Origin of the sequence: Nonomuraea sp. NPDC049750 (assembly GCF_040659625.1) — a bacterium.
Classification (GTDB): Bacteria; Actinomycetota; Actinomycetes; order Streptosporangiales; family Streptosporangiaceae; genus Nonomuraea.
Map to the genome: position 1 here is coordinate 279,673 of NZ_JBFANB010000001.1, position 113,947 is coordinate 393,619.

Consider the following 113,947-nt stretch of genomic DNA (forward strand, 5'->3'; position numbering starts at 1 on the left):
GTCGAGCTCGGCCGGGTCGTCTTCGCCGCCGGCAAGGTACGTGTGGACAGCCTGGAGGCCGAGGCCGGCCAGCCCACCGCGCCGGGCCAGAAGGTGCTCTCCTACACCGGCACCGACAAGGTGATCACCGTCAAGCTGGAGACGAAGGACGGGCGGGTGGCGAAGAAGGGCGCCAAGGTGTCGGTCAAGCTGCCCGACGGCAAGACCGTGTCCGGCAAGGTCACCGAGGTCGCCACCATCATCGAACCGGGCGAGGGGCAGGGCGCGGAGCCCGAGACGCGGGTGGAGGCGCTCGTCTCCCTCGGTAAGCAGCGGGCCGCCAAGGGGCTCGACCAGGCCGCGGTGGACGTGACGTTCACGGCGTCGAAGCGCAAGAACGTGCTGACCGTGCCGATCGCCGCGCTCGTGGCGCTCCAGGAAGGCGGGTACGGCGTGGAGGTCGTCGAAGGCGGCAAGTCCCGATATGTCGGTGTGAAGACGGGTCTGTTCTCCGGCGGCCGGGTCGAGATCTCCGGCGATGGCCTCACCGAGGGCATGAGCGTCGGGATGCCCCGATGATCTCTCCTTCGCCGACCTCTTATTCGATGATCTCCCTAACTGATGTCACCCGCTCCTATCCCGGCGGGGTCACCGCGCTGGACAAGGTGTCTCTGGAGATCGAGCGCGGCGAGCTCGTCGCGATCGTCGGCCCGTCGGGCTCGGGCAAGTCGACGATGCTCAACGTCGTCGGCACGCTCGACCGCCCGTCCTCGGGAACCGTCCGCATCGACGGCTACGACGTGGCGAAACTGTCGGACGGCCGGCTCTCCGCGCTGCGGGCCACCCGCATCGGCTTCGTCTTCCAGCACTTCCACCTCGCCGCAAAGGTCCCGGCGATCGACAACGTGGCCGACGGCCTCGTCTACACCGGCATCGGGCGCGCCGAGCGGCGGCGGCGGGCCGCGACCGCGCTGGAGCGGGTCGGGCTCGGGCACCGCCTCGACCACGAGCCGCACGAGCTGTCCGGCGGTGAGCGGCAGCGCGTGGCCATCGCCAGGGCCGTGGCGGGTGATCCCCCGCTCCTCCTGGCCGACGAGCCGACCGGCGCCCTGGACTCCGTCTCGGGCACCGGGGTGATGGACCTGCTGCACGACCTGAACGCGGCCGGCACCACCATCGTGATCATCACGCACGACCGGGAGATCGCCGCGAGCCTGCCCCGGCAGGTACGGATGCGCGACGGCCAGATCGTCGCCGACTCCGCGGCCGAAGAGAGAGTGGCCTGATGGCGGCCGTCGTCGAGCACGCGGGACTGCCGAAGCTCACCCCGGCCAGGATGCGGGCGGGCGATGTGCTGCGGGTCGGCGCCGTCGGCCTGCGGACCCGCCCGCTGCGGGCCTTTCTGTCCGCGCTCGGCATCGCCATCGGCATCGCGGCCATGATCGGCGTGGTCGGCATCTCGTCCTCGTCGGGAGCCGAGCTGGACCGTACGCTCTCGGCTCTCGGCACCAACCTGCTCACCGTCTCCTCCGGGCAGACGCTGATGGGTGAGCCGGCCAAGATGCCGGTCGAGGCGGAGGCGATGATCGAGCGGATCGGGCCGGTCCAGGCCGTCTCGGCGGCCGGGAAGGTCAGCGCGGCCAAGGTCTACCGGTCGGAGGAGGTGCCCAAGGCGCAGACCAGCGGCATCAACACCTACGCCGCCCGGCTCGACCTGCCGGCCACGGTGGGCGCGACCCTGCGCAGCGGCACCTGGCTCAACGCGGCCACCCAGCGCTACCCGGCCGCGGTGCTCGGGGCGAGCGCGGCCCAGCGGCTCGGCGTGGGCGCGGCGGGGCCGGAAACCCAGGTGGTCGTGGGCGGCAAGCGGTTCACGGTCGTCGGCGTACTCGACCCGGTGCCGCTCGCCGACGAGCTGGACACCGCGGTGCTGGTCGGCTGGCCCGTCGCGGAGGCGGAGCTGGACTTCGACGGGTACCCGACGACCCTCTACACCCGCGCGGAGGAGTCGAAGCTGGAGAACGTACGCTCGGTGCTGGCGGGCACGGCCAATCCGGAGGCGCCCAACGAGGTCGACGTCTCGCGGCCGTCCGACGCGCTGGCCGCCAAGCAGGCGACCAGCCAGGCGTTCACCGGGCTGCTGCTGGGCGTCGGCGCGGTCGCGCTGCTGGTCGGCGGGGTCGGGGTGGCCAACACCATGGTCATCTCGGTGCTCGAACGACGCTCGGAGATCGGCCTGCGCCGCTCGCTCGGCGCGACGCGCGGGCAGATCCGTACGCAGTTCCTCGCCGAGTCGCTGCTGCTCTCGGCGCTCGGCGGTGCGGGCGGGGTGCTCCTCGGCACCGGCGTCACCATGGGGTACGCGCTGTACCAGGGATGGCCCGCGGTGATCCCCGCGTGGGCGACGGCCGGCGGGCTCGCGGCCACCCTGGCTATCGGCGCCGTCGCCGGACTGTACCCGGCGATCCGCGCCTCCCGCCTCTCCCCGACCGAGGCACTCGCCACACCCTGACCCGCCACACCCTGACCCGCCCGTGCGATCAGCACGGCGCGGGTCAGCGCTGTGTAGGCAGTCCGGCGGCGAGGGCGGCGAGCATGCGCCTCATCGTGGGCTGGAATGGCAGGCAGCGAGCCGCGATGTCGGGGTCCTGGGCGTAGAGCTCCCGCAGGGCGGGCGGCGGGTTCGACATCGGGAAGAGCGTGCCCGCCAGCGCTGCGGCCGCCCCTGCCAGCTCGACCCCCTCACCGGTGGTCAGGCCGGGGTAGGCCAGGGCGACGCGCGCTCCCAGGTCGTCGATCGCACTGTGCACGGCGCGCTTGAAGGCACGGGCCGCCGGGACCGAGATGTTGTGCTCCAGCGTGATCGACACGTGGCCCAGCAGGTCGCAGAAGAGCGTCCGCTCGGCCAGCGTGTCGATCAGCGCGGCGATCACGTCGTCCGGACCGGCGGCCGTGGCGAGCCGGGCGGCGACCTCGTCCGACCAGCCGATCCACTCCTCGACGGTGAGTTCGAGGTAGATCTCCTCCCGGGTCCCGAAATATCGCACCACGTTGGACTTCGCCAGTCCGACCGCCGCCGCGACCCCGCCCAAGCTGACGTTGCGAACCCCTGATTCGGTGGCAAGCCGACGAGCGGCGGCGAGGATCTCCTCGCGCCGCTGCTGCTTGTGCTCCGGGCGTCTGGCCCGGAGAAACGCCGACCTCGTCATGGTTGAGCCAAGCATACGAGCAAGATAAGGAAACATCGTCCTCTTGTTAAGATTACACCGTCCTGTTAACGTCGCCCTCAACTGACGCGCATCATTCGGAGGGCAATGTGGTCACGCTGCGTATGCGGGTGAACGGCGTAACCCGTTCGCTCGAACTCGAACCATGGGTCAGCCTGCTCGACGCGCTACGTGAGCGCCTCGACCTGACCGGCACGAAGAAGGGCTGCGACCAGGGCGCCTGCGGTGCCTGCACGGTGCTGGTCGACGGCGAGCGGATCAACTCCTGCCTGGCCCTCGCGGTGCAGTACGAGGACCGCGACATCACCACCATCGAGGGGATCACGCACCCGATCCAGCGGGCGTTCATCGAGCACGACGGCTTCCAGTGCGGTTACTGCACCTCCGGCCAGATCTGCTCGGCGATCGGCATGCTGGCCGAGCACGGGGCGGGGATGCCCAGCGCGGTCACCGAGCCCGGCGCCACCGGGCTGTCGGAGGCCGAGATCAGGGAGCGCATGAGCGGCAACCTGTGCCGCTGCGGCGCGTACAACGGGATCGTCGACGCCATCAAGGAGGTCGCGCGATGAAGCCGTTCGCGTACGTCAGCGCGCCCGACGTGGCCACGGCCGTCCGCGCGATCTCGACGGAGCCCAACGCGAAGTTCCTCGGCGGCGGGACGAACCTCGTCGACCTGATGCGCGAGGACATCGAGCGGCCCGACACGGTGGTCGACATCACCCGGCTGCCGCTGACCGAGATCGAGGAGCTGCCCGGCGGCGGCGTGCGCATCGGGGCGCTGGTGCGCAACAGCCACCTGGCCGCCCACCGGCTGATCAGGACCCGCTATCCGCTGCTGTCGCAGGCGCTGCTCGCGGGCGCGTCGGCGCAGCTGCGCAACATGGCCACGGTGGGCGGCAACCTGCTGCAGCGCACCCGGTGCCCCTACTTCTACGACGGAGCGTCGGCCTGCAACAAGCGCGTGCCCGGCAGCGGCTGCGACGCGATCGGCGGCTTCAACCGCAACCACGCGATCCTCGGCACGAGCGACGACTGCATCGCCACGCACCCCTCGGACATGTGCGTCGCGCTCGCCGCGCTCGACGCCACCGTGGAGGTGGAGAGCGTACGCGGCCTGCGTCGCGTGCCGCTGGCCGACTTCCACCGGCTGCCCGGCGGCACGCCGCACCTGGAGACGGCGCTGGAGCCCGACGAGCTGATCACCGCGGTCGAGGTGCCGGCGCTGACGGCGCCCTCCTGCTATCGCAAGGTGCGCGACCGGGCCTCGTACGCGTTCGCGCTGGTGTCGGTCGCCGCGGCGCTGGAGGTCACGGACGGGGTCGTGTCGGAGGTACGGCTGGCGCTCGGCGGCGTGGCGGCCAAGCCGTGGCGGGCCCACCAGGCCGAGGCGGCCCTGCTCGGCGCCCCGGCCACCGAGGAGTCGTTCCGCCGGTCGGCCGAGGCGGAGCTGGAGCCGGCGGTCGGCCGGCCGGACAACGCCTTCAAGATCGAACTAGCACAACGGACAATCGTGGCGACATTGCGGCAGCTCAGCGACAGGGGCCTGGCATGACCACCACCACTACCGAGACGCAGAGCCCGCCGCGCGAGAAGGCCGTGGGCCGGGGCATCGACCGGGTCGACGGCCCGGAGAAGACGACGGGCACGGCCCGGTTCGCGGCCGAGTTCCCGTACCCGGACCTCGCCTACGCCGCCCTGGTGCACGCGACGGTCGCCCGCGGCCGGATCACCGGCATCGACGTCAAGGCGGCCGAGGCGGTGACGGGCGTCCTGTCAGTGCTCACCCATCTGAACGCGCCCGTGCTGAAGCCGGCGCCCGCGCGGAGCATGCTCGACCTGAGCACGATGGTCTCCGCGACGTCGGTCAACTACCTCAACACCGACGAGGTGCACTGGGACGGACAGCCGGTGGCGGTCGTCGTCGCGGAGAGCCTGGAGGCGGCGCGGTACGGCGCGAGCCTGGTCGAGGTGACCTACCAGGAGTTCCCGGCCGTGCTGGACTTCGCCGCGGAGGAGGCGAACGCCAAGCCGCAGCCGAGCAGCATTCTGGGGCCGGGCAGCGCCAAGAAGGGTGACGCGGAGGCGGCTCTGGCGGTGGCGCCGGTCTCGGTGGACCTGCGCTTCACCACCCCGCCCCACAACCACAACGCGATCGAGCCGCACGCGACCACCGCCGTCTGGGACGGCGACCGGCTGACCGTGCACGAGGGCAGTCAGGCCATCTCCTGGATGCGCAAACACCTCGCGGTCAGATTCGGCATCCCCGAGCGGAACGTACGCATGACCTCCCCGTACGTCGGCGGCGGCTTCGGCGGCAAGGGCTCGATCTGGCCGGGCACGATCCTGACCGCGCTGGCCGCCCGGGCGACCGGCAGAGCGGTGCGGATGATGCTGACCAGGGAGGGCGTCTACCGTACGGTCGGCGGGCGCACGCCCTCGACCCAGCGCGTCGCGCTCGGCGCCGGCCAGGACGGCAGACTGACCGCGCTGATCCACACCAGCGTCACCAGGACCGGGAAGGTGGGCGGCAACTCCGAGTCGGTGACCGAGGCGGCCCGGCACCTCTACGACGCCGAGAACATCCTCGTCCAGCAGAAGCTCGTCGAGATGGACCTGCTCCCCAACACGTTCATGCGCGCGCCCGGCGTGTCCATCGGCACGTTCGCGCTGGAGGCGGCGATCGACGAGCTGGCCGGCGAGCTCGGCGTCGACCCGATCGAGCTGCGGATGCGCAACGAGCCGGAGCGCAACCCGCTCGACGGCAAGCGCTTCGCGCACCGGAAGCTGCGCGAGGCGTACGCGCTGGGCGCCGAGCGGTTCGGCTGGGCCGAGCGCACGCCGGAGCCCGGCTCGATGCGCGACGGCAGGTGGCTCGTCGGTATGGGGGTGGCCACGGCCTACCACTCGTCGGTGCAGTTCACGGCCAACGTCACCGTGCGGCTCTCGGCCGACGGCACGGTCGTGGTGCGCTGCGGCTTCCAGGAGATGGGCATGGGCGGCGCGACCGCGCAGGCGCAGATCGCCGCCGACGAGCTGGGCGTGCCGTTCGAGGCGGTCCGGGTGGAGTACGGCGACTCCGACCTGCCGACCGGACCCATGGCGGGCGGCTCCGCGCAGACCGCGAGCATCGCGGCCAGCCTGCTGTCGGCCTGCGAGAAGCTGAGGGGGTCGGTGCTGGCGCTGGCCCGGCGCTCCGGCGACTCGCCGTTGCGCGGGCAGCGGCTCGCCGCGGTCGAGGCCAGGGACGGCGGGCTCTACCGGCGCGACCGGCCGGACGCCGGCGAGAGCTACGAGGCCATCCTGTACAGGGCGGGCCGGCCGTCCGTCGAGGCGGCGATCGGCTCCGAATCGGGCCTCGGCGCTCTGGCCGGGCAGATCAGGTTCATGGCCAAGTTCGTCAACGACCAGCGGCGCTGGGTCAAGGCCGCGTCCGGCGCCCAGTTCTGCGAGGTACGCGTCGATCCGGACACCGGCGAGGTACGGCTGTCACGCTGGCTCGGCGTGTTCGACGTGGGCCGGGTGATCAACGCGAAGACGGCGGCCAGCCAGCTCCGGGGCGGCATCGTGATGGGGATCGGCATGGCGCTGTCGGAGGAGACGCTCGTCGACCCGCGCAACGGGCGCGTCATGAACCCGGGGCTGGGCGACTACCACATCCCGGTGCACGCCGACATCCCGCCGATCGACATCCACTACCTGGACGAGCCGGACCCGACCATGCCCCTGGGCCTGATCGGGATCGGCGAGGTGAGCATCACGGGCGTCGCCGGGGCCATCGCCAGCGCCGTGCATCACGCCACCGGCAAGCGCGTCCGCGACCTGCCCATCACGCTCGACAAGCTGCTCTGACCGCTGAGGTCCCTCCGGGGAGCGGAAGAAGCTGCCCCGGAGGGAAGGTCGGTCACTGACCGGCCAGGCCGGTGTGGGCGACTCCTCTGATGATCTGGCGCTGGAAGAGGACGAAGACCACCAGCAGCGGCAGCCCGGCGAGCACCACACTGGCCATGATCTGCGCGTACCGAAGCCCGAACGTACCCTGCACCACGTTGGCCAGCCCGACCGGGAGGGTCATTGTGTTGGGGTCCGTCGAGACCAGGAACGGCCAGAGGAAGTTGTTCCACGTCGTGATGAACGTGAAGATCGACACGGCCGCGAGCACCGGCCGCGACAGCGGCAGGACGATGGTGAAGAACACCCGCCAGCGCCCGGCCCCGTCCACGAAGGCCGCCTGCTCCAGCTCAAGCGGCACATCCTGGAAGAACTTGTAGAGGATGTACACGATCAGCGGCGCCGCCACCTGCGGCAGGATGATCGACCACCAGGTGTCGACCAGCCCGAGCGAGACCATCTCGGCGAACAGCGGCGCCATGAGCACCTGCGGCGGCACCATGATCCCGGCCAGGATGACCGCCAGGAGCGCCCGCTGGCCGCGGAACTGCGTACGCGCGAACCCGTACGCGGCCATCGCCGAGAACAGCACGGTCATGAAGGTGACGACGACCGCGGTGACCGTCGAGTTGATCGCCCACTTGACGATGCCGCCGGTCGCCAGCACCAGCCGGTAGGCGTCCAGGGTGAGCTCGCTGCCGAACCACTGGAGCGGCAGCTTGGTGGTCTCGCTCTCGGGCTTCAGCGAGGTGGCGACGGCCCAGGCGAGGGGCGCGAGCCAGACGATGGCGAGCGCCGCCGCGATCACCAGCAGGATGATCTGGGAGGGGCTGAACCGCTTGGTCATGACAGGGCCTCCTCGCGCTTGCGGAGCAGCCGGAGCTGGCCCAGCGACACGATGACGATCAGGACGAAGAGGATGTAGGTGATGGCCGACGCGTAGCCGATGCGGTAGCCGGAGAAGCCGACCTCGTAGGCGTACTCGATGATCGGCCGGGTGGCCTCCTCGGGGCCGCCGTTCGTCATCAGGTAGATCTGGTCGAAGACCTTCAGCGACGCGAGGAGCTGCAGGATCACGATGAGCCCGGTCGTCCGGCCGAGCAGGGGCAGCGTGATCGAGCGCAGCTTGGTCCAGGCCGTCGCGCCGTCGATCGCGGCGGCGTCGTACAGGTGCTGGGGGATCGACTGCAGGGCGGCGAGGTAGAGCAGGAAGTTGAAGCCGACCGTCCACCAGACGGTGGTCAGCACCATCGACCACATCGCCACGCTCGGGTCGCCCAGCCAGAGGACGTCAGTGCCCAGGGTGCCGTTGAGCAGGCCGTACTCGGGCGGGTAGATCATCTGCAGCCAGAGCACCGCGACCACGGCCGACGGCAGCAGGAACGGCCCGAAGAACGACAGCCGCCACAGCCACTGCAGGAAGCGCAGGTTGTGCACCAGCAGGGCGAATCCCAGGCCGAGCAGCACCAGCGGGATCGTGCTCAGCACGGTGAACACCACGGTGTTCCACAGCGAGTGCCACATTCTGGGGTCGGTGAACGCCTCGGCGTAGTTGGCGAACCCGACGAATTCGTTGTTGCCGCCCGCGATGTTGACACTCGACAGGCTCATCCGGAGGCCGAGCACGGTCGGCCACACCAGGAAGGCGGCATAGATCACCAGGAAGGGCGCGACGAACAGCAGTCCGTGCTGGGTCCAGCGGCGCCGTACTTGAACGTGGGCGACGGGAGCGGTCGTGGCGGGGGCGGCGACGGTGGACGTCATCATCCCTCCTTGGCGGGGAAGGGGTTCGGGGCTGACATGAGCCGGCGCAGCGCCTGCTTGGCCGTCTCCAGGCCCTGCTCGGGTGTTCGCGCCCCGCTGATGACCGGCGAGAACGCGCCGCCGAACTCGATCCACAACCGCGACGCGGACCCGGCGAACCACACCTTCGGGTCCAGGGCGACCTCGGTGATCACTGAGCGGTACTCCGACTGCGGCTGCAGCGCCAGGTAGGCGGGCTCCTCAAGCGCGGGCAGGTAGGCGGGCACGTGCCCGGCCACCGCCCAGTCGGCACTGTGCTTGACCAGGTAGGCGATGAACCGGTAGGTCGCCGCCTCGGTCTCCGGGTCCCGGTTGCGCTGGTGCGGCAGCACGAACGAGTGGCAGTCGGCCTGGGCCGCGCCGCTGCCGAAGACACTGGGGAAGCGGGCCATGCTGAACGGCGTCTTGCGTTCCTTGAGCCCGGTGGTCTCCCAGTCGCCGTTCCACAGGAAGGCCGCCAGGCCGTTGGTGAAGGCGGCCACGGACGCGCCGTAGTCGGTCTTGGGGTTGCAGAGCCCCTCCTGGCCGAGCTGGCGCATGAACCGCAGCGCGGTCAGCGCCTTGGCGTCGTCGAGGGTGATCCGGGTGCCGTCGTCCGACACCAGCGTGCCGCCGCTCTGCGCGTACAGGGTCTCCCACACCCGCCACGGGCCCACCGTGCCGAGGCCGAGCGCGTCGAAGACCAGCGGCGGCTTGCCGCCGAGCGCGTCCTTGGCCTTGCGCAGCATGGCCAGCAGCTCATCGGTACCGGTGGTCGGCTTCAGCTTGCCGTCGTCCCCGAGCAGGCCGGCGCGGCGGGAGAGGTCGGTGTTGTAGTACTGGACCATGGGGTGGGCGTCGAACGGCACGGCGTACAGCTCGCCGTTGACGTGGGCGCGTTCCCAGATGGGCGGGCTGAAGTCGGCGGCCCGCAGGCCGTTCTTGGCGAGCAGGTCGACGTTGATCGGGTCGAGTATCCGGCCGGCGCCGATCCCGGACAGGCGGGCCAGGTGGAACGTGGCCAGGTCGGGCGAGCGCCCGCCCGCTCCGGCCATCGCGACCTTCGTGTAGTACGGCTCGCCCCAGGCGAGCACGTTCTCCTCGACGAAGACGTCGGGATTGGCCTTGGCGAACGCGCCGACCATCCGGTTCATGATGATGCCGTCGCTCGCGCCGAGGAAGTGCCAGTAGCGGACCCGCCGCTGGGCCGAGCCCAGGCCGACGGGGATCGCACAGCCGGCCGCGCCGGCACCGAGAAGAGCGAGGCCGCCACCGAGGAGGTGGCGGCGGGAGACGGACGAGGGACCTTCCATGAGCGGCCTCTTTTCGGGTTACCCGAGTGTTTGCGGTAACACGTGAGCTGTCAAGAGCCTTGACCGGACCTATGAGAGCGCTAACAATCTAGGCATCACTTTCGAGGAGTCCGCACAGTGCACGAAGCACATCTCACGATCGACCCCGCCTTCCGCGTGGCCCCCGTACGCCGCCGCACCTTCGGCACGTTCGTCGAGCACCTGGGCCGGTGCGTCTACACCGGCATCTACGAGCCGGGCCACCCGACGGCCGACGAGGACGGCTTCCGCCGGGACGTGCTCGACCTGACCCGCGAGCTGGGCGTGTCCACGGTCCGCTATCCGGGCGGCAACTTCGTCTCCGGCTACCGCTGGGAGGACGGCATCGGGCCGGTCGCCGAGCGGCCCCGGCGGCTGGACCTGGCCTGGCACAGCACCGAGACCAACGAGGTCGGGGTGGATGAGTTCGTCCGCTGGTGCCGCAAGGCCGGGGTGGAGCCGATGATGGCGCTCAACCTCGGCACGCGCGGCATCGCCGAGGCCCTTGACCTGCTCGAATACTGCAACCACCCGTCCGGCACCACACTGTCGGACCTGCGGATCGCCAACGGCGCCAAGGAGCCGCACGGCATCCGGATGTGGTGCCTGGGCAACGAGATGGACGGCACGTGGCAGACCGGCCACAAGACCGCCCGCGAGTACGGCCGGCTGGCCGCCGAGACCGCCCGCGCCATGCGCACGATGAACGGCGACCTGGAGCTGGTCGCCTGCGGCAGCTCGTCCTCGTCGATGCCGACCTTCGGCGCGTGGGAGGCCACGGTGCTGGAGGAGACCTATGACGTGGTCGACTACGTCTCCTGCCACGCCTACTACGAGGAGAAGGACGGCGATCTGGCGAGCTTCCTGGCCTGCTCGACCGACATGGAGTACTTCATCCAGTCGGTCGTGTCCACCGCCGACCACGTCGGCGCCCGGCTGAAGTCACGCAAGAAGATCAACCTGTCGTTCGACGAGTGGAACGTCTGGTACCTGTCCCGCTTCCAGGCCGCCGAGCCGCCGCGTGACTGGCCGGTCGCGCCGCCGCTGCTGGAGGACCACTACCACCTGGCGGACGCGGTGGCCTTCGGTGGCCTGCTGATCACCCTGCTGCGCAACAGCGACCGGGTGACCTCCGCCTCGCTGGCCCAGCTGGTCAACGTGATCGCGCCGATCATGACCTCGCCCGGCGGTTCGGCGTGGAAACAGACCACCTTCCACCCCTTCGCGCAGGCCTCCCGCCTGGCCGCCGGCGACGTGCTCCGCGTCGAGGCGACCTCCCCGAGCCACGACACCAAGGAGTACGGGGAGGTGCCGCTGCTGCACTCCGTCGCCACGCACTCCGCCGACGGGACCGTGATCTTCGCCGTCAACCGCTCGACCGACGAGCCGCTCTCCCTGGAGATCGACGCGCGGTCACTGGGCGACGTCCGCGTCGTCGAGGCCACCACGCTGTCGGGCCCCGACGTCTACGCGCGCAACACGGCCGAGGCGCCGGACACGGTCGCCCCTCGGACGAACCCGGACGTCCAGCACGATCCCCTGCGCGTGCTGCTGCCTCCTGTCTCCTGGAATGTGATCCGCCTCGGCTGATCACTATCACCTGGTACGGCTGGCGCCCGTGCTCTCCCTGACCACGAGCTCGGGCTCCACCAGCCGCTGAGTCTCCCGCTTCGTGCCGGCCATCTGGTCGAGCAGCAGGTGGAAGGCGTTGCGACCGACCTCACCGAAGTCCTGCCGGACTGTGGTCAGCGGGGGCCAGAAGTAGGCCGCTTCGGGGATGTCGTCGAAGCCGACCACGCTCACCTCCTCCGGCACCCGGCGCCCGGCCTCGCGCATCGCCCGCAGGACGCCCAGCGCCATCTGGTCGTTGCCCGCGAAGACGGCCGTGACCGACGAGTCGGCGGCCAGTCGTCTACCGTGCTGGTAGCCCGAGCGGGAGCTCCAGTCGCCGCGTAACAGCTCGGGCACCGGCCGGCCCTCGGCTTCCAGCGCTCCTCGCCAGCCCTCGATCCGGCCGCTGGCGTCGATCCAGTCGACCGGCCCGCTCAGGTGCCAGACCGTCTCGTGTCCGAGGCTCAGCAGGTGGCGCGTCGCCCGCGCGGCGCCCGCCCGCTGGTCGACCATGACCACCGGCACCGGGACCTCCTTGCCCGCGTCGACGGCGACCACCGGCAGATCGGGCGGCAGGTAGCGCAGGCCGTCGACCGCCGACTCGTGGGGCGCGACGATGACCACGCCGTCGACGGACTGGGACCGGAGGCGGTGCACGCCCTCCTCGATCGACTTGCGGTTGAGCAGGCTCAGGCTGGCGATGCTCACGGTGTAGCCGCTCAGCCGGGCCGCCTGCTCGATGCAGTAGAGAGTGGAGGCCGGGCCGTACAGGGTGGTGTCGATGCTGACCACGCCGAGCACGCCCGAGCGGCCCGTGACCAGCTGGCGAGCAGCCGAGTTGGGCCAGTAGTCCAGCTCGCGCACGGCGGCCAGCACGCGCTCCCTGGTCTCGGCGCGGACCCGGTCGGGCGCGTTGAGCACCCGCGAGACCGTCATCGCCGAGACGCCGGCCAGCGCGGCCACATCGCCGAGCACGGCGGGCCTGGTGCGCGGTTTGCCGTCCGATCCCCCAGCCATGCGGATCACCACCTCCGCGATAACGCTAACAGGCAGGTCGCACAGGTGTGGATCGCTGACCGCAGTGTGGACACGCGGACGGGCACTTGACACCTCCTTCCCGGCAATGGTCTGCTAGCGCTGATTCGGAATGGCATTCCGTAGTACGGAATAGACGAAATACGGAAAAGAGAGGGGTGCACGTGAAGGCCCTGGTGTTCACCGGTCCGAGCGTCGTGGAGCTGCGCGAGGTGCCCGAGCCCGTGGTCGGCGCCGGCGAGGTGCTCGTCCACGTGGCCGCGTCCGGCATCTGCGGCAGCGAGTTGCACGGCGTCAGGACACCAGGCTTCCGGGTGCCGCCCCTGATCATGGGACACGAGTTCACCGGCCACACCGACGACGGACAGGCCGTCATCGTCAACCCCATCCTGGCCTGCGGCACATGCGACCTGTGCGCCCAGGGGCAGCCCAACATCTGCCGGAACCGGCAGATCCTCGGCATCCACCGGCCCGGCGGCTTCGCCGAACGCGTCGCCGTCCCCGCCACCGCCGTCATCCCCCTGCCCGACGGCGTCGGCCGCACCGCCGCCGCGCTGATCGAGCCCGCCGCCAACGCGGTGCACGCCTGGCGCCTGGCCGGCCACCCCGCCGGAGCGCGCGTCGGCGTCATCGGTGCCGGCGCCATCGGGCTCACCTGCCTGCACACCGCCCTCGCCGGCAAGGCCGCGTCCGTCCATGTCGCCGACCGCTCGCCCGAACGCCTGGCCATCGCCGCCCGGCTCGGCGCCACCACCGGCCCCGAGCTGACCGGCGAGTACGACGTCGTCTTCGACGCCGTCGGCGCCGCCGCCACGCATGAGCAGTCCCTCACCCACCTGCGCCCCGGCGGCGTGACGGTATGGCTCGGCCTGGCCGCCGCCGACCCCGGCTTCGACGCCACCGACCTCGTACGCACCGAGAAACGCGTCCTCGGCTCCTTCGCCTACGGCGACGCCGACTTCAGCGCCGCCATCGACCTGGTCGGCGGATGGGACCTCAGCTGGACCGACACCTACTCCCTCGACCAGGGCGCCGACATCTTCACCACGCTGATGAACGGCCACACCACCCCGGTCAAGGCCCTCCTGATCCCCTGAGAGGTGGTAATCATGTGCCCAGCCGACCCGCCGTTGTCCCGCTACCGGCCGGTCTCCCAGCTCCGGGTCGCGGTCCACGAGGTCGACCGGGCCGGTGTGCCCGCCGTGGACGCCCACGTCCACCTGGGCCGGTGGCTGAGCGAGGACAGGGACTGGACGGTCAAGGACGTACCGGCCCTGATCGGCCTGATGGACGAGGTCAACCTGCGCGGCATGGTCAACCTCGACGGCCGCTGGGGCACCGAGCTGGCCGCGAACATCGAGCGCTACGACGCGGCCCACCCCGGCAGGTTCGCCACCTTCTGTCACGTCGACTGGGCGCAGACGGCCGAGCCGGGGTTCGGCGAGCGGCTGGCCGCGCAGTTACGCCGCTCGGCGGCCGAGGGCGCGGCGGGGCTGAAGGTCTGGAAGGACGTCGGCCTTCGGGTCCGCGATCACCGCGGCGAGCTGGTGATGCTCGACGACCCGCCGCTGATGGGCCGCTGGACCATCTCCGGCCTCGATCTCCCACCGGACGTACTCGAACAGGTCTACTCGGCGAACGCGCGCCGGCTCGTGCCAAGGCTGGCATGAGCGGCCAACGTGCCAGACGGGTACTTTCCTCGTAAAAACCTGCCTTTTACCTGCGCGTTCGCGGAATGGTCGGCGCGGTGGCGGACACCATCGTGGAGTGGAGCTTCTCAGGGCCGAGGGCCTGCGTAAACGCTTCCCGGGCGTGCTGGCGCTCGACGGCGTCGACCTGACCGTACGCGCCGGTGAAGTGCACGTCCTGCTGGGCGAGAACGGCGCGGGCAAGAGCACGCTCATCAAGATGCTCTCCGGCGCCTACCACCCGGACGAGGGCCGCGTGCTGCTCGACGGGCGAGTCGTGCACATCCGTACGGCCGGCGACGCGCAACGGCTCGGCATCGCCACCATCTACCAGGAGTTCAACCTGGTCCCTGAGCTCAGCGTGGCCGAGAACCTGTCGCTGGGCCGGCCGCCGCGCAGGTTCGGCTTCGTCGACACCAAGAAGATGCACGAGCGGGCCGTGGAGCTGCTGGCGCGGGTGGGCGTGGACGTCGATCCGCGTACGCCGGTCGCCCGGCTGGGCATCGCCCGCATGCAGATGGTGGAGATCGCCAAGGCACTCGCCCTCGACGCCCGCGTTCTGATCATGGACGAGCCGACGGCGGTGCTCACCACCGGCGAGGTCGAGAAGCTGTTCTCGATCGTCCGCCGACTCCGTGAGGACGGGGTGGCGATCGTGTTCATCACCCACCACCTGGAAGAGATCGCCGCGATCGGCGACCGCGTGACCGTGCTGCGCGACGGCCGGTCGGTCGGCGAGGTGCCCGCCGACACGCCCCAGGACGAGCTGGTCCGCCTCATGGTGGGCCGTCCGATCGACCAGCAGTTCCCGCGCGAGCGCGGCCAGGCGGGCGAGCCGCTGCTCAAGGTCACCGGGCTCGGCCGCAAGGGCGTCTTCGAGGACGTCTCCTTCGAGGTCCGTGCGGGCGAGGTGGTCGGTCTGGCCGGGTTGGTGGGCGCCGGTCGTACGGAGGTCGCCAGGGCGGTGTTCGGCGCCGACCGCTACGACACCGGCGAGGTCACCGTACGCGGCCGGCGGCCCGCGCCGGGGGACGTGGTCGCGGCCATGGAGGCCGGCCTGGGGCTGGTCCCCGAGGACCGCAAGGGCCAGGGGCTGGTCCTGGGCGCGGACATCGGCGAGAACCTGGGGCTGGTCACCATGCGCGAGGCCACCCGCGCCGGATTCGTCGACCGCGGCGGGCAGCGCCGCGCCGCCGCGGAGGTCGCGGAACAGCTCGGCATCCGGATGACCGGACTGGCCCAGGAGGTACGCACGCTCTCCGGCGGCAACCAGCAGAAGGTCGTCATCGGCAAGTGGCTGGAGGCCGACGCGGGGGTGCTGATCCTCGACGAGCCGACCCGCGGCATCGACGTGGGCGCGAAGGTGGAGATCTACCAGCTGATCAACCAGCTCACCGCGTCGGGGCACGCGGTGCTCATGATCTCCAGTGACCTGCCCGAGGTGCTCGGGATGAGCGACCGGATCCTGGTCATGGCGCGCGGGCGGCTGGTCGGCGAGCTGTCTGCGGCCGAGGTCACCCAGGACGGCGTGATGGCGCTGGCGGTCGCCGAGGTGGCGGGGCCCCGTGGCCGGTAACGTCTTCCTCCGGCGGTCCTGGCTGGCCGAGAACGGCGCGCTCGTGGCGCTCGTCGTGCTGGTCGTGGCGCTGTCGCTGCTGTCGGCCGACTTCCTCAGCGTAACGAACCTGCTCAACGTGGGCGTCCAGGCGGCCGTCACCGCGATCCTCGCCTTCGGCGGGACGTTCGTCATCGTCACCGGCGGCATCGACCTGTCGGTGGGCTCCGTCGCCGCGCTCTCCGCGATCGTCCTGGCGTGGACGGCCGCCGTCCCCGGCCTGCTCTGGCCGCTGGCCACCGTGGTCTCCCTGGTGGTGGGCGTCGCGTGCGGCCTGGTCAACGCCGCTCTCATCGCGTACGGCAAGCTGCCGCCGTTCATCGCCACGCTGGCCATGCTCGGCATCGCCCGCGGCCTGGCCCTCGTCATCTCCCAGGGCAGCCCCATCCCGATGCCGGACGCGGTCTCCCATCTGGGCGACACCATCGGCGGCTACCTGCCGGTCCCCGTCCTCGTGATGCTGGTCATGGGCGCCCTCGCGGCCGTGATCCTCAACCGGACCTATGTGGGCCGCGCGATGTACGCCATCGGCGGCAACGAGGAGGCCGCCCGGCTGTCGGGCATCAAGGTCTCCCAGCAGAAGCTCATCACGTACGCGCTGTCCGGTGGATTCGCGGCGGTCGCCGGGATCGTCCTGGCCAGCCGCCTGGCCTCGGCCCAGCCGCAGGCCGCCGCCGGCTACGAGCTCGACGCCATCGCGGCCGTGGTCATCGGCGGCGCCAGCCTGTCCGGCGGCAAGGGCCGGGCGCTCGGCACGTTCGTCGGCGCGCTCATCCTGGCCGTCCTGCGCAACGGCCTGAACCTGCTCTCCGTCTCGGCCTTCTGGCAGCAGGTCGTGATCGGCGTGGTCATCGCGCTCGCGGTCCTCGTCGACACGCTGCGGCGCAGGGGGATGTCATAGGAAAGGGATAGATCATGCGGATTCCCGCGCTCGTCATAGCTGGTGCCGCTCTCGCGCTCGGCCTCACCGCCTGTGGCTCCGCCGGCCCGTCAGGCTCGAACACCTCCGCCTCACCGGGCGGAGCCAACGTCAAGATCGGCATGACCGTGTCGACGCTGAACAACCCGTACTTCGTCCAGCTCCGCGACGGCGCGCAGGCCGAGGCCCAGAGGGTCGGCGCCAAGCTCACCGTCACCGACGCCCAGAACGACGCCTCCCAGCAGGTCAACCAGGTCCAGAACTTCGCCAGCCAGGCCATGAAGGCGATCATCCTGAACCCGGTCGACTCCGACGCGGCGGCGCCCGCGGCCAAGGCGGCGGAGCGCGCCAACATCCCGGTCATCGCGGCCGACCGCGGCGTCAACGGCGCCGAGGTGACGCAGACCGTGGCCTCCGACAACGTGACGGGCGGCAAACTGGCCGCCCAAGAACTGGCCGAGCTGCTCGGCCACAAGGGCCAGGTCGTCGTGCTGCAGGGCGTGGCCGGCACCTCGGCCGCGCGCGACCGCGGGCAGGGCTTCACCGAGGGGATCAAGGCGTTCCCGAGCATCCAGGTCGTGGCCCAGCAGCCGGCCGACTTCGACCGGACGAAGGGCCTCGACGTCATGACGAACCTGCTCCAGTCGAACCCCGGCCTCGACGGCGTGTTCGCCGAGAACGACGAGATGGCGCTGGGCGCGATCAAGGCCCTGGGTGCCAAGGCGGGCAAGGAGGTCAAGGTCGTCGGCTTCGACGGCACCCCCGACGGCCTGAAGGCGGTCAAGGCGGGCACGATGAACGCCAGCGTCGCCCAGCAGCCCGCACTGCTCGGCCAGCAGGCGGTGGCGGCCGCGGTCAAGGCCGCCATGGGCGAGAAGATCGAAAAGACCGTGGCCGTGCCGGTGAAGGTCGCGACCACGGAGAACGTCGACGAGTTCAAGACCGACTGACCGGGCGTCCAGATGGCTAGTTTCTGGGCGTGAGGACCCATTCCCAGCGGTCGTTGTTCCTGTCATGGCTAGCGGTGAGCCGGGTCACCCGGGAGCCGTCGACGCTGACCAGCACCAGACCGTTGTCGAACTCGTTCCCACATTTGTCCGCGCAACCGAGCGCGACCACGTTGTCGTTGTCGGCCCAGGCGAGCAGCTGGAGCACCTTCTGTCTGCCGACGACCGCTCCGGACCGGTCGGTGATGCGGGTCGGCAGGCCGTCGCGGCCGAGGACCAGCTTGCCGTCGGGCGAGACCTTCGACCTGCCGGTGAAGTAGACGTACTGGTCGCCGGCCGGCGCCTCCCGCTGCCTGCCGTCGAGGTCGAGGAAGACCTTGTCCGTCCCGCTGACGCTGGGCTGCCAGAGCAGCGATCCGTCCAGGCTCCAGCCGAGATCCTGGCGCGCGTTCGAGTTGCCTGGAGACCCGTCCCTGCTCATCGGCCCGAGCTCGTGGTAGTCGGCCTCACCCGTGGCGACGTCGATGACGTAATAGCCGATCCGCGTGGACCCGGGCACCGACCTGGAATCCTTCCCCAGGACCTGCCACCGGTCCGGGTACTCGGAGTAGGCCGTGGCCAGGACCTTGGTCCCGTCGGGCGACCAGACCACCGACCCGACGGCGTGCTCCAGCCCGATAAAGGCCTTGATCTGCCGGGTGTTCATGTCGAGGATGCCCACCTGCTTGCCGATCAGGTCGCCCCCGACCACCGCGGCGAGCTGGAGTCCCGGCGCCACGTCCACCCAGGCCCAGGGGGTCTGCTCGTAGGTGTCATCGCGCGGGTCGTAGAGCGACCAGGTACGCCGCTCCCGCACCCAGTTGCCCTCCAGCTTCTCGACCTTGGTGACGGAGTACGCGGACACGGCCACGTTCCCGGCCGCGACCAGCTTCCGCGGCGGCGCGTTCTCCTCGTCGCCGCGTACGTCGGTCGAGGTCACCGTCGGCCTGACCGGGACACTCACCCCGTCGGTCGCCGGGCGCACGGTCGTGTTGTCGCCCCGCAGGCCGAAGGCGAACACGGCGACGGCCACCGCCAGCCCGACCGCCAGCACCGTCGCGCCGATGGGCAGCCAGGCGCGCCTCCGTAGCGCCCGGTCCGCCAGGTCGTGCGGGACCCGCGCCTCCGAGGCCCACTCCTCCAGGGTGTCGCGAAGCAGTCGGCTCATGTCGCGGCCTCCAGTTCCATGGCCAGTTCGGGGGCGATCAGCCGCAGCCGGGCAAGTGATCGGTGCGTGGTGCTTCTGACCGTGCCGACCGAGCACCCCAGCTCGCGGGCGACCTGGTGGTCGGGCAGGTCCTCGAAATAGCGGAGCACGAGTACCGTGCGCTGCTTCGGGGTGAGCTTGGCCAGAGCGCCGCGCAGCACCAGGCGCAGCTCGCTCTGGTGCGTGCGGTCCGCTCCCGGCAGGTCGGGCGGGGCCGCCTGGACGACCTCGCTGCGCCGGTTGGCCGCGCGCCACCAGCTCACCTGCTGGCGGTACATGATCTGCCTGGCGTACGCCTCGGGCGCCTCGACCCGCTGCCATTTGGCCGCCAGCTTCGTCAGTGCGGTCTGGACCAAGTCCTCGGCGCCGTGCTGGTCACCACCGGTGAGCAGGAAGCCGAGCCGCATCAGGGCGGGAGAGCGCGCAGAGACGAACTCGCGGAAGCCTTGCTCGTCCGCAGCGTCCACGACCACCTCCAAAGGGTTGATATCAGCCCTCAGACGCCGGGAAGCCTGCCGCGCTATGCCTCTGCCGGGTAACTATTTCTGACTGAACCGGATAAGTGCTTTGACCGTGGCCACCGGCCATATGGAGTGGGTGGCCTAGGGTGTGGGCAGATAACCGGTTCACAGGAGGGTCTCGTGAAGCGACCGACGATCGCCGACATCGCCAGCCGGGCGGGAGTCTCCAAGGTGGCGGTCTCCTACGCGCTCAACGGTCAGCCGGGGGTGTCGGAGGCCACCCGGGCGAGGATCGTCGCCATCGCCGAGGAGATCGGCTGGCGGCCCAACAGCGCCGCCCGCGCGCTGAACGGCGCCAGGGCCCACACCGTGGGGCTCGCGCTGTGCCGTCCCGCGCGCTTCCTGGGCGTCGAGCCGTTCTTCATGGAGCTCATCAGCGGCATCGAGGGCGAGCTCGCGGACCACTCGTACGCCCTGATGCTCCAGGTGGTCGCCGACCATGAGCAGGAGATAGAGGTCTACCGGCGCTGGTGGGGCGAGAGCCGTACGGACGGCGCCTTCCTCGTCGACCTGCGTTACTCCGACGCCAGGGTGCCCGCCATGGAGCAGTTGGGCATGCCGGTCGTGGTGATCGGCCATCCCGCCGAATCGGGCCCGCTGCCGGCGGTCTGGTCCGACGACGGCGAGGCGATCCGCGAGACCATCGCCTATCTCGTCGCGCTCGGGCACCGCCGCATCGCCCGCGTCGCCGGACTGTCCGATCTGGTCCACACGGCCGTACGCGATCGGGCGTTCGCGGAGTCGTGCGCCGGCGCGGCCGAGCACGTGACCGTGCACACCGACTACACGGGCGAGGAGGGCGCCAGGGCGACCAGGCGGCTGCTCAGCTCGGCGGCGCGGCCCACCGCGATCGTCTACGACAACGACATCATGGCGGTGGCGGGCCTGTCGGTCGCCCAGGAGATGCGGCTCGACGTGCCGCGCGACCTGTCGATCGTCGCCTGGGACGACTCCCCGCTCTCGCAGGTCGTCCGCCCACCGCTCACCGCGCTGACCCGGGACATTCCGGCGTACGGAGCGCACGCCGCCCAGCGGCTGCTGGCCCTGATCGCGGGCGAGGCCGTCCCCCCGTTCGAGGACCAGGCGGCCAGGCTGACTCCGCGCGGCAGCACCGGCGCCGTTATCACCTGATGGTGCGCCAGGACTGCTCCTCGACGAGTTCGCGGCTCCGCCAGCCGTCGGCGGTGCGCAGCATCCGGTGGTGATACCAGCCCCCGCCCTGGATCAGCCCCTTGCTGTCGGCGGAGACCAGTTCGCGCGAGGGAGCGAGGGTGTCGGCGAACGACGCGCTCACGCGGGCCTCGCCGGCCTCGAAGGCGATCCTCGTGGCGCCGATCAGGTGCAGCCGTCCGGGCCAGTTGGCCAGGACGTCGGCGAGCCAGATCTTGGCCTCGGCCCGCGTGCCGCGGATGCCGCCCGCCGTCTGGTAGTCGATCACCGCGTCAGGGGTGAACACCTCGTCGAGCAGGTCCCAGTCCCCCGAGTCGATGGCGTAGGCGTAGCGGGCCAGCACCTCGGCGATCTGGAGGCGGTCGGCGATCTCGCGGTCGTCCATACGGTGATCCAACCAAACGCTTGCTACAAACGCCAGCCGGTTCAGTGCGCGTGGGCGTACTCGTCGCGCCGGCGCAGCATCACCAGCAGCATGAGCGGGAACATCGCCACGTGCGCGGCCATCATCAGCCCCATCCCGTCGACGACCCCCAGCCACAGCAGCGGGAACAGCGGCACGACCGGCACGAACATGGCGGCGCACATCTCCAGCGTGCCGGCCCACCCGTGACCCCGGAAGCGCATCCAGACGGCCATGCCGACGGACATGTCGAACGCCATGAGCAGGTAGGCCGGCTCGGGATCCCGGTCGTACGACAGCCCGAACCCGACGGCGTCGAACAGGAAGCCGAGCACGAGCATCCCGACGAACATCGCGATGACCATCTCCACGTAGTGCCAGGCGAATCGGCCCCATGATCTCTGTGTCATGCGCCGACTGTCCCACCCCGCGTCTCCCCGCCAAAAGGCGGGCAAATCGACAGGTCCGGAAACTTGGGGTCCTGGTCCTTCCGACGTAGGGTCTGGCCATGACCGTACGGCGGATCATCGTCATCGGATACGCGGCGGCGGAGCTGCTCGACATCGCCTGCATCACCACCTCCCTGGTGACGGCCAACCACCACGCCCGCCGCCCCCTCTATGAGGTGCGGCTCGCCACCCTCGGCGGCAACCCCATCACCTGCGGCACCGGGCTGACGCTGCAGGCCCAGGAAGTCCTCGAACGCGTCACCGGCCCCCTCGACACGGTCGTCGTCGTCGGCGGCATCGGCCACCAGAAAGCGGCGGAGAACCAGCCGATCCTGGCGCACCTGCGCCGCCTCGCCCGCGAGAGCCGCCGCGTCGCGTCGGTGTGCACGGGCGCCGGCATCCTGGCCGCGACGGGCCTGCTGGACGGCCGGCGCGTGACCACGCACTGGGAGTGGGCGCACGACCTCGCCGTCCGGCACCCCTCGGTGACCTTCGACCCCGACCCCATCTTCATCCGCGACGGCAACGTCATCACGGCGGCCGGCGTCACCAGCGCTCTCGACCTCACGCTGGCCTTCGTCGAGGACGACCACGGCGCGGACCTGGCCAGGAAGGTCGCCCGCACCTTGGTGACCTACCTGCAACGGCCCGGCAACCAGGCGCAGATGAGCATCTTCACCGGCGCGCCGGCGGGCGCGGACAAGCTGGTCAGGCAGGTGACCGAGTACGTCACCAGCCACCTGGCCGCCGACCTGACCACCGCCACACTGGCGGCCGACGCCGGGGTGAGCGAGCGGCACCTGACCCGGCTGTTCATCAAGGACCTGGGCCAGACACCCGGCCGGTTCGTCCGGCAGGCCCGTACGGAGGCGGCCGCCCACCTGCTGGCCTCGACCACCCTGCCGATGGCCGGTGTGGCGGCCCGCTGCGGCTTCGGCACGGCCGAGACGCTGCGGCAGGCGTTCGTCGACCGCTACGGGATCCCGCCGTCGCGCTACCGGCTGACGCAGCGATCGGCGTGAGTACTACTCGTCCGGCTCGCGTGACTACCCGGCCGGCTTGACTACTCGTCCGCCTTGAACGCGAAGCTGGTCGGCGGGGTGAAGGACGGGTCCGGCACGCCGTACACGAGCGAGATCTGCTCGTGCGCCTTGATCGCGATGCTCGCCGGGTCGCCAGTGAACGGCTTGCCGTCGACCTGGGTGGTGAGGACCTTGCCGTTGCCGGTCCGCAGCGCGCCGATCTGGTTCGCCGAGAGGGTGACGCCCCACTGCTTGAAGATCTGGCCGAGGGTGTAGACCTCGCCCTTGGCGCGGGATTCGACGTGGATCACGCCGCGGTCGTCATGGGTGTGTACGGGGGTCATGTCCTCCCCCTCGATCCCGATGTTGGCCGGGACCGCCACCTCCTTGCCGTCCACGAAGAGGCTCAGATGGGCGTGGTAGTGCTCGGCGGTGCCCATCGGCCCGGCGGTGAGACCGGCGGCCTTCATCCCGGGGGCCGGGTCGTCCGGGATGGACCAGGGCGGCGTCCCGCCGTACGGCTGGGCGGGCTTGGCCGAGACGGTCTGGAAGATGCCGTACCCGGCTGCGGCCAGGGCGACCAGCGCGACGGCCGAGCCGATCCCCGCGGTCACCCACCTGCGGCGGCCCGGCTCTTCGATGACCGGCGGCTCGGCGGGGCGTTGCTGGGATTCCGGCGTCTCAATCGTGGACATGGGCGCTCCTGGGCAACATGCGGCTTTGCGACCTTCAGCTCATCATCCGTGAAGAAGGATCAGCGCAGACGACGCCGCCACCGGCCGGATGTGGCCGTGCTTTACGGCCAGCGGAGTCACCTGGCCGTTGAATCGCCACGAAAGGCACATCGGGGCCATCCTCTCCCCCGAAACCGGCTTCAACGCCTCCGATAGCGGCGAGAACCATCCAACAAAGGGTCCACGACGTTCAGAGGGCCGCAGGGCCCCTCGGGGAGGCACACGGATGCCGATCAAGGTCACCGTCTGGAGCGAGAACTACCACGAGCCACGCGAGGAGGACGTACGCCTGCGCTACCCGGAGGGCATTCACGGCGCGATCGCCGCCGGTCTGACCGAACGGCTCGGCGACCACGTACAGGTGCGCACCGCGATCCTGGAGGAACCGGAGCACGGGCTGTCGGAGAAGGTTCTCGCCGAGACCGACGTGCTCACCTGGTGGGGGCACATGGCCCACGAGGAGGTGTCCGACGAGGTCGTGGAGCGGGTGCATCAGCGCGTGCTCGGCGGGATGGGCCTGCTGGTGCTGCACTCGGGCCACTACTCGAAGATCTTCCGCAAACTGATGGGCACCACCTGCTCGCTCACCTGGCGCGACGCGGCCGAGCGCGAGCTGGTGTGGACGGTCGCCCCCGGCCATCCCATCGCCGAGGGCGTACCGCGTCCGCTGGTCATCGGCGAGCAGGAGACGTACGGCGAGCCGTTCGGCATCCCGGAACCCGACGAGCTGGTCTTCGTCAGCAATTTCAGCGGCGGCGAGGTCTTCCGCAGCGGCTGCTGCTACCGCCGGGGCCTGGGCCGGGTCTTCTACTTCAGCCCCGGCGATCAGGGGCACCCGGTCTACCACCACCCGGACGTACGGCGCGTGCTGGCCAACGCGGTGCTGTGGGCCGCCCCCGCGTCCGGCGTCGGCGACCCCCTGCGGAACGCCCACACCCCCATCACCTGGTAGGAGCCGCATGACCTTCATCACCCTCGACGAGGACCGTCCACTGCGGGCCGTGGTCGTCGGCGCCGGGTACATCGGCGGCCAATGGGCACCCGAACTGCTCGCCCATCCCGGCACCGAGCTGGTCGGCTGGGTGGACGTGGCAGAGGAGCGCGCCCGCGCCTCCGCCGCCGCCCTGGGCCTGGACGGGCTGCCCGTCAGCGCCTCGCTCACCGCCGTGCTCGACGGCGAGGAGCCCGACTTCATCGTCAACTGCACCGTACCCGGGGCTCATCGCGAGGTCACCGTCACCGCCCTGGAGCGTGGGGTGTCGGTGCTCAGCGAGAAGCCGATGTCGATCACGCTCGACGAGGCGCGGAGCATGGTGAGCGCGGCGGACCGGGCGCGGCGGCTGTTCGCGGTCAACCAGAACCGCCGCTTCCTGCCGAACCTGGTGGCCTTCCGCAGGACGGTGGCCGAGCTCGGGCCGCTCGGGCTGCTGACCTCGGAGTTCTTCATGCCGTACAAGGGGCCGCCGTTCCTGGACACGCTGGAGCACCCGCTGTTACAGGACATGGCCATTCACCTGTTCGACGCGGCCCGCGCGGTGTCGGGGGCCGATCCGGTCAGCGTCTACTGCGAGTCGTTCCGGCCGCCGTGGACCTGGTATCCCGGCACCTGCTCGGCCACGGCGATCTTCGAGATGACCGGCGGGCTCCGCTACACCTTCACGGGGAGCTGGTCCGCGCCCGGCCAGGCGACGTCCTGGACCGGCAGCTGGCGGGCCGCCGGCACGCACGGCACGGCGCGCTGGGACGGCGAACGGCGGCCGACGGTGGAAGGGGCAAACGGCCACAAGGTACGCAGACATCCACCCGAACCTGACCGGTACCCGGGGCGGGCCCGGTTCAGCGGGCTGGCGGAGGGGCTGGAGGAGTTCCTGGCCGGTCTGCGTACCGGTCGACCGCCGCAGGGTGAGTGCCATGACAACATCCGCAGCCTGGCCATGGTGACGGCCGCCCTGGAGTCGGCCCGCACGGGGGCCCGGGTGCCGGTGGGCTTCGACGTCTGAGGGGCGCGTGGGTCAGGTCCGCGACAGCGGGTTGGGCAGCCGCGCCCAGCGGTCGCCGGTGGGGCCGCCTTCGAACTGCATCACCGTGTGCGCTTTGACGGGGAGCTCCGCGCCGAACAGCGCCGCCCGGTCAGCGCGGGTGTCGGCGGTGGCGGGCAGGTCGTCGAAGACCTGGCCGGCCACCGCCGCCACCACCGCCCACAGCCGCCCCTCCACCTCCCGGTCACCCTGCCCGAGAGCCGAGACGAGGCTGCTGAACGTGGTGCCGACGAGCGAGCCGAACAGCTTGGCGTGCAGCTCGTCCGGATCGTCGGTGATGAGGCGGGCACTGAGCGGTGGCGGCGTAAGGCCGTTGCGGCGCAGGCGCGCCGGGCTGACGCGGATGTCGGCCAGGTCCCGATAGACCAGACGGATCGGGCGACCGTGACGGTCCAGGACGACCAGGAGATTCTGCCCATGCGCCTCCAACGTCACGCCGTACGCCAACAGCCCCAGCGCCGCCTCCAACGCCTGCCGCGCGAACTCCCCCAGCCACTCCACGACCGCATCCAGCCGTGGACCGCCGGACGGAGACTGGACGACACCATGGATGAAGGGTGGACCATCGGTCGGAGACTGGACGATGCCGTGAATCAAGGGCGGGCCACCGGTCGGGGGCCGGACGATGAGGGCCGCCACGGGAAGCACGGTCTCGCCCGCGCCCGCGTACTCCGTCGGCGACTCGCGCACCAGGACCGCCAGGTCGGCACTGGGCTCGCCATCCACCACCGCGCAGGCGGCGGCCAGGTTGCGGGTGATCCGCAGCGGCCCGCCCAGCCGCCGGACCAGGTGCACCAGCATGGCCGAGAGCGGCGCGCTGTCACGGATCGAGCCCGGCGAGATGTCCCGCACGTTGGACGTCAGCCGCGTGGAGAACGCCGTCTTGAAATGCGGCCCGCCGCCGACGGGCGCGAGCGTTCGTACACAGATCAGCGGCCGGGCCGCTATCCCACCGGCCACGAACGGCCGGAACCCCAGCTCCGGCAGCACATGCCTGCTCTGCCACGGATGGGCGGGCAGCAGCAGCCGGTCACCGTCGCGCAGCCAGTCGGGCCAGGCTCCGATGACCACGCACCGCGACGCCGGCACCGCCACCAGATCCAGGTCGACGACGGGCCGATGTTCGGGCATGTACGCGATCTGCTCCGCCGGCGACACCCCCGGCCGGTTACGACAGGACGGATGATAGGGATGCCCGTCCACCACACTCTGCTCGAACCACTCCAGCGACCCCTCCTCCGCCCCCGTCCCCAGCCCCAGCCTGGCTCCGGCCCGCGCGAGCGCCAGGGAGGCGACGCTGCGGTCCAGATCGGCGCCGAAGCGCTCCGATCCCGGCAGTCCGAGCGCGGCCAGCAGCTCGCCCGGCCGCGTGTAGGCCCGCCCGTCCAGCAGCACCGCCGGGTCCTCCCCCGCCCCCAGGTCGTACGCCAGGCGGCTGGGCCCGGTGAGCAGACGCCCATCCGCCAACCGGACCCGCCCGGCCGCGCCATCCCGCCCGGCCAACCCGGGCACCGGCTCGTACAGCAGCCCCCGCCAGAGCAGGCCCAGGATGGTGGCCCGCGCCCCCGGCAGCGCCTCGACGTACGCGGCGGCCAGACCGGGACGGACCTGTGCCAGCTTTGCGGCAAGTTCCGCTTCTGCCCGACCTTGAGGGGGATCCTCCAATTCAATACTCATAACGGGTAGTTACCCCGTGTATGACCACCGATACGAGTGGTGAGGGATCCGCGATGGCACACCATCCCGAGGGGCCGGACCCGGCACAGGTGACCGTCGCCGACGCTCTCACGATGACGGCTCTCCTCAACTGCCTGGTCCGCGAAGTGGTCAGCCCCGAGAGCGGCCAGAACGACGGCCACCAGACCTACCGTCTGCCCACGACCGGCCACCTGCTGCGCGTTCGCGCCGGACGCTACCCCGGCCACCCCGCCCTGTACACGCCCGATGGCTGGCTCCCTCTGTCCCTGGACCTCCTGGTGGCGCTGACCACCAAGGAGCTGACCGCGTACACCGGCGTGTCCAACGACACCCTCGCGAGCGAGATCCGCCACAGCAGAGACGTCGTCGCCACTCTGCTGTCCACCCGGCGCACCCCCACATCCAGCACCCAGCCGTTCATCGAACCCACCGAGCTGTTCCTGCGGTCCGAGCAGGCCCTGGTCGCCGGGCACCGCTACCACCCGGCGCCCAAGGCCCGTGGCGGCCTCGGTCCGGACGCCTGGCTCCCCTACGCGCCCGAGGCCAGCGCCCGGTTCCCGCTGATCCTGCTCGGGCTGGCGCCCGAGATCGTGCTGGAGGAGGGCGACGCCACCGCGCTGGACGCCCTCGGACCGCCGCCGCCCGATGGCGGCCTCCTGCTGCCCGCCCACCCCTGGCAACTGGAGCTGCTGGGCGGCCACGCCGCCCAGCGGGACGGGCGGCTGCAGAACCTGGGCGAAGCTGCGCGCTATCTCGGCGAAACCACCGCCGTGGCCGTACCCACCTCTTCGCTGCGCACCGTGTATCTGCCCGACGTAGACCTGTTCTGCAAGTTCAGTCTCGACGTCCGGATCACCAACGACGTCCGCCGCCTCTGGGTCCATGACCTGCGCCGGCTGACCACCATAGACAGCCGGCTGCGGGAGGTCTTCGACGACCTGCCCGCCCACCTGCCGAGACCGTCCGTACTCTCCGACCGGGGCTACCGCACCGTGGACCTCGGCGATGGCGACGGCGGCGAGGCGCTGGCGGTGGTCGTGCGCGACGGCCTGGGGGCGCACCTGCGTCCCGGCCTGGCGGCACTGCTGGCGGCGGGGATCAGCGAGGGCTTTCCCGGCAACCCGCTCGACGGCCTCGACGAGGACCGGGCGCTCGCCTGGTGGCAGGGCTACCTGGAGCACGTCGTACCGCCGGTCCTGCACGCGTACCTGCGTCACGGTGTGGTCCTGGAGTGCCACCTGCAGAACGTACTGATCGGCGTGGACGCCACCGGCGCCCCGGCACAGGTGATCTTCCGTGACCACGAGGGCGTCAAGTTGGTCGCCGACCGGCACCCGGACACGACACCGGGCGTCAGCGCGGCCTACGGCTGGGAGCGGCTGGTCTACTGCCTGGTGACCAACAATCTCTGGGAGATCGCCGGCGCGATCGAGGAGCGCCACCCGGGCCTCGGCGGCGCGCTGTGGGCGCGGGCCAGAGATCTGCTCGCCGGGTACGCGGCGGACCACATAGAGGTCCGCGCCCTGCTGGCCGCCGACCACGTGCCCGCCAAGGCCAACCTGCTACTGCGCTGGCTCGGCGCCGACGGCGGCGCGATGCGCTGCGTGCCCGTCCCCAACCCGCTGCGCGCCCGTCCCAACTCCCTGCGCGCCCGTCCCTACTAGCCCCTCTGCGTGCCCCGTCCCCAGTCCCCTGCGACCAGTAGCCGGTCGGCACAGAAACCGTGACCATGGTCATCGCTATTAGTAACCGAATAGCTACTGTCAGTGACAGTGCCAGGTAGATAGACATGGGCGTGACCGACATCATCTCTGAAAGGAGAAGGTCATGCACGCACCAGCCGCGTACGAGCCGCCGGCCCTGGCCGAAGTCGGCGACTTCGCCGACCTGACGCGCGGTTTCCCGTCAGGCTTCGTCCTTGACTGGGCCCCCCAGCCGTTCCAGTGGTTCTCCGGCTGACGGGCGGGAGCTTCGGTGCTAGGTGAGATGTGGTTCGCCGTCCTCCCCGACGGTGAAGCCGGTCTTGCCGCGGCAGGCGTGCTGCTTCCTGGAGCCAGTCAGGTGATCGACCACGCCTCCGGGCGGCCGTGGTTGATCGGGGACTGGCCCGGCCACCAGATCCGTCTGGCGGCAGCGGGAGCGGCACGGGTGGCGGTGGTCGGGCGCTGCCCGGTCACCGCCACTGACCTGGCCCTGCGGCTGGCCCGGATATCCGACGTCGAGCGGATCGAGCAGGTCGTCGCGGGGCTGACGGGCAGCTTCCACCTGGTCGCCTCGATCGACGGCCGGGTGGCGGTGCGCGGCACCGCCTCGGCCGTCCGCCGCGTCTTCCACGCCCGCGTACGCGGTGTGACCGTGGCCGCCAGCCGTTCCGACGTGCTCGCGTGGGCGACCGGCGGGCGGATCGACGAACGGGTGCTGGCCACGCGGCTGCTGCCGAGCGGGGTGGTCGGCCCGTTGCAGGACCTCGGTGTGTGGCGCGACGTCAGCTGCCTGCCGCCCGACCGTACGCTGCTGATCGAGCCCACCGGCATGACCGGCATCCGCACCTGGTGGCACCCACCCGAACCGGCCCTGCCCCTGGCTGAGGGGGCGACGGCGCTCCGCGAGGCGCTGACCGGCGCCGTGGACGCGTGCACCGCCGACGGCGGCACGATCAGCGCCGACCTGTCCGGCGGCATCGACTCCACCAGCCTCTGCTTCCTGGCCGCCCGCGGCCGGGCAAGCCTGATCACCGTGCACTGCGAGGGCATGGACCCCGGCAACGACGACCCGGCCTGGGCTTTCCGCGCGGCCACCGGCCTTCCGGATGCGACGCACCACGTCATCGGCAGCGACGAGCTCCCGCTGTGGTTCGCCGGGCTGACCGAGCCCCAGCCGTCGATGGAGGAACCCTCCGGCTGGGTACGCGACGCGGCGCGGCTGGCCGACCTGGCCTGGCGGCTGAGCACCGCCGGTTCCCGGCTGCACCTGATGGGGGTCGGCGGCGACGAGCTGTTCTCCGCGCTTCCGCCCTACCTTCACGACCTGGTCAGAGACCGCCCGTTCACGGCGCCCGCGCACCTGCGCGCCCGCCGGGCCCGCTGGCGCAGCTCCTGGTGGCGGATGCTGCGGGCGCTGGCCGACCGCACCGACCACCCGGCCTGGCTGGAACGCTGTGTCGCCGACTTGAGCACCACGCCCGCGGTCGCGGACCCCTACTCGATGGCCTGGGGGCCGCCGCTGCGCATGCCGCCCTGGGCCACCGCCTGCGCCGTGCACGCGGCCCGCGACGTACTGGCCGGGATCGCCGCCGCGCGGCCGGCGCCGCTGTCGCCGCTACGTGCCCAGCACCAGACCCTGCTCTACGCGCGCACCGGCGGGGCCGGGCTGCGCCAGATCGACCAGGCCACCTCCCGCCTGGGTCTCCCGTACGCCGCGCCCTACCTGGACGACGCCGTGATCGAGGCCGCGCTGTCGGTACGGCCGGACGAGCGCGCCGGCCTCGGCCGTTACAAGCCGCTGCTGGCGGCCTCGATGGACGGCGTCGTGCCGGCCGAGATGCTCGAGCGCTCGACCAAGGGCGAATACGGCGCCGACTTCTACGCCGGCTGGCGGCGCCATCGTGACAGCGTGCTGGAGCTGTTCGAGGCGTCGGAGCTCGGCCGGCTCGGGCTGATCGACACCGGCGCCCTGCGTGCCGCCCTGCTCGGCGTGCACCCGCGGCCGCACGTCATGGAACCCCTGTCGCAGACGCTCGCCTGCGAGATATGGCTGCGCTCACTGACCCCACACCGGATGCCGGCCATGACCACGGGAGACTCCTGATGCCCTTCAGCCTGCGCGGCGGCGTGTCCGCCGCGCACTCCATCGACGGCATGGTGCTGCTCGACGAGCACGCCGGCCGCTACTGGCAGCTCAACGCCACCGCCACGCTGGTCCTGCGCGCCCTGCTCTGCGGCGCCTCTCCGGGCGAGGTGGCCAAGAGGCTGACCGGCAACCATCCGGGGCTGTCCGTCGAGCAGGCGGACCGCGACGTCGCCGACCTGCTGGCGGCCCTGCGCCGAGCCGGGCTGGTGAGGCCGTGAGCCACCCGATGGCCTCCGAGTCACGCGCTCGGGTTTCGCCGGCCAGGACATCGGTGGCGCTCCTTGCCGTCGCCGCGGCCCGGCCACTGGCCGGGCTCAGGCCGTACCGCATCCGGCGCGTCCTAGGGGTGATCCGGCGCGGCGCCGTCGCCGCCACGGCCGCGCAGGCCCTGGCCGCCAGGGACGACGTGGTCGCCGTGAGCGCGCGCTGCGCCGGGCCCGCCTGCCTGCAGCGCTCGCTGGCGACGGCCATCCTGTGCCGGCTCCGGGGCACCTGGCCCACCTGGTGCGCGGGGGTGCGCGTGGAGCCGTTCCGCGCGCACGCCTGGGTGCAGGTGAACGGGCAGCCCGTCGGCGAGCCCTACCCGGCCGGCTACTACCGGCCGATCATGACCGTCGCGGCCCCCCCGACCGCCCCATGAGGCCGGGGGCGATCCACACCCGCTCGCTGCGCAAGTCCTACCAGGGCATGCGCGCTGTGTGCGGGATCAGCCTGAACGTCGAGGCCGGGGAGATGTTCGGCTTCCTCGGGCCCAACGGGGCCGGCAAGTCCACCACGATCTCGATGCTGTCCACGCTGCTGCGGCCCAGCGGCGGCCGGGCCCTCGTCGCGGGCATCGACGTGCGCGACGACCCGAAGGAGGTACGCCGGCGCATCGGGCTGGTCTTCCAGGAGCCGACCGTCGACGCCGACCTGACCGTACGCGAGAACCTCGCCTTCCACGCCACGCTCTACGGCCTGGGCAAACACGACGCGCGCCGCCGCGTGGCCGAGGCCGCGGACCTCGTGGGCCTGACCGGCCGCGGCGACACGCTGGTACGCACCCTGTCCGACAGCATGAGACGCCTGCTGGAGATCGCCCGCGGGTTGCTGCACGAGCCGGGGGTGCTGTTCCTCGACGAGCCCACGGTGGGCCTGGACCCGCAGGCCCGCGCGGAGATCTGGGAGCACCTGCGTGAGCTGCGCCATCGCCGGGCCATCACCGTGTTCCTGACCACCCATCACCTGGAGGAGGCCGAATACTGCGACCACATCGCCATGGTCGACCGGGGCCGGGTGGTCGCCGACGACTCCCCGGCCGCGCTGAAGCGACTGATCGGCACCGACCGCATCCATCTGCGCACCGGCGACGACCAGGCCGCGGCCGCCACGTTGTCCGACTACCTGGGCCTGTCGAGCGCGTGGGGGCCCGACGGCCTGTACGTCCAGGTGACCGACGCGGCCACCGCCATCCCCTGGGTGTGCACCGTGCTGCGGGTGCCCGTCCATTCGATCGAGGTACGCCGTCCCAGCCTCGACGAGGTGTTCCTGCGCTACACCGGCCGGACCTTGGACGGCGCGTCACGTCCGGGGGTGTGGCCGTGACCGTGGACGCCCGTCCTTCCGTCTGGTCACGTCTGCTGCGCCGGCTCTGGTGGGAGACGCGGGCCGCCCACGTGGTGTGGCAGCGCGAACTGCTCCACTATGTCCGCAACCCCGCCCGCCTGATCATGACCCTGGTCCAGCCGGTCGTGTACCTGCTGGTCCTCGGCACCGGGCTCAGCGCCATGCTCCCGGGCGGTGGCGGCTATCTCACCTACCTGTTTCCCGGCGTACTGCTGATGACCGTCCAGGCGCCCGCGATCGCCATCGGCGCCTCCGTCGCGGCCGACCGCGAGGCGGGCTTCCTCAGGGAGATGCTGGTCGCGCCCGTCCATCGGGTGAGCCTGCTGGCGGGCCGGTGCGCGGGCGCCGCCACGGTGGCCACCTGTCAGGGCGTGTTCGTCCTGGGTCTGGCGGGGGTGGCGCACATCCCGTACGCGCCTGAGCTGATGCTCGCCCTGGTCGCCGAGATGGCGCTGATCGCGTTCGCCATGACCGCGTTCGTCGCCCTGCTGGCCGTGGTCATCTCCCCGACGCCGTCCTTCCACGCGGCGCTGGGGTGCGCGCTGACGCCGCTGGTGTTCCTGTCGGGCGCGCTGTTCCCGATCGCGGGCCTGCCGGGCTGGTTGACCGCTCTGATGATGGCCAACCCGCTCACCTACGTGATCGACCTGCTCCGGCGGACCATCGCCCCGTACCTCGCCCGGCCGGAGCCCGCCACCGTCCACTCGCCCGTCCTCATGGAACTCGCCGTCACCGCCGGGGTAGGCCTGCTCTCCCTCCTGCTGGCCGCCCGCCGCCTCTCCCGCCCCCACTGAGGCCACCCAGAGACCCCAGCCCGACGGACCGTCTTCCTCCCCTCCCCGAAGGGGGTCCCTCCAGAGAGACATTGCGGTCCCTACACCAGGCCGACCATGAACCCCTCGTCGCGGATCCCCAGGTAGGCCGCGGGATGATATTGCCGCATAGCCCGCTCGATGACCGGAATGTACTTGGGGTTGGAGCCAAGAGGCAGCCGGTAACCGTTCTTGACCGTGTGGAACTCCCACAGGTGCTCCAACTCCGGGTGGCGGGCGCGGAACCCGGGGTCGGCGGGGAAGAGATCGAGGCGCACCATCACCTTGCGCATGATGTAGTCGGCGAGCTTGACGCGGCGCTGCTGGGTGCGCGAGATGCCGACTCCCGACAGCTCGGCCCACGGCACGGACCACGGCCGGCCCTGGGGATCGTCCCAGCGCACGCCGTAACCGTCGAAAACCAGCCTGCGGGGGCGGCTGAGCTTGCGCCACGTGATGATCGGGAGGGCCCCGATGGCCAGGAACAGCAGCCCGAACAGCACGGCGACGACAGTGGTCCCGGCGCCGCCCCTGACCTGGCCGGTGAGCGACGACACGATCGTGATGAGCCCGATGACCCCGGCCACGGAGCCGCCGATCAACGCCTTCGTCTTGGCGTCCCCGCCGACGTCGATCACCACGGGAGGCGGGGCAAAGGTGGGGGGTTGCTGCTGCGGGGGATACGGGGCGTTGAACTGCTGCTGGTGGTGAGGTGGATACGGTGGCTGTTGCGGCGGCCGGTACGTCATGAAAAGTCAGGCTAGTTCGGGCGCCCAGGCCCCCCACGATGCTTCACCGTTTTGCGAAGCGAGTTCGAGCGGGTTCGAGCGGGTTCAGCAGCTCCGGGTGGCGAAGGCCAGGAACTGCGTAGTCTCCTCAGCGGAGAAGTTGTCGTCGGATCCGATCACCAGCGTGCACTCGCCCGTGCGCAGCCGCGGCCCCCAGGCGAGGCTCTCCAGGTTCTGTACCGGCGTCCGGATGTCGTCGAGGTCGGTGACCAGGCGCTTGGAGACCGCCCGGTAGGGCCCGCCGGTCGTCAGGCTGTTCCTGGCCAGCACATTCGTGGCCCCACGCAGGTCGATCTCGTACAGCTTCACCCGGTAACCGACGCCTTCGAGCCAGGAGCGCTCCAGAGCAAGGAACCGGTGCTCGTCGATCGCCAGGATCTCCGAGACCCCGCTGTCGGAGTGCCCGGTCGGCGGGACGGGGGCGGTGGGCAGGGGGTCGATGGGGTAAACGTACTGGGCGCTCGGCTTGGTCCCGAAGCGGCTCCATACGGTGAGGCGGGCCGGGGCGCCGTGCTCGACGGTCGGCGGCTCCCCGTCCTCGAAACGCGGGCCCTCGGTGACGGTCGTGATCGTGCGCGGGGTGAGGGCCAGGCCCTCGATGCCGAAGTTGCGCCTGGGCCCGCTGTCCGTGGCGGTCATGCGCAGGTTGGCGGGCATCGGTAGCTCGCCGACCTGCCGGCCGTGGGCGTCGGCCCGGTGGACGTACGGGCCGGACGGCGGGATGTCCGGGTGTCCCTCGTCCGGGCGGTCGCCTTCGTCACCCCACAGCAGCCGGTCGGTCCACCGGTCGTAGCGGATGCTCTCCGGATCGGCGGCGTCGGGCTCGCCGTACGGCGGGTAGGTGCTCCCGTCGGGACGCAGGAAGGAGTTGACCCCGGTGAGCTGCACGCCGGTGAACGCGCCGGTCGTCCGGTCGATGGCGAGACGCCCGGTGTAGAAGCGAGCCGGGCCGTAGCGGCCACGGTCGTCGGAGATGAGGTACCAGGTGCCGGTGAGCGGGTCGCGATCGAGTCCGGACAGGCCGCCGACCGTGCTGCCGGCGTAGGACATCTTGTACGGCAGTCGCTGCTCGCCGAGGAACCGGGTGATCTCGACCGGCTGCGGCGAGGCACTCGCCGCCGTGGCTGCGGGCACGGCGGCGAGGCCGATCGTGACCGCGACAGCCGCGGTGATGCCCACTATTCTCCGCATTCATCTCTCCCCACTCGGCGATACCCGCGGGGATATGAGATCGCGGTTTCATCGGAAAGTCCACGCGTATTAATGACGGCGATTCAGCCGCGATCAGCGAGAAAAGTGCTCACATGATGGCGAGTTGCCCGCCGTCGATGACCAGCTCGGTGCCGTGGATGAAGGCGGCGTCGTCCGAGGCCAGGAAGGCGTACCCGGCCGCGACCTCCTCGGCCAGCCCGGCCCGGCCGAGCGGGATGTGGTCGCGTTCGTACGCCGACACGAAATCGTCCGCCAGCCCGGCCGAGATGGTGGAATTCAATGGGGTCTTGATATATCCGGGACAAAGGGAATTGACGCGGATGCCGTGTTTTCCAAGCTCCACGGCCATGGTCTTGGAGAGCAACAGCACGCCGCCCTTGGAGGCGTTGTAATGCGCGTAGTCGGCCTCACCGCCGAGCCCGTTCGTGGACGACATGTTGAGGATCACTCCGCCGGCGCCGCGCGCCACCAGATGCCTGGCCACGGCCTGCGCGACCAGGAACATCCCCCGCAGGTTCACCGACACGATCCGGTCCCAGTGGTCGGGCGTGATCTCCAGGAACGGCTCGCGCCAGGCGATGCCCGCGTTGTTGATCAGGACGTCGATCCCGCGCAGTGTCGAGATCGCGCCGTCCACCAGCCGGGTGACGTCGTCCTCCGAGCTGATGTCGCCCGCCAGCCCGTGCACCTCACCCAGCGGGGCCAGCTCGGTCACCGCCTGGTCCACCTCGGCTTCGTGGAGGCCGCCGAGGACGACCCGGGCGCCCTCCTCCAGGAACCGGCGCGCGGTGGCGGCGCCGATGCCGCTGCTGCCACCACTGATCAGCACCCGCTTTCCGGCCAGCCCGCGCATGATGCCCTCCCCCTGTCGCGACTCGGCTCCGAACGTAGCATTGATTCCGCCAGGCGCACGAGCATTCTGCTATTCGGAAAGCTCAACGGGCTCCGCGAGTCCTTGACGCCTGCTCACATAACCGTAGGTAGCCCGGAACAGCGTTCTGTTTTACGGAAAGGTGGCCCCGCCCCCGGTGGGGCCACCTCGCCCGCCTACCTACAGGGCTTGTAGGGCAGATCCTTGAGGGAGTAGTCGGTCGCCTTCTTGATGGCGTTGACGTTGAGCGTGGCCGCCTTGCCACAGAAGCCGGCCGGCGAGGTCAGGTACTCCACCTGGAACACCGGCTTGCCCGCCTGGATGAACGGCGTCAGCTCCCCGCACTCGTCGAACTCGAAGCACTGCTCGTTGACCGCGTAGTCGAAGTCCCCCACCAGGTCGGACACCTGGGAGAGGTCGTTCTTCAGCGCCACCGACAGGCCCTTGGCGTGGCCCAGGGCGGCCAGGGCCCGGTTGAAGATGAGCTGGGTGGCCGGGGTGACCGTCCAGCCGGTGACCGACTTGCCCTCCTCGTGCGCGTTCACCACGTCGAACTCGACGCCGTCGAACCCGGCCCGGGCGCACTTGTCGACCCGGGCCGCCATCATCGTCAGCAGGAAGTCCCGCTGGCCCTTGTCGTTGTTGATGTTGGCCCAGCGCTCGTTCGGGAACTCCTCGCTGAACGGCTTGCCCAGCAGGGAATTGCCGTGGCTGTTGTCCCAGTCGACGAACGTCTGGTAGTCGGGCCGGTACTCCTCGATCGAGCCGGCGTCGACGTAGCAGATCGCCTTGGCGCCCTTCGCGTGGATGGCGGAGACGGCGGCGGTGTTGAGCGTGGTGTTGTTGCCCACCACATCGGCGTCCGCGTAGAGGTCGATGTCGAACACCGTCGGCTTCACGCAGGCGCCCCCGGTCTGCGGGACCTGGCAGATGTCGACGTTGACGCCGCCGGTGGCGGGGTAGGCGGAGTTGCCCTGGAGCTGGTACTGCCAGCGGCTCCGCAGCGGAGGCTTCCAGATCGCCGCACGAGCGCCGGCGTTGGGAGTGGCGGCGTTGGGAGTGGCGGCCTTGGGAGTGGTCGCGGCGGCGGCCGATCCGGCGGCGCCGAGGACCGCCACCGGCGCGATGACCAGCGCCGCGGCCACGGCGGACCGGGTGAAGAACGATCGGAGGTTGATCATACACTCACCTTCTATTCCGAGGGGTGGAATGTAATTCCGACACCAAGGAAATCGGGCAAGATCACACGCTGTCAATCTTGTCTCGATGTCGAGAATTCCTCACAAAAGGCGTGTAACGCCGACCAGGCCGTGCTCTCAGGGCTTTCCGCATAGCGGAATGCTAGTCTGTATCGTGGATGGATGGCTATACTCGCCGCACGCAGCGGGCCGCCACGCCCGCCGTGGTCCGTGGAGGGAAAGAGCCCGATGGCACGCATCGTCTTCATCGGCGCCGGCAGCGTCGAATTCACCAAAAACGTCCTCTCCGACATCCTGACCTTCCCCGAGCTGGGGGACTCGACCTTGGTCCTCCATGACATCAACCCCGAGCGGCTCGCCACCGCGGCCGCCATGGCCGAGTGGATGGTCGCCGCGCTCGGCCTCGGCGCCAAGGTGGAGGCCCACCTCGACCGCCGCGCCGCCGTGGACGGCGCCGACTACGTCATCAACGAGATCGCGGTCGGCGGGCACGCCGCGACCCGCGTCGACTTCGAGATCCCGCGCCGCTACGGCCTGCGCCAGACGATCGCCGACACCCTCGGCATCGGCGGCATCTTCCGCGCGCTCCGTACGATCCCGGTGATGGTCGGGCTGGGGAACGACCTGGCCGAGCTGGCACCGGACTCCCTGCTGCTCAACTACACCAACCCGATGGCGATGATCCCCCGGGCCGTCTACCAGGGCACCGACTTCAAGCGGGTCGTCGGGCTCTGCCACTCGGTGCGCGACACGCAGGCCCGCCTCGCCTCGCTCGTGGGCGTACCCGAGGACGAGGTCTCCTTCGTCACGGCCGGGGCCAACCACCAGGCGTTCGTGCTGCGGTTCGAGCACCAGGGCCGGGACCTGTACCCGGCGCTCGACGACGTGATCGCCCGGGATGCCGACCTGCGCAGGACCGTGCGGGTGGAGATGTACCGCCGCTTCGGCTACTTCCCCACCGAGTCGAGCGAGCACGGCTCGGAATACCTGCCCTGGTTCCTGCACCACGACGACCAGGTGGCGCACTTCCGCATCCCGGTGGACATCTACCTGCGCTGGTCGGAGGAGAACCTCGACACCTACGAGGAGACCAAGCGGCGCCTGGCGGCCGGCGAGGGCGTGGAGATCGAGCCCGCGATGGAGCTGGCCTCCGAGGTCATCCACTCGATCGAGACCGGCACCCGCAGGGTGGTCCACGGCAACGTACGCAACGACGGGCTGATCAGTAACCTGCCGCCCGACGCCTGCGTCGAGGTGCCCTGCCTGGTCGACCGGTCGGGGATGCGCCCGACCCGGATCGGCGACCTGCCGCCCCAGCTCGCCGCGCTCAACCAGACGTTCCTGAACGTCGGCGACCTGACGGTACGGGCGGCGCTCGAAGGCCGCCGCGAGCACGTCTACCACGCGGCCATGCTCGACCCGAACGCCGCCGCCACGCTCACCCTCCAGCAGATCCACGACCTCGTGGACGAGATGATCGCCGCTCACGGCGACCTCCTTCCCGAGGGCGTCCGATGAGGCGCGCCCTGGCCACCGTCACGGGCCTCGCCCTGCTCGCGACCGGCTGCGGCTCGCCGGCCGGGAGCGAGCAGGCGGGCGGCCCGGTGCGGATCACCGTCTGGGACGGCCAGTCGGACGCCGCCGCCAAGTCGATCGCGAAGCTGGTGGCCCAGTTCAACCAGGCCCATCCGGACATCAAGGTGAGCCTCGAGTCCGGGGCCGCGACCGCTGACGGCATGCTGCCCAAGCTCACCGCCGCGCTGACCTCCGACGCCTATCCCGACATCGCCTACCTGTACGGCTCCTGGGCGCCCAACCTGGCCAGGAACCCGAAGACGGCCGACCTCACGCAGTACGCCAAGGATCCGGCCGTCGGCTGGGCGGACTTCTGGGCAAGCGAGCGGGAGGCGGCCACCGTCGAGGGCAAGGTCATCGGCTTCCCGGCGGTGGTCGACAACATGGTGGTCCTGTACAACAAGAAGCTGCTGGCCAAGGCCGGGGTCGAGGCGCCGAAGCCCGACTGGACCTGGGACGACTTCCGGGCGATCGCCAAGAAGACCACCGACGCCGGGTCCGGCACCTTCGGCACCACCTGGGCGATCAGCGGTGGCGAGGAGGCCGTCTGGGGCCTGTGGCCGCTGGTCTGGCAGGCGGGCGGCGACGTGCTCTCCCCCGACCGCAAGAAGGCCGTCTTCAACTCCGCCGCCGGACAGCAGGCGCTCGGCCTGCTGCGCGGCATGGCCATCGACGACAAGTCGCTCTACCTCGACTCCAGCCCGGCCGAGAAGGGCCAGAAGCTCTTCGAATCGGGCCGGCTCGGCATGTTCCTGGCCGGTCCGTGGGTGCTGCCCGACCTGCAGGCCGCCAAGGTCGACTACGGCGTCGCCCAGCTCCCCGGTACGAACGGCAACCACGAGACGGTCTCCGGGCCCGACAACTGGGTGGTGTTCAAGCACGACGACCGGCGGGTCAAGGCCGCCGCCACGTTCCTGACCTGGCTGACCGCGGCCGAACAGCAGCTGGAGTGGATGAAGGACACCGGCTCGCTGCCCATCCGCGAGTCGATCACCAAGCTGCCCGGCTACCAGGACTACCTCATGAAATATCCGGGTATCGAGGTGATCTCCACCAACCTGGCCAACGCTAAGCGGGTCAGGCCGCCGACGACCAGATATCCGCGGGTGTCGGCGTTCGTGGCCGAGGCCATCGCGCAGACCCTGCTCGGCAAGGCCGATCCCAAGACGGCCCTGGACGAGGCCGCCGCCAAGGCCGACGCGGCGCTCGCCGTACCGGGATCGTGAACAGCACCGCGCCGGCCCTGGGCCGGGCCGCCGTCGGCCACCGGCAGCCGCGCGACCGCCGCAGACTCGCCGAGAACGTCGCCGGCTGGACCTTCGCCGGCCCCGCCTCGCTGATCATCCTCGGCTTCTCGCTGGTCCCGATGGTGTGGGCGCTCGCGCTGTCCTTCACCGACTCCGACCTGCAGACGCCGGGGCGGAACGTGGGACTGGCCAACTACCGGGCGCTGCTGGAGGACCCCGTCTTCTTCCAGGCGCTGCGCAACACCGGGCTGCTCGTCGTGCTCTACATCCCGGCGTCGCTGATCGCGGGCCTGCTCGTGGCGGTGCTGCTGAACAGGAAGGTACGCGGGATCGGGTTCTACCGGACCTGCTTCCTGGTGCCCTACATCGCCTCGGCGACCTCGGCCGGGCTGCTGATGGGCTACATCTTCGACCGGGACTTCGGGCTGATGAACGGGCTGTTCGTCAAGCTCGGGCTGCCGGTGCAGGGGTTGCTGAGCAGCCCTTCGCAGGCCATGTTCGTGCTCACCCTGATCTTCTTCTGGACCCGGTTCGGGTTCGCGGTGGTGATCTATCTGGCCGCCATCCAGGAGATCAACAAGGAGATCCTGGAGGCTGCCTCGATCGACGGGGCGGGCCGGTGGACCACGTTCCGGCACATCATCGTGCCGTCCGTACGGCCGATGACGCTCTTCCTCACGGTCTGGGGCGTGATCGACGCGCTGCAGTTCTTCGACCTGGTCATGACCACGACCAAGGGCGGCCCGGCCAACGCGACCGTGACGATCGTCTACTACATCTGGCAGCTCGCCTTCAACTACTTCACGGCCGGCTACGGCGCGGCCGTGGCGTACGTCCTGTTCGTCGGCACCCTCGTGCTGATCATCGGTGGCTTCTTGATCGCGCGCAGGAAGGGAGCCATGGCGTGAAGCTGCGCCTGCCCAGCAAGTGGCATCTGGTGCTCCTGCCGATGTCGGTGGTGACCGTGCTGCCGTTCGTCTGGATGATCCTCAGCTCGGTGATGACCCAGGGCGAGCTCAACCGGTTCCCGCCGCCGTTCTGGCCGGAGGGGATCGACCTGGGCGGCTACCGTACGGTGCTCAACGGCTCGAACTTCCCGCGCTGGTTCCTCAACAGCGTGATCGTCTCGGGCGCCATCGTGCTGGCCCAGCTGGCGCTCTGCAGCCTGGCGGGTTACGCGTTCGCCAGGATCAGGTTCACCGGCTCCAGGATCACGCTGGTCCTGGTCATCGCCACCGCGCTGATCCCCTTCCAGCTCACGGTGATCCCCACGTTCCTGATCTTCAACAAGGTCGGGCTGACCGACACGCTCGGCGCGCTCATCGTGCCGCAGCTCAGCTCGGCGGTCGGCATCTTCCTGATGACCTCGTTCTTCCAGTCCTTCCCGAGGGAGCTGGAGGAGGCCGCGCGGATCGACGGCTGCTCGCGGTACGGGGTGTTCTTCAAGGTGGTGCTGCCGGTGGCCCGGCCCGCGCTGGCCGCGCTGGCGGTCATCACGTTCATCACCGCCTGGAATGATCTGTTCTGGCCGGTGGTGGCGATCAACTCGGACGCCAACTACACCGTGCAGGTGGGGTTGACGTCGTTCCAGGGCCAGCACCGGGCCGACTGGCCGGCGATCATGGCGGGCACGGTGCTGACGACGCTGCCGGTGCTGGGCGTGTTCCTGTTCGGCCAGCGCCGGTTCGTCCAGGCGCTGACCGGCGCGGTCAAGGGCTGATCGGGGCGGGGGCTGAGGTCGCGGTCACGGGTTCAGGTCGCGGTAGGGGTTGGCGGGCAGGCCGGTGAACGAGGTGCGCCGCTGCCACAGCTCGCCGCCGGTCCGGCCGTCCCAGGCGGTGGTGACGTACAGGATGTCGAGGTCGGGGCCGCCGAAGGCGCAGCTCGTCACGTTGGTGGCGGGCACCTCCACCGTCAGGTCGGGCTGCCCGTCCGGCCGTAGCCGGACCACCTTCCCGCCGCCCCACAGCGCCACCCACACGTGCCCCGACGCGTCGACCGTGAGGCCGTCGGGGCTCGGGAGCACGGCGAACAACCGGCGGTACGCGACCTGACCGGTCGCCGGGTCGTAGTCGAAGACGTCGACCCGGTCCGTGAGCGTGTCGACGTAGTACAGCAGCCGCTCGTCGGGGCTCCACCCGATGCCGTTGGAGATGCTGACGCCGTCGAGGACCCGCTCGACACGGCGGTCGGGGTCGAGGCGGTAGAGCGAGCCCGCGCCAGGGGTGTCGTCCTGCGCCATTGTCCCGGCGAAGAACCGGCCCGCGCGATCGCAGGCGCCGTCGTTCATCCGGTTTCCGGGTGGTTCGGCCGCCGTCACGGGCGCCACGACGGTCAACTCTCCATCGTGTACGGCGAAACCGTCCCTGACGGCGAGCGCCAGACCGCCGGAGGCACGCGGAACCGCCACGCCCACCGGCTGCCCCACGTCGATCGACTCGTGCGAGCCGTCGGCGGGGTCGAGCCGGTGCACCAGGCCCGCGGGGATGTCCACCCAGAGCAGCGTCCCCGTCCGCTCGTCCCAGCACGGCCCCTCACCCAGCCGCGCGTGCGGTACGGGTACGACCTCCATCGCCACTCCCTTGTTCCGTATGTCAGAACGGCATTCCAGTTAGAGTGTCAGGAGATCACCCGGAAGATCGCACTGTCAACCGATCAGCTCTGCCGCGGCGACCGCCCAGCGCAGATCGTGGCCGCTGGTCAGCCCTGCTCCGCGACCGCCCGCCGCAGGTTGTGGCCCACCTCTTCCATCCGGGCCGGTGACATCCTGTCCTTGATCGCGGTCACGCTCACCGCGGCGACGGGAGCCGTCCGCCCCAGGAAGACCGGGGCGGACACGCAGCGCACGCCGGGTTCGTTCTCCTCCATGTCGAGCGCGTAGCCGCGCTGCCGGACCTGGTCCAGGTGGGTGGCCAGCTTGGCCGGGTTCGTGATCGTGTTGCGGGTCCTGGTCGCGAGCGGGCCGTAGCGATCGGCCCAGGCCTTGATCGCCTCGTCGGTCGGGTAGGTCCAGGCCAGCAGTGCCTTGCCCACGCCCGTGCAGTGGGCCGCGTTGCGCCCGCCGACCACGGAGGTCATCGTGATGGACCGCACCGCCTCGACCTTGTCCAGGTAGACGACCTCGCCGCCGTCCAGCATGGCCATGTGCACGGTCTCGGCGAACTCCTCGCTCAGCCGCAGCAGCAGCGGGCGCACCAGCGTGCGCAGGTCCATGGTTTCGTAGAATCTGAAGGCTGTGGCGAGCATCTCGGTGCCCAGGAAGTAGGGCCCGCTGGGTTCCGGCTGCGCGGCGAAGCCGCGATGCTTGAGCGCGCCGAGCAACCGGTGGAGCGAGCTCTTGGGCAGGCCGAGCCGGGTGGCCAGCTCGTCGAGCGTCACCCCTCGGCTGTGCTTGCCGATCTCCTGAAGGATCAGCAGGGCGCGGTCGACGCTGCCCACCGGCGACTGGGCCTCGGCCATGGATTCTCCTAGCGTATTCCGAATAATGGAATGCTATCGCGTACTGCGGAAAATTGGCTAGTCGCCATGCTCAACTCTTTACGGCATAAGCTATTGTGTGGATGATTGGTTTACAGCGTATGGAGTTAGAAGGAGATCCTTGATGACCGAGGCCAAACTGCACGACGGAAGCACGATCCACCTGGAGGTGCACGGCCAGGGCCCGACAGTGCTACTACCGGTCAACCCGGTGCCGATCGAAGGCACCAAGGCCGACGACATGCGCAAATGGGGCGTCGACCCGGCGCTCGGCCGCAACCTCATCGACGGGCTGTCAGACGCGTTCAGGGTCGTCGCCTTCGACTACGAGGGCCACGTCCTGGCCACCCCCAAGCCGGACACGCTGACCCCGGCCAACATCGCCGCCGACCTGCTCGCCGTCGCCGACGCCGTGGACGCCGACCGGTTCGCCTATTACGGCTACTCGTGGCTCGCGCTCAGCGGGTTGCAGCTGGCGATCAGGACCGACCGGCTCTCGGCGCTCGTCATGGGCGGCTACCCGCCGCTCGACGGGCCGTACGCGGAGATGCTCAGCGTGACCATGGCCACCTACGAGATGTCCGGCCAGGACCCCGCCCCCCAGCCCAAGACCGAGGGCACCAAGGCCGACGAGTACGACTGGGACTCCGCCGAGGTCACCATGACGGAGGCCCAGACCAGGCAGTTCGTCACGCTCTACGAGGGTCTGCAGGAGTTCGACGACCAGGCGGCGCAGGCGAGCCTGAGCTGCCCGCGCCTGTGCTTCGCGGGCTCGGCCGACAAGATCGAGTACGGCGAGCGGTGGGGCGGCGTGGACGTGGACATCGCCGGGCCGATGGTCAACCGGCGGGCCGAGCTCGAATCGTTCGGCTGGGACGTGCGCGTGCTCGACGGCCTCGACCACATTCGGGCGATGCAGGTGGCCAACGTCCTGCCGATCCTGCGGCCCTGGCTGGAGAGCCGGATCAGCTGAGCTCGGCGATGGGGACGCGGCGGAAGGCGATGGTGGAGTAGGCGCTGGTGTCACCTGTCTCGTACAACAGCCCGACCGTGTCCGCGTCCACCCTGACCAGGTCCGAGTAGGCCGCGGGCAGGCCCGACACCGTGTGCACGGGCCGCCACGTGACGCCGCCGTCCGCGCTGGCCCGTACCGTCATCACCGCCCTGGCGTCGGGCGCCCCCGGGGCGGAGAACAGCAGGACGTCCGGCGTCTCGCACTGCAGCACACTGCCCTCCACGACCGGGCAGACCAGATCGGCCTGCGGGCGGAACGGCGCTTCGAGCGTCTGCCCGCCGTCGGCCGAGTAGGCGTCGGCCCGGTTGCCGGGAGCGGTGGAGTCGGTGCGGGAGTTGACGTAGAGGCGGCCGTCCGGCAGTTCGGTGGCCGTGGACTCGTTGATGTTGAGGTAGCCGTCGGGGTTGCCGTCGACGTACCCGATGCGCCACGAGGTGCCGCCGTCGTCGCTCAGCAGGCAGTGGCCGCCGTTGTACTTGCCCTCCGTGCCGTTGTCGCGACCGGTCGGGGGCACCGAGTGGTTGGCGGGTACGACGAGGCGGCCCGCGTGCGGCCCCTGCCGCAGCTCGACCGCGTGGCCGGGGCCGGTGGCGTACCAGCGCCACTCGGGCCGCTTCGCGCTCGCGGTGATCTCGCGGGGCGCCGACCAGGTGACGCCGTCGTCGTCGCTCGCCTGCACGTACACGCGGCGGCCGTCGGCGGCGGCGACCTGCCCGCGCCTGATCTTGTCCTCGGTGGCGGCGGGGCCGTTGCGCACGTACACCAGGACGATCCGGCCGTCGCGGGTCACGATGGGGGCCGGGTTGCCCGCGGTGCCCTTGTGCGGTTCGGCGGCGACCACACGCGGCCCGTCCCACGTGGCACCGCCGTCGGTCGACCTCTTGAGCACGATGTCGATGTGTCCCGAGTCGCCGGCCGAGCCGCGCCGCCCCTCGGCGAAGGCCAGGATCGTGCCGGCCCCGGTCACCACCGCCGCCGGGATGCGGAAGGTGTGGTAACCGTCGGTGCCCGCCCGGTAGGGCACCGATGTGGGGTAGCCGTGCGCCATCGGGTTCCTCCTCGTCCGCCTGCGGATGCGACTTTATGGATGCGACTTTATGGCGAGTACGTACGGTCGCCGGATCCCGCTCACCTCCCCGCCCGCAGGCGATCATCCGCTGCTGCACCAGCGTTAACTCCCTCTTCACCTGACCCGCGCCGATTGTCCGCTGCCAGCGAATTGCCAGGAACGCTGGGTAACCTCCAAGCGCATGACCTGGCAGCACAAGATCAACAAGGCGCTCGGCAAATATGCCGGCGTCCAGTTCTCGCGGGTCAGCAAGGCGGCTCCGGAGAGCCCGGCAAGGCCACCTGCCGACCCCGCCGACAGGCTGTTGAGTGAGCCGGTGTTCATCCTGTCGCCCGTCAGATCGGGCTCCACCCTGCTGCGCACGATGCTCGACGCCCACTCCCTGGTCCACGCCCCGCACGAGCTGCATGTGCGCAGGCTCGGGGTCGAGTTCGGGACGTCGCTGGCGGAGCGGTCGATGGCGGCGCTCGGCCACAACCGGGCCGATCTGGAACACCTGCTCTGGGACCGGGTGCTCCACCGCGAACTGGTCCGCAGCGGCAAGCGGCACATCGTGGACAAGACCCCGGCCAACGCCTTCGCCCACGAGCGCATCGCCACCTGCTGGCCCGACGCGCGCTTCGTCTTCCTGCTGCGCCACCCGGCCTCCATCGCCGCCTCCTGGCACGAGGCCGCCCCGGACAAGCGCGACCGCGAAGCGGCGGCGGCCGACGCGCTGCGCTACATGAAGGCGGTCCAGCGGGCCAGGAAGGCGCACACCGGCCTGACCGTGCGCTACGAGGACCTGACCGCCGACCCCGAGCGCGAGACGAGAGCCGTCTGCGAGTTCCTGGGCGTCCCCTGGGAGCCGGAGATGCTCGCGTACGGCCGGCCTGACGTGCTCACCAAGGGGCTCGGCGACTGGCGAGACAAGATCCGCTCCGGCAGCGTGCAGCCGGGCCGCGAACTTCCCACACCTGAGGAGGTGCCCGAGATGCTCCGGGCCATGTGCCGGAGCTGGGGATACTCATGAAGATCCGATATCTGCTGCTGCATGCCTATGGGCAGGGCGGGACAATCCGTACCGTCATCAACCAGGCCAACGCGATGGTCGCGCTCGGTCACGAGGTGGAGATCGCCAGCGCCGTACGACGGCGCGACAAGCCCCAGTTCCCCATCGATCCCCGCGTGAGGCTGGTTCCGCTGGCCGACCAGCGCGCCGGTGTGCCGGTCGACTCGCTGGGCCGCAAGCTGTGGCGGAGGATGCGCGGCAAGATCGTGCCCTTCGGGGAGTTCGCCGCCGACTACTTCACCGAACGGGTGGAGAGGGCGGTCATCGACTATGTCTCGCGCCTCGAAGGCGGCATCCTGGTCACGACCCGGCCCGCGCTCAACCTGATCGCCGCCCGCCGTACTCCCAAGAGCGTCATCTGCGTCGCCCAGGACCACATGAACGTGGGCGCCTACCCCGAGACGATCACCCAGGACATCGCCCGCTACTACGGCCGCTTCGACGCGGTCGTCGTGCTGACCACGAAGAACCAGATCGAATACCGCATCCTCCTGCCTGACACGCCCATCGTGCGCATCCCCAACGCGCTGCACGGGTCGGGGCCGGTCTCCAAGCAGGTGAACCCGGTCGTGGTGGCGGCCGGGCGGCTGGTCAAGCAGAAGGGCTTCGACCTGCTGATCCCGGCGTTCCAGCAGGCGGCGCGGCGGCATCCGGACTGGCGGCTGCGCGTGTACGGCGGCGGCCCCAGGAAGGCCGAGCTCAACGCGCTCATCGCCGAGCTCGGCCTGGAGGACCGGGTGCAGTTGATGGGCCGTACGGACCGCCTGGAGGAGAAGCTGGCCGGGGCGTCGATCTATGCGCTCTCGTCCCGCTTCGAGGGGCTGCCGATGGTGATGATCGAGGCGATGGGGCAGGGGTTGCCGATCGCCGCGTTCGACTGCCCCACCGGGCCCGCCGATGTGCTCACCCCGGGCAAGGACGGGCTGCTGGTGCCGGCCGGGGACGTCGCCGGGCTGGCCGACGCGCTCGACCGGCTGATGTCGGACAAGGCGCTGCGGGTGCGGATGGGGGCGGCGGCCAAACGGACGGCCGCCAACTACCACGCCGACTCGGTGATGCCGCTGTGGGAGGACCTGTTCGCGGAGCTGCTGAGCCGCGAGCCCATCATCGACAGCTATTGGACCCGGTAGTGCGGTGACGAAGAGCCCTCCACAGGGACCCGCCTCGATCTCTGTGACGGTCCGTCGTGGCTGGGGTCCTTATAGGGGTGATACCCCCTTCGGGGGGATGTGGCTGGGGTCAGCGGCCCTGGTGGTCGCGCCATTCGGAGATGACGCGCTCGACGTCGTACGGCATCAGGTTGAGCGGCGGGCCCTGCAGCCCGGTCCTGATCGCCTCGCGGATCCGCGCGTTGATCTCCTCGATGATCCGCCGCGCCTCGGCCTCCGACCTGGCGCCCACGGCCTCGGCGCGCGCCTCCTGGGCGTCCTTGCGCAGGGCGAGCGTCGGCGGCAGCGGCATCGACAGGCCCTCGCTGCGCACCTTCTGCTTGATCCACCACATCTCGTCGTACGGCTTGTCGAGGTCTGGAAGCGGCTTGCCGGCGCCTGGCAGGTTGTCGAACTCGCCGCGCTCCGTCGCCTCACGGATCTGCCGGTCGATCCATGACTCGAAGCTCATCCCACCCGGTTTGCGCTCAGTCATCCGCGGCCCCTCTCCTCACCCAAGATTATGCCGAGGCGCGATCGGCGCTCTCCAGCCGAGCATGGCTTCGGTCATCCGTACGGCCGCGACCGTCGAGGGCACGTCGTGCACGCGGAGGATCCGGGCGCCCTTCAGGACGGCGGTCACGTTCGCGGCGATCGTGCCTTCCGTCCGCTCGCGCTGCGGGCGATCGAGGGTCTCTCCGATGAAGTCCTTGTTCGACAGGGCGACCAGGGTCGGGTAGCCGATCGAGGTGATCTCGTCGAGCCTGCGCATGAGCTCCAGCGAGTGGAAGGTGTTCTTGTTCAGGTCGTGGCCGGGGTCGATGATGATCCGCTCGGCGGGGATGCCGGAGTCGAGCACGAACCGGACCCGCTCGCGCAGGAAGTCGGCGACCTCCGTCACGACGTCGCCGTACACCGGCCGGACGACCGCCTTCCCGGGGCCGCCGAGGCTGTGGGTCACGATCACGGTCGCGCCGCTCTCCGCCGCGACCGCGGCCATGCCGGGCTCGCGCAGGCCGTTGGTGTCGTTGATGACCTCGGCGCCGGCCGCCAGGGCCGCCTTCGCCACGTCGGCGCGGTGGGTGTCGACCGAGATGACGGCGTCCGTCACCTTCCGGATCTCGGCGATGACGGGGACCACCCGGTCGACCTCCTCGCCGACGCTGATGCCGTCCTGATCGGCGCTGAACGCGAACCCGCCGACGTCCACCCAGTCGGCGCCGGCCGCGACGGCGGCCCGCGCCGCCTCGACGGCCCTGTCGAGCTCGAACGTCCGGCCCTTGTCGTGGAAGGAGTTGGGTGTCCTGTTGACGATCGCCATGATGGCCACCTGGCGCGCGAAGTCGAACTCGCGGCGGCCGATGCGCCGGACGGGGAAGAGGATGTCGCTCACGTTGATGCACTCTCCAGGAGATTCGCCCAGCGATCGATGGACCCGTCGAACAGCCGGGCCACGAGCGCCGCGTCCATCACCATCTCCCCAGTATCGAGCCTCGGCTGTCACACGCCGACCTGGGTCCGGCTCACGGGGGGCGGGCGCTTTCAGAATCTTCGAAATGCTCGACAAAGGCCCCCTGATCACACCAAACTCTCCTGGCAGGGGGCGCGCGACGAGGGGCGTCACCGCCGCTCCCATCAGGTTGGCCGAGGCCCACTCTCCCAAACGGCGGTGGCCCCCGTGGACAGCGCGGCGGCTCCTGTGGACAGCGCGGTGGCCCCCATGGCCTTGGTCACCAGCGCGTCCACCAGCCAGGCGAAGCTGTCGTCCAGCGAGACGCGCAGCGCGAACACCCCGGCCGACTCCAGCGCGCAGAACCCCTGGACCGCGCTGCGGATGCCGCGGGCGGCGTGCACCAGGGCGGCTCCGGTCAGCGAGCCGACGGCCAGGACGTCGACGGTGACGGCCGCCGCCTCGTCCGCGGCACTGCGTACTTCCTCGTCGTCGAAGCCGTCCACCGCGAAGTGCGTGGCCGCGTACAGGGAAGGATGCTCGCGCGCGTATGCTCGCTGGGCGTGGGCCAGCGCTCTTAAGGCGTCGGCTCCCGAGCGGCCGGTGGCGGCGCGGCGGCAGTGTTCGGCGAGGTCGCGATGTCCCTTGACGGACAGGGCGATCCGAAGGTCACGCAGCCCGCCGGGCAGGTGGACGTACAGGCTGGGCGCGGCCACACCCAGATGGCGGGCCAGGGCGCTGATGGACAGGGCGTCGATGCCGTGCTCATCGGCATAGGCGATCGCCCCATCTATCGTCGTCTGCCGCGTTAGTCTCTTACGCATCGTCCGCCCCGCAACCCTAACGGCTATAGGATTAATCCTATAACCAATAGGGGGGAAGCTGACGTGATCACCAGGAGTATCGCGCGTCTTGCCGGAGCGGGAGCGGCTGCGGGTGTGCTGGTGGCCGCTATCGCCCTGCCTGCCGTGGGCGGCGCGGGGGCGCTGTTCAAGACCGCTTCCGCCGAGCTGAATCTCAAGGCGACAGATCTCCGCGAGGAGCCGCCGGCCGAGATGACCGCGATCCTCGACGCCAAGGGCAACCAGATCGCGCAGTTCTACGAGCAGTACCGCAAGGTCATCCCGTTGGCCGACATGGGCGACCTCATGAAGAAAGCCATCATCTCGATCGAGGACTACCGGTTCTACGAGCACGGCCCGATCGACATCGAGGGCACGGTCCGCGCGCTGGCGAAGAACCTGGGCACGGGCCGGGTGGCGCAGGGCGGCTCCAGCATCACCCAGCAGTACGTCAAGCAGGTGCTGCTCAACAACGCCACCACCGAAGAGGACAAGAACAAGGCGCTGGAGGCCACCTACGCGCGCAAGCTCAACGAGCTGCGTTATGCGATGGCCGTCGAGGAGAAGTACACCAAGGACCAGATCCTTGAGAAGTACCTGAACATCGCCTACTTCGGCGCGAGTGCCTACGGGGTGGAGGCCGCGGCTCTGCGGTTCTTCGGCGTACACGCCTCCGAGCTCAGCCTGGCGCAGGCGGCCACTCTGGCGGGCGCCGTGCAGGACCCCAACTCGACCGACCCCAATCTCGGCAAGAAGTTCCGGGATCGCCTGGTGGTCCGCCGCGACACCGTACTCAACCGGATGGCCGAACTCGGCAAGATCACCCCGGAAGAGGCCAAGGAGGCCAAGGCCAAGAAGCTCGGCTACAAGGGCACCCCGCTGCCCGGCGGCTGCGAGTCCAGCAAATACCCATACTTCTGCGTGTACGTACGCAACGAGATCACCAAGAGCAAGCTCTTCGGCAAGACGCCGAAGATCCGCGCCGCGCTGCTCAGCCGGGGCGGCCTGAAGGTCAAGACCACGCTCGACCCCAAGATGCAGGCGGCGGCCGACAAGGCCATCAAGAAGCACGTCTTCGCCACCGACAACCCGATCGCCAGCGAGGCCCTGATCCAGCCGGGCACCGGGGCGATCAAGGCGATGGCGGTCAGCAGGCCATACGGCACGTCCAAGCGGAAGCACCAACTGTCGCTCAACGTGGCGGCCGACGCGGCCCACGGCGGCGGCACCGGCTTCCAGCCCGGCTCGACCTTCAAGACGTTCACGCTGATCACCGCCCTCAAGGAGGGCATGAAGATCAACGACGGCTTCACCGTGGGCAGCGGCTACCGGGCCCCCTACTACTCCTCCTTCAAGAACTGCAAGGGCGAGAACATCGGTGACCCGTCGCACACCGTCACCAACGACGAGGGCGGCGGCGGCTTCAAGACGCTGCAGACCGGCACCTGGGGCTCGGTCAACACCTTCTTCCTGACGCTGGAGCAGCGCGTCGGCCTCTGCGACACCATCAAGACCGCCCAGTCGCTCGGCATCAAGCGGGCCGACGGCGGCAGGCTGCAGGAATACGAGACCTTCACGCTCGGCATCAATGAGATGGACCCGATCACGGTCGCCAACGCCTACGCCGCCATCGCGGCGCGCGGCAAGTACTGCACGCCAATGGCCATCACCCAGATCACCGACCGCGACGGCAAGGTCACCAAGTACAACCCCAACTGCAACCAGGCGGCCGGCCTCGACCCCGAGGTCGCGGACGCTGCGGCGAACGTCCTGAGCGGGGTGTTCACCAAGGGCACGATGCGGGGCGTCGGCGGCATCGGCCGGGACGCCGCGGGTAAGACCGGTACCACCGACAACCAGGCCACCGCCTGGTTCGCCGGGTTCACACCCGACCTGGCCGGCGCGGTGAGCATCGGCGACATCCGGGGCTCCCAGAAATACAAGCTCAACAACATCACCATCGGCGGCCGCTACTTCGGCTCGGTGTTCGGCGCGAGCGTGCCGGGGCCGATCTGGAAGGACACCATGCTGGCGGCGCTGAAGGACACCGAGCCCACCTCGTTCACGCCGATCAACTCCGCCCGCTTCGGCGGCTGCGGTCAGGGCTGCGCTCCCGTACGGACGCCGACCGACGACGAGCAGAACGACACGGGCCCCAACGACGACGAGCCCATCATCGACAACACGCTCCCCCACTAGCCGGTCCAGCGTTCCGCGTTCCGAGACCGACCAGCCGGTCCAGCGTTCCGAGACCCGCGAGCACGCCGTGCTCGCGGGTCTCGTGCTGACAACACTGTCAAATCGCCCTGTTAACAGCGGCGAAACATTGGTAACGTGGGAGCGCTCCCAGGATCTTTTCCGCGAGGTGCTCCCATGTCTGAGCAGCCCACACTGGCACAGGTAGCGGCCGAAGCGGGGGTATCGCCCGCGACCGCATCCAGGGTCCTCACCGGCTCCGTACGGGTCAGCACCTCGACCCGCCGGCAGGTCTACGACGCGGTGTCCCGCATGGGATACGTACGTCATCGCGCGCCCAGGGGAACGGGGGCCAGAGGACCGGCCGCCGGGGTGACGGCGGTGGTCTGCGACCATCTGCCCCGATTATTCTCCGAGCCCTACTACGCCAGGCTGCTGTCTGCCGCCGGTGCCGTACTGGCCGAGCACGGCACGCAGCTCATGGTGACGACGGTGACCCCGACCGCGTCGGTGCTTCCCGAGTTAGGCGGCGCGGTGCTCCTCATCGGCGCCCGCGAACGCCATCCCCTGGCCATCAAGCTCTGTACATCGGGCGTACCGGTGCGGAACGTCGGCCGCCCCCCACACGACCTCAAACTGCCATACGTGGACGTGGACAACCACGACGGCGGCCGGCAGGCCGCCGAGCACCTGCTGCTGTCGGGCCGCCGGACGATCGCCGCCATCGGCGGCCCGCCGTCCCTGCCAGGGGCGCGCGACCGGCTAGACGGGCTGGTGCGTACGCTGCGCACCGCCGGAGCGACGGAGGTGCCCGTGGCCTACGGCGACTTCACGGCCGCCTCCGGCACGCACGCCATGCAGTGGCTGCTGCGGCACGCCCCCGGGCTCGACGCGGTCTTCGCCGCCTCCGACCTGATGGCCGCCGGGGCGGTCCAGGCTCTGCGCCGCGCCGGTCGCCGGGTCCCCGCGGACGTCGCGGTGATCGGCTTCGACGACGCCCCCGTCGCCCGGCGTACCGTCCCGGCGCTGACCACGGTCCGGCAACCGGTCGAGGAGCTCGCGATGGTCGCCACCCGATTACTACTGGCCGGTACGACCGGCATCGACCCAGTCCTCCCCACGGAACTGGTCATCCGTGAGTCGGCTTGACCCGGGTGACGTCCTGGCCCGCAGATACCTGCTGCTGGATCCCCTCGCCCGCGGCGGCATGTCGATGATCTGGCGGGCCTTCGACCAGTCGCTGCACCGGCTGGTCGCGGTCAAGGTGCTGACCGCCTCGCTCCAGGCCGGGCTCGGCGAGCGTGTCCGCGTACGCAGTGAGGCCCGCGCCGCCGCCCGGTTCCTCCATCCGGACGTGATCGACATCTACGACTACGGCGAAACCGTGACGGAGGACGGCGAGGTGGCGGCCTACGTGGTGATGCCGCTGCTCGACGGCTCCACCCTTGGCGAGCGCATCGCCGAGGGGCCGCTGCCCTGGACCGAGGCCGCGGCGATCGCCCTGCGGCTGGCGCGGGCGCTGCGCGACGGACACGCCCGCGGCGTGGTCCATCGCGACGTCACCGCCGACAACGTGCTGCTCACCGCGTCCGGCCCGAAGCTGCTCGACTTCGGGATCGCGGCCGCCTCCGGCGACCCCGACGACGACCGGGGCACCCCGCCCTACGTCGCACCCGAACGGCTGGCCGGTGCCCCCACCCATCCGGCGGTCGACGTGTACGCGCTCGGGGTGCTGCTGTTCGCCATGCTCACCGGGCGTACGCCCTATCCGGAGACCACCTGGGAGCAGATCGAGGCCGCCCACCGCACCTCGCCGCCGCCCCGGGTGACCGGCGTGCCGCACGGCATCGCCTCATTGTGCCGGAACTGCCTCGCGCACGACCCGGCGCGGCGGCCCACGGCGGCGGAGATCGCGGACTCGCTGGCCGCCACACTCAGGGGCGCCGCGCTCGGCCGGCGGGTACGGCATGGCCTGGCCGTCGCCGGGACGGGTGTGATGGTGCTGTCCTCGGTGCTGTGGCTCAACCGCCCGGTCGACCGCCTCCCCATCTCGCCCTCGCCCCCCGCCGGCACCACGGCCACGCCGCGAGCCTCCAGCGAGACCCCTGGCGCCGCCACCACCCCGCCGCGCGCGTCCGACACCATCCCCGGCACGCGAGCCCCCGGCGATACGGCCGTCCCGCGCGCGTCCGGCGATGGCGCCATCACGGCCGGGCGGTCCGCGAGCCCCGCCGCCACCGCGCTGCCGCCGGCCACCGCGGACCCGGCTAGCACCACAGGACCGGCTGTCTCCGAGGGACCATCCACCCACACCGTCCAGCGGTCGGCCGGCCAGGAGCGTACGGCCCGGCAGGCGGTGGCCGGCTTCCACGGAACGCTGTCGGGCGCCGCGGCGTGCGGGGCCATCGATCACGACGTCACGCTGGACCTCCAGCAGGTGCTGCAGGGCGTGCTCGACACCCCCGGCCCCATCGAGCCCGGCATGGCGAAGCTGAGGCGCAAGCTGGCCGACCGCGAACGCGAAGGCCGCCTCACACCGTCCTGCCGAACGCAGCTCCAGGCCCGTCTCGACGAGATCGCCATCGCGCTGGGCCCCCAATGAGGAGTACGGCCGGAACGTTGGACGGTCTTCCCTCAAGGATCCTCCAGGGATCGGATGAGCGTGGCCAGGAGGTCGGCGGCTGGGGTCAGCACGGCCTCGTCCAGGTCGAACGTCGGCGAGTGATGCGGTCCGTATGTTCCGGCACCCATGAGCAGGTATCCGGCGAGTCCGTCGTGTTCCTGGACGTGCCGCATGAACAGCGTCGCGTCGTCGCTCGCGCGCAAGGGACGCGGCGGCAGTAGACGCAGACCGCAGCTCGGGGCGAGGGTTTCCACCCTGCCGAGGATCGCGCCGTCGGTGGTCGCGCTGGTCGCCCAGCCGGTTCTGGTGATGTCCACGGTGACACCGTGCATGGCGGCCGCGCCGTGGAGGACAGCGCGGGCACGCCGCTCCAGGTCGTCGTGTTCGGCGGCGGCGTCCGCCCGGACCTCGGCGTCGAGAACGGCGTGGGCGTTGACGATGTTCGCCGCACCGGGTGCGTGCAGCGCCCCGACGTTGACGCGGGTCGTCGCCGTCGCGTAGCGGGGCAGAGCGTGCAGGCCCAGAACGGCGGACGCCGCCGCCAGCAGGGCGCTGCGGCCCTGTTCGGGCGCTCCGCTGGCGTGGGCGGCGACGCCGGTGAACTCCGCGCGCAGCTTCGAGGTCCCGTACAGCTCGGTCGCGGCCGCGACGCACCCGTCCGGGGTGCCGAAACCGAGGTGGACGGCCAGCAGGACGTCGACGTCGTCGACCAGCCCGGCGGCCACCATGGGAGCAGCGCCGCGGACACCCTCCTCGGCCGGCTGGAACAGCAGCCGTACGGTGCCGGCGAACCGCCTGTCGGACAGCAGGGCCGCGGCCCGCAACGCGATGGCCACGTGCCCGTCGTGTCCGCAGGCGTGCATCGCGCCGTCGATGGTCGAGTCGAAACCCTGGGCCGCCGGGTGGTGGCCGCGGTGGCGGCTCTCCTGGATCGGCAGGGCGTCCATGTCCACCCGCAGGGCGATCAGCGGACCCGGGCGGGCGCCCCGCAGCTCCGCGACGAAGGCGGTGTTCCCGTCACGGAAGCGCCGCACCGATGACTCCGGCACACCGCGCGCGACGGCCCGCCGGACGGCGGCGTCGAGCTCGTCGCGGCTCGGCAGACCAGGGTGATCGTGTACGTCGACGAGGTCGCCGCCGCCGCGTAGCCGCCAGCCCAGATCGGAGAGAAGGTCCCAGGCCAGGTCCGCGGTCTCGATCTCGAGGAAGCCGATCTCGGGCCGCCGGTGCAGATGACGCCGGACGGCGCTCGCGTCCAGCGGATCCGGCCGAGCCTCAGCTCGCGAGCGTGCGCTCACGGCGTTCCCCCGGCGAGGGCGTGGACGACGGCGGTCGTGAACTGCTCGGTGCTCGCCGTGCCGCCAAGATCGGGTGTGGCGGTCCCCGTACGGAGGACGTGCTCGAAGGCGGACACGAGCCTGGCCGCGGCCGCGGGTTCGCCGAGATGGTCCAGCATCATGGCCGCGGCCCACAGAGTGCCGACCGGATTGGCGATACCCATGCCGGCGATGTCGGGTGCCGATCCGTGCACCGGCTCGAACATCGACGGGTACGTCTTGGTGGGGTCGAGGTTGGCGCTGGGCGCGACCCCGATCGACCCGGCCAGGGCACCGGCGAGGTCGGACAGGATGTCGCCGAACAGATTGGAGGCGACGATGACGTCGACGGACTCCGGCCGCAGCACGAGACGCGCGGCCAGGGCGTCGATGAGGACCTTCTCCAGCTCCACCCCGCTGCCGTCGGCCACCTCGGCCACCACCTCGTCCCAGAACGGCATCGTGTGAATGATGCCGTTCGACTTCGTCGCCGAGATCAGCCGGCCCGAGCGTCGCCGGGCCAGGTCGGCGGCGAAGCGGGCGACCCGCTCGATGCCGGTCCGGGTGAACACCGCCTCCTGGACGGCGAACTCGCCGGGCCGGCCGCGGTTGACCCGGCCGCCGACCTCGCTGTACTCGCCTTCGACGTTCTCGCGTACGACGACCAGGTCGATGGGGACATTCGACCGCAGCGGCGTGCGGATTCCGGGCAGGGATCGGACCGGCCGCAGGTTGACGTACTGCACGAACTCCCGGCGGATGGGGATGAGCAGACCCCACAGGGTGATGTCATCGGGGATGTCCGGCGCTCCGACGGCGCCCAGCAGGATGGCGTCGGCGGAGGCCAGTCGTTCGAGGCCGTCGACGGGCATCATGCGCCCGTGCGCCCGGTGGTGGTCGCAGCCCCACGCGCGGTCGCGCCACTCGATGGTGAACCCGAAGGTTCCGGCCAGGTGGTCGACGCAGCGGACGGCGGCGGGGACGACCTCGGTGCCTATGCCGTCCCCCGGGATGACGTCGATGACGTAGCGCCGTGTCGTCCCAGGGCCGGTGTGTTCGGGGGTGGTCGTGGTCACGACAGCTTCGTGTCCATCGTCAGCAGGGTTCGCTCCATCGGGTCGGTCGGCAGGCCCTTGACGGCGGCCGCCAGACCCATGGTCAGGCTCTCGTGGACGAGCGGGATGAACGCCACGTCGCCGGCCAGCTGGGTGGCGATCTGACCGTAGAGGGCGTGGCGCTTGGTCGTGTCCCCGGTGCTCCCGGCCTCCTTGACCAGCCCGTCGACCTTCGGGCTGCAGTATCCGGCGAGGTTGAAACTGCCCTTGCAGGTCTCGTCCGAGCGCAGCATGCTGATGGGCTCGGGCATGTCGATGAGGTGGTTGCGGGACAGCAGGGTCGCCTGGAACTTGCCGCTCATGAGGTCGTCCTCGACCGAGGCGTAGTCCCCGGTGCGGATCTTCACGGTGATGCCGGCTTCGGCCAGCTGCGCCTGGATCACCTGGGCGAGGTCGGCGAACTCGGGCCGGTCGGAGTAGGCGATGAGCTCGAAGCCGAGGGAGGCGGGGTCGATTCCGGCGGCGGCCATGGCGGCCTTGGCCGCCGCGGCGTCTCCCTGCACCGGCTTCAGTTCGGCCGGTGTCCAGGGCTCGTCGGGGGTGAACGGTCCGGCCGCCGGGGTGGCGGTGCCCTCGTAGACCCCCTTGACGATGGCGTCGAGTCCGATGGCCTTCTGGATCGCGCGGCGGGCCTCGACGTTGTCGAAGGGGGCTTTGCGGGTGTTGAGGTAGAGGCCGGTGGTGCGGGGCAGCGACGTCTGCTGAAGGGTGATCTTGTTGTCGCCCTTCAGGGTCGTGAGGGTGGTGACGGGGAGGTTGGCGGCCACCGAGACCTCACCGGTACGCAGCTGGGTGGCGCGGGTGGCGCCGCTCTCGGCGTAGCGGATTTCGGCGCTGCCGAGGGCGACGTCCCCGCCCCAGTAGTCGGCGTTGGCGGTCAGTGCCAGCGACTGCCCCGTTCCGGTGCTGGTGATCTTGAACGGCCCGGTGCAGGTGCCGACCGGGTTGGTGGTGGTGCCGGAGAACGCCTCGGGGGCGAGGATCCCGGTGTTGGGCACGCTGACCCGTAGCGGCAGGAAGTGGTCCTCTTCCGGTGTGTCGATCCGTACGGTCCGGTCGTCGACGGCGGTGACCGCGGAGATGACGCTGGGAGAGAAGCTGCGCGGCGGTGCCGTGGCCTTCAGCAGCCGGTTGAGATCGTCGGCGACGACCTTGGCGGTGAGCGCGGTGCCGTTCTGGAACTTGGTCTCACGGATGGTGAACGTCCAGGACGTGGGTGCCGCCTGCTTCCATTCCGTCGCCAGAGCGGGCTGGGCCTGGTTGTCGTTGTCCACGGCCACCAAGGTCTCCAGGCAGCCCGCGCGGGTGAGGGTGAAGGCGTCGTCGGTCTCCAGGGCGTACCCGGAGTCGGGCGCCCACAGGTCGGCGATCACCAGCTTGGAGGTGCCGCTCGTGGTGGCATCGGGGCTTCCTGAGTCGAACGAGCAGCCGGCGAGCAGGACGATGCCTGTCGACAAGCCGGCGAGGGCGGTGAGGGTGCGGGCCATGCTGGTGTTCCTCCGGAACGTCGTTGGGGGGAGAGCAAGGGGAAATGGGCACCACGACATGACCCGGTGAGGGCTGTTCGTCCCGGTCGGGCTGGCAGAGCCGATGGATATTTCGTCAGTGAAGAGAGCTCAGCTGATGGAGGTCAGCCGGGCCGCGATGACCTTGGGTGCGGTCATCGCCACGACGGCGCTGGTGACGCCTTCCCGGCCGATGCCGCTGCGGTGGAAACCGCCGAACGGCATGGCGTCGATGCGGAAGTCGGACGTGTCGTTGATCATTACCGCGCCGGCTCGCAGCAGGCGGGCCGTGCGCAGGGCCGAGGTGGTGTCGCGGGTGAAGACCCCGGCCTGCAGACCGGTGGCCGCGCGGTTGGCCTGGGTCACGGCGTCGTCGAGATCGGCCACGGGCAGCACGCTGACCACGGGGCCGAAGATCTCGTCGGTGATGATGGGATCGTCGGGGGCGAGGTCGGTGAGGATGGTCGGCTGATAGGTGGCTTCCTGACGGACCGCTCCCGCGCGTACGACCGCGCCGCGGGCGACGGCCTCCTCGACCCGGCGCTCCACCCGCCGCGCGGCCGCCGTGTCGATCAGCGGCCCGACGTCGGTGCTCTCGTCGTGCTTGCTGCCGACGCTCAGGTGAGCGGTCATCTGGGTCAGGTGGCTGAGCAGTTCGTCGTAGTGCTCGGCGACCACGTAGACCCGCTGCACCGACAGGCAGTTCTGCCCCGCGCACCCGAACGCCCCTTCGGCTATGGCCCGCGCGGCTGCCGCCAGGTCCACGCCATGGTCGACGATGACCGGGTTGGATCCGCCCAGCTCCATCAGCAGGGTCCGGGCGCCGGCCAGCCGGGCCACCTCGTCGGCGGTGCGGACCCCGCCGGTGAAAGAGACGACGTCGATGCCGGGGTGCGACACCAGCTCCCGCCCTGCGGCCGGGCCGCCCGGCAGCACGGCGATCCGGTCGCCGGGAACGCCGGCCTCAAGGAGCAACTCGGCGAGGGCGAGCGCGGACAGCGGCGTCGCCTCGTGCGGCTTGACCGCGATGACGTTGCCGGCCAGCAGCGCCGGGCCGACCTTGTGCGCCACGAGGTTCAGCGGGTCGTTGAACGGGGTGATGGCGGCGACGACCCCGAGCGGTTCCCTGCTGCTCCACCCGAGCCGGTCCGCGCCACGGGAGGTGTCCTCGAACGGCACGCTGGTGCCCTGCAGGGCGTGTCCCGCACCGGCGGAAAGCTGCAAGGTCTCCGCTGCCCGGGCCACCTCCCGGCGGGCATCTCTGATGGTCTTGCATCCCTCGGAGCTCACGATGGCGGTGAACCGCTCGGCGTGCTGTCTCAGCAGTTCGGCGGCGCGGTGCAGGGCCTCCCGGCGTTGCCACAGCGGCCAGCCGGTACGGTCGGCGGTGCCGGCCCGAAAGGTGTCCACCAGCGCGTCGACGGCCTCGCGTACCTCCGCGGCGGTGCTGTCGGCGACCTCGCCGAGGAAAGCGCCGGTTTCGGGGTCGGTGATGGCGGTGTGCCGTGCCGTTTCCCGCCAGCGTCCGCCGGCGTACGCCTTGCCGGGCGGGGTCCAGGTGGCCGCCGTGGCGGCGCGTCCGGTCATGAGGCTCATACGGGGAGCTCCTCAACTGCCAGCCGGCTCCGGGTCTCCGCCGAGCGGTGACAGCGGACCTGGTGGCCGTCTCCGATGTCGACGAGGTCGGGTGGCTCGGTGCGGCAATGGTCGGTGGCCAGCGGACAGCGGGTGTTGAAGCGGCAGCCGGAAGGCGGGGAGACGGGGCTGGGTGGTTCGCCCTTCAGCTGGTCCGCCGCACCGGCGTCGATGCGGTGTCCACGACCGGAATGCAGCAGCGCCAGGGTGTAGGGGTGCAGGGCGCCGGTGAAGATGCCTTCGTGCGTGGCTGTCTCCACGACCTGCCCGAGATACAGAACCGCCACCCGGTCGGCGAGGAACTTGACCACCTTCAGGTCGTGGGAGATGAACAGCATGCTCAGCCCCCGCGAACGACGCAGATCGACCAGCAGGTTCAGGATGGTCGCCTGCACCGAGGCGTCCAGGGCCGACACGGGCTCGTCGCAGACGAGCAGCTTGGGTTCCAGCAGGAGGGCTCTGGCGATGACCACCCGCTGCAGTTGCCCACCGGAGCAGTCACCCGGCCGGCGCTCCAGGAAACTGTCGTCCAGGCCCACCTCCGCCAGCGCGGTGGCGACTCGCCGCAGGCGCTCCGGCGGCGTACCGATGCGGTGTTGTTGCAGGGGGGCGAGCAGCGATTCCCACAGCGTCATGCGCGGGTCCAGCGCGGAGTGCGGGTCCTGGAAGACCAGCTGCGCCGACCGGCGCAGCTGCCGCAGTTGGGCGCCGCGCAACTTGCCGACCCTCAGCCGATCGACGTCGATCCGTCCGCAGTCGGCTGGTACGAGGCCGAGCAGGAGCCGAGCCAGAGTGCTCTTGCCCGAGCCGGACTCACCGACCAGCCCCAGCACCTCCCCTGACCGGATGCGCAGGGACACGTCGTCGACGGAGTGCACGTGCGGCCGGCGGCCGAAACCGGTCCGCGACAACGGATAGTGCTTGCTGACATGGTCGATGACGGCGATGTCGGAGTTCTGGGCGAGGTCGTTCATGCCGGAACCTGTCGTCGGGTGTCGATGGTGACCCAGCAGCGTGAGTTGCGGTGAGTGCCGCAGCAGGTGAGGTCGGGTTCCTCGCTGTCACAGTGGGAGCCCAGTTTCGCGTCGCCGTCCGCGACGGCGCAGCGTGGGCGGAATCGGCAGCCGTTACTGGCGGCGCGGGCCGAGGTGGCGTTGCCGGGGATGACGTGCAGATGGCCCGTGTCGTCGGTCTGCAGAGTGGAGCAGCGCAACAAGGCCTGGGTATAAGGGTGCTCGGCGGTGGTGATGACCTCGTCGGCCGGTCCGTCCTCGACGATGCGGCCCGCGTACATGACGGCGATGCGGTCGGCGATGGAGGCGACGGTGGTGACGTCGTGGGAGATGAACAGGACCGACATTCCGGTCTCGGCCTGCAGGGTGGCGATAAGACGGAGAATCTGCGCTTGGACGGTGACGTCCAGGGCGGTGGTGGGTTCGTCGGCTATGAGGACGTCCGGCTGGGTGGCCAGCGCCATGGCGATCATGACGCGCTGGGCCATGCCGCCGGACATCTGGTGCGGATGGTCACCGGCGCGGCGTTCGGGATCGGGGATCCCGACGTCGGCGAGCAACTCCACGACCCGGCGGCGGGCGGCCGGCCGGCTCATGCCGAGATGCCGGCGCAGTGGCTCGGCGACCTGGCTGCCGATCGTCGCGGTCGGGTCGAGCATGCGCTTGGGCTGCTGGTAGAGCATGGAGATGCGCTGGCCGCGGATGCCGTCCAACGCTCGTGAGGAGGCGGCGAGCAGGTCCAGGTCGCCCAGCCGCAGTGCCTCGGCGTGCATGTGCAACCCGGTCGGCAGCATGCGCAGCATCGAGTGGGCGGCCATGCTCTTGCCCGACCCGGATTCACCGACCAGGGCCAGCACCTCGCCGGGGTCCAGAGTCAGGCTGACACGGTCGAGGATGGGCGGGGCTTGTCCAGGCCGACCAGCGTGAACGGTCAGGTCACGGACCTCCAGGCGTGCGCTCATGGCTGCTCCCGGGGTTGCGGTGGGGCTTTGTGGTCGTCTCCGTGGCGGTAGCCGTCGGCGTGTTCGTGAAAGATCTGTTCATGCGCCAACGGATCCTGGTGGTGATGCGGTTGCGGTCGAAGGTGGTGCTTGTGCGGCTTGCCCGATGTCGCCGCCTGGAGTTCGCCGACCTCGGCGAAGTGCCGGTCCAGAAGTGCCAGGGCGGCGGACTTGTCACCGCTGGCGATGACGTGCAGCAGTTGCTCGTGCTCGGCCGGCAACTCGGAACGATCGCTGTAGCTGTCGACGATCAACCGGAAGCACAGCTGCATCTCGTTGGAGATGAGTCCGTACAGCCGATCCAGCCGGGTGCTGCCGGCACCGCTGACCAGCCGCCGGTGAAAGGCGAGATCCAGGGCGGCCAGTGCGCTCCTGTCCGCGCCGCCGGCGGCGTCCTTCATCCGCGCGACGATCACTTCGAGGTCGGCGACCAGGCCCGCGGAGACCCCTCGGGCGGTGACCCGGCGCAGCGCCTCCCGCTCGATCGCTTGGCGGGCGACGAAGATGTCCTCCAGGTCCTCCCTGGTCAAGGTGGGGACGAAGACCCCGTGACGGGGGTAGCTGACCAGCAGACCTTCCTGTACCAGACGCTGCATCGCCTCGCGCAACGGGCCGCGGGAGACCTCGAAGGAGGCCGCGAGCTCGACTTCGTTCATCTGGGTTCCGGGCGGGAACTCCCCGCTGAGAATGCGGTTACGCAGCAGCCCGGTGACCACCTCCGTCAGCGTGCGCTTCGAGGTCTTGGCCGCCGGGGCCGGGGTCTGAGCGCTCATGGGTGTGCTTCTCCGGGTTTGTGGGCCGTTTCCGCCACTCACAGTCCGCAGGCGCAGGAGGGCGTGAGCGTTTCCAGTCTGATCGCCGCGCGGGTGCAGCGGAGCTCCGCACGTCATGAGGACCCGCCTGTCCTGGCCCGGCGCGTCTCCAGGCCGCGGCCGGCGAGTGTGACGCTGAGGGCGGCCAGGAAGATCGCGGCACCGGGTGCCAGGACCAGCAGCGGCAGGCGGTCGAGGTACGGGGTGGCCTCGGACAGCATCGAACCCCAGTCGGAGGACGGCGGCTGGACGCCGAGCCCCAGGAACGACAGGGCGCCGACGGTGATGAGTTTGTGGCCGAAGCGCAGTGCCGTGTGGGCCAGCAACGGGGGCATGGCGTTGGGAAGCAGGTGGCGGCGGATGATGAACCACCCCGAGCACCCCAGGGCCTGAGCCGCTTCGATGAAGTCGCGGCCGTTGAGTTCCAGGGCGACACCACGGGCCAGCCGGCAGAACGGGGTCCACCCGCCGATGGTCAGGGCGAGCAGCAGCGTCAGGTTACCGGTGCCGAGGACCGCGACGAGGAAGAGCGCGACCACCATCTCGGGAAAGGCCAGCAGGATGTCGGTGACGCGCATGACGAGGGTGTCGAGCAGGCCGCCCCGCCGTGCGGCGAGGAACCCCACGAGAGTGCCGGTGACGGCGCAGATCACCAGCGTGACCGAGGCGACGGCGAGAGAGAACCGGCCCCCGTCCAGCAGTCTGCTGAGCACGTCACGGCCCAGGTGGTCGGTGCCCAGCAGGTGGGCGGCGGAGATGCCTTCCAGACGGGCGGCGAGGTTCTGCTGAGCCGGCGGATAGGGCGACAGCCACGGTGCCAGCAGCAGAAGCAGGGCGATCACACCGAACATGATGGACCCGGCCAGCAACGCCGGTGGGCAGCTTCCGCGCCCCCGGCGGGCCGGGGCGGTGGTGGTTCCGGCCGGTGACGGCGGATGCTCAGCGCCGGAATCGTCGCGACGGGTGTTGTCGCCGAAGACGTTAAGCACGGACACGGCTCGCCCTCGCAGTCGGGTTGATGACGGTGTAAAGCACATCGGTGAGGCTGGTGATGATCACGGCCAGGCCGACGACCGCCACGACCCCACCCTGGATGAGCGGGACGTCGTTGTTGATGACCGCGTCGTACATCTGCCGCCCCACTCCGGGCACAGCGAAGATCACCTCGACGACGACGGACCCGCCGAGCAGGCCGGCCAGCCAGACCGCGAACAGGGTCAGGACCGGCAGGACGGAATTGCGCAGCCCGTGACGCAGCATGGTCTGGGCGAAGCTCAGCCCGCGACCGCGGGCGGCGGTGATGTAGGGCGCCTCGAGTACCTCGACCATCGACGAGCGGGCGACCTGGGTGAAGTAGCTCATCGGCCGCAACGCCAGGGTCAGGCAGGGAAGCACCAGCGACGACGGCCCCTGCCAGCCGGAGGAGGGCAGCACGCCGAGCTGCAGGGCGAACACCAGCACCAGGACCGGGGCGAGCCAGTACTCCGGGACGGCCACGAAAGCCTGCGTGATGCCGGTGATCGCCCCGTCGAGCTTGGTTCCACGCCGTATCGCGCAGAGGGCTCCCAGCGGAACCGCGACCAACAGGGCGAGCAGGAGCGCGAGAACGGCGATCGAGGCGGTGACCGACAACGCCCGCATCAGCTGAGGAAGAACCTCCGTGCCGTTGGTGAACGACCGGCCGAGATCGCCCTGCAGTGCCGAGCCCAGCCAGGACAGGTACTGCTGGAGCAGCGGCCGGTCCAGCCCGTACTCGAGCCGGAGGCGGGCCAGCGTCGCCGGGTCCTGGACCAGGTCGCCCACCCGGGCGCGCAGGATCCGCGCGGCCGGATCCCCGGAGGTGACGTAGGGGATGAGGAACACCAGGAAAGAGGCGACCAGCAGGGTCGTCACGAGGACGGCGAACCGCCTCAGCATGTACAACACTCGGGATACCTCCGGGTCGTCACACGTTCTCGGATCGATCAGCGCACGGCGTCGAGTGCGCGGTAGAACGCCCCGGCGGCCGGCAGGAACCACGGCGGCCCGAAGTGACCGGGAACCGGCGGGAACGCCAGGCCCTGCCACGGGTTGGCCGTGGAGTCGCCGCCGATGACCTCGGCCATGACCTTGCCCATGTGGGTGGCCATCTGGACCCCGTGGCCGCTGTAGCCGACGGAGTAGTGCATCCCGTCGCGTACGCCGGCGTGGACCATCTGATCCATCGTCATGTCGACCAGGCCGCCCCAGCAGTAGTCCAGCCGGACGTCCCGCAGCTGCGGGAACACCTCGGTGACGGCCTTGCGCAGGATCTCCCCGCTTTTGAGGTCCGACTGGGCGTCCGACAGGGCGAACCGGGCCCGCCCGCCGAACAGCAGCCGGTTGTCCGGTGTGGGACGGAAGTAGTACAGCAGGTTCTTGGTGTCAGACGCCATCCGCCGGTGCGGCATGAGCTGGGCGACGAGGTCGTCCGGCAGGGGTTCGGTGACGACGATGAAACTGCCCACCGGCACGATGCGGCGGCGCAGCCACGGGGTCAGTTTCCCGGTGTAGCCGCTGGTGGCGATGAGCACGTCGGAGGCGGTCAGGGCGCCACGGGTGGTCTGCACCTGGTGCCCCCGGCCGCCGCGGCGGACGCCGGTTACCGCGGCGTTCTCCGCTATCAGGGCCCCGTGACCGACCGCGGCACGGGCCAGCCCCATGACCAGCTTCCCCACGTGGGCGCCCGCCCCGTTCGGGTCGACCTGCGCACCGTAGTAGCGGTCGCTGCCGAGCTCGTCCCGCATGCGGCCGCGGGGGACCAGCTGAACCGTGCGGCCGACGAGTTTCTCGATCACCCGCGCCGAACGCTCCAAAGCGGCGTAGTGCGCCGGTTTGGCGGCCAGGGTGAGCTTTCCCGACCGCTCGAAGTGGCAGTCGATCCGCTCCTCGGTGACGATCTTCTCTACGGTGTCGATCGCGTTGTCGTAAGCGGTGAACATCATGGCCGCACGCTCAGGGCCGTAGCGCTTGACCGCGGCGGGAAGCGAGATGGCCAGGCCGGTCGTGGCCATGCCGCCGTTGCGGCCGGAGGCTCCCCAGCCCACGGTGTGGGACTCCAGCACGGCGACACTGGCACCGCCGCGAGCGAGATGCAGCGCGGCGGACAGCCCGGTCAACCCGGCACCGATGACCGCGACATCGACGTTCGCAGGGAGCTCGGTGCGGCGGAAGTCGCCGGCCGGTTCGGCGGTGTCGAGCCAGTAGCTGGTCAGCTTCACGACAGCCTCCTCGCGGACTTCACAGACCCAGAACGGCAGGGACGCCGGACAGGTCGGCGGTTTCGGCGTACTGGTAGAAGGGCGTCGAGGGGTCGTAGCCGCGGTTGACGTAGATCTTGTGCGGGATCCGCAGCTCGTGGGCGGGGATCAGGTCGTACCAGATGTGCGAGGAGACGTGGACGATCTCGTCGCGTTCGCAGCCCAGCTGGTCGAGCATGTACTCGAAGGCCTGGTAGCGCGGTTTGTACGCCCTGGCCTGCTCGGCGGTGAACACCTTGTGAAAGGGGGCGCCGAGCTGCTCGACGTTGTGCCGCAACGGCTCGTCGACGGCGTTGGAGAAGATCACCAGAGGGTAGGCGTCGGCGAGCTTGGCCAGGCTCGCGGGAACGTCCGCGTGGGGACCCCAGGTCGGTACGCAGGCCACGATGGCCTCGCCGTCGGAGGGGCGGTAGCCGATGCCCCAGCGTTCGCAGGTGCGCTTGAAGGAGTCCTTGAGCACGTCGGGGTAGAGCTTGAACTCGCCGAGCACCTCGTCCATCCGGTACGCGCGGTAGTCCTTGAGGAAGACCGGCATGTCCTCCTCGGAGATCCGGTCGGCGACCAGCGGCTTGACGGTGAGGTTGAGGTCGAAGCTGGTCAGCGTCCCGTAGCAATCGAAAGTGAGGTATTTGGGGCGCACACTGGTCAGGTCCACGAGCAGTTCCTCCGGTGGTGGTATGTCCGGTGGGGGCAGGAGCGTCGGTGGTCGGTCCGGTGAGGGCCGGAGCCCGTCGGTGCGACTGGGCAGGCGGCGAAGCGGCGAGATATCACGCCCGGTGCGAGCCGTCCGAGGCGGGCAGCCAGCGTGGTGTCTGGAACGCTAAGGACCCGATTCTCTGTTGTCAACAATTTCGAGTCGCCTGCTTGTAACGAGTACGTTTCCCGGCCTTTCTTTGATCTTCATAAGCCGGGTTGGACGACTATTTCCAGGTCGTGGCGCTGACTTTCGCCGCCGGAGTTTCCCTTCAGGCCACCGGAAGATTGTTGACAACAGTTGACCGCCGCTGGCGGTTGTGCACAAGATGTGGTGACGCGGCAGGCGCCACTCGGTAGCCGGCCGACTCTCTCCCGGCCCCGCGACTCCCCCCTCCGCCGGCACGAACGGACTCCCGATGCGAGCTTCCACGACCCCAGACGATCACGGACACGGCCATGGTCACGGTCACGGCCACCCCCACGACGACGCGCCCGCCACCGGGAACGACCACGGGCACGACCACTCCGATCACGCCCACGATGACCACGCGGCCGATCACCACGCGACCGGCCACCACGCGGCAGAGGCGTCGGCCATCACCGGGCACGGGCATGGGCATGGGCACGGGCATGGCCACGACGAGGGCCACGACCACGGGAACGGCCTGTGGGCGCGGATCAAGCACACGGTGGTCCCCCACGCCCACGACGCCAACGAAGCGATCCAGACCGCCGAGGAGTCGGCCAAAGACGGGATCCGCACGGCCTGGATCGGGCTGGCCGGGATGATGGCCACCGCGATCGGGCAGATGGTCATCGTCGCGATGTCCGGGTCGATCGCCCTGCTGGCCGACACCATCCACAACCTGGGACACGCGGCGACCACGATCCCGCTGATCATCGCCTTCCGGCTGGGCCGGCGCGCGGCGACGAAGAAGTACTCCTACGGTTACCGGCGCGCCGAGGACCTGGTCGGGTTGTTCATCTCCCTGGTCATCGTCGCCTCGATCGGGCTGATCATCTGGGAGTCGATCGACGCGCTGCTCAACCCGCACCCGCCGACCAACCTGTGGTGGGTCTTCGCCGCCGGGATCGTCGGCTTCCTCGGAAACGAGGTGGTGGCTGTGTACCGCATCCGGGCCGGCCGTCGCATCGGATCCGCGGCGCTGATCGCCGAGGGCCAGCACGCCCGCGCCGATGGCTACACCTCGATCGCCGTCGTCGCCGGCGTGATCGGCGTGTGGCTCGGGTTCGACCGCGCCGACGCCATCGTCGGCCTGCTCATCGCCCTGGCGATCACCGGCATCCTGATCAACTCCCTGGTCATCATCGTCCGCCGTCTCATGGACGGTGTGGAGCCGGCGACGATCGACCGGATGCGCAGCACCATCGCCGGCGTCGTCGGCGTCGAGACCGTCGGCGGCGTGCGCGCCCGCTGGTCCGGTCACCGCATGGAGGGAGACGCCGAGATCGGCGTCGACGCCCGGCTGAGCATCATCGAGGCCCACCGCGTGGCCGAGGACGTGCAGCACTCCCTGATGCACGCGGTCGGCAACCTCGACCGGGTCACCGTCCACGTCCACCCCGCCTTCGACGGCGTGGTCCCCGACGACCTCCACGAGTTGTCCGACCACCACGCCTCGAAGGAGGCCCGGGAGGCCTACCGGGCCAAGCTCGCCACGCAGAGCGCGCGGTGACACCCGTGAACGGCTCGACGGGATGGTCGATCCACCCGCTGAGTGAGCGCACCCTGGCCGGCGCGCAGTCGGTGATGCGACGCAGCATCGCCGAGGACTTCGGCGACGCCTACGACCCGCGGATCCACGCCGACGTCGACGACCCGCTGACCCACTACGCCCCCGGAGCCGGCCCCTTCCTCCTGGTGGTGACCGACGACAGCACGGATGAGGTCCTGGCCACGGGCGGGATCCGCAGCGGACGGCTGAAGCCCGGACTCACCCCACAACACGTCGTCGACCGGTACGAGGACGGCCGGCACGGCCAGCTCGTACGCGTCTACGTCCGCAAGGAAGCCCGCCGCCGCGGCATCGCCAGAGCCCTGGTCCACGCGGTTCTCGACCGCGCGGACCGGGAGGGGCACTACGAGGCCATCGCTCTGCACACCTACCAGCACTCCCCGGGCGCCGTCGCCTTCTGGGAGTCCTTCGGCGCCCGGCTCATCCACGACGACTCGAACGGAGCCACCGGCGCGGTCTTCTACGACCTGCCGCGCTCCTCGCGGTGACTGCCGCGCGGTCCCCATGCCATCCCCACCGCACTGGCGAGACAGGAGAACACCATGTCCAAGCGTCGTGACGTCTTCATCTTCGTTGCCGAGCCCACCAAGGTCGACCAGGCCCGCACCAGCCTCATCGACTGGCTGCGCGGCCTGGAGGGCCACCCCGGATACCTCGGGGGCTCGGTTCTGCGCGAGTGCGCGGGCGAGCTCATCTCGAACACGCTGGTGATGACGCTGGAGTTCGAGAGCACCGAGGCCGCCCGAGCCCTGTGGCCGAAGATCGAGAACACGATCAACCCGCTCTACCCCGATGACAAGTCCGACAAGTCGATGGACCAGGGTGCCGCGTTCTTCACCGGCGCGGACGACGCCGTGGCGCCGGAGGACCTGAAGTTCACTCGCGGCAACGGCCTGGTGGCCCGGATGCTGCACATCCACGCCGAGGTCGTCGAGGACGTCGTGGCCGCCGCCTGACCCACGCCGTTCCCGCCACCATCGGCAGCACTCCCCCCGACGTGATGAGGAGCCTTTCTTGACCAGCACCAGCCTGTGGCATCCGCAGACCGCGATGTCCACCATCGAGGAAACCCGCACCGTCATCGCGTCGGGGCAGGGAGCCTGGATACGTACCGAGGACGGCCAGGACCTGCTCGACCTGCCGGCCGGCCTGTGGCACGCCAACATCGGACACGGCCGAGCCCGCATCGCCGACGCCGTGCGTCAGCAGCTGACCGACCTGGAGACCTACCACCTGTTCCAGGGCATGGCCAACCGCCCCGCCATCCGGCTCGCCGAGCGCCTGGCCGCGCTGAGTCCCATCCCCGACGCGAAGGTCTTCCTCACCAGCGGCGGCTCTGACTCCGTCGACACCGCCTGCAAGCTCGCGCGCCGGCACTGGCAGGTGGCCGGGCGGCCCGGCAAGCGCGTCATCGTCTCCCGCGAACACGCCTACCACGGCCTGCACGGGTTCGGGACCAGCATCACGGGCATCCAGAGCAACCGCGACGGGTACGGCAGCGACTCGCTGATCCCCGAGACCGCCCGCGTGCCATGGGACGACCTGGCCGCCACCGAGGCGGAGCTCCTCCGGCTCGGACCCGACAACATCGCCGCCCTCATCGCCGAACCGATCATCGGCACCGGAGGAGTGCTGCTGCCCGCGCCCGGCTACCTCACCGGGCTGGCCGAGCTGTGCCGCCGCCTGGACATCCTGCTCATCGCCGACGAGGTCATCACCGGCTTCGGACGGGTCGGGCAGTGGTTCGCCTGTCAGCGCTTCGGCATCGAGCCGGACCTCCTCACCATGGCCAAGGGCATCACCTCCGGCTACCTGCCGCTGGGCGGCGTGCTGGTGGCCCGGCGCGTCTGGGAGCCCTTCTTCGCCGAAACCTCCGACGCCCCGACCTTCCGCCACGGCCTGACGTACTCGGGCCACGCCGCGGCCTGTGTCGCCGCCGAGGCGAACCTGAGCATCCTTGAGGAGGAAGGTCTGCTGGAGCGCGTCCTGGACCTCGAACCCGTCCTGGCCCAGGCCCTCGCCCCGCTGGTCGACCACGGAGCCGTCGTCGACGTCCGGGCCGGGGTCGGCCTGCTCGCGGCCGTCCAGCTCGCCCCCGACGTCGACGCGCGCCCCGTGCTGCGCGCCGCGCGGGAGCAGGGCGTACTGACCCGGCTGCTGGCCGACAACTCCCTGCACGTCAGTCCCCCGTTCGTCATCACCGCCGAGGAGATCTCCCGTGCCGCTGACGTCCTCAAGTCCGCTCTCGACCGTGCCCGTGCCCTCGAATCCGCCTGAGCCCACGCCGGCGTCGGCGGACCTCGCCCGGCACCGCGAACTCACGCAGACCGCGGCCGCGTCGCTGCCCAGTGGCTTCCTGAGCGCCGAGTGGACGGCGCCGCGCTCCGGGCGGACCTTCGACGTCGCCGATCCCGCGCTCGGCCGGCCGGTCGCCGCCGTCGCCGACTGCGAACCGGCTGACGGCCTGCTCGCGCTCACCGCGGCGAGCGAGGCGTTCCCCGCCTGGGCGGCCACCCCGACCCGGCGGCGGGCCGACATTCTGCACCGGCTCTACCAGGCGATGCTCGCCGATGAGGACCGCCTGGCGGCCCTCATCACCCTGGAGGTCGGCAAGACCCTCTCCGAGTCCCGCGGCGAGGTCCGCTACGCCGCCGAGTACATCCGCTGGTACGCCGAGGAGGCGGTCCGCAGCTCCGGCCGGAGCACCCCGACCCCCGACGGCGGCTGGCACATCGTCACCGTCCCGCGCCCGGTCGGCCCCTGTCTGCTCATCACCCCGTGGAACGTGCCGCTGGCGATGGCCACCCGCAAGGTCGCGCCCGCCCTGGCCGCCGGCTGCACGGTCGTGCTGAAACCGGCGGAGCTCACCCCGCTGACCTCGCTGGCCTTCGCGCGGCTAGCCGAGGACGCGGGGGTCCCGGCAGGAGTCCTCACCGTGGTCACCACCACGGATCCAGGGGCGGTCTGCGGCGCCCTCATCGCCGACCCACGACTGCGGAAGGTGTCCTTCACCGGGTCCACCCCCGTCGGGAAGCTGCTGCTGCGGCAGGCCGGCGCGAACGTGCTGCGTACGTCGATGGAACTCGGCGGCAACGCCCCGTTCCTGGTCTTCGACGACGCCGACCTCGACCTCGCGGTCCGTGAGGCGGTCATCGCCAAGATGCGCCTGGGGGGTCAGTCGTGCGTGGCGGCCAACCGGTTCCTGGTCCAGGAACCGGTGGCCGACGAGTTCGCGGCCCGTCTCACCGAGGCCCTCACCGCGATCAGGGTCGGGCTGGGCACCTCGGACGTCGACCTCGGTCCGCTCATCGATGACCGTGCGGTGGCCAAGGCCGACCGGCTGGTCGACGACGCCGTCTCGAAGGGGGCGACCGTTCTGGGGCGTTGCGGCGTACCCGGCGGACCCGGCAGCTGGTTCGCCCCGGTGGTGCTCGACCATCTCAGCGCCGACGCTCTCCTGCAGCAGGAGGAGGTCTTCGCCCCGGTCGCGGGCATCCGCCGGTTCAGGACGGAGGACGAGGGGGTGGCGCTGGCCAACGACACTCCGTTCGGGCTCGCGGCCTACCTGGTGGCGCGTGACAGCGACCGGATCGCGCGGGTCGCGGGCCGGTTGGACAGTGGCATGGTCGGCATCAACCGGGGGCTGCTGTCCCACGTGGCCGCGCCGTTCGGCGGGATCAAGGAGTCCGGGCTCGGCCGGGAGGGCGGCGCCGAAGGGCTCACCGAGTACCAGAACCTCAAGTACCTCGCCGCTCCGGCGCTGGCCTCATGACCGCTCGAAGGAGAGCGGCGGTCATCGGGGCCGGAGCGGTGGGCAGCATGGCCGCCTGGCAGCTGGCCGAGCGCGGCCTGGACGTGCATGCCTTCGATCGCTGGGGCGTCCCGCACCACCGCGGGGCCTCCGGCGGGCAGAGCCGCCGGTTCGCGGTCATCAGCATGGGAGACCCGGACCTGCCGCCGCTGGTGCTCCGGGCCGAGCGGCTGTGGCGCCGGCTGGAGGAATTGACCGGACGACATCTGCTTGAGCAGACCGGAGGACTGATCCTCGGTCCTGCGGACCGCACCTCCGTCCGGCAGGCCGTGGCCAGCTGCGAGAAGTGGGGGCTGGCTCACCGCATCTTCGACGCGCGAGATCTGCGGCACCGCTTCCCCCAGCACGCCGTCGACGACGAGGACATCGCCGTCCATGACTCCGCGACCGGCTTTCTCCGTCCTGAGCCGGCCATCCTCGCCGCGATCGAACAGGCCACGACGCTCGGGGCGACGGTGCACCATGACACCGAGATCCTCGACATCGACGTAAGGTCCGACACGGTCGAGCTGACCTACCGTGGTACGGGAGGAAGCGCTCGCAGCGAGACGTTCGACGCGGTGGTCCTGGCCCCCGGCGCCTGGGCGGCCACGCTGCTGCCGGACGGGCTGCGGGCGGCGATCGGGGTGGCCGGGCTGACCGCCCGCCGGCTGGCGCAGACCTGGTTCGTACCGGACGACCCATCGCTGTACAGCGCGGAACGCTTTCCGGTCTTCGAACGGGCCGGCCTGCCGGACGGCGCCTCCGTCTACGGCTTTCCCAGCCTGGACGGCGCCACGGTCAAGATCGGCGTGAAGACCCGCCCACACCCGGAGGTGGCCGACCCGGCGCGCCCGGATCCCCACCTCACCGCCGAGCACATGGCGGAGGTCCGCGAGGTCGTCGGGCGCTGGCTGCCCCGGCTCAACCCGCGTCCTGTGCAGACCTCGGTGCACGTGGAGTCGTACACGGGGGACGGCCGGCCCGCCGTCGGGCTGCTCCCGGGCGCCGCGCACGTCGCGGTCGCCGTCGGATTCTCCGGTGGAGGATTCAAGTACGCGCCGGCGGTCGGCGAGGCTCTGGGCGATCTCCTCGCTGACGGTGTCACCGAGGCCAATATCCGGCAATTCGCACCCGGCCGCTCCGCGACGGTGTGAGCGGATCGCCACCGCGCTGGGCCCTCGGTGAGGGGTACGGCCGGACCGCACCCCTCACGCGCGGCCACCGCCCCTCACACGAGGCCATGCACCTCACGCGCAGGCGCGCACCTCACGCGCAGGCGCCCGCCTCACGCGCGGGCGCCCGCCTCATGCGCGGTCAGCCGCGATGCGCCGTCAGCTGCGATGCGCGGTCAGCTGCAGCTGTACCCCGACGGCGCCTGGGTGTTGCCGTTGGGCCGGCTCGCCTGGAAGCCGAACGTGGTGCTCCCGCCAGGCGCCAGGGTGCCGTTGTGCGACAGGTTCCTGGCCGTCACGGTCTGCCCGCTGACCGATAGGGTCGCGTTCCAGGAGCCCGTGACGGTGTGACCGGCGGGCAGCGTGAAGGTGACCGTCCAGCCGTTCTTGGTGGCGGTGCCGGTGTTGGTCACGGTCACGGGCTGCACGACGTAGCCGTTGCTCCAGGCGTTCTGTACGGTCCCGACGGCCGAGCAGCCGCCGCCCCCGCCGCCGGTCGAGGTGGTCACGCTGACCGTGTTCGACACCGGTGACAGGTTGCCCGCGCCGTCCCGGGCGCGGACCTGGTAGCGGTAGGTGGTGGCGGCGCTCAGGCCGCTGTCGGCGTACGAGGTGGTGGTGCTCGTGCCGACCTGGGCGAAGGAGCCAGTACCGGTCGCCCGCAGGATGTCGTACCCGGCCAGCCCGCTGCCACCTGAGTCGGTGGAGGCGGTCCACGACAGGTTCGTGCCGCTCGACGTGGTGCCCGAGGCCGTCAGGCCGGACGGCGTGGTCGGCGGCGTCGTGTCGGTGCCGCCTCCCGAGGTGGTGTACGAGAAGGCGTTGACGGCCAGCCCCGTCCCGCCGACCCAGGGCTCGAACCCGGCCTGCACGCTGGTGAGGTACCACGACCGCTGGGCGTACCCGCGGCTGATCGCGTCGGCGAGGAAGGTGTCGATGGCGAAGTCCAGCGAGGAGGTGGCCGAGGTGCGGACGTAGGAGATCACGTTCCAGCCGGTGTTGCCGAACCAGACCTGCCAGGTGCCGCCCGCCAGGCTCACCGTGCCGACGGGCGAGCCGACCGGCTGGATGGAGCCCTGCTTGTTGAGCCAGACCATGATCTCGGCGCCGGTGTTCTGCCCGTCGGTGCGCGGGGTCGGATCGAACCAGATGTCATAGGCCGCGTCCCAGACGCCCGCGCTCGGGTAGCTCATCCTGACGCTGGTGCGCAGGTTGCCGAAGCCGCTCGCGTCGGCCCGCATGGGCAGGCCGCTGCCGGTCGTACAGAGGGTGTAGTGGCAGCCCGCGAAGATCGACGGGTAGGAGGCGGGCGCTCCGTTGGTCGGCTTGTTGTGCGCCGCCTGGGTGATCGTGAAGCCGGCGGCGGCCTGGTCGACGTCGATGCACTGCGCCGTGTCGGCTCCCCAGATGTTGTTCTGGACGATGTACTTGTTGCCCTGGATGCTGGTGGAATCTATCTTCCCGCAGATCACCGGGGCGGCCTGGGCCGGAACGGCGAACAGTCCCGCGGCGAGGATCGAGCCGATCGCCGCGATGATCAGGTTGATGTGCACGCGCCTCATGGCATGTTGCTCCCGCTTCTCTGACAAGGAGGTTTGGGAGCGCTCCCACAACGCAGCATCATGGCCGACGTGGTCTCCCGGCAAGCGCGCGTCCGTGCCGGCGCCCGCAGTGAGGCGAGCGACCAGGCAAACCCTGACCGGGACGGGGTGAAAGTTTCACGGCGCGTTGTCGGCCGGGTCGGCGCGTGGTTCAATCCGTCTAGCTGCCGGGCGGGCAGGTCGTGGGCGGGATCTCTGTCGCACGAACAAGGGAATCCCCATGAGATTCATCCGGTCGGTGGCCTTCGCCGCCGCGCTGGTGGCGACATTGCTCGCCTCCGCCCTGGTGGCTCCCCAGGCGCAGGCGCATGGCGTCACGATGTTCCCCGGTGCCCGTACCTACCTGTGCTGGAAGGACGGTCTGCGGGACAACGGGCAGATCATCCCCTACAACCCGGCCTGCGCTGCGGCCGTCGCGCAGAGCGGCGCCACGCCGCTGTACAACTGGTTCGCCGTGCTGCGCTCCGACGCCGGCGGCCGTACCAGCGGCTTCATCCCCGACGGGCAGCTCTGCAGCGGCGGCACCGGCGGCCCGTACGACTTCACCGCCTACAACGCCGTCCGCTCCGACTGGCCGCAGACCCACCTGACCTCGGGCGCGAGCATCCAGATGTGGCACAGCAACTGGGCCCAGCACCCCGGCACGTTCGTCTACTACGTCACCAAGAACGGCTGGAACCCGAACGCCCCGCTCAAGTGGTCCGACCTGGAGTCGTTCGGCAGCGTCACCAACCCGCCGGCCACCGGTGGGCCCGGCGCGCTCAACTACTACTACTGGAACGTCCAGCTCCCGTCCGGCAAGAGCGGGCGGCACATGATCTACGTCGACTGGATCCGCTCCGACAGCGCCGAGAACTTCTTCAGCTGCTCCGACGTCGTCTTCGACGGCGGCCACGGCGAGGTCACCGGTGTCGGACCCAACGGCGACAGCACGCCCGACCCCACTGTCACCCCGACTCCCCCAACGCCCGGCGCCTGCTCCGCCACCTGGCACGCGACCGACAACCCCGGCTGGCCAGGACACTTCCAGGCCGACGTGACGGTCAAGAACAACGGCACCACCGCGCTCAACGGCTGGACGGTCAAGTGGACCTTCAGCGGCGGGCAGGGCCTCGACGGATCGCCATGGAACGGCGTGCTGAGCGCGCAGCCGCCCAACGTCTCGGTCAAGAACGCCACCTACAACGGGCAGCTCGCGCCGAACGCGACCACCTCGTTCGGATTCAACGCCACGGGCACCGCCCCCAGCCCCGCACCCACGCTGACCTGCACCAGCCCGTAGGTCATGCGCATTCCGGAAGAGTTGAGGACCAGAAGGGCCGCGGCGATCGCCGTCGTGGCCCTGATCCCCGTCGCCGGTGCGGCGCTGTTCGTGGGCCTGCACCAGGCGGGGCGATCGGACCTGCGCGATCAGCTCGCCGCCCAGGTCACGGACATCCTTGAGAGATCCACCCCGGCCGAGCACCACGACCACGGGCACGAGTTCGGCGAGCAGGCCGGCCGGGTCGTGTGCGCGGTCGACCCGTTCGGCTTCGACCCGCCGACCGCGACCACGACGGCCCAGGTGAAGTGGGTCTACGCCCGCCACATGTGCGCCATCACCGGTCCGGGCGCCGGGTGGGCCGTCTCGGTGCGCGCCTCGGGCCCGATCGCCGTCCGGCTCGGCGATCCACCTCTGGTACGGGTGCCCACGCCGGGCGCCGGTTACCCCGAGCGGGTCCGGCAGGTGATACCCCAGCGGTATCAGGAGGAGGCGTTCGGCGAGTTCGCCGACGAGGACGCGATCGAGGCGGCCCGTCAGAGGTTCGCCCTGGTGACGGCCCGATGACCTGGTGGCGCCCGATGAGTGGCGCTCGGCCGAGTGATGCTCGAAGCGAGCGGTGCTCGACCCGAGCGGCGCTCGACCCGAGCGGCGCCGCCTGGCATGCGGACGCGGCCGGCAGGAGGGGGAGGTCTCGCGGCCGGCCGCGGCCACGCCATCCGGGCGGGATGGTGTCATGGAACGGTTGCACCAGTGACGGTTGTCGGCACCACCTCCTCATCGACCGGCCGGATAGACGGCCAGCTCGTACACCGGGCCGCTTCGCGGCGTTGACCGGCCGATATGGCGAGGTTCGCCACACCGGCCGGTCCGGGGTTCAGTTCGCGCAGGTGTAGCCGGACGGCACGGTGATCTGGCCGTTCGGCCGGCTGGCCTGGAAGCCGAAGGCGGTGCTCGCGTTCGGCCCGAGCGCGCCGTTGTAGCTCAGGTTCTTGGCCGTCACCGTCTGCCCGCTCACCGTCACCGCGGCGTTCCAGGAGCCGGTGAGCACGTGCCCGGCGGGCAGCGTGAACGTCACCGTCCAGCTGGTCCTGGCCGCGCCGCTGGTGTTGGTCACGGTCACGGGCTGCACGACGTACCCGCTGCTCCACTGGGTCTGTACGGTCGCGACGGCCGTGCAGCCCCCGCCGCCACCACCGCTGAGGGTGGTGAAGGTGACCTGGCCCGACTGCCCCGAGACGTTGCCCGCCGCGTCCCTGGCCTTGACGTAGACCTGGTAGGCGGTCGCGGGGGTCAGCCCGCTCAGCGTGATCGAGTTGGTCGCCGACTGGCCGAGCAGCGTGCTCGGCGCCCGGTAGACGTCATATCCGGTCACGCGCACGTTGTCGGTGGAGGCGGTCCAGCTCAGCGTGGCCCCCGTCGAGGTGACGCCGGAGGCGACCGGGGTGCCGGGCACGCTGGGCGGGGTCGGGTCGGGGGTGCCGCCGCCGTACACCGACGCCTCACGCGCGGTGGCGGCGATGCCGTTGGCGCCGTTGAAGAGCCGCTGACCCCATGAGGTGAGCTGGTTGACATCGAAGTTGGTGACCTGGTCGAGGTACTCGACGCCGCCGCCGTTGCCGCTCCACGACCAGCCCAGGTAGCCGAGGCCCCGGCTCACGGACTGGGCCATGATCGTGTCCTCGTCCGGGTCGCCGTCGGAGTGGTTGAAGCCGAACTCACCGATCACCAGCGGCAGCCCGGCGGTCCTGAACGCGTCCAGATAAGTCGTGATCTCAGCGGCCGTGTCGTACACGCCGTACATGTGCACCGAGAAGATCGTGTTCTTGGCGGGGTCGGCGTCGAAGACGGTCCGCGCGGTGGTGCGCATGACGTTCTGCCAGTCCTGACCCCAGTTGGGCGCGTCCACCATGAGCGCGTGCTCGAAGCCGTTGGCGCGCAGCTTCTTGACCGCGTTGGCGGTGGCGGTGGTCCAGTCAGGGGTGACGGCGTTGTTGCCGACCGGCTCGTTGCCGATGTTGACGATGACGTAGTTCTCCTGGCCGACCAGGGCGCTCTTGACGCTGATCCAGTAGTCGGCCGCCTGGTCGAGGGTGTAGGCGCCGCTCTGCTCGCCGTACCCGGTGGTGTCGTGGTTCTCCAGGACGCAGATCAGCCGGTTGGCCTTGCAGCGGGCGACGACGTCGGCCACGTCGGAGGCGCTGTTGGCGGTCCAGCGGCCGCCGCTGAGCACCACCCGGACGGTGTTGGCGCCCAGCGACTTGATGTCGGCGAACGCCTTGGTCTGGGTGGGGTACCAGGTGTGCGCGTGGCTGGTGCCGCGCATGACGAACTCCTGGCCGTTCGCTTCGAGGATCTTCGTACCGCTCACATGAAGGCCGGTGGCGGCGTGCGCGGGCGCCGGGAGGAAGAGCAGCGGGAGCAACAGCGCGGCGAGCGCCGCGAGCCGGGTTCTCATGGGCGGCCTTTCGATGGTGACCCGCCCCGCCGACGTGGCAGGACGCGGCGGGGCGGGGCGATCATGCGGGACGGATCAGGGGAAGAGCCGTCCGTACTCGGCCAGGGCGACGGCTACGTCCACCTGCGCCCAGAACCGGTGATAGTTGAAGACCGGCGCCGGGCCCGTGCCCTTGATGAAGGCGTCGACCCTCGCGTAGTCGGGGTCGTTCTTGTAGAAGGACCTGATCGACAGGAACGTCGAGCTGGAGTTGATCGGGTCGCCGTTCGGCATGGTGCCGCTCCAGCCCGGCGGGACGTAGACCGGGTCGGCGAGGCGCTTGTAGTCCGTCTTGGTCTCCGGCACCGACACGCCCTTGGCGTCGCGGTACTTCCAGACGCCGTCGAGCAGCGCCTTGGCCGTGGTCCTGGCCGCCGTGTTATTGGCCTTGGCGGCGTAGTACATCAGGGCCTTGGCGTAGGCGCCGGCGACGCCGACGTCCTGCGTGTAGTCCACGATCGACACGTGCAGGCCCGGGTTGGCGGCGGGCATGCCGCTCGCGGAGCTGAAGTCGCTCGCCGGCTGGCCGGTCCAGTGCAGCGTGGACGGGATCTGGTAGCTGCCGTCCGCGTTGACCGTGGTGTTGGCCAGCGCCCAGGTGACCCACTTGTCGAGCAGCGTCTTGGCACTGGCGTTGCCGGTGGCGTAGTAGTACTCGGCCACCCGCTCCATCGTCCACGCCTGGAAGCCGAACCACTGGTTGGACGGCGGGTCGTGGTAGACGGGCTGCCAGTCATAGGTCATGCCGAAGAACTTGGGCAGACCGGCCGGCGGCGTCCCGTAGTGGCCTTCCCAGCTGTTGGTCGCGCCACCGGCGATGGCGCCTTCGGCCGACTGCAGCCAGGTGTAGAACTGCAGCTGCCGGGTCAGGCTGGTGCTCCAGTCGGTGACGCCGGTCGAGCTCTTGGGCTTGAGCTCGGCGACGTTCGACAGGGCCCAGGCGGCCAGCGGGTTCTGGTAGCCGGAGTGGTTGTGGCTGGAGCCGATCCGCCAGGCCCACCCTGCGTTCGTGTCGGTCGCGCCGCCCCAGGCGTAATACCAGGACAGCAGGTAGTTGGAGGCGTCCTTGCCGGTGCCGGCCGCGCAGGACGGGCTGGTGCAGCCGGGCTTCTTGAAGTACTTGTCGTACATCGCGTACCGCAGGTAGTCGCCCATCTTCGCGGCCTTGGCGACCGACCCCGAGATCTGCGACTCCTTGCCCTGCGCCTTGGCCCAGGTCTGCGCCCAGTACGCCGCCTGCACGGCTCGCGCGTCGGCGTCGGGGGCGTTGGTGTACTTCCACTGCTTGGCGTACGAGTTGTCCTTGACGAACAGGTCGAGGTAGCCGTTGGGTCCGCCGAACTTGAACTGGTCGCAGGACGGCTGCGGGATCGTCTCGAAGACCGACTCCTCGGGGCCGCGCTGGTAGGTGTTGATGTAGGCGGGCTTGGTGGTGCCGTCGCCGCAGCGGCCGAAGCCGTAGGTGTTGTCGACGTCCAGCAGCCAGTGCATGCCGTAGATGTCGCCGGTGCCGTAAGCGCTCTTCAGCTCGTTGGCGATCGGGTCGGTGCCCACGCTCACGCTGGTGTCCAGCGGTGACGGGTAGTTGTTGATCGAGGTGGACTCGGGGGCGTACGTGGCCGGCTTCGACGGGGAGTAGAAGGAGTTGGTCGGCTGGTCGGCCGTGGCCGGGATGATGTACTTCTCCATCGTCGCCCAGGCGGTGTTGAACTTGGCCCAGTCACCGGTGATCTGCCCGTAGACCGCCTCCAGCCACAGGTAGTAGCTGAACGCCTCCGACGTGGTCTCGTGCCCCTGGTCGGGTGCCTCGACCATGAGGGTCTCCAGCGAGTGGTACGGCACGCCCTCGGGCGAGAAGTAGCCGTTGGCCGGGTCGTGCAGCTCGTTGTAGAGCTCGGTGAACCGCCTGACGTACTCGTTGTCGCCACCCGGCAGGTCGTCGTCGGCCTCGGTGGCGGTGACCGTGATCGGGCTGTAGCCACTGGCGCTCACCGTGAAGGTGGCCGAGCCGGCGGTCGTGTCGGTGTCGTCGGCGGCGGCCAGGGTGACGTTCTGCGCGGTGTTCCAATTGGCGGTGGTGAAGGTCAGGCTGGCGCCCGAGCTGACCGTGAGGTCGGTGTCACCGCTGGTCCGCGCGGTGGCGACGGTCACGTTGCCGGTTGGCGCCCGCGACAGCCGGACGCCGAACGTCGCGGTGCCCTTCTCCGGCACGGCCAGGCTCGTCGGGCTCACCACGAGCGCCGGCGTGTTGTCGGCCGTCACGGTGATCCCGACGGGCGAGGAGGTGGTGGTGGCGCCGAGGTTGTCGGTGGCCCTGGCGGTGATCGAGTAGCTGCCCGCGGGCACGTTCGGCCAGCTGTAGGCGTACGGGGCTGTGGTGTCGCTGTTCAGCAGCGTGGTGCCCTGGTAGAAGTCGACCTTGGCGATCGTGCCGTCGGAGTCCGCCGCGGTCGCGGCGATCGGCACCGTGGCGGGCGCCGCGAACGTCTGCCCGGCGCTCGGCGAGGTCAGCGCCACGGTCGGCGGCTTGTTGACGCCGGCGCCCCCGCAGGTGACGCCGTTGACGGTGAAGGCGGTGGGCTTCGGGTTGCTGCCGGTGAAGGTGCCGTTGAAGCCGATGTTGGTGGAGGCGCCGGTGGCCAGGTTGCCGTTCCAGTCGAGGCTCTTGGCGGTGACGGCCTGGTTGTTCTGCGCCCAGGTGGCGCTCCAGCCCTGGGTGAGCTTCTGCGTGGTCGTGGGGAAGCTGAAGCCGAGCGTCCAGCCGTTGATCGGGTCGCCGGTGTTCTTGATGGTGACGCTGGCGGTGAAGCCGGGGCTCCAGTCATTGGTGGTGTACGTCACCTCGCAGGCGACGGCCGCGCTGGCGGGCGCGGCCGTCAGCGCGGTGGTCACCCCGGCTATGAGGACAAGCCCAAAAGCCGGTGCGAGCCGCCTTCTCAGGCGCGCGAGCATTGTGTACGACACGAGGTCTCCATGGGAGTAGGGGGTGGGAGCGCTCCCAAAATGGATTGTGGGTGGCCATATGGAGATGTCAACGGAATGCCGTCCCGGTGACCCGCATATTTCCTCTCACCTGGCTGCGTGGCATGAAAGTTTCATGGACGTTCCGCGACATTCGGCGAGCATGCCGGGTCGGCGGCGCAGCCGCTCTTCACCGCACCCTGTACACACCCGTGAGCACGGCTCAGTATGGGAGCGCTCCCAAAACATCAGCTCTAGCTCCTGGAGATGATTGCTCGTGAAACTCCACCGCGGCCTGCGCAGATGGGCCGTGACCGCGACCGCCGCCTGCCTGGCGACCTTAGGGCTCGTCGCCGGCCAGACCACGGCCGCACAGGCCGCGGTCGCCTGTGACGTCTCCTACACGCCCAACACGTGGACGACGAGTCCGGGGCAGGGCGGCTTCACCGCGAACATCACCCTCAAGAACCTCGGCGACCCCCTCACCGCATGGACGCTGGCCTTCGACTTCCCCACCGCCGGACAGAAGTACACCCCGAGCGGCTGGGGCGCCAACTGGAGCCAGACCGGGACCCGCGTCACCGGGCAGAGCCTGTCGTACAACGGCAACCTGGCCACCGGCGCCTCGACCAACATCGGCTTCAACGGCACGTGGAGCGGCAGCAACCCGAACCCGGCCTCCTTCAGCGTCAACAACGTGACCTGTGGCGGCGGCAATCCGACGACGCCCTCGGTCGTCACCTCCGCGAGCTCGGTGTCCGTCAACGAGGGCGGCACGGCGACCTTCACCGCCAAGCTGTCGGCCGCGCCCACCGCCAACGTGACCGTCGCCACCACCCGGACCAGCGGCGACACGGACCTGACCGTGAGCTCCGGCGGCTCGCTCACCTTCACCCCGAGCAACTGGAACACCGCCCAGACCGTGACCCTCGCGGCGGCCCAGGACTCCGACACCACCAACGGCACGGCGGCCTTCAGCGTCGGCGGAACCGGCGTCACCGCCGCCACCGTCAACGCCACCGAGGTCGACGACGACACCACGCAGACGCAGTCGCTGGTCGTGACCCCGACCGCGGTGACCGTGCCCGAAGGCGGCAGCGCCACCTACACGGTCAAGCCGGCCATCCAGCCGTCGGCGAACCTGACCGTCACCTCCACGGCCGGCAGCGGCGACGCCGACCTCACCGTGACCTCGGGCGGCTCGCTCACCTTCACCTCCGCCAACTGGAACACCGCCCAGACCGTGACCCTGAGCGCGGCCCAGGACTCCGACAGCACCAACGGCACGCGTACCTTCACCGTCGCCTCCAGCGGTCTGACCAGCCGGACGGTCACCGCCACCGAGGCCGATGACGACGGCACGCCGCCCCCCGGGCACGTCGACAACCCGTACGCGGGCGCCACCGGCTACGTCAACCCCGACTGGAAGGCCAAGGCCGCGGCCGAGCCGGGCGGTGCCGCGGTGGCCAACACCTCCACCGCCGTGTGGCTGGACCGCATCGCCGCCATCGCCGGCAGCTCGTCGGTCATGGGCCTGCGGGCGCATCTGGACGCGGCCGTCACCCAGGACGCCGCCAACGGCTCCGCGCCGCTGACCGTCCAGTTCGTCATCTACGACCTGCCCAACCGCGACTGCTCGGCGCTGGCCTCCAACGGCGAACTGCTCGTCGCGGAGAACGGGCTCAACCGCTACAAGACCGAGTACATCGACCCGATCGCCGCCATCATGAGCGACTCGAAGTACGCGAACCTGCGGATCGTCACGATCATCGAGCCCGACTCGCTGCCCAACCTGGTCACCAACCTGAGCTTCCCCAAGTGCGCCGAGGCCAACTCCACCGGCGCCTACGTCCAGGGCGTCCAGTACGCGCTGAACAAGCTGCACGCGATGTCGAACGTCTACACCTACATCGACGCCGCCCACCACGCGTGGCTCGGCTGGGACTCGAACTTCAACCCGTCGGTGAACCTCTTCTACTCCACCGCCGCCGGTGCCGCCGCCGGAGTGGACAGCGTCGACGGATTCATCGTCAACACCGCGAACACCTCCGTCACCAAGGAGCTGTACTTCAACATCAACACCACGGTGAACGGCACCTCGGTCCGGCAGTCCAAGTGGATCGACTGGAACTGGTACGTGGACGAGACGTCCTTCGCCCAGGCCCTGCGCACCGCGCTGATCGGCAAGGGCTTCAAGCAGGGGCTCGGCATGCTGATCGACACCTCGCGCAACGGCTGGGGCGGAAGTGCCCGCCCGAGCGGCCCGAGCACCTCGACGGACGTCAACACCTTCGTCAACGAGTCACGCATCGACCGGCGCATCCACGCCGGCAACTGGTGCAACCAGAGCGGCGCGGGCCTCGGCGCGCGGCCGACCGCCAACCCCGACTCCGGCCTGGACGCCTACGTGTGGGTCAAGCCGCCCGGCGAGTCGGACGGCGCCAGCACGGACATCCCGAACGACGAGGGCAAGAAGTTCGACCGGATGTGCGACCCCACCTACACCGGCAACGACCTCAACGGCCACAACCTGACGGGCGCGCTGCCCAACGCGCCGCTGTCCGGCCAGTGGTTCTCCGCCCAGTTCCGCCAACTGCTCCAGAACGCCTACCCGCCCGTCTCCTGACGAGCACCTGCCCGTCCGTCTCGTGACGAACGCTACCTGTCCGTCTCCCGACGAACGCCAACCTGTCCGTCTCCTGACGGCCGCTCGTCCGCCGGTCCCCTGACGAACGCCTGCCCGTCCGTCGCCCGGCGGCCATGACGAAGGCCCAGGCCGATTCTTCGGCCTGGGCCTTCGCTCAACCTTCCGCTCAACCGCCCGCTCACCGTGCGGCTGTCGCCTCGGCGCGCTTTCGCCCGCGCCACCGTCAGGGGGGCGGAACGTCCTCGTCCTGCTCGTTCGAGTAGTCGCCGCTGTCGAGCGGCATGCGATCCGGCTCGCGCCGCTCCGCCTCGAACCGCTCAGCGCGGTTCTGGCCGGCCACCTCCGGCCGCTTCTTCCCGCGGAGGCTGCGCAGGTAGTCGACGGGGCTCGTCGCCGTCTGGTCCCCTTGGAGCCGCATGGCCTCCTCGACCTCCACGTACTTGTGAATGTGTACGTGAGCCGCCTCATCGCTCCCGCCGCGCCCCATGTCGGCCCCGGCCGTGCGCTGCGACGGCACGCCCGTGGGCCGGATGCCGTAGTGCCGGTAGAGCCTGGCCTCTTCCTCCAGCGAGAGGCGGCCGTCGACGTCGATGTTGGGCGCGTCCTTGATGGTGTCCTTGTCGAAGGGAACGCGGATCTCCTCTCCCGACCGGCGGGCGTTCATCAACGGGACGAATGTCTGCCTCATCCCGAAAAGCCCCGTGCGTACGGTCACCCACTCGGGCTCGCCCGTGCTGTCGTTGAGATAGACCTGCCCCACCTTTCCGATCTCCTCGCCGTCCGCACCGATGACACGGCTGCCGAGCAGGCTGCGGATCTCTGTTTGCATGGCCACGGCGATCCCCCCGAGTCTCGTCCGTCCGCCCGGCGGCGCACCGACCGGGCTCAAAGTGAACGAATACCCCCAAACCTCGCAAAACCACACCTTCTACGCGAGGTTTGGGTCCACCTTGGGTACTGCTTTGGACGGATAAATAGCTAAACAGCGGGCGAATTGCTGTTCGGAAAAGGGCGGGTATTCAGTCGCCAGTAAGGCGATATCCCGCCACGAAACGACTATCGTGCAGGCATGGCGAGCTATCCCCCTATGCAGCCGGGTCTGGTCGCTGCCATGCATGACCAATGGACCGCCCCATGTCCTGGCTGACCTACGCCTGCCAGCACCTGCCCGGCGCGACGGTGATCGCCGTCGGCGGCGAGCTGGACGCCACGAACGAGGACAGGCTCGACGCCTTCATCCGGGAATGCCGCCAGCGGCCCGGCGACCACCTCGTGTTCGACCTCGCGGAGGTGCACTTCATGGACAGCGCGGGGCTCCGGCTGCTGCTCAGCACCTATACCTTCTCCCGGCAGCACGGTGGCAGCGTCCGCCTGGCGGCGCTGCAGCCCATGCCGGCCCGGATCGTCGAGGTGACCCGGATAGGCGAGCACCTGCCGGTCCACAGCACGCTCCAGGAGGCTCTCACCGCGGCCCTCACGGGCAACGGCGGCTCCGGGGCGGCCTGAAGCCTGCCCCGGCTGCCAGATGGGTCAGCTCTTCTCGGGCTTGGCCGCCTCCTCGTCCTTGACCAGGCTCCCGCAGGTGTAGCCCGGCTCCCGCTCGGGATCGAGGCGGATGTCCCCCAGGTTCGTCGACTCGGCCGGTCGACGGAAGGTGGTCATGTAGTCGCAGTCGTAGAAGACGTACGTGCCGTCGCTCTCGCCGAGCAGCATGAGGTCGCGCCCGTCGTACAGCGGCTTGTCGTCACCGTCCTTCACCACCACCCACTGGTCCTGGAACCCCACCATGTTCAGCAGGTCATTGGCCTGCCCGGTGTTACGCACGTCCCCCGCGCCCATGACGAGCCCGACGAGCAGGAGCATGCCCAGCCCGATGCCGGTGAGGGCGCCCACGAGCACCTTCATCCCGGCCCGCCCGACCGGCTTGCGGCGCAGCAGCCGGAACGGCACCACGAACGCCAGGATCCCGAGCACCAGGGCGCCCAGCACGTGCAACGGCGAGATCTCCAGGGTGAACAGATAGGAGGTGCTGAGATAGGTCACCCCGCACCAGGCGGCGGCGATGACCGCCGCGATCCATGGCCGCCGCCTGACGGCCTGGACGAGCCGGTTGACCGCGCCGCGCGTCACCTTGTCGAGCAGCCACCCCACCGCCACCAGGGCCCCGATAACGGGCAGCAGGATGAGCAGGAGCATGATCAGCGTGCCCATGAGCCGCCCGAGCAGGACGGACTGGTCGATCCCCGCCTGTTCGGGATTGATGTCGAAGACCCAGTACATCTGCTGAATGCCCAGGTACAGCATCGCGTACAACCCGACGCCCACCGGGACCACCACGGAGCCGATGAGCTCCAGCATCCCCACGACACTGCCGGACGCCTCCTCCTCCGGCGGGAGAGGAGGGATATCAGTTTGCTCCTGAGAGAGCTGTTGCGTAGTCACAGAGGATGACCATGCAGTGACATGGTTGAATTTTGGTTGATATCGGATAAACAGTTACGCCCGAAAACCGTGGTGCTGCTTCTTCCCGCTCGCGGCCGCCACCCTGATCCGCCTGATCGGCGCGCGCTGCAGCGCGATGTGGGCCAGGCGCGGCAGCCACATCGTGAGCCGGACCGTGGTGCCCGTGGGGCCGGTGTGGAAGCTGGCGCCGTCGCACAGGGTGCGGATGAGGTAGATGCCCCGGCCGGTGGGCGCGACGTCGGGCGGCCGCCGGTGCTCGTCGACATACTCGTCGGGGATGCCCGAGCCCTCGTCGATGGTCTCCGAGCGGAGCATCCGGTCGCCCGTCCACAGCGTGAAGTGCCCGCGCCCGCCGCCGTGCTCCACGGCGTTGATGATGCTCTCGTGCACGGCGAGGATGTAGTCCTCCAGCCGCGCGCCGCTCAGCCCACAGCCCGCCGCCCGCTCCGCCACGGACTGGCGTAGCCCGGTCACTTCATCAAGAGTGAAGGACTGGGCCAGCAGGGTGCGCATGACAGGCTCCTCATCGCCGCCGGGCGTATGACCACGTCGAATGACAACCCTTCGCCCTGCCCGCCACTCCGCGCATTACACCGTCAACAGGCATTCGTCCAGGAAACAACCCCGGTTATCCCGTGGCGAGCTCCCCCTCCGTGTTGCGAACGCGGTTTCCGGGGTCGGTCAACACGCCCGACGAGGCGGGCGGATCGGACACCTCCCGTCCTTCCGAGAGCCAGCAAAAAGGCACTTTACACTCTCCGTATTGGATGAGTAACTATTGGTGGCGGACGCTTTACAGAAGGAGCCCTGCAGCATGGCGGTCGGCGGATGGCAAGACCCCGTGGGACCTCGCATCGACAAGCGCCTCAATGGATTCCTGGACGACTGGCGCGCGCCGGTGTCCGATCCGGACGTGGCGGCGGCGTACGAGCTGCTGACGAGCTTCATCCTCAGCGGCGGCAAGCGGATCCGCCCGCAGCTGTGCTACTGGGGGTGGCGGGGAGCCGGCGGCGACGACTGCGACGAGATCATCAGTGCGGCGGCGGCGCTTGAGCTCTGCCACGCCGGGCTGCTCATCCACGACGACATCATGGACGGCAGCGACATGCGGCGGGGTCGCTCGACGATCCACCGCAGCCTGGCCGACCTGCACGAGGGGCCGGGCGCCGAGGCGTTCGGCCAGGCGGGCGGGATCCTGCTCGGCGCGCTCAGCCTGGCCTGGTCGGACGCGCTGCTGTCGTCGTGCGGCGTGGAACCGGCCCGGCTGCACGGCGCCCACCACGTGTTCGACGCCATGCGCACCGAGGTCATCAGCGGCCAATACCTCGACGTGCTCGGCCAGCTCCGAGCGGGGGCCACGGTGTCGGCGGCGCTGACGGTGATCCGCTACAAGACCGCCAAGTACACCGTCGAGCGCCCCCTGCAGATCGGCGGCGCCCTGGCCGGCGCGGATCCCGACCTGCTCGACTCCTACTCGCGCTTCGGCGTGCCGATCGGCGAGGCGTTCCAGCTGCGCGACGACGTGCTCGGCACGTTCGGCTCCTCGGCCGACACCGGCAAGTCGGCACTCGACGACATGCGCGAGGGCAAGAACACCGTCCTGATCGCGCATGCCCTGAGACGGGCGACGCCCGCGCAGCTGTCCTACCTGCGCAGCTGGCACGGCAACCAGGAGCTGACGGAGGAGCGGGCGGCGGAGCTGCGCGGGATCCTGCTCGACACCGGCGCGCTGGCCGAGGTCGAGGACATGATCGACCAGCGGGTGCGCGAGGCCGCCAAGGCGCTGGAGGCGGCGCCCATCACTTCCGAGGCGCGCGACGCGCTGACCGTGCTGGCCGGCCAGCTCGCGCACCGGGACCGGTAGGAGCGAACATCATGGGACGAGTACTTCTGGCGGCTCCGCGCGGCTATTGCGCGGGTGTGGAACGTGCCATCGACACCGTCGAGGAGACCCTCAGACGCTACGGACCGCCCGTCTACGTGCGCAAACAGATCGTGCACAACACCTACGTGGTCGATGACCTCAGTGACCGGGGCGCGATCTTCGTCGACGAGCTCGACGAGGTCCCGGAGGGCGCCCTGGTCGTCTTCTCGGCGCACGGCGTCTCGCCCGCGATCAAGCACGAGGCGGCCGGTCGAGGTCTGCGCACGATCGACGCGACCTGCCCGCTGGTCACCAAGGTGCACAGGGAGGCCGTACGCCTGGCCGAGTCGGGCTACGAGATCGTGCTCATCGGCCACGCGGAGCACGAGGAGGTCGAGGGCACCGTCGGCGAGGCGCCCGACCGCATCCACGTGGTCGACCCGGCCCGGCCCGACGAACTGACGGGCGCCGGCTCGGCCAGGATGAGCTGGCTGTCGCAGACCACGCTGGCGGTCGAGGAGACCATGGACGCCGTCGCCCGGCTGCGCGAGCGCTTCCCCCAGCTCATCGACCCGCCGAGCGACGACATCTGCTACGCCAGCCAGAACCGCCAGGAGGCGATCACCAGGATCGCCGCCCAGTGCGACCTGGTCATCGTCGTCGGCTCCGCCAACTCCTCCAACTCGCGGCGCCTCGTCGAGGTGGCCGTGAACGCCGGCGCGCGGGCGGCCCACCTGGTCGACCGGGCCGGCGACGCCGACGAGCACTGGCTCGACGGCGTACGGACCGTCGGGGTGACTTCGGGCGCCTCGGTCCCAGAAGAGCTGGTCACCCAGTTGCTGGCCTGGCTGGCCGCCCGCGGCTACGCCGACGTGGAGCCGGTGACGCTGACCGAGGAGACCCTCAAGTTCTCCCTCCCGCCCGAACTCAGAGCCACTCAGAACCCCGGCTAGCAAACCCTCTAAAGATTGGTGGTGCACGATGACCGAAACGACCGAGTCGACCGAGGCCAACGGCCAGCAGCTCAGCCTCAGCACCGATGCCGCCAAGAACCTGGCGACGACCACGAAGACCGCCCCGCAGATGCAGGAGATCACCTCCCGCTGGCTGCTCAAGCTGTTGCCGTGGGTGCAGACCTCCGGTGGCGTCTTCCGGGTCAACCGCCGGCTGACCTACACCCTGGGCGACGGTCGCATCACGTTCACCACCAGTGGCGCGGACGTGCGCGTCATCCCGGCGGAGCTCACCGAGCTGCATCAGCTGCGCGGCTTCAGCGACGGTGAGGTCCTGCAGTCGCTCGCCGACGGGTTCAGCCAGCGCGAGTACGAGGCGGGCGAGGAGATCGTCCGTGAGGGCGCTCCCCTCGACCAGCTGGTCCTGATCGCCCATGGCCGGGTGGCCAAGACCGGCCGCGGCGCGTACGACGACGAGCAGAACCTCGGTGTGCTGGCCGACGGCGACCATTTCGGCGAGGAACTGCTGGGCGAGCCAGGCCAGTGGGCGTTCACGGCGAAGGCCAAGACCGCCTGCACCGTGCTCACGCTCTCGCGGCCGAACCTACAGGCGGTCCTCGACCGGTCCCCCGCGCTCCGCGCCCACCTGCGCAGCACGCGGGACGCCGAAGCACGGTCCCAGAACGCCTACGGCGAGGCGGCGATCGAGCTGGCCGCCGGCCACCACGGCGAGCCCGCACTGCCCGGCACGTTCGTCGACTACGAGCTCACCCCGCGCGAGTATGAACTGAGCGTCGCCCAGACCGTCCTACGGGTGCACAGCAGGGTCTCCGACCTGTACAACCAGCCGATGAACCAGCTCGACCAGCAACTCCGGCTGACCGTCGAGGCACTACGCGAACGCCAGGAACACGAGCTGATCAACAGCCGCGAGTTCGGGCTGCTGCACAACGCCGATTTCAGCCAGCGCATCCGCACCCGCGGCGGCGCTCCCACGCCCGACGATCTCGACGACCTGCTGTCCACGGTCTGGAAGGAGCCCGCCTTCTTCCTCGCGCACCCGCAGGCCATCGCGGCCATCGGCAGGGAGTGCAGCAAGCGCGGCATCTACCCGCAGGCCAGCGAGGTCAACGGGCACCGCATCCCGGCCTGGCGCGGAGTGCCGATCTTCCCGTGCAACAAGATCCCGATCACCGGCGCCCGGACGACCTCCATCCTGCTCATGCGCACCGGACACGAGAACCAAGGCGTTGTCGGCCTGCACCAGACCGGCATCCCCGACGAATACCAGCCCAGCTTGTCGGTGCGTTTCATGAACATCAATGAGAAAGCCGTCATCTCCTACCTGGTCACTGCCTACTTCTCCGCTGCCGTACTCGTTCCCGACGCACTCGGCATTCTCGAAGACGTCGCACTCGGCAGCTGAGCGCGGATCGGTTCACCCGGCCCAATGATTGGCGGTGTTTCGGTTGACGGAATTGGATCAGCGGGACTCAAGGCAGAGCCTGGGCACGGAGGCGGCACGCCGGCTCGCCACCACGACCAAGACTGCCCCGCAGATGCGGGAGATCTCTTCACGCTGGCTGCTGCGGGCGCTTCCGTGGGTACAAACCGCAGCCGGCACCTACCGGGTGAACCGCCGGCTCACCTATCAGGTCGGCGGCGGCCGGGTCAGCTTCGCCCGCGCGGGCGCTGTGACGCGGGTGATCCCGCCCAGCCTGACCGAGCTGCCGCTGCTGCACGGGTTCGACGGCGACCCGCTGCTCGACACCCTGGCCGGGGAGTTCGAGCAGCGGGAATACGCGCGGGGCGAGATGATCGTGCAGGAGGGCCGCCCGGCCGACGCCCTCCTTCTCCTCGCGCACGGCAAGGCCGACAAACTGCAGACCGGCCCGTACGGCACCAGCGTCCTGCGGGAGACGCTGGCGGACGGCGATCACACGGGCCACGACCTCCCCGAGCGGGAGGACCGGTGGGCGTACACGCTCAGGGCCGCCACCACCTGCACGGTGCTGGTCCTGCCCTGGGCGGTGTTCCGCGCGCTGACGGCGGTCTCGCCGACGTTGCGGGCGCAGATCGAGGCGCACCGGGACCGACGGGCCCGGCCGCAGAACAAGCACGGCGAGGCGGCGATCGAGCTGGCCGCCGGACACACCGGCGAGCCCGCACTGCCCGGCACGTTCGTCGACTACGAACTCACCCCGCGCGAGTACGAACTGAGCCTCGCCCAGACCGTCCTACGGGTGCACAGCAGGGTCTCCGACCTGTACAACCAGCCGATGAACCAGCTCGACCAGCAACTCCGGCTGAGCATCGAGGCACTACGCGAACGCCAGGAGTACGAGCTGATCACCAACCGGGACTTCGGGCTGCTGCACAACGTCGATGCCCGGCAGCGGATCTCCACGTACGGCGGCCCGCCTACGCCCGACGATCTCGACGAACTGCTCAGCCGCAGGAAGAAGACCCGTTATTACCTGGCCCATCCCCGCGCCATCGCCGCCTTCGGCCGGCAGTGCAACGCGCGCGGGGTCTACCCCGACACCGTCCAGCTCGACGGCAGCAGGCTGACGGCCTGGCGCGGGGTGCCGATCCTGCCCTGCGACAAGATCCCGATCAGCCCGGAGGGGACCACCTCGATCTTCGCGTTCAGGACCGGCGAGGAGGACTCGGGCGTCGTCGGCCTGCACCAGACCGGCATTCCGGATGAGTACCAGCCGGGGCTCAGCGTCCGCCTGGCCGGTATCGACGGGAAGGGGATCATGTCGTATCTGGTCAGTGCCTACTACTCGGCCGCGGTCCTGCTGCCCGACGCGCTGGGCATGCTCGAGAACGTCGAGGTGATGGGCTGATGACGCGTTCCGTGGATGGGGAGGCGGCCCAGCCATTCGAGCTGCCGGACTTCTACCTTCCGTATCCGGCCCGCCTCAACCCGCACGTCGAGGAGGCGCGCGCCCAGTCCAGGCAGTGGGCGCGCGGCATGGGCATGCTGGAGGGCTCGGGCATCTGGGAGCAGGCCGACCTCGACGCCCACGACTACGCCCTGCTGTGCGGCTACACCCATCCCGACTGCGACGGCGCCGAGCTCTCGCTGATCACCGACTGGTACGTCTGGGTCTTCTTCTTCGACGACCACTTCCTGGAGGCCTTCAAGCGCGGCCACGACCGTGAGGGCGGCAAGCGCTACCTGGACCGGCTGCCCGCCTTCATGCCGATGGACCTGTCGTGCGCGACGCCGGAGCCGACCAACCCGGTCGAGGCGGGGCTGGCCGACCTGTGGGCCCGTACGGTCCCCGCCAGATCGCTCGCCTGGCGGGAGCGTTTCGCCGAGAGCACCCGCAACCTGCTGAACGAGTCGCTCTGGGAGCTGTCCAACATCAACGCGGGCCGGGTGCCCAATCCGATCGAGTACATCGAGATGCGGCGCAAGGTCGGCGGCGCGCCATGGTCGGCCGGGCTGGTCGAGCACGCCGTGGGAGCCGAGGTCCCGGCGCGCGTCGCCGGCTCCCGGCCGATGCGGGTGCTGCGCGACGCCTTCGCCGACGCGGTGCACCTGCGTAACGACCTGTTCTCCTACCAGCGGGAGACCCAGGACGAGGGCGAGCTGAGCAACGGCGTCCTCGTGCTGGAGAAGTTCCTCGGCTGCACCACGCAGGAGGCCGCGGACGCGGTCAACGACCTGCTCACCTCGCGGCTGCAGCAGTTCGAGCACACCGTGTTCACCGAGCTGGGCCCGCTCTTCGTCGAGCAGGGCCTGGACCCGCTCTCCTGCGCGGGCGTGCTGGCCTACGTCAAGGGGCTGCAGGACTGGCAGTCGGGCGGCCACGAATGGCACATGGCCTCCAGCCGCTACATGAACGAGCGCGCGACCCGCAGACCACTGGGCACGACCTCGATCGTCGACCTGCTCGGCGCGAAGCGGATCCGCAGCTTCACCCACGTCCCGCACACGCCCGTCGGCCCGTCGCGGATCCCCGACCTCTACATGCCGTTCGAGGTCAGCGGCTCGCCCCACCTGGATACCGCCCGCCTGAACCTGGTCGCCTGGGCACGCGCGATGGGGATACTCGAAGCGCAGCCGGGCGTCACCGGCTCGGCCGTCTGGGACGAGGAGAAGCTCGTCGACTACGACCTGGCGCTGTGCGCCTCCGGGCTCCATCCCGACGGGACGCTGGAGGAGCTGGACCTGGCCGCGGCCTGGCTGGCGTGGGGAACGTACGGCGACGACTACTTCCCCGCAGTCTTCGGCCGATCCCGCAACCTGGCCGCCGCCCGCGCCACCGTCGACCGGTTCGGCGCCTTCATGCCGCTCGACGGCTCGGCTCCCCCGGCTCCGGTGACCGCTCTGGAGCGGGGGCTGTCCGACCTCTGGACCCGTACGGCGGGGCCGATGAGCATGACCGCACGGCTCAGGTTCCGCGCGGCCATCGAGGATATGTGCGCGTCCTGGCTGTGGGAGCTGGACAACCTGCTGCTGAACCGGGTGCCCGACCCCGTCGACTACATCGAGATGCGGCGGCTGACCTTCGGCTCCGACCTGACCATGAGCCTGTGCCACCTGACCCACGAGGAGGCGATCCCGGGGGATGTCCATCGGGCCGGGTCGATGATCTCGCTGAAGAACGCGGCCGCCGACTACGCCACCCTGCTCAACGACGTCTTCTCGTACCAGAAGGAGATCGAGTTCGAGGGTGAGCCGCACAACGGCGTGCTGGTCGTCCAGAACTTCTTCGACTGTGACTACCCGGTGGCGCTCGGCATCGTCGCCGATCTGATGACGTCCCGGATGAAGGAGTTCGAACACGTCTTCGCGCACGAGTTCCCGGTCATGTACGACGACCTCCGGCTGGACGGGGAGGCACGCGCGGCCGTGAACGGCTACGTGGCGAAGCTGCGCGACTGGATGGCGGGCATCCTCAGGTGGCATCGCGACTGCCGTCGCTATGACGAGCCGTCGCTACGGCGCCACCACCGGCCGCCCGAGTGGCGGCTGGGCGGGCCGACGGGCCTGGGCACCTCGGCTGCGTTGATCGTCTGACGCGGCTTGGGCCGCGTGGGCGGCGTGTTTCGTGAGTGCCGTGCGGGTGTCAGCACCATCCCAGCAGGTTCAGGAGATGTCGTTGGAATGGTGTGAGGTTGCGCAGGCGTATCCAGCGATCGGCGGGGTCGAGCATCGGCATGGCCAGCACGCGCAGACCCGACAGATCGATGAACGTGAGCTCGCCGGTGTCGACGATGATGTGCGTCTCGCCCTCGCGGGCGGCGGCCAGGGTCCGGGCGAGGGCGCAGCTGTTGGTGATGTCGATCTCGCCGCGCAGCGCGAGCGCCGGAACCTCGCACCTGGCCCGCTGGGAGATGCGCAGCTGGTCGTCCTCGTACAGCAGGCGCTCCGACGTTTCGGCCGCCTCGCCGTTCACGGTCATCGCACCCCCCAATCAGACCTCACGCATGGGGGTTGTCGTCGACACGAACCCGGTCTCACATTACACGAAGTATGTTTCACCACCTGATATGCACGAAAATATGGTCGTATTACAGCGAAGTCATGAAGCATCCGGCAGCCGGATCTTCCGCCGCCTGAGACTCGCACCAGCGACCGCGCGACCTGCTGGATCCTCGAGTGGAAGGTCGCGCAGTCGGTCGCGGCCGATCTAGAAGCGCTCGGCGACGCAATCACCACGGCACTGGACCGCCCATTGGGTAAATTGATCAGCCTGTTCGGGCGGTCGAAGAATTGCCGAGGAGGTGGCATTATCAACGTGCTGAATAAATAACCATCCGACGAATTTCCACCCCACCTGCGACCGGCCTCGAGGCGAGCTTTCTATTCAAATTCTTTAGCACTTGATCACTATTCGCACCAAATGTCCGACCAGTCACGATTTATCGACATATCACCGCGTGGACAAACTTCAGCTTATAACCATACGTAGGCCCCGCCTGGCTAAAGGGCGTTTTATCCCTAAAGGGGATGAGGAACGCTCCTGGAGTGAAAGTGAAACGGGCCCTGCTGCTGACGGTCCTGGCGTGCGGCTCACTCGCGACGCCGGACTCCGGCACCGCGACGGCCGACGTCCGGCAGGCGTGCGAAAAGGGCACCGGGCGTTGCCCGCAGGCGGCAGGGACCGACCGCGCGGCAGCTGGAGGCGCAGCGGCCGGACGCGCGGCAACTATCGGCGCGGCAGCCGGAGGCGCGGCAACTGGCGGCGTGGCAGCTGGCAGTGCGGCGGCTGGCAGTGCGGCGGCTGGAGGCGTTGCCGTGCGGGCCGCGCTGAGGATGCTCGGCGTCCCCTATTCGTGGGGTGGCGGCGGACCCCAGGGCCCCGGCTACGGCATCGGACACGGCAAGAAGACCAAGGGCTTCGACTGCTCGGGCCTCACGGAGTACGCCTGGGCGAGCGCGGGCGTGTCGATCGGCACGACGACGCACGAGCAGTGGCGGTCAGGGGCCAGGGTGCCCAAGGAGCAGGTCGCGCCAGGGGACCTCGTCTTCTACGACAGCAAACCGCGACGTCAGGGACCAGAGCATGTAGGACTGGCCGTGGACAGCACGCGGATCGTCGACGCTCCGTTCACCGGGGAGGTCGTCCGCCTCGACCCGCTGAACAAGCCGCATTTCATGGGGGTGATCCGTCCCGGAACCGTCCGTCCCGAGACCGTCCGTGTCGAGAGCGCACGTCCCGACAGCGCGCTTCCCAGTAGTAGGCGTCCCACCAGCGCGCGTCGCAACAGTCCGCCGTCCAGCAGCGCGCGATCCGACAGCGCGCGATCCGACAGCGCGCGATCCACCAGCGGGCCTTCCAAGGGCGCACGTTCTGCTAGGCGCGGGCATTCCGCCAGGCACGGGCATTCCGGCAGACACAGGCACTCCGCCGGGGGCAGGTCCAACGGCAGGCGCGGGCACTCCGCCGGGCGCAGGCACTCCGCCAGGGGCGGGCATTCCGGCGGCGGGCGGAAGGGGAGTACCTCGCGGCCCAGGTCGTGATCGCGATGCGATCGTGACCCGGGCCGCTTGGCGTTCCGTCTCGGTGCGCATCCGAGCGGATTCCGTGGCCTCGCGAGTATCCACGGAGATGGTTCAGGCGGATCGCGCAGGCGTCGATCCGGCGGGAGGTGCGGCCGGCGGCCCTACGGCATGTGCCCGTGGAGCCCTTCGGCATGCCGGGCGGCATGTGCCCGTAGAGCCGCGCGGCATATGCCTGTGGAGCCCTACGGCATGCGCCCGTGGAGCGGGGCGCGGACCTTCCCGCCTATGCCGCGATGGTGTCAGCGGTTGTTGTTCAGCAGGTGGAGGTTGACGTCCTGCAGGTTCGCGGTCGTCGGAATGTTGGTGTACTTGGCCGTGTCGCTCACCCCGGTGAGGTCGTCCAGGGTGCTGAGCTGGCTCAGCAGGGACGGGGCGCCGTTGTAGGGGTTCGGGCCGACGTCGGCCGAAGCCGCGGAGACGCAGAAGCCGAGAGCGGCGCCCGCGATGGCTGCACCAGCGAGAATGCGACGGATCATGTTTGTTTCCTCCGTTTGATGGGCGCGGAATTCCCGGCGCCTTAGTCGTTTTGTGCAGGGCTGTGAAGGTGCCGCCAATAACAATCGCGGCAGCCGATCGATGTCGCAACCCAAAAACGCCTGCTCGCGGTCAAGGGGGCGCCTCGTTTTCTTGGCATTCGGCTTTCCGAGCTCACCGGCCGGCGAACTGCATATGCACTTGCGTCGTACCCGGCTAAACGAGTTTCATTTATCCGCGCATCGAGAATGATTGGCTTATCGCGCGGGTCGGTTTAGCAAGGATCACCCCGGGCTTGGCACCACTACACCGAACGATGTAGCGCGAGCGCCGCCCGTTGGGGGACGTCCGGGACGAATCCACCGATCAGGATGGGCCGGAGTCCGCGAATCCGGAGGTCGAGCGGTGGTCGGGATAACAAATCGGGTCATACGGCCGCGCGTACGCAAGGGCGTGCTCGTGATTCACGTCATCGCCTCGGTCGCGCTGCTCGGCGAGGTGTGGGGGCTCGTCGTGCTGAACACCGTGGCGACGGTGACGGACGATCTCGGGCTTGCCCACGCGGCCTACCGGCTGATGCCGAGCCTGGTGTTCGCGGGCGGCATCCCGCTCAGCCTCACCGCGCTGGCCACCGGCATCACGCTCGGCCTCACCAGTCACTGGGGACTGGCCCGCCACTACTGGGTGCTGGCCAAGCTGGTGCTCCTGGTGTCGGTCATCTGCCTGGGGATGTTCCTGTTCGATCCCGAGGGAATGGCCGCCGCGACCGAGGGCGCGACGTGGCCCGCCGAGGGCCGTCAGTGGGGGCAGGTCGCGGTACTGGGCGGCCAGTTGGCCATGTTGCTGACCGCCACCACACTGTCTGTACTCAAGCCGCGGGGACGGGTGCGATAAGTCCGCGCCCGCGCCCACAGTGGCGGGTGCGATACGTCCGTGGCAGAGCCGCCGGGGCGGGTGCGATAGGAAATGGCCATGAATGGTGATCTGCCGGAACTTGTGCGGGCGGCCCATGAACGGGCGAAAGCGGCCGGGTTCGACTACTCCTGTGACCCGGACGTCGGGCGGCTGCTCGCCGTACTGGCCGCCCAAGTACCGGAGGGTGGCCGGATTCTGGAGATCGGCACCGGGCTGGGCGCGGGGGTCGGGTGGCTGGTCAGCGGGCTCTGGCCGAGGACCGACGTCACGGTGACGACGATCGAGAGAGACCCCGAACGGGCCGGGCTCGCGGCACAGGGCTGGCCGGAGTTCGTCGACCAGCGCGTCGGCGACGCGCTGGAGTTGCTGGCCGGGCTGGGCGCCTTCGACCTGATCTTCGCCGACGCGGGTGCGGGCAAGCAGGTGGGGCTCGAACGGACGATCGCCGCGCTCAACCCCCGTGGCGTGCTGCTGGTCGACGACATGGTGCCCTACCCCGGGGTGACCTGGGACGAGGGGTTTGTCCGCAGGCAGGAGGGTGTGCGACAGACCTTGCTGAACCACGACAGGCTGGTCGCGGTCGAGCTGGCGCACGGCTCCGGCGTCATCCTGGCGACGGCCCGCTGAACCATCCCGGAAACGGCGGTTCGCTCAGCCGCTCCAGGGAGGAACTCCAAGGAGGAACTCCGGGGAGAAACTCGCGGACCTTGCGGGCGAACGGCTCAAGGTCGCCGCCCGGATCCCACAGGTCGGCGCCGGGCAGGACGAACGTGGGAGGATTAGCCCATGGCAGAGATCGTCGGAGGGGGACGTCCGGTCAACGACGCCGAGCGTCGGGTGATCTCATTCCTGCGCGACCACGCACCCGCCGACTGGCTGTTGCTGCACAACGTCGAGCTCCCGCGCGGCGACGACGTCTTCGAGGTGGACCTGCTCGTGCTGACCGGCCACTCGCTGGTCGTCGTCGACGTCAAGGGCACCCGTGGTCGGATCGAGGTGTCGGGCACGCGCTGGTTCCCGCCGCGCAGGGAGGCGTTCGGCTCTCCCGTGACGAAGCTGCGGGGCATCGCGAAGGCGCTGAAGGGGCTGCTGGTCTCCAAGGACACGCGGCTGGAGCGCGTCTACGTCGACAGCCTCGTGGTCCTCACCTCGCCCGACGCCGAGCTCGTCGACCCGGCCGGGCGCGACGCGGTCAACGTCACCACCCTCGACGGGCTGCTGGCCACGCTGAGCGACGTCTCGCGGGTCAGGCGCGGGTGCAGTCACCGCATCAAGCCGTACCTCACCGGGATTCTCGACTCGCTCAACCAGACCGTACGCCGGAGCACCGCGCCGCCCAGGTTCGGCAACTGGGAGGTCGAGGAGCAGCTCGGCGGCGACGCGAAGGTGACCGAATACCGGGCCTTCAACGCGACACTCCCGGGCAGTGAGACCGTGCTGCTCCGGGTCTACCAGGCCGACCCGCTGGCCGACCAGGAGTCGCGGGCGGCCGAGCGGCAGCGCATCGCCAACGCCTACCAGACGCTGGCCCGCATCCCGCCGCACCCGTGCGTGGTGCGCTCGCGTGACTTCTTCGCCATCGACGACGAGAGCCGGTTCGTGCTGGTGCTCGACGACGTGCACGGCGAGGCGCTGCACCTGCGCCTGGGCACCGGCGTACGCCTCGGCGTGATCCAGGACATGCTGCGCGGCCTGGCCCACGCGCACGCCCACGGCGTCATCCACCGGGCGCTGACCCCGGCCTGCGTGCTGGTGACCGACGGGCACGCGGTGCTGACGGGGTTCGACTACGCCAAGCCCGGGGCGCGCAACTACACGGTCGCCCATGAGTTGGGCAACGTGCTCGACGCCCACTACGTGGCCCCCGAGTGCCACGAGCGGCCCGAGATGATGACGGCCGCCTCCGACGTCTACGCGGCCGGGGTGATCGCCTACCAGTTGCTCACCGGCGAGCTGCCGACCAGCGCCGACACCCAGGGTCCCGATGTTCCCGACGTGGTGCGCCGGATGCTGGACCATTCTCCCGCCAAGCGCCCGAGCGCGGCCGAGTCTCTTGAGGCGCTGGCTGGAATGCCGCAGCGATCCCGCCTCAAGCGATTTGTCCGTCGCATAGTGTCTGGATCATGACGAGTGAGCTCCGCCCCGCGACCGAGGATGATCTGCCCTTCCTCAACCGGCTGTTCAACGACCCGGAGAGCACGGGCCTTCATCAGTGGTACGGCTGGCAGGATCCTCACCGCCTCCGCCGGCGCTGGGAGGACAACGGGATGCTCAACGCCGACGGCGGCATGCTGCTGATCGCCGAGGGCGACGACCGCGTGGGCTTGGTGTCCTGGAGCAAGCAGGTGACCTCCAGCATCTCCTACTGCTGGGACATGGGGCTCATCGTGGCGCCCGAGTTTCGCGGCAAGGGCCACGGCACGCGGGCCCAGCGGCTCCTGGTGCGCTACCTGTTCGACCATTCGCCGGTCAACCGGGTCCAGGCGTCGACCGAGGTGAGCAATCTGGCCGAGCAGCGCTCCCTGGAGAAGGCCGGGTTCACCAGGGAGGGCGTCCTGCGCGGATGCGCCTTCCGCGCAGGCGAGTGGCACGACGGCGTGCTGTACAGCGTGATCCGCGCCGACCTGGATCCGCGGGGCTAGGCGGGCAGGCTGCGGCGCAGCACGGTGGCGTGGTTGAGATAGTCGAGTGCCAGCCCGGTGCGCCCGGCCGAGTGGTGCACCTCGCCCAGCATCTGCGTGCTCGACGCCTCCCCACTCCGGTCTCCGAGTGCCTGGAAGATCTCCAGCGACCGCTCAAGCCCCGCGGAGGCCGGTGCCCACTCCCCACGGGCCGCCTGCAGCCCGGCGAGGCTCTGGAGGGCGTACGCGCCGCAGTGCCGGTCTCCGAGCGACTCGAAGATGTCGAGCGCGTGCCGGTGGAAGGACATGGCCTTGTGCAGGTTGCCCATCTGCAGGCAGACGCAGCCCTCGCGGTGGGCGTCGCCGAGCTCCTGAGCCAGCCGCATGGCCTGGCCCAGGGACTCCGACGCCAGGGCAAGGTCGCCCGACTTGAGGCAGACCCGGCCGATGGCCTGCCTGGCGAACGCCTCGCCGTGCGGGTCGTCCGCCGCCAGGAACATGGCCAGGGCGCGCTTGAAGTGCCCGAGCGACTGGGCGTGCCGGCCCCTGAACTGGCTCACCGCGCCGAGCCCGCAGATCGAGGTCGCCTCCGCCCGCAGGTCGCCGATGTCGTGGAAGAGCCGGCGGGATCGAGTGAAGTCCTCGACGGCCTTCTCGTACCGGTCCTGGTAGAGGGAGACCTGGGCCAGGCCGCGCAGCATGGCGGCCTCACCATAGGTGTCGCCGGACGCGCGGGCGGCACCGAGAGCGACGGTGTGGGTACGCTCCCACGTGTCGAGATGGCAGTGCAGGTCCAAGTAGGGGACCATCGCGGCGGCCAGCCCCCAGGCCGATTCGGCCAGCCCGGCCTCCGCGGCGACGCTCACGGCCCCGACCAGCGTCTCGTGCTCGGCCTCGAACCACCCCAGCGGGTCGGAGGTCAGCCGGTCGAGCGTCTGCTCGGGCAGCCGCCAGCGCGGCGCCCTGGCGGCGGTGAGGCTGAAGACGGTGGTGGGCAGCCGGGCCATGGCGTGCTCGGTGGTCGCGGTCCAGGCGGCGAGCACCCTGGTCAGGCCGGTACGGTCGGAGCCGCGTTCGAGCGCGTGGCGGCGGATCAGATCGGGCACCCGGTAACGCGGCTGGCCCACCGGGTCGGTGCCGACCAGCTCCAGCAGGTTGACGTCCACCAGCAGATCGGTGACGTCGTCGGCGCGGTGCCTGTCGAGCGCGGCGTCGATCACCCAGCCGGGCTGGGCCACGGCGCCCAGGAGGCCGAGCGTGCCCAGCGTACGGGCGGCATCGTCGGGCAGGTGGCGGTAACTGCGATCGAGGCAGACCCGCACCTCTTTCAGCTCGCTCAGCCGGTCGTCGTCCAGCCGCTGCCTGAGCACCGAGAGCGACCAGCCCGGCCGGCCCGCCAGGCGCGATCCGGCGCTGCGCACGGCCACCGGCAGGCGCCCGCACGCCTCCACGATCGCCAGGGCCGCCTCATGTTCGCGGGAGACCCTATCCATGCCGATGATCCTGCCGAGTAGCGTCAGCGCGTCGTGCGCGGCCAGCTCTCCGAGATCGACCTGGATCGAGCCGGGTAACTCCGTGATCCGGCGCCGACTGGTCACGATGACGGCGCAGTCGTTCCCAGGCAGCAGCGGCCGTACCTGGGCGGCGTCGAGCGCGTCGTCCAGCAGCACGAGCATCGATTGCTTGGACAGCAGCGACCGGAACAGCGCCGAGCGCTCGTGGATCGTCGGCGGCGGCGTCTCCACGCCGAGCGCCCGGAGCACCTCGGCCAGCAGGTCGGCCGGCTCCCTGCCGTCGAGTTCGAGGTAGAGCTGCCCGCCGGGGAAGGCGTCGCGCAGGCCATGGGCGGCGTGTACGGCCAGCGCCGACTTCCCGGCCCCCGGCGAACCGGAGACGACCGCGATGGAGAAGGGCTTGGCCAGCAGGGCCAGCTCGTCGGCCCGGCCGGTGAAGTCGGGCAGATCCGGCGGAAGCTGCCGGGGCGCGACCGGCGGGGCCTCGTCGGCCAGGATCGACTCGTGGGCGCGACGCAGGTCGGCGCCCGGCTCCACGCCGAGCTCGTCCACCAGCTGGGCGCGGATCGTGGCGTAGGCCCGCAGCGCCTCGGCCTTGCGGCCGGCCCGGTTCAACGCCAGGACCAGGCGGCTCCACAGGTCTTCCCGGTAGGGGTGCTCCACCAGCAGCCCGCGCAGCTGGGTGATCGCCCCGGCGTGGTCGCCGCTCTCGATTCGCTGGCCGATCAGCTCTTCGGCGGCGCGTAACCGTACCTCGTTGAGGGGTTCGAGGCGGCGGTCCCAGAGCGGGCTGCCCGGCAGGTCGGCCAGTGGCGCCCCGCGCCAGAGCGCGAGCGCGTCGGCGAAACGGGCCTGCGCGACCAGCTCCTCGAACGCCAGCAGGTCCAGCGCGCCGTCCGGTACGTCGATGGCGTAGCCGGAGCCGTCGCCGCGCAGGTACTCGGCACCGAGGTCTGTCCGTAAGGAGCTGACATACGTGCGTAAGTTCGCCTGCGCGGAGCGTGGCGGGCGATCGGGCCAGAGCACCTCGACCAGCTGGTCGGCGCCGACGATACGGCCGCTGTCCAGCAACAACGTGGCTAGCAGGATCCTCGGCTTCTTGCCGGAGATCCGTACGGACCGTCCCGACGATCGGACTTCCAACGGCCCAAGAACATGAAAGGTGACCGACATGGTGCATCAGCTCCTCTTTAGAGGCCTGACCACCTTTTGTATCGGTTCTGGACGATTCTTGTGCGGCGAATGCCGACCCTAGTCCCACAGATCCCATCCGAAAGGATCACAACTCCGGCAACTTCGCCTCCTACGCGGGCCCGGTGACCGCCGCGGCGGCCGGCGAGTGCGTCAAGTGGGGCGGCAAGCCGGCGTCAGCGCATAGAACAGTCCCTCCGAGCATTGCGGGTCCTTGATCATGATGAAGAAGCTCCTGTTGGCCGGCGTGCTCATCGTGGGCGCCCAGCAGGCGGCCCTGGTGGGCACCGCCCAGGCGACCTCCGCGCAGGCGACCGCCGGCACCCTCTCGGCCGCCTTCGACAAGGCCGCCACCACCTACGAGGTACCGCGTGACCTGCTGGTCGCGCTCGGCTACGCCGAGACGCACCTCGACGGCCACGACGGCGAGCCCAGCGCCAGCGGCGGCTACGGCGTGATGCACCTGGTCAGCAACCCCACCACGAAGGCGCTGGAGGACGCGGCCAAGATCACGTCCCAGACCGCGGCGAAGCTCAAGACCGACGACGCGGCCAACGTGCTCGGTGGCGCCGCCGTACTGCGCGCCAAGGCCGACAAGCTCGGCCTGACCGCGGCCGAACGCAAGGACCCCGCCAAGTGGTACGAGGCGGTCGCCGCGTACGGCGGCGCGACCAATGAGAGCACCGCCCGGATCTACGCCGACGCCGTCTACGAGGTGCTGGCCAACGGCGTCAACACCGCCGGCGTGAAGGCCACCGCGAAGGTCGTGGAGCCGGACCGCGGCAAGTACGACGACGCGGACCCGCGCATGCTCGCGGCCACCACCGACTATCCCGGCGCCCTGTGGGCCGCGGCCAGCTCGTCGAACTACGCCGTGTCCAACCGGCCGACCGACGAGAAGATCGACCGGATCATCATCCACGTGACCCAGGGCTCGTACGCGGGCACGATCTCGTGGTTCCAGAACTCCGCCGCCAAGGTGTCGGCCCACTACGTGGTGCGCTCCTCCGACGGGCAGATCACGCAGATGGTGCGTGAGAAGAACCGCGCCTTCCACGCCGGTGTCAGCTCCTACAACCACCGCTCGATCGGTATCGAGCACGAGGGCTTCATCAATGACGCCTCGTGGTTCACCGACCAGATGTACCGCTCGTCGGCCGCGCTGACCAGGAACATCGCCGACCGGTATGGCATTCCGAAGGACCGCAGCCACATCATCGGCCACGTCGAGGTGCCCGGCTCGGACCACACCGACCCCGGTTCGCACTGGGACTGGAACAAGTACATGAGCTACGTCGGCGGCGGCTCCGGCGGCGGCACCAACCCGTACACGGCAGAGAAGGTCTGCGGCACCGGCTACAAGGTGATCGACTCGCAGGCCCTCGGCACCTCGGGCACGGTCTACCTGCTCTACAACAGCACCAACGCCAACAACTGCGTCGCCACGCTGAAGAAGACCTCGCTCGGCAAGGCCAGCGCGACCAGCGCGTTCCTGCAGGTGGCCGGCAAGGCGAAGGTCAGCGACTCGGGCAGCTTCACCTACTACGCGGGTCCCGTCAGGGCGGCCGCGGAGGACAAGTGCGTGAAGTGGGGCGGCTCGGTCGGCACGGCGACCTACGAAAGCCCTTCCGAGCACTGCGGCTGATCCCCCTCGGCCGAAGTGCGACGGCCCTGACATCCCCTCCGGTGTCAGGGCCGTTTTAATTGGTTTCGAGTACGTCGAGGATGTCGACGACGTACAGGAGGGGACGGCCCGCCTCCTCGGCGGGGAAGGCGACGCGGGCGCCCACTCGTTGACCGGCCAGACCGGCCACCCAGCCGGGCGGCGCCGCCTCCGGCCCGAGCGTGAAGGCGCTGGGGCCGCCGCGCAGGTACGACGAGTCCACGACCCGGCGGCCCGGCCACTCCACCGCGACGTACTGGACGATGACCTTCGCGCCCGCCCGCACCGGAGGGCCGGAGCCGCCGATGAGGACGCGGGGCGCGCGGTCGTTCGGCACGTCCGGCACGGACCGTCCGACGAGGCGCGCGTCCGGTGGGTAGCCGCCCAGGATGTCGAAGACCAGCACCAGCGTCTCGGCCGGGCGCGTCCCGCCGAGCGGCGGCCCGGGGCCGTAGGAGAGGGCCGCGGGACCGACGAGCATGACCCGGCTGCCCGCCGACCGGCCGACGAGCGCCTCGCGCCAGGAGTCCGGCACGTGCCGCCCGTCGAAGACGACCCTGGCGGGCTGATGGTCGTCATACGTGTTCGCGTACGGCAGGTTGCCCGACCACCGGCGGACCTCGACGTCCGCCAGCACCACGTCACCCGGCATGGTCGGCCGCCCGCTGCCCGCCGAGAGCACCGTCACCCGCGGCAGGGGGTCCGGCACGCCGTCCGGGATCGTGATGACCGGCCTGGCGCCGAAGGAACCCGTCACGACCGGCAGCGGGCCCTGCCCGATCGGCCCGCAGGCGGCGAGGAGCACGAACACGAGCACGCCGAGCCAGAGCAAGCGCACCGATTACCCCCATATCCGGATCCGCCTGACTACTTACCTGGACCGGCACGAGGAATGCGTCCGACCGGGCCATCTCCCGGCAAAGGCGCGGGAGACTGGAGCGATGAGCAAGCCGAATCTGGCCCGCAGGGTCGCGGACGCCGCCGAGATCGCGCTGGCCAGCCGTAAATACGTGACGTTCATCGACGTCGTGACCGGCCTGCGCTGGGTGCACTCGCGGCACGTCGACACCTGGCGGCAGGGCCGCGCGGCCACGCTGGCCGAGCTCGCGCCCGTCGAAGACGACCGGCTGGTCATGGCCGCCGCGCTGCTGAAGGACTGGGCGACCGCCAAGGGGCTGCGGCCGGTGGAGACCCCTTATGTCTCCGGCAGCCGCGACCGCCGCGAGCTGCGCTTCACCGCCGGCCACGGGCAGGAGGCGTTCCGCGTCCACTGGCTCTCCCCCGACCTCAGCGAGGCTCGGGCGCGGCAGCTCACCGAGCGGCAGAGCAAGGCGCCCGACCTGGTGGTGGTGGCCCCGCTCAACGCCTGGACGTGCGCGACCTGCGGCGACACGGGCCCTTATCTGATCATGGAAGATGACAAGCCCCACTGCCTGACCTGCGCGGACATGGACCATCTGGTCTTCCTGCCATCGGGCAATGCCGCCCTCAGCCGCCGGGCGAAGCAGGAGAGCGGCCTGTCAGCGGTGGTCGTCCAGTACAACCGGCGGCGCAAGGTCTATCAGCGCCAAGGGCTGCTGGTCGAGGAGCAGGCGATGGCGGCGGCCGAGGAGCGGTGCCTGGCCGACGAGGAGGTGCGGCTGCGCCGCCGCGAGCGCGACCAGGAACGCCGGGCGGACCAGGACGTCGAATACCAGGCGCGGATGGCGGCCGAGATCGCCCGGCTCTTCCCCGGCTGCCCGCCCGCGCGGGCCCAGGAGGTGGCCGCCCACGCCGGTCAGCGCGGCAGCGGCCGGGTCGGGCGCACGGCGGCGGCCAAGGTGCTCGACGAGAACGCGATCACGCTCGCCCTGGTGGCCTCGATCCGCCACCTCGACACCGACTACGACCAGTTGCTCATGTCGGGCGTGCCACGCATGGAGGCCCGCGAGCTGATCAGGGGCCGGATCGACGCCACGCTGGCCGAGTTCCGGCGCGCCCGGTTCACTTGCTGAAGGCGGCCAGGGCGATGGCGAGGGCGCGCTGGTTCTGGCCGGAGCTCTTGGCGTCGGTGGAGTTGACCGAGTAGACGAGCGTGCGGCTCAGGTCGCGGGTGGCTCCGATGCCGGCCGCGCTGCCCCACCTGGCGCCGGTCTTGCCGTACGCCACGAGGCCGCCGGGCAGCTCCATCCTGGCCAGCCCTGAGGTGTAGACGGCGTCGCCCTTGCCGCCGTACGCCTTCACCGGCGGCACCGTGAACATCGGCTCCAGCTGCCCGGCGGGCACGACCTTGCCGCCGAACAGCGCCTTGACGAACTTCTCCAGGTCCGCGGTGGTGGAGATGAGGTCACCCGAGGCCCAGGTCGAGGTGACGCTGGTCGTGGTCATGTTCACCACGTAGCCCGCGCCGTACTTGATCGCGTCGGGGAAGCCCTGGGGCACGGTCTGGTAGCCCTGGTTGTGCCTGCCCCGGATGCGGACCGAGGTGCCCGGCAGGTAGCTGTCGGTCATGCCGACGGGCCGCAGGATCCTGGTCGTCACCTCGTGCTCGTAGGAGCGCCCGGTGATCTTCTCGATGAGCAGGCCGGCGACGAAGGTGTTGGTGTTCAGGTAGTGCTGCTGACTGCCGGGCGTGAACTCGATCGGGTTCTCCACCGCCTTGGCGACGTACTCCTCGGGCGTCCACTTCTCGAACCGGGTGGCGTAGATGTCGGCGAAGTCATCGCTCACCTTGGGCGCGGGCAGCCCGCTGGTGTGGTTGAGCAGCTGGCCGACCTTGACCGCCGGGTAGTCGGCGGGCAGCAGGCCGGGCAGGTACTCCTGGACCGTGCCGTCGAGGGACAGCTTGCCCTCGGCGACGAGCTGGAGCACCACCGACACAGTGAAGGTCTTGGTGACGCTGCCCGCCCGGAACCGGGCCCCGGCCTTGGCGGGCCGCTTCGTCCGCAGGTCCGTCATGCCGGACACGCCCCGCCACGAGCCCGCCGAGCCGCTCACCCGTACGTCCGCCGCAGTGGCGTCGGCGGCGGGCAGGCCCTCGATGCTCTTTTGCAGCGCCGCCGCGTTGATGGGCGGCACGCCCACCTCAGCCACCGCCTGTGTACCCGTGAAGGCCCCGGCGGTGAGGGCGGCCGAGAGGACGAGAGCGACGGCATGGGTGCGCTTCATGGGATATCTCCAGGTGAGAGGCGGTATTTCGACTGCCTCAATCCTGTCGATCACGCCTTCCAGCCGGATCGCCGACGCAGGCGATCTTCCGCCTCACTCCCGAGAGGGAGGCACTCGGCCGCTCAGGTGACCCACTCGGCCGCTCAGGCTACTCACTCGGCCGGTCACGGGACTCGCTCGGCGGCTCAGGTGACCGCGAGCCGCTGGGCGTACTTCTCCTCCCGCCAGAGCTCCTTGTCCAGCACCTCGGCCAGGACGGCGGCGGCGTCGTACACGTCCACGAACCGGGTGTACAGCGGCGCGAAGCCGAAGCGGAGGATGTCGGGCGCGCGGAAGTCGCCGTGCACGCCCCGGTCGATGAGCGCGCGCATCACCGGGTAGCCGTCGGGGTGGTAGAGGCTGACCTGGCTGCCCCGCTCGGCCGCCTCGCGCGGCGAGGCCAGCTCCAGCGAGTCGCCGACCAGGTCGATGAAGAGCGAGGTCAGCGCGACGCTCTTGGCCCGGACCTGGCGCATCGGCACCCGCTCCCACACGTCGAGCGCCGCCTCCAGCGCCGCGAACGACAGCACGTGCGGAGTGCCGACCGCGAACCTCCTGATCCCCTCGGCCGGCCGGAAGTCCCGCTCGAACGCGAACGGCTCCGCGTGGCCGTGCCAGCCGGACAGGACGTTCTCGGCGGCGGCCTGGTGGCGCGGGTTCACGTAGAGGAAGGCGGGCGCGCCGGGACCGGCGTTGAGGTACTTGTAGGTGCAGCCGACCGCGAAGTCGGCCATCGAGACGTCCACCTCCATGGCGCCGACGCTGTGGCACACGTCCCACACCATCAGCGCTCCCGCCGCGTGCACCCGCTCGGTCACCACGGGCACGTCGTGGCGGGCGCCGGTGCGGTAGTCGACCTCGGACAGCAGCACCACGGCCGCGTCGTCGAACCGTCCCTCGGCGAAGTCGCGGACCTCGTAGCCCAGCGTCCTGGCCAGCCCTTGGACCATGTAGTGGTCGGTGGGGAAGTTCCGTACGTCGGAGACGATCACCCGCCGGTCGGGCCGGAGCCGCGTCGCGGCCGCGACTGCCTGATAGATGGCGATCGAGGTGGTGTTGCCCACCACGACCTGGCCGGGGCCCGCGCCGATGAGCGGGGCCAGCCGGTCGCCCGTGGTGAGCGGCTGGGCGTACCAACCGGCGTGGTTCCACCCGCCGACGAGGTGCCCGCCCCACTCGTCCTCGACGGCCTGCCGGACCCGTTCGGCGGTACGGCGGGGCAGCGCGCCGAGCGAGTTGCCCACCAGGTAGACGACGCCCTCGGGCAGCACGAACTCATCCCTGAAGTCCCGCAGCGGATCCTCGGCGTCCAGCGCGAGGCAGCGGTCGCGATCCAGCACGCGATTACTTCCTTTCTGGGGGAATCGTGGCGATTACCCGGTTGATGCCATTTTCATACTTACGCACGTACCAGTTCTGCACCGGATTGTGGGTCGTGGGGTCGAGCCGGAAGGTGCCACGCGGGCTCGCCAGGTCGCCCACCCGGCCGAGCGCCGCGGACAGGTCGCCGCCCAGCGCGGCCGCCCGGTCGATGAGCTGCATGGCGTCCCAGCTCTGCAGCGCCACGGCCGACGGGTTCCGGCCCGTCTTGGCCTTCCAGGTGGCCACGAACGCGGCGTTCTCGGGGGTGGTGAGCGCCGGTGAGTAGAGTCCGACGCTGGTCATCCCCTCGGCGTCGGCCCCGATGGCTTCGAGCACGTCCTCGTCGGCGAGGTTCTGGCAGGCCAACAGGTCGATCTTGGTGTCGTAGCCGAGCTGCTTGAAGGTCTTGGCGAACGTGACCGCCTCGCCGCCCGCGTAGAAGGCGTACAGGAGCTTCGCGTCCGGCGGGATGCGCTTGAAGTAGGGCGTCAGGTCCTCGCTCTTCCCGTACGGAGTGAGGATGCGCTTGAGCGGCTTGACCCCGTAGCCCTCGGTGAAGCCGTCGAGCGTCTCGGTGCCCCCCGAGTAGTCGGAGGCCATCAGCACGACCCCCGCCTTGCCGTAGCGCTCGGCGGCGTACCTGCCCGCCGCGTAGCCGTGCGCGTGGTTGGTGAACGACACCCGGAAGACGCCGGGCCCGCCCAGCTCGTCGGCGCCGGCGTTCGCGATCACCACCGGCGTGCCGGCCGCCTCCTTGACCACCGACACCGCGACCGGTGAGGCGAGCAGACCGGTGATCACGCTCACCCGATCGCGCGCGATGAGCGACCTGGCCTGCTGCTGCCCTTTCTCCGAGTTGCCCGCGTCGTCGGCGACGACCAGCGCGGCCGGTCTGCCGCCCAGCCTGCCACCGTGCTGGTCCAGGTAGAGGCGCATGGCCGCCTCCATGTCGTCGCCGAGCACGGCGTAGACCCCGGTCTGCGAGATGATCGCGCCGACCTTGAGCGTGGGATCCGGCTCCGACTCCAGCGTGGGCGAGACACCGCAGCCCGCCGCCATCAGCACCACCACCAGTCCGAGGAGTGGCCCGCGCACCGGCGCTCCCCTCAGGCCCCGGGCCGGGAAGGACTCGGCAGCGCCCCCGGCTTCAAGACGCCGCGCGGCTTCATGAGGAGAACTTTCATGAGGAGAACACCGCGCGGACCGACCCCAGGCCGTCGACGTGCGCCTCGAAGTCGTCGCCCGGCCCGACCGGCACGATGGGCCCGAGCGAGCCGGTCAGCACCACGTCTCCGGCCCGCAGCGCGTGGTCGGTCCGGCCGACCCGGCTCGCCAGCCAGACGGCCGCGTTGAGCGGATGGCCCAGGCAGGCGGCGCCCGAGCCGGTCGAGACCTCCTGGCCGCCGCGCGTCATCGTCATCGCGGCCCCGCGCAGATCCAGGCCCATCAGGGAGACCGGCGTGTTGCCCAGCACGTACGCGCCCGCGGAGGCGTTGTCGGCGATCGTGTCGGCCAGCGTGATGTCCCAGTCGGCGATGCGGGAGTCCGCGATCTCGATGGCCACCAGCGCGAACTCCACCGCCCTGATCACCTCGGCCCCCGTGAAAGGCCCGCCGACCAGGTCGCGGCCGAACACCAGCGCGACCTCCGCCTCGGCCCGCGGCTGCAGGAACCGCTCCACCGGGATAGGAAGCCCATCGAGGTAGGCCATGTCCGCGAAAAGCATGCCGAAGTCTGGCTCATCGATGCCGAACTGCTTCTGCATCAGCGGGTTGGTGACGCCGACCTTCCTGCCGACCACCCGCCGCCCCGCCTCCAGCGCCCGCCGCGTGTTGATCTCCTGTACGGCGTAGCCCTCGGCCGCGGTGCTGACCATGTCCCTGACGGGAGCGCACGGCTTGCCCGAGCGCACGGCCTCGGCCAACCGGTCGGCCGCGTGGGCACGGGCGTCTACCGCCGCTGACCATTCGTCCTGCATCAGGCTGCTCCTTGGGTAGGCCCTGGAATGTCTCTAGCATCGTCTCCTCCGGCGGCTCCAGGCGCCATGCCGTACATAGCCGATCTGTGCCGCACCGGCCCGTCTTGCTGCACAACCACCCGCGGATCGCCATCCTTGACTCCATGCAGAAGCGCACAGAACGCATCACGGCCCACGACGGCTCATTCGACGTCCACGTCTGGCTGCCCGACAGCGGCAGCGGGCCCGGCATCCTGCTCATCCAGGAGATCTACGGTGTCGGGCCGTACATCGCGAAGGTGGCGGAGGAGCTGGCCGGCCTCGGCTACGTGGTGGCCGCGCCCGACCTGTTCTGGCGGCTCCAGCCCAACTGGATCGGCGAGCACACCCCCGAGGGCACGGCCGCCTCGATCGAGCTGGCCGGGCGCTTCGACGTCCCGCAGGCCGTGGCCGACTGCGCGCTCACCCTCGCCCGGCTGCGCGAACTGCCCGAGGTGAGCGGCGGCTGCGGGGCGCTCGGGTTCTGCCTGGGCGGCTCGCTCGCGTTCATGCTGGCCACCCAGACCGAGCTTGACGCCGTACTGTCCTTCTACGGCTCGGCCGTGCCCGAGGCGGCCGGGTTGATGGAGCGCATCGGCTCGCCCCTGCTGCTGGTGTTCGGCGGCAGCGATCCGTACATCCCGCGCGACCAGGTGGCCACGGTCGAGCAGGTCGCGGCGGGCCGAGCCAACGTGCTCATGCACGTCGAGGAGGAGGCGGGGCACGCCTTCCACAACAGCGAGTCGCCGATGTTCCACCAGCCGGAGCCCGCCGCACGGGCCTGGCAGGTCGCGCTCGCCTTCCTCGCCGACCACCTACCCGCGCGCCCGTAAGAGCCTCCCCGCGCCCGTAAGAGCCTCCCGGCGCGCCTGTTAGGGCCTCCCGGCGCGGCCGTCGGCACCTATCCGGAAGGACAGCTTCCCGTACCACCGGACGGCCGCCATCATGGTCCGATGGCTCGGACGTGGGATTTGTGGGGAACCGTCATTATTGCTGGTACCTTTGCGCTGCCATTGGCCGTACTGGCAATCTTGCTCCTCGCCCGTCACCGCGCCCGAGCGGGCCACCCGGCACCCATGCGCACCGCCCTCGCCGACATCGGAATCGCCGTCGGAACCGCCCCCTGGGTGTGGATGATCCTCACCCCGGCAAGCGGTCAGAGCGGAGTCAGTCTCGTGCCGTTCATGGACCTCGCCGACGTGCTTGGCGCCCCATGGGAGACCGTGTTGGTGCAGGTGGGAGGCAACCTGCTGGTTTTCGCGGCGCTCGGCGCGCTGCTGCCCGTACGCACCGCGCGAATGGCGTCGACGGCCCGCGTCGCCGCC

General features: G+C 70.2%; 103 protein-coding genes (2 of these 103 running past the window's edge). 57 read left to right on the forward strand and 46 right to left on the reverse strand.

The features are described 5' to 3' along the window. The 3 genes in view from AB0J16_RS01350 to AB0J16_RS01360 are tightly spaced (at most 26 nt apart) and all read left to right on the forward strand, a layout consistent with a single transcriptional unit that may run on beyond the window. Positions 1–558, forward strand: partial view of a peptidoglycan-binding protein gene (locus AB0J16_RS01350; RefSeq protein WP_358533208.1) — the 3' portion only. It extends 570 nt beyond the left edge of the window; only the last 558 of its 1,128 coding nucleotides appear in the window; its start codon lies beyond the left edge, outside the window; the stop codon is at positions 556–558. 26 nt (positions 559–584) lie between these two features. Further along, positions 585–1,265 carry an ABC transporter ATP-binding protein gene (locus tag AB0J16_RS01355; RefSeq protein ID WP_358533211.1) on the forward strand — a complete coding sequence of 227 codons (681 nt, stop codon included), beginning with the start codon at positions 585–587 and terminating at the stop codon, positions 1,263–1,265. Then, positions 1,265–2,491, forward strand: a complete 1,227-nt coding sequence (locus tag AB0J16_RS01360; RefSeq protein ID WP_358533214.1) for an ABC transporter permease — start codon at positions 1,265–1,267, stop codon at positions 2,489–2,491. The genes AB0J16_RS01355 and AB0J16_RS01360 overlap by 1 nt, the downstream gene beginning before the upstream one ends. Positions 2,492–2,534: 43 nt before the next feature. Here the strand turns inward: AB0J16_RS01360 and AB0J16_RS01365 are convergent, their stop codons facing one another. Continuing rightward, a complete protein-coding gene (locus tag AB0J16_RS01365; RefSeq protein ID WP_358533217.1) occupies positions 2,535–3,188 on the reverse strand; it encodes a TetR family transcriptional regulator in 654 nt (217 codons plus the stop codon). Positions 3,189–3,310: 122 nt separating this feature from the next. Between AB0J16_RS01365 and AB0J16_RS01370 the strand changes: the two genes are divergently transcribed. The 3 genes from AB0J16_RS01370 to AB0J16_RS01380 are packed head-to-tail and all read left to right on the forward strand — an operon-like array spanning position 3,311 to position 7,055. After that, positions 3,311–3,775: a 2Fe-2S iron-sulfur cluster-binding protein gene (locus AB0J16_RS01370; RefSeq protein ID WP_358534806.1), complete on the forward strand. Its 465-nt coding sequence runs from the start codon at positions 3,311–3,313 to the stop codon at positions 3,773–3,775. Beyond that, positions 3,772–4,758, forward strand: a complete 987-nt coding sequence (locus AB0J16_RS01375) for a xanthine dehydrogenase family protein subunit M (RefSeq protein ID WP_358533220.1) — start codon at positions 3,772–3,774, stop codon at positions 4,756–4,758. Before AB0J16_RS01370 ends, AB0J16_RS01375 begins: the two co-directional genes overlap by 4 nt. Then, positions 4,755–7,055 (forward strand): xanthine dehydrogenase family protein molybdopterin-binding subunit, encoded by a 2,301-nt coding sequence (locus AB0J16_RS01380; RefSeq protein WP_358533223.1) that lies wholly within the window; start codon positions 4,755–4,757, stop codon positions 7,053–7,055. Before AB0J16_RS01375 ends, AB0J16_RS01380 begins: the two co-directional genes overlap by 4 nt. Before the next feature lie 52 nt (positions 7,056–7,107). On the opposite strand, the gene AB0J16_RS01385 is transcribed toward AB0J16_RS01380, so the two are convergent. Genes AB0J16_RS01385 through AB0J16_RS01395 form a run of 3 tightly spaced genes read right to left on the reverse strand, consistent with a single transcriptional unit; the run spans position 7,108 to position 10,189 of the window. Then, positions 7,108–7,941, reverse strand: a complete 834-nt coding sequence (locus AB0J16_RS01385; protein WP_358533226.1) for a carbohydrate ABC transporter permease — start codon at positions 7,939–7,941, stop codon at positions 7,108–7,110. Further along, positions 7,938–8,861 carry a sugar ABC transporter permease gene (locus AB0J16_RS01390; RefSeq protein ID WP_358533229.1) on the reverse strand — a complete coding sequence of 308 codons (924 nt, stop codon included), beginning with the start codon at positions 8,859–8,861 and terminating at the stop codon, positions 7,938–7,940. Before AB0J16_RS01390 ends, AB0J16_RS01385 begins: the two co-directional genes overlap by 4 nt. After that, a complete protein-coding gene (locus AB0J16_RS01395; RefSeq protein ID WP_358533232.1) occupies positions 8,858–10,189 on the reverse strand; it encodes an extracellular solute-binding protein in 1,332 nt (443 codons plus the stop codon). Before AB0J16_RS01395 ends, AB0J16_RS01390 begins: the two co-directional genes overlap by 4 nt. Before the next feature lie 117 nt (positions 10,190–10,306). On the opposite strand from AB0J16_RS01395, the gene AB0J16_RS01400 reads away from it, so the two are divergent. Beyond that, positions 10,307–11,797, forward strand: coding sequence for an alpha-N-arabinofuranosidase (locus AB0J16_RS01400; RefSeq protein WP_358533235.1), 1,491 nt, complete (start codon positions 10,307–10,309; stop codon positions 11,795–11,797). Positions 11,798–11,803: 6 nt separating this feature from the next. Here AB0J16_RS01400 and AB0J16_RS01405 read toward each other — a convergent pair whose 3' ends face one another. Then, on the reverse strand, positions 11,804–12,835 hold the full coding sequence (locus AB0J16_RS01405) for a LacI family DNA-binding transcriptional regulator (RefSeq protein ID WP_358533238.1): 1,032 nt from the start codon (positions 12,833–12,835) through the stop codon (positions 11,804–11,806). 182 nt (positions 12,836–13,017) lie between these two features. On the opposite strand from AB0J16_RS01405, the gene AB0J16_RS01410 reads away from it, so the two are divergent. From AB0J16_RS01410 to AB0J16_RS01430, 5 genes are all read left to right on the forward strand, one after another. Continuing rightward, entirely contained in the window at positions 13,018–13,950 is a 933-nt protein-coding gene (locus AB0J16_RS01410; RefSeq protein WP_358533241.1) for an alcohol dehydrogenase catalytic domain-containing protein, read from the forward strand. Positions 13,951–13,962: 12 nt separating this feature from the next. Next, positions 13,963–14,523 (forward strand): hypothetical protein, encoded by a 561-nt coding sequence (locus AB0J16_RS01415; protein ID WP_358533244.1) that lies wholly within the window; start codon positions 13,963–13,965, stop codon positions 14,521–14,523. A 97-nt stretch (positions 14,524–14,620) separates the two neighbouring features. Beyond that, complete coding sequence (locus AB0J16_RS01420; RefSeq protein WP_358533247.1) at positions 14,621–16,117, forward strand: sugar ABC transporter ATP-binding protein; 1,497 nt, start codon at positions 14,621–14,623, stop codon at positions 16,115–16,117. Next, a complete protein-coding gene (locus tag AB0J16_RS01425; protein WP_358533249.1) occupies positions 16,107–17,057 on the forward strand; it encodes an ABC transporter permease in 951 nt (316 codons plus the stop codon). Before AB0J16_RS01420 ends, AB0J16_RS01425 begins: the two co-directional genes overlap by 11 nt. Positions 17,058–17,071: 14 nt before the next feature. Further along, positions 17,072–18,025 (forward strand): substrate-binding domain-containing protein, encoded by a 954-nt coding sequence (locus tag AB0J16_RS01430; protein ID WP_358533252.1) that lies wholly within the window; start codon positions 17,072–17,074, stop codon positions 18,023–18,025. Between the two features lie 16 nt (positions 18,026–18,041). On the opposite strand, the gene AB0J16_RS01435 is transcribed toward AB0J16_RS01430, so the two are convergent. Together AB0J16_RS01435 and AB0J16_RS01440 are read right to left on the reverse strand one after the other, a co-directional pair. Continuing rightward, complete coding sequence (locus AB0J16_RS01435; protein WP_358533255.1) at positions 18,042–19,229, reverse strand: hypothetical protein; 1,188 nt, start codon at positions 19,227–19,229, stop codon at positions 18,042–18,044. Continuing rightward, positions 19,226–19,735: a SigE family RNA polymerase sigma factor gene (locus AB0J16_RS01440; RefSeq protein WP_358533258.1), complete on the reverse strand. Its 510-nt coding sequence runs from the start codon at positions 19,733–19,735 to the stop codon at positions 19,226–19,228. Before AB0J16_RS01440 ends, AB0J16_RS01435 begins: the two co-directional genes overlap by 4 nt. A 174-nt stretch (positions 19,736–19,909) precedes the next feature. On the opposite strand from AB0J16_RS01440, the gene AB0J16_RS01445 reads away from it, so the two are divergent. Further along, the gene (locus tag AB0J16_RS01445) at positions 19,910–20,920 is read left to right on the forward strand and encodes a LacI family DNA-binding transcriptional regulator (RefSeq protein ID WP_358533261.1); all 1,011 of its coding nucleotides are present in this window, start codon (positions 19,910–19,912) and stop codon (positions 20,918–20,920) included. Here the strand turns inward: AB0J16_RS01445 and AB0J16_RS01450 are convergent. Both AB0J16_RS01450 and AB0J16_RS01455 read right to left on the reverse strand, forming a co-directional pair. Next, positions 20,913–21,344, reverse strand: coding sequence for a nuclear transport factor 2 family protein (locus AB0J16_RS01450; RefSeq protein ID WP_358533264.1), 432 nt, complete (start codon positions 21,342–21,344; stop codon positions 20,913–20,915). The genes AB0J16_RS01445 and AB0J16_RS01450 overlap by 8 nt on opposite strands. A gap of 41 nt (positions 21,345–21,385) precedes the next feature. Continuing rightward, positions 21,386–21,772 (reverse strand): hypothetical protein, encoded by a 387-nt coding sequence (locus AB0J16_RS01455; protein ID WP_358533266.1) that lies wholly within the window; start codon positions 21,770–21,772, stop codon positions 21,386–21,388. A gap of 98 nt (positions 21,773–21,870) precedes the next feature. Here AB0J16_RS01455 and AB0J16_RS01460 point away from each other — a divergent pair, with 98 nt between their 5' ends. Beyond that, complete coding sequence (locus AB0J16_RS01460) at positions 21,871–22,833, forward strand: GlxA family transcriptional regulator (protein ID WP_358533269.1); 963 nt, start codon at positions 21,871–21,873, stop codon at positions 22,831–22,833. A gap of 41 nt (positions 22,834–22,874) precedes the next feature. Here AB0J16_RS01460 and AB0J16_RS01465 read toward each other — a convergent pair whose 3' ends face one another. Continuing rightward, entirely contained in the window at positions 22,875–23,528 is a 654-nt protein-coding gene (locus AB0J16_RS01465) for a hypothetical protein (protein WP_358533272.1), read from the reverse strand. A 265-nt stretch (positions 23,529–23,793) separates the two neighbouring features. Here AB0J16_RS01465 and AB0J16_RS01470 point away from each other — a divergent pair, with 265 nt between their 5' ends. Both AB0J16_RS01470 and AB0J16_RS01475 read left to right on the forward strand, forming a co-directional pair. Further along, a complete protein-coding gene (locus tag AB0J16_RS01470; protein ID WP_358533275.1) occupies positions 23,794–24,519 on the forward strand; it encodes a ThuA domain-containing protein in 726 nt (241 codons plus the stop codon). 7 nt (positions 24,520–24,526) lie between these two features. Next, the gene (locus AB0J16_RS01475) at positions 24,527–25,567 is read left to right on the forward strand and encodes a Gfo/Idh/MocA family oxidoreductase (protein ID WP_358533278.1); all 1,041 of its coding nucleotides are present in this window, start codon (positions 24,527–24,529) and stop codon (positions 25,565–25,567) included. Positions 25,568–25,579: 12 nt separating this feature from the next. On the opposite strand, the gene AB0J16_RS01480 is transcribed toward AB0J16_RS01475, so the two are convergent. Continuing rightward, positions 25,580–27,283, reverse strand: a complete 1,704-nt coding sequence (locus tag AB0J16_RS01480; RefSeq protein WP_358533281.1) for an IucA/IucC family protein — start codon at positions 27,281–27,283, stop codon at positions 25,580–25,582. Positions 27,284–27,336: 53 nt separating this feature from the next. Between AB0J16_RS01480 and AB0J16_RS01485 the strand changes: the two genes are divergently transcribed. The 7 genes from AB0J16_RS01485 to AB0J16_RS01515 all read left to right on the forward strand — a co-directional run bounded on the left by AB0J16_RS01485 (position 27,337) and on the right by AB0J16_RS01515 (position 33,552). After that, positions 27,337–28,968, forward strand: a complete 1,632-nt coding sequence (locus tag AB0J16_RS01485) for an IucA/IucC family protein (RefSeq protein ID WP_358533284.1) — start codon at positions 27,337–27,339, stop codon at positions 28,966–28,968. Positions 28,969–29,131: 163 nt separating this feature from the next. Next, the gene (locus tag AB0J16_RS01490; protein ID WP_358533286.1) at positions 29,132–29,263 is read left to right on the forward strand and encodes a lasso RiPP family leader peptide-containing protein; all 132 of its coding nucleotides are present in this window, start codon (positions 29,132–29,134) and stop codon (positions 29,261–29,263) included. Positions 29,264–29,278: 15 nt separating this feature from the next. Further along, a complete protein-coding gene (locus AB0J16_RS01495) occupies positions 29,279–31,111 on the forward strand; it encodes an asparagine synthase-related protein (protein ID WP_358533289.1) in 1,833 nt (610 codons plus the stop codon). Further along, a complete protein-coding gene (locus tag AB0J16_RS01500) occupies positions 31,111–31,371 on the forward strand; it encodes a lasso peptide biosynthesis PqqD family chaperone (RefSeq protein WP_358533292.1) in 261 nt (86 codons plus the stop codon). The genes AB0J16_RS01495 and AB0J16_RS01500 overlap by 1 nt, the downstream gene beginning before the upstream one ends. Before the next feature lie 53 nt (positions 31,372–31,424). Next, positions 31,425–31,793: a lasso peptide biosynthesis B2 protein gene (locus AB0J16_RS01505; protein WP_358533295.1), complete on the forward strand. Its 369-nt coding sequence runs from the start codon at positions 31,425–31,427 to the stop codon at positions 31,791–31,793. After that, complete coding sequence (locus AB0J16_RS01510; protein ID WP_358533298.1) at positions 31,790–32,737, forward strand: ABC transporter ATP-binding protein; 948 nt, start codon at positions 31,790–31,792, stop codon at positions 32,735–32,737. The genes AB0J16_RS01505 and AB0J16_RS01510 overlap by 4 nt, the downstream gene beginning before the upstream one ends. Further along, entirely contained in the window at positions 32,734–33,552 is an 819-nt protein-coding gene (locus tag AB0J16_RS01515) for an ABC transporter permease (RefSeq protein WP_358533301.1), read from the forward strand. Before AB0J16_RS01510 ends, AB0J16_RS01515 begins: the two co-directional genes overlap by 4 nt. 80 nt (positions 33,553–33,632) lie before the next feature. Here the strand turns inward: AB0J16_RS01515 and AB0J16_RS01520 are convergent, their stop codons facing one another. The 4 genes from AB0J16_RS01520 to AB0J16_RS01535 all read right to left on the reverse strand — a co-directional run bounded on the left by AB0J16_RS01520 (position 33,633) and on the right by AB0J16_RS01535 (position 37,622). Continuing rightward, a complete protein-coding gene (locus tag AB0J16_RS01520) occupies positions 33,633–34,319 on the reverse strand; it encodes a hypothetical protein (protein WP_358533304.1) in 687 nt (228 codons plus the stop codon). A gap of 84 nt (positions 34,320–34,403) precedes the next feature. Next, positions 34,404–35,549: an esterase-like activity of phytase family protein gene (locus AB0J16_RS01525; RefSeq protein WP_358533307.1), complete on the reverse strand. Its 1,146-nt coding sequence runs from the start codon at positions 35,547–35,549 to the stop codon at positions 34,404–34,406. Positions 35,550–35,658: 109 nt separating this feature from the next. Further along, positions 35,659–36,423, reverse strand: a complete 765-nt coding sequence (locus tag AB0J16_RS01530) for an SDR family oxidoreductase (protein WP_358533310.1) — start codon at positions 36,421–36,423, stop codon at positions 35,659–35,661. Positions 36,424–36,617: 194 nt separating this feature from the next. Next, complete coding sequence (locus AB0J16_RS01535; protein WP_358533313.1) at positions 36,618–37,622, reverse strand: endo alpha-1,4 polygalactosaminidase; 1,005 nt, start codon at positions 37,620–37,622, stop codon at positions 36,618–36,620. Positions 37,623–37,868: 246 nt separating this feature from the next. On the opposite strand from AB0J16_RS01535, the gene AB0J16_RS01540 reads away from it, so the two are divergent. The 4 genes from AB0J16_RS01540 to AB0J16_RS01555 are packed head-to-tail and all read left to right on the forward strand — an operon-like array spanning position 37,869 to position 42,182. Further along, positions 37,869–39,158 (forward strand): alpha-glucosidase/alpha-galactosidase, encoded by a 1,290-nt coding sequence (locus AB0J16_RS01540; protein ID WP_358533316.1) that lies wholly within the window; start codon positions 37,869–37,871, stop codon positions 39,156–39,158. Further along, positions 39,155–40,441 (forward strand): ABC transporter substrate-binding protein, encoded by a 1,287-nt coding sequence (locus tag AB0J16_RS01545; protein WP_358533319.1) that lies wholly within the window; start codon positions 39,155–39,157, stop codon positions 40,439–40,441. Before AB0J16_RS01540 ends, AB0J16_RS01545 begins: the two co-directional genes overlap by 4 nt. Next, positions 40,438–41,370 carry a sugar ABC transporter permease gene (locus AB0J16_RS01550; protein ID WP_358533322.1) on the forward strand — a complete coding sequence of 311 codons (933 nt, stop codon included), beginning with the start codon at positions 40,438–40,440 and terminating at the stop codon, positions 41,368–41,370. The genes AB0J16_RS01545 and AB0J16_RS01550 overlap by 4 nt, the downstream gene beginning before the upstream one ends. Continuing rightward, positions 41,367–42,182, forward strand: a complete 816-nt coding sequence (locus tag AB0J16_RS01555; protein ID WP_357938982.1) for a carbohydrate ABC transporter permease — start codon at positions 41,367–41,369, stop codon at positions 42,180–42,182. Before AB0J16_RS01550 ends, AB0J16_RS01555 begins: the two co-directional genes overlap by 4 nt. Positions 42,183–42,206: 24 nt before the next feature. Here the strand turns inward: AB0J16_RS01555 and AB0J16_RS01560 are convergent, their stop codons facing one another. Continuing rightward, positions 42,207–43,034, reverse strand: coding sequence for an SMP-30/gluconolactonase/LRE family protein (locus AB0J16_RS01560; protein WP_358533325.1), 828 nt, complete (start codon positions 43,032–43,034; stop codon positions 42,207–42,209). A 128-nt stretch (positions 43,035–43,162) separates the two neighbouring features. After that, positions 43,163–43,921: an IclR family transcriptional regulator gene (locus tag AB0J16_RS01565; protein ID WP_358533328.1), complete on the reverse strand. Its 759-nt coding sequence runs from the start codon at positions 43,919–43,921 to the stop codon at positions 43,163–43,165. Positions 43,922–44,063: 142 nt separating this feature from the next. Between AB0J16_RS01565 and AB0J16_RS01570 the strand changes: the two genes are divergently transcribed. Next, a complete protein-coding gene (locus tag AB0J16_RS01570) occupies positions 44,064–44,912 on the forward strand; it encodes an alpha/beta hydrolase (RefSeq protein WP_358533331.1) in 849 nt (282 codons plus the stop codon). Here AB0J16_RS01570 and AB0J16_RS01575 read toward each other — a convergent pair. Further along, a complete protein-coding gene (locus AB0J16_RS01575; protein ID WP_358533334.1) occupies positions 44,905–46,002 on the reverse strand; it encodes a sialidase family protein in 1,098 nt (365 codons plus the stop codon). The genes AB0J16_RS01570 and AB0J16_RS01575 overlap by 8 nt on opposite strands. A gap of 202 nt (positions 46,003–46,204) precedes the next feature. Between AB0J16_RS01575 and AB0J16_RS01580 the strand changes: the two genes are divergently transcribed. Then, positions 46,205–47,035 carry a sulfotransferase gene (locus tag AB0J16_RS01580; RefSeq protein ID WP_358533337.1) on the forward strand — a complete coding sequence of 277 codons (831 nt, stop codon included), beginning with the start codon at positions 46,205–46,207 and terminating at the stop codon, positions 47,033–47,035. Further along, on the forward strand, positions 47,032–48,204 hold the full coding sequence (locus AB0J16_RS01585) for a glycosyltransferase family 4 protein (protein WP_358533340.1): 1,173 nt from the start codon (positions 47,032–47,034) through the stop codon (positions 48,202–48,204). The genes AB0J16_RS01580 and AB0J16_RS01585 overlap by 4 nt, the downstream gene beginning before the upstream one ends. A gap of 109 nt (positions 48,205–48,313) precedes the next feature. On the opposite strand, the gene AB0J16_RS01590 is transcribed toward AB0J16_RS01585, so the two are convergent. The 3 genes from AB0J16_RS01590 to AB0J16_RS01600 all read right to left on the reverse strand — a co-directional run bounded on the left by AB0J16_RS01590 (position 48,314) and on the right by AB0J16_RS01600 (position 50,496). Continuing rightward, positions 48,314–48,718 carry a DUF1992 domain-containing protein gene (locus tag AB0J16_RS01590; RefSeq protein ID WP_358533343.1) on the reverse strand — a complete coding sequence of 135 codons (405 nt, stop codon included), beginning with the start codon at positions 48,716–48,718 and terminating at the stop codon, positions 48,314–48,316. 15 nt (positions 48,719–48,733) lie between these two features. Next, on the reverse strand, positions 48,734–49,615 hold the full coding sequence (gene folP / locus AB0J16_RS01595) for a dihydropteroate synthase (RefSeq protein WP_358533346.1): 882 nt from the start codon (positions 49,613–49,615) through the stop codon (positions 48,734–48,736). Between the two features lie 242 nt (positions 49,616–49,857). Next, complete coding sequence (locus AB0J16_RS01600; protein WP_358533349.1) at positions 49,858–50,496, reverse strand: WHG domain-containing protein; 639 nt, start codon at positions 50,494–50,496, stop codon at positions 49,858–49,860. 63 nt (positions 50,497–50,559) lie between these two features. Here AB0J16_RS01600 and AB0J16_RS01605 point away from each other — a divergent pair, with 63 nt between their 5' ends. The 3 genes from AB0J16_RS01605 (at position 50,560) to AB0J16_RS01615 (ending at position 55,312) form a co-directional block, all read left to right on the forward strand. Next, positions 50,560–52,713 carry a transglycosylase domain-containing protein gene (locus tag AB0J16_RS01605; RefSeq protein ID WP_358533352.1) on the forward strand — a complete coding sequence of 718 codons (2,154 nt, stop codon included), beginning with the start codon at positions 50,560–50,562 and terminating at the stop codon, positions 52,711–52,713. A 174-nt stretch (positions 52,714–52,887) separates the two neighbouring features. Further along, complete coding sequence (locus AB0J16_RS01610; protein ID WP_358533355.1) at positions 52,888–53,859, forward strand: LacI family DNA-binding transcriptional regulator; 972 nt, start codon at positions 52,888–52,890, stop codon at positions 53,857–53,859. Next, positions 53,846–55,312, forward strand: a complete 1,467-nt coding sequence (locus AB0J16_RS01615) for a protein kinase (protein WP_358533358.1) — start codon at positions 53,846–53,848, stop codon at positions 55,310–55,312. Before AB0J16_RS01610 ends, AB0J16_RS01615 begins: the two co-directional genes overlap by 14 nt. A 32-nt stretch (positions 55,313–55,344) precedes the next feature. Here the strand turns inward: AB0J16_RS01615 and AB0J16_RS01620 are convergent, their stop codons facing one another. The 11 genes from AB0J16_RS01620 to AB0J16_RS01670 form a co-directional block, all read right to left on the reverse strand. Further along, positions 55,345–56,631 carry an amidohydrolase gene (locus AB0J16_RS01620; RefSeq protein ID WP_358533361.1) on the reverse strand — a complete coding sequence of 429 codons (1,287 nt, stop codon included), beginning with the start codon at positions 56,629–56,631 and terminating at the stop codon, positions 55,345–55,347. Next, complete coding sequence (locus AB0J16_RS01625) at positions 56,628–57,725, reverse strand: tartrate dehydrogenase (RefSeq protein WP_358533364.1); 1,098 nt, start codon at positions 57,723–57,725, stop codon at positions 56,628–56,630. The genes AB0J16_RS01620 and AB0J16_RS01625 overlap by 4 nt, the downstream gene beginning before the upstream one ends. Continuing rightward, entirely contained in the window at positions 57,722–59,251 is a 1,530-nt protein-coding gene (locus AB0J16_RS01630; protein ID WP_358533367.1) for an ABC transporter substrate-binding protein, read from the reverse strand. The genes AB0J16_RS01625 and AB0J16_RS01630 overlap by 4 nt, the downstream gene beginning before the upstream one ends. A 129-nt stretch (positions 59,252–59,380) precedes the next feature. Beyond that, a complete protein-coding gene (locus tag AB0J16_RS01635) occupies positions 59,381–60,865 on the reverse strand; it encodes an aldehyde dehydrogenase family protein (protein WP_358533369.1) in 1,485 nt (494 codons plus the stop codon). Continuing rightward, positions 60,862–61,878 (reverse strand): ABC transporter ATP-binding protein, encoded by a 1,017-nt coding sequence (locus AB0J16_RS01640; protein WP_358533372.1) that lies wholly within the window; start codon positions 61,876–61,878, stop codon positions 60,862–60,864. The genes AB0J16_RS01635 and AB0J16_RS01640 overlap by 4 nt, the downstream gene beginning before the upstream one ends. After that, complete coding sequence (locus tag AB0J16_RS01645) at positions 61,875–62,879, reverse strand: ABC transporter ATP-binding protein (protein ID WP_358533375.1); 1,005 nt, start codon at positions 62,877–62,879, stop codon at positions 61,875–61,877. Before AB0J16_RS01645 ends, AB0J16_RS01640 begins: the two co-directional genes overlap by 4 nt. Further along, positions 62,876–63,691, reverse strand: coding sequence for a GntR family transcriptional regulator (locus tag AB0J16_RS01650; RefSeq protein WP_358533378.1), 816 nt, complete (start codon positions 63,689–63,691; stop codon positions 62,876–62,878). Before AB0J16_RS01650 ends, AB0J16_RS01645 begins: the two co-directional genes overlap by 4 nt. Positions 63,692–63,804: 113 nt before the next feature. Further along, positions 63,805–64,725: an ABC transporter permease gene (locus AB0J16_RS01655; protein ID WP_358533381.1), complete on the reverse strand. Its 921-nt coding sequence runs from the start codon at positions 64,723–64,725 to the stop codon at positions 63,805–63,807. Then, positions 64,712–65,647 (reverse strand): ABC transporter permease, encoded by a 936-nt coding sequence (locus AB0J16_RS01660; RefSeq protein WP_358534808.1) that lies wholly within the window; start codon positions 65,645–65,647, stop codon positions 64,712–64,714. Before AB0J16_RS01660 ends, AB0J16_RS01655 begins: the two co-directional genes overlap by 14 nt. 47 nt (positions 65,648–65,694) lie before the next feature. Continuing rightward, on the reverse strand, positions 65,695–66,969 hold the full coding sequence (locus AB0J16_RS01665; protein ID WP_358533384.1) for an FAD-binding oxidoreductase: 1,275 nt from the start codon (positions 66,967–66,969) through the stop codon (positions 65,695–65,697). Positions 66,970–66,988: 19 nt separating this feature from the next. Continuing rightward, positions 66,989–67,663, reverse strand: coding sequence for a haloacid dehalogenase type II (locus AB0J16_RS01670; protein WP_358533387.1), 675 nt, complete (start codon positions 67,661–67,663; stop codon positions 66,989–66,991). Between the two features lie 457 nt (positions 67,664–68,120). Here AB0J16_RS01670 and AB0J16_RS01675 point away from each other — a divergent pair, with 457 nt between their 5' ends. Genes AB0J16_RS01675 through solA form a run of 6 tightly spaced genes read left to right on the forward strand, consistent with a single transcriptional unit; the run spans position 68,121 to position 74,408 of the window. Then, the gene (locus AB0J16_RS01675) at positions 68,121–69,401 is read left to right on the forward strand and encodes a cation diffusion facilitator family transporter (protein ID WP_358533390.1); all 1,281 of its coding nucleotides are present in this window, start codon (positions 68,121–68,123) and stop codon (positions 69,399–69,401) included. A 5-nt stretch (positions 69,402–69,406) separates the two neighbouring features. After that, positions 69,407–69,949: a GNAT family N-acetyltransferase gene (locus tag AB0J16_RS01680; RefSeq protein ID WP_358533392.1), complete on the forward strand. Its 543-nt coding sequence runs from the start codon at positions 69,407–69,409 to the stop codon at positions 69,947–69,949. A gap of 54 nt (positions 69,950–70,003) precedes the next feature. Then, positions 70,004–70,417 (forward strand): hypothetical protein, encoded by a 414-nt coding sequence (locus AB0J16_RS01685; protein ID WP_358533395.1) that lies wholly within the window; start codon positions 70,004–70,006, stop codon positions 70,415–70,417. Between the two features lie 58 nt (positions 70,418–70,475). Then, complete coding sequence (locus AB0J16_RS01690; RefSeq protein ID WP_358533397.1) at positions 70,476–71,738, forward strand: aspartate aminotransferase family protein; 1,263 nt, start codon at positions 70,476–70,478, stop codon at positions 71,736–71,738. Next, on the forward strand, positions 71,680–73,233 hold the full coding sequence (locus AB0J16_RS01695; protein WP_358533399.1) for an NAD-dependent succinate-semialdehyde dehydrogenase: 1,554 nt from the start codon (positions 71,680–71,682) through the stop codon (positions 73,231–73,233). The genes AB0J16_RS01690 and AB0J16_RS01695 overlap by 59 nt, the downstream gene beginning before the upstream one ends. Continuing rightward, entirely contained in the window at positions 73,230–74,408 is a 1,179-nt protein-coding gene (gene solA / locus AB0J16_RS01700; RefSeq protein ID WP_358533402.1) for an N-methyl-L-tryptophan oxidase, read from the forward strand. Before AB0J16_RS01695 ends, solA begins: the two co-directional genes overlap by 4 nt. A 194-nt stretch (positions 74,409–74,602) precedes the next feature. Here solA and AB0J16_RS01705 read toward each other — a convergent pair whose 3' ends face one another. Then, positions 74,603–75,988, reverse strand: coding sequence for a cellulose binding domain-containing protein (locus AB0J16_RS01705; protein WP_358533405.1), 1,386 nt, complete (start codon positions 75,986–75,988; stop codon positions 74,603–74,605). Between the two features lie 259 nt (positions 75,989–76,247). Here AB0J16_RS01705 and AB0J16_RS01710 point away from each other — a divergent pair, with 259 nt between their 5' ends. Together AB0J16_RS01710 and AB0J16_RS01715 are read left to right on the forward strand one after the other, a co-directional pair. Beyond that, a complete protein-coding gene (locus AB0J16_RS01710) occupies positions 76,248–77,309 on the forward strand; it encodes a lytic polysaccharide monooxygenase (protein ID WP_358533407.1) in 1,062 nt (353 codons plus the stop codon). A 3-nt stretch (positions 77,310–77,312) separates the two neighbouring features. Then, positions 77,313–77,855 (forward strand): hypothetical protein, encoded by a 543-nt coding sequence (locus AB0J16_RS01715; RefSeq protein ID WP_358533410.1) that lies wholly within the window; start codon positions 77,313–77,315, stop codon positions 77,853–77,855. A 310-nt stretch (positions 77,856–78,165) separates the two neighbouring features. Here the strand turns inward: AB0J16_RS01715 and AB0J16_RS01720 are convergent, their stop codons facing one another. Further along, positions 78,166–79,746, reverse strand: a complete 1,581-nt coding sequence (locus AB0J16_RS01720; protein WP_358533413.1) for a cellulase family glycosylhydrolase — start codon at positions 79,744–79,746, stop codon at positions 78,166–78,168. 75 nt (positions 79,747–79,821) lie between these two features. Further along, the gene (locus tag AB0J16_RS01725; RefSeq protein WP_358533416.1) at positions 79,822–82,677 is read right to left on the reverse strand and encodes a glycoside hydrolase family 48 protein; all 2,856 of its coding nucleotides are present in this window, start codon (positions 82,675–82,677) and stop codon (positions 79,822–79,824) included. 346 nt (positions 82,678–83,023) lie between these two features. On the opposite strand from AB0J16_RS01725, the gene AB0J16_RS01730 reads away from it, so the two are divergent. Then, positions 83,024–85,372: a glycoside hydrolase family 6 protein gene (locus tag AB0J16_RS01730; RefSeq protein WP_358533418.1), complete on the forward strand. Its 2,349-nt coding sequence runs from the start codon at positions 83,024–83,026 to the stop codon at positions 85,370–85,372. A gap of 244 nt (positions 85,373–85,616) precedes the next feature. Here the strand turns inward: AB0J16_RS01730 and AB0J16_RS01735 are convergent, their stop codons facing one another. Beyond that, positions 85,617–86,222: a PRC-barrel domain-containing protein gene (locus AB0J16_RS01735; RefSeq protein ID WP_358534810.1), complete on the reverse strand. Its 606-nt coding sequence runs from the start codon at positions 86,220–86,222 to the stop codon at positions 85,617–85,619. 305 nt (positions 86,223–86,527) lie between these two features. Between AB0J16_RS01735 and AB0J16_RS01740 the strand changes: the two genes are divergently transcribed. After that, a complete protein-coding gene (locus AB0J16_RS01740) occupies positions 86,528–86,899 on the forward strand; it encodes an STAS domain-containing protein (RefSeq protein ID WP_358533421.1) in 372 nt (123 codons plus the stop codon). Between the two features lie 24 nt (positions 86,900–86,923). On the opposite strand, the gene AB0J16_RS01745 is transcribed toward AB0J16_RS01740, so the two are convergent. After that, positions 86,924–87,751: a hypothetical protein gene (locus AB0J16_RS01745; protein WP_358533424.1), complete on the reverse strand. Its 828-nt coding sequence runs from the start codon at positions 87,749–87,751 to the stop codon at positions 86,924–86,926. 138 nt (positions 87,752–87,889) lie between these two features. Beyond that, entirely contained in the window at positions 87,890–88,369 is a 480-nt protein-coding gene (locus AB0J16_RS01750; protein ID WP_358533427.1) for an ATP-binding protein, read from the reverse strand. 301 nt (positions 88,370–88,670) lie between these two features. On the opposite strand from AB0J16_RS01750, the gene AB0J16_RS01755 reads away from it, so the two are divergent. The 5 genes from AB0J16_RS01755 to AB0J16_RS01775 are packed head-to-tail and all read left to right on the forward strand — an operon-like array spanning position 88,671 to position 95,711. Continuing rightward, positions 88,671–89,720 carry a polyprenyl synthetase family protein gene (locus AB0J16_RS01755; protein ID WP_358533430.1) on the forward strand — a complete coding sequence of 350 codons (1,050 nt, stop codon included), beginning with the start codon at positions 88,671–88,673 and terminating at the stop codon, positions 89,718–89,720. A gap of 11 nt (positions 89,721–89,731) precedes the next feature. Then, a complete protein-coding gene (locus AB0J16_RS01760; protein ID WP_358533433.1) occupies positions 89,732–90,673 on the forward strand; it encodes a 4-hydroxy-3-methylbut-2-enyl diphosphate reductase in 942 nt (313 codons plus the stop codon). Between the two features lie 28 nt (positions 90,674–90,701). Continuing rightward, entirely contained in the window at positions 90,702–92,099 is a 1,398-nt protein-coding gene (locus AB0J16_RS01765) for a family 2B encapsulin nanocompartment shell protein (RefSeq protein ID WP_358533436.1), read from the forward strand. Positions 92,100–92,142: 43 nt separating this feature from the next. After that, positions 92,143–93,525: a family 2B encapsulin nanocompartment shell protein gene (locus AB0J16_RS01770; RefSeq protein WP_358533439.1), complete on the forward strand. Its 1,383-nt coding sequence runs from the start codon at positions 92,143–92,145 to the stop codon at positions 93,523–93,525. Beyond that, positions 93,525–95,711, forward strand: coding sequence for a terpene synthase family protein (locus tag AB0J16_RS01775; RefSeq protein ID WP_358533442.1), 2,187 nt, complete (start codon positions 93,525–93,527; stop codon positions 95,709–95,711). Before AB0J16_RS01770 ends, AB0J16_RS01775 begins: the two co-directional genes overlap by 1 nt. 49 nt (positions 95,712–95,760) lie before the next feature. Here the strand turns inward: AB0J16_RS01775 and AB0J16_RS01780 are convergent, their stop codons facing one another. Continuing rightward, positions 95,761–96,096, reverse strand: a complete 336-nt coding sequence (locus tag AB0J16_RS01780) for an STAS domain-containing protein (protein WP_358533445.1) — start codon at positions 96,094–96,096, stop codon at positions 95,761–95,763. Between the two features lie 836 nt (positions 96,097–96,932). On the opposite strand from AB0J16_RS01780, the gene AB0J16_RS01785 reads away from it, so the two are divergent. Beyond that, positions 96,933–97,658: an NlpC/P60 family protein gene (locus AB0J16_RS01785; RefSeq protein WP_358533448.1), complete on the forward strand. Its 726-nt coding sequence runs from the start codon at positions 96,933–96,935 to the stop codon at positions 97,656–97,658. 281 nt (positions 97,659–97,939) lie between these two features. Here the strand turns inward: AB0J16_RS01785 and AB0J16_RS01790 are convergent, their stop codons facing one another. Further along, complete coding sequence (locus AB0J16_RS01790; protein WP_358533451.1) at positions 97,940–98,176, reverse strand: hypothetical protein; 237 nt, start codon at positions 98,174–98,176, stop codon at positions 97,940–97,942. A gap of 457 nt (positions 98,177–98,633) precedes the next feature. Between AB0J16_RS01790 and AB0J16_RS01795 the strand changes: the two genes are divergently transcribed. The 4 genes from AB0J16_RS01795 (at position 98,634) to AB0J16_RS01810 (ending at position 101,731) form a co-directional block, all read left to right on the forward strand. Continuing rightward, positions 98,634–99,068: a hypothetical protein gene (locus AB0J16_RS01795; protein WP_358533454.1), complete on the forward strand. Its 435-nt coding sequence runs from the start codon at positions 98,634–98,636 to the stop codon at positions 99,066–99,068. A 78-nt stretch (positions 99,069–99,146) separates the two neighbouring features. Then, positions 99,147–99,716 carry a class I SAM-dependent methyltransferase gene (locus tag AB0J16_RS01800; RefSeq protein ID WP_358533457.1) on the forward strand — a complete coding sequence of 190 codons (570 nt, stop codon included), beginning with the start codon at positions 99,147–99,149 and terminating at the stop codon, positions 99,714–99,716. Between the two features lie 159 nt (positions 99,717–99,875). After that, complete coding sequence (locus AB0J16_RS01805) at positions 99,876–101,216, forward strand: NERD domain-containing protein kinase family protein (protein WP_358533459.1); 1,341 nt, start codon at positions 99,876–99,878, stop codon at positions 101,214–101,216. After that, positions 101,213–101,731 (forward strand): GNAT family protein, encoded by a 519-nt coding sequence (locus AB0J16_RS01810; RefSeq protein ID WP_358533462.1) that lies wholly within the window; start codon positions 101,213–101,215, stop codon positions 101,729–101,731. Before AB0J16_RS01805 ends, AB0J16_RS01810 begins: the two co-directional genes overlap by 4 nt. On the opposite strand, the gene AB0J16_RS01815 is transcribed toward AB0J16_RS01810, so the two are convergent. Further along, positions 101,728–104,367: a BTAD domain-containing putative transcriptional regulator gene (locus AB0J16_RS01815; RefSeq protein ID WP_358533464.1), complete on the reverse strand. Its 2,640-nt coding sequence runs from the start codon at positions 104,365–104,367 to the stop codon at positions 101,728–101,730. The two genes, AB0J16_RS01810 and AB0J16_RS01815, sit on opposite strands and share 4 nt — an antisense overlap. A gap of 268 nt (positions 104,368–104,635) precedes the next feature. Here AB0J16_RS01815 and AB0J16_RS01820 point away from each other — a divergent pair, with 268 nt between their 5' ends. Further along, positions 104,636–106,060, forward strand: coding sequence for an N-acetylmuramoyl-L-alanine amidase (locus AB0J16_RS01820; protein WP_358533466.1), 1,425 nt, complete (start codon positions 104,636–104,638; stop codon positions 106,058–106,060). Between the two features lie 55 nt (positions 106,061–106,115). On the opposite strand, the gene AB0J16_RS01825 is transcribed toward AB0J16_RS01820, so the two are convergent. Beyond that, a complete protein-coding gene (locus AB0J16_RS01825) occupies positions 106,116–106,916 on the reverse strand; it encodes an FKBP-type peptidyl-prolyl cis-trans isomerase (protein WP_358533468.1) in 801 nt (266 codons plus the stop codon). Between the two features lie 103 nt (positions 106,917–107,019). Here AB0J16_RS01825 and AB0J16_RS01830 point away from each other — a divergent pair, with 103 nt between their 5' ends. Next, the gene (locus AB0J16_RS01830; protein ID WP_358533471.1) at positions 107,020–108,072 is read left to right on the forward strand and encodes a DUF2293 domain-containing protein; all 1,053 of its coding nucleotides are present in this window, start codon (positions 107,020–107,022) and stop codon (positions 108,070–108,072) included. Here AB0J16_RS01830 and AB0J16_RS01835 read toward each other — a convergent pair. The 4 genes from AB0J16_RS01835 to AB0J16_RS01850 all read right to left on the reverse strand — a co-directional run bounded on the left by AB0J16_RS01835 (position 108,062) and on the right by AB0J16_RS01850 (position 112,604). Then, a complete protein-coding gene (locus AB0J16_RS01835) occupies positions 108,062–109,225 on the reverse strand; it encodes a serine hydrolase domain-containing protein (RefSeq protein ID WP_358533474.1) in 1,164 nt (387 codons plus the stop codon). The two genes, AB0J16_RS01830 and AB0J16_RS01835, sit on opposite strands and share 11 nt — an antisense overlap. A 185-nt stretch (positions 109,226–109,410) precedes the next feature. Further along, entirely contained in the window at positions 109,411–110,604 is a 1,194-nt protein-coding gene (gene kynU / locus AB0J16_RS01840; RefSeq protein ID WP_358533477.1) for a kynureninase, read from the reverse strand. Between the two features lie 4 nt (positions 110,605–110,608). Then, positions 110,609–111,721: an ABC transporter substrate-binding protein gene (locus AB0J16_RS01845; protein WP_358533480.1), complete on the reverse strand. Its 1,113-nt coding sequence runs from the start codon at positions 111,719–111,721 to the stop codon at positions 110,609–110,611. Positions 111,722–111,806: 85 nt separating this feature from the next. Next, on the reverse strand, positions 111,807–112,604 hold the full coding sequence (locus AB0J16_RS01850) for a fumarylacetoacetate hydrolase family protein (RefSeq protein ID WP_358533484.1): 798 nt from the start codon (positions 112,602–112,604) through the stop codon (positions 111,807–111,809). Positions 112,605–112,747: 143 nt separating this feature from the next. On the opposite strand from AB0J16_RS01850, the gene AB0J16_RS01855 reads away from it, so the two are divergent. Both AB0J16_RS01855 and AB0J16_RS01860 read left to right on the forward strand, forming a co-directional pair. Further along, positions 112,748–113,455, forward strand: coding sequence for a dienelactone hydrolase family protein (locus AB0J16_RS01855; RefSeq protein ID WP_358533487.1), 708 nt, complete (start codon positions 112,748–112,750; stop codon positions 113,453–113,455). 243 nt (positions 113,456–113,698) lie between these two features. Beyond that, a protein-coding gene (locus AB0J16_RS01860; RefSeq protein ID WP_358533489.1) for a VanZ family protein crosses the window boundary here: on the forward strand, positions 113,699–113,947 show its 5' portion. 171 nt of this gene lie beyond the right edge of the window; only the first 249 of its 420 coding nucleotides appear in the window; its start codon is at positions 113,699–113,701; its stop codon lies off the right edge, out of view.

Excerpts from the sequence above, each read along its gene's own strand:
- AB0J16_RS01355 (WP_358533211.1), top strand. The coding sequence starts at position 585 with ATGATCTCCCTAACTGATGTCACCCGCTCCTATCCCGGCGGGGTCACC.
- AB0J16_RS01360 (WP_358533214.1), top strand. The coding sequence starts at position 1,265 with ATGGCGGCCGTCGTCGAGCACGCGGGACTGCCGAAGCTCACCCCGGCC.
- AB0J16_RS01365 (WP_358533217.1), bottom strand. The coding sequence starts at position 3,188 with ATGACGAGGTCGGCGTTTCTCCGGGCCAGACGCCCGGAGCACAAGCAG.
- AB0J16_RS01370 (WP_358534806.1), top strand. The coding sequence starts at position 3,311 with ATGCGGGTGAACGGCGTAACCCGTTCGCTCGAACTCGAACCATGGGTC.
- AB0J16_RS01375 (WP_358533220.1), top strand. The coding sequence starts at position 3,772 with ATGAAGCCGTTCGCGTACGTCAGCGCGCCCGACGTGGCCACGGCCGTC.
- AB0J16_RS01380 (WP_358533223.1), top strand. The coding sequence starts at position 4,755 with ATGACCACCACCACTACCGAGACGCAGAGCCCGCCGCGCGAGAAGGCC.
- AB0J16_RS01385 (WP_358533226.1), bottom strand. The coding sequence starts at position 7,941 with ATGACCAAGCGGTTCAGCCCCTCCCAGATCATCCTGCTGGTGATCGCG.
- AB0J16_RS01390 (WP_358533229.1), bottom strand. The coding sequence starts at position 8,861 with ATGATGACGTCCACCGTCGCCGCCCCCGCCACGACCGCTCCCGTCGCC.
- AB0J16_RS01395 (WP_358533232.1), bottom strand. The coding sequence starts at position 10,189 with ATGGAAGGTCCCTCGTCCGTCTCCCGCCGCCACCTCCTCGGTGGCGGC.
- AB0J16_RS01405 (WP_358533238.1), bottom strand. The coding sequence starts at position 12,835 with ATGGCTGGGGGATCGGACGGCAAACCGCGCACCAGGCCCGCCGTGCTC.
- AB0J16_RS01415 (WP_358533244.1), top strand. The coding sequence starts at position 13,963 with ATGTGCCCAGCCGACCCGCCGTTGTCCCGCTACCGGCCGGTCTCCCAG.
- AB0J16_RS01430 (WP_358533252.1), top strand. The coding sequence starts at position 17,072 with ATGCGGATTCCCGCGCTCGTCATAGCTGGTGCCGCTCTCGCGCTCGGC.
- AB0J16_RS01435 (WP_358533255.1), bottom strand. The coding sequence starts at position 19,229 with ATGAGCCGACTGCTTCGCGACACCCTGGAGGAGTGGGCCTCGGAGGCG.
- AB0J16_RS01450 (WP_358533264.1), bottom strand. The coding sequence starts at position 21,344 with ATGGACGACCGCGAGATCGCCGACCGCCTCCAGATCGCCGAGGTGCTG.
- AB0J16_RS01455 (WP_358533266.1), bottom strand. The coding sequence starts at position 21,772 with ATGACACAGAGATCATGGGGCCGATTCGCCTGGCACTACGTGGAGATG.
- AB0J16_RS01460 (WP_358533269.1), top strand. The coding sequence starts at position 21,871 with ATGACCGTACGGCGGATCATCGTCATCGGATACGCGGCGGCGGAGCTG.
- AB0J16_RS01465 (WP_358533272.1), bottom strand. The coding sequence starts at position 23,528 with ATGTCCACGATTGAGACGCCGGAATCCCAGCAACGCCCCGCCGAGCCG.
- AB0J16_RS01470 (WP_358533275.1), top strand. The coding sequence starts at position 23,794 with ATGCCGATCAAGGTCACCGTCTGGAGCGAGAACTACCACGAGCCACGC.
- AB0J16_RS01475 (WP_358533278.1), top strand. The coding sequence starts at position 24,527 with ATGACCTTCATCACCCTCGACGAGGACCGTCCACTGCGGGCCGTGGTC.
- AB0J16_RS01480 (WP_358533281.1), bottom strand. The coding sequence starts at position 27,283 with ATGAGTATTGAATTGGAGGATCCCCCTCAAGGTCGGGCAGAAGCGGAA.
- AB0J16_RS01485 (WP_358533284.1), top strand. The coding sequence starts at position 27,337 with ATGGCACACCATCCCGAGGGGCCGGACCCGGCACAGGTGACCGTCGCC.
- AB0J16_RS01490 (WP_358533286.1), top strand. The coding sequence starts at position 29,132 with ATGCACGCACCAGCCGCGTACGAGCCGCCGGCCCTGGCCGAAGTCGGC.
- AB0J16_RS01500 (WP_358533292.1), top strand. The coding sequence starts at position 31,111 with ATGCCCTTCAGCCTGCGCGGCGGCGTGTCCGCCGCGCACTCCATCGAC.
- AB0J16_RS01510 (WP_358533298.1), top strand. The coding sequence starts at position 31,790 with ATGAGGCCGGGGGCGATCCACACCCGCTCGCTGCGCAAGTCCTACCAG.
- AB0J16_RS01520 (WP_358533304.1), bottom strand. The coding sequence starts at position 34,319 with ATGACGTACCGGCCGCCGCAACAGCCACCGTATCCACCTCACCACCAG.
- AB0J16_RS01525 (WP_358533307.1), bottom strand. The coding sequence starts at position 35,549 with ATGCGGAGAATAGTGGGCATCACCGCGGCTGTCGCGGTCACGATCGGC.
- AB0J16_RS01530 (WP_358533310.1), bottom strand. The coding sequence starts at position 36,423 with ATGCGCGGGCTGGCCGGAAAGCGGGTGCTGATCAGTGGTGGCAGCAGC.
- AB0J16_RS01535 (WP_358533313.1), bottom strand. The coding sequence starts at position 37,622 with ATGATCAACCTCCGATCGTTCTTCACCCGGTCCGCCGTGGCCGCGGCG.
- AB0J16_RS01540 (WP_358533316.1), top strand. The coding sequence starts at position 37,869 with ATGGCACGCATCGTCTTCATCGGCGCCGGCAGCGTCGAATTCACCAAA.
- AB0J16_RS01545 (WP_358533319.1), top strand. The coding sequence starts at position 39,155 with ATGAGGCGCGCCCTGGCCACCGTCACGGGCCTCGCCCTGCTCGCGACC.
- AB0J16_RS01560 (WP_358533325.1), bottom strand. The coding sequence starts at position 43,034 with ATGGAGGTCGTACCCGTACCGCACGCGCGGCTGGGTGAGGGGCCGTGC.
- AB0J16_RS01565 (WP_358533328.1), bottom strand. The coding sequence starts at position 43,921 with ATGGCCGAGGCCCAGTCGCCGGTGGGCAGCGTCGACCGCGCCCTGCTG.
- AB0J16_RS01570 (WP_358533331.1), top strand. The coding sequence starts at position 44,064 with ATGACCGAGGCCAAACTGCACGACGGAAGCACGATCCACCTGGAGGTG.
- AB0J16_RS01575 (WP_358533334.1), bottom strand. The coding sequence starts at position 46,002 with ATGGCGCACGGCTACCCCACATCGGTGCCCTACCGGGCGGGCACCGAC.
- AB0J16_RS01580 (WP_358533337.1), top strand. The coding sequence starts at position 46,205 with ATGACCTGGCAGCACAAGATCAACAAGGCGCTCGGCAAATATGCCGGC.
- AB0J16_RS01585 (WP_358533340.1), top strand. The coding sequence starts at position 47,032 with ATGAAGATCCGATATCTGCTGCTGCATGCCTATGGGCAGGGCGGGACA.
- AB0J16_RS01590 (WP_358533343.1), bottom strand. The coding sequence starts at position 48,718 with ATGACTGAGCGCAAACCGGGTGGGATGAGCTTCGAGTCATGGATCGAC.
- AB0J16_RS01600 (WP_358533349.1), bottom strand. The coding sequence starts at position 50,496 with ATGCGTAAGAGACTAACGCGGCAGACGACGATAGATGGGGCGATCGCC.
- AB0J16_RS01610 (WP_358533355.1), top strand. The coding sequence starts at position 52,888 with ATGTCTGAGCAGCCCACACTGGCACAGGTAGCGGCCGAAGCGGGGGTA.
- AB0J16_RS01630 (WP_358533367.1), bottom strand. The coding sequence starts at position 59,251 with ATGGCCCGCACCCTCACCGCCCTCGCCGGCTTGTCGACAGGCATCGTC.
- AB0J16_RS01635 (WP_358533369.1), bottom strand. The coding sequence starts at position 60,865 with ATGAGCCTCATGACCGGACGCGCCGCCACGGCGGCCACCTGGACCCCG.
- AB0J16_RS01640 (WP_358533372.1), bottom strand. The coding sequence starts at position 61,878 with ATGAACGACCTCGCCCAGAACTCCGACATCGCCGTCATCGACCATGTC.
- AB0J16_RS01645 (WP_358533375.1), bottom strand. The coding sequence starts at position 62,879 with ATGAGCGCACGCCTGGAGGTCCGTGACCTGACCGTTCACGCTGGTCGG.
- AB0J16_RS01650 (WP_358533378.1), bottom strand. The coding sequence starts at position 63,691 with ATGAGCGCTCAGACCCCGGCCCCGGCGGCCAAGACCTCGAAGCGCACG.
- AB0J16_RS01660 (WP_358534808.1), bottom strand. The coding sequence starts at position 65,647 with ATGCTGAGGCGGTTCGCCGTCCTCGTGACGACCCTGCTGGTCGCCTCT.
- AB0J16_RS01675 (WP_358533390.1), top strand. The coding sequence starts at position 68,121 with ATGCGAGCTTCCACGACCCCAGACGATCACGGACACGGCCATGGTCAC.
- AB0J16_RS01685 (WP_358533395.1), top strand. The coding sequence starts at position 70,004 with ATGTCCAAGCGTCGTGACGTCTTCATCTTCGTTGCCGAGCCCACCAAG.
- solA (WP_358533402.1), top strand. The coding sequence starts at position 73,230 with ATGACCGCTCGAAGGAGAGCGGCGGTCATCGGGGCCGGAGCGGTGGGC.
- AB0J16_RS01705 (WP_358533405.1), bottom strand. The coding sequence starts at position 75,988 with ATGAGGCGCGTGCACATCAACCTGATCATCGCGGCGATCGGCTCGATC.
- AB0J16_RS01710 (WP_358533407.1), top strand. The coding sequence starts at position 76,248 with ATGAGATTCATCCGGTCGGTGGCCTTCGCCGCCGCGCTGGTGGCGACA.
- AB0J16_RS01715 (WP_358533410.1), top strand. The coding sequence starts at position 77,313 with ATGCGCATTCCGGAAGAGTTGAGGACCAGAAGGGCCGCGGCGATCGCC.
- AB0J16_RS01720 (WP_358533413.1), bottom strand. The coding sequence starts at position 79,746 with ATGAGAACCCGGCTCGCGGCGCTCGCCGCGCTGTTGCTCCCGCTGCTC.
- AB0J16_RS01735 (WP_358534810.1), bottom strand. The coding sequence starts at position 86,222 with ATGCAAACAGAGATCCGCAGCCTGCTCGGCAGCCGTGTCATCGGTGCG.
- AB0J16_RS01740 (WP_358533421.1), top strand. The coding sequence starts at position 86,528 with ATGTCCTGGCTGACCTACGCCTGCCAGCACCTGCCCGGCGCGACGGTG.
- AB0J16_RS01745 (WP_358533424.1), bottom strand. The coding sequence starts at position 87,751 with ATGCTGGAGCTCATCGGCTCCGTGGTGGTCCCGGTGGGCGTCGGGTTG.
- AB0J16_RS01750 (WP_358533427.1), bottom strand. The coding sequence starts at position 88,369 with ATGCGCACCCTGCTGGCCCAGTCCTTCACTCTTGATGAAGTGACCGGG.
- AB0J16_RS01755 (WP_358533430.1), top strand. The coding sequence starts at position 88,671 with ATGGCGGTCGGCGGATGGCAAGACCCCGTGGGACCTCGCATCGACAAG.
- AB0J16_RS01760 (WP_358533433.1), top strand. The coding sequence starts at position 89,732 with ATGGGACGAGTACTTCTGGCGGCTCCGCGCGGCTATTGCGCGGGTGTG.
- AB0J16_RS01765 (WP_358533436.1), top strand. The coding sequence starts at position 90,702 with ATGACCGAAACGACCGAGTCGACCGAGGCCAACGGCCAGCAGCTCAGC.
- AB0J16_RS01775 (WP_358533442.1), top strand. The coding sequence starts at position 93,525 with ATGACGCGTTCCGTGGATGGGGAGGCGGCCCAGCCATTCGAGCTGCCG.
- AB0J16_RS01780 (WP_358533445.1), bottom strand. The coding sequence starts at position 96,096 with ATGACCGTGAACGGCGAGGCGGCCGAAACGTCGGAGCGCCTGCTGTAC.
- AB0J16_RS01790 (WP_358533451.1), bottom strand. The coding sequence starts at position 98,176 with ATGATCCGTCGCATTCTCGCTGGTGCAGCCATCGCGGGCGCCGCTCTC.
- AB0J16_RS01800 (WP_358533457.1), top strand. The coding sequence starts at position 99,147 with ATGAATGGTGATCTGCCGGAACTTGTGCGGGCGGCCCATGAACGGGCG.
- AB0J16_RS01805 (WP_358533459.1), top strand. The coding sequence starts at position 99,876 with ATGGCAGAGATCGTCGGAGGGGGACGTCCGGTCAACGACGCCGAGCGT.
- AB0J16_RS01810 (WP_358533462.1), top strand. The coding sequence starts at position 101,213 with ATGACGAGTGAGCTCCGCCCCGCGACCGAGGATGATCTGCCCTTCCTC.
- AB0J16_RS01820 (WP_358533466.1), top strand. The coding sequence starts at position 104,636 with ATGATGAAGAAGCTCCTGTTGGCCGGCGTGCTCATCGTGGGCGCCCAG.
- AB0J16_RS01830 (WP_358533471.1), top strand. The coding sequence starts at position 107,020 with ATGAGCAAGCCGAATCTGGCCCGCAGGGTCGCGGACGCCGCCGAGATC.
- AB0J16_RS01835 (WP_358533474.1), bottom strand. The coding sequence starts at position 109,225 with ATGAAGCGCACCCATGCCGTCGCTCTCGTCCTCTCGGCCGCCCTCACC.
- AB0J16_RS01850 (WP_358533484.1), bottom strand. The coding sequence starts at position 112,604 with ATGCAGGACGAATGGTCAGCGGCGGTAGACGCCCGTGCCCACGCGGCC.
- AB0J16_RS01855 (WP_358533487.1), top strand. The coding sequence starts at position 112,748 with ATGCAGAAGCGCACAGAACGCATCACGGCCCACGACGGCTCATTCGAC.